The organism is Hyphococcus sp. D3-15, from assembly GCF_055809375.1.
Genome location: NZ_CM147910.1, coordinates 3,945,923 through 4,058,501, shown reverse-complemented (window position 1 = coordinate 4,058,501; position 112,579 = coordinate 3,945,923). Strand labels below are relative to the sequence as shown.

Annotated in this window: 103 protein-coding genes, 2 tRNA genes and 4 pseudogenes (2 of these 109 cut by a window edge); 77 read left to right on the top strand and 32 right to left on the bottom strand. The window is 60.2% G+C overall.

The genetic code is table 11. The annotated features are described in order from the left end of the window. The 3 genes and pseudogenes from AC0L8G_RS19485 to AC0L8G_RS19475 form a co-directional block, all read right to left on the bottom strand. Positions 1-46: pseudogene (locus AC0L8G_RS19485) on the bottom strand (L-threonylcarbamoyladenylate synthase); it reaches 904 nt to the left of the window's first position. Between the two features lie 72 nt (positions 47-118). After that, positions 119-1,181: pseudogene (locus AC0L8G_RS19480) on the bottom strand (class I SAM-dependent methyltransferase). A gap of 28 nt (positions 1,182-1,209) precedes the next feature. Then, positions 1,210-1,428 carry a hypothetical protein gene (locus tag AC0L8G_RS19475; protein WP_473385837.1) on the bottom strand — a complete coding sequence of 73 codons (219 nt, stop codon included), beginning with the start codon at positions 1,426-1,428 and terminating at the stop codon, positions 1,210-1,212. A 164-nt stretch (positions 1,429-1,592) separates the two neighbouring features. Here AC0L8G_RS19475 and AC0L8G_RS19470 point away from each other — a divergent pair, with 164 nt between their 5' ends. Further along, complete coding sequence (locus AC0L8G_RS19470) at positions 1,593-2,285, top strand: winged helix-turn-helix transcriptional regulator (protein ID WP_473385836.1); 693 nt, start codon at positions 1,593-1,595, stop codon at positions 2,283-2,285. A 182-nt stretch (positions 2,286-2,467) separates the two neighbouring features. Here the strand turns inward: AC0L8G_RS19470 and AC0L8G_RS19465 are convergent, their stop codons facing one another. Next, positions 2,468-3,406, bottom strand: a complete 939-nt coding sequence (locus AC0L8G_RS19465; protein WP_473385835.1) for a hypothetical protein — start codon at positions 3,404-3,406, stop codon at positions 2,468-2,470. Positions 3,407-3,879: 473 nt separating this feature from the next. Between AC0L8G_RS19465 and AC0L8G_RS19460 the strand changes: the two genes are divergently transcribed. Continuing rightward, complete coding sequence (locus AC0L8G_RS19460; RefSeq protein WP_473385834.1) at positions 3,880-5,676, top strand: acyl-CoA dehydrogenase; 1,797 nt, start codon at positions 3,880-3,882, stop codon at positions 5,674-5,676. A gap of 10 nt (positions 5,677-5,686) precedes the next feature. Here the strand turns inward: AC0L8G_RS19460 and AC0L8G_RS19455 are convergent, their stop codons facing one another. Further along, positions 5,687-7,045, bottom strand: coding sequence for a glycosyltransferase family 87 protein (locus AC0L8G_RS19455; protein WP_473385833.1), 1,359 nt, complete (start codon positions 7,043-7,045; stop codon positions 5,687-5,689). A 280-nt stretch (positions 7,046-7,325) separates the two neighbouring features. Between AC0L8G_RS19455 and AC0L8G_RS19450 the strand changes: the two genes are divergently transcribed. Then, positions 7,326-7,991: a hypothetical protein gene (locus AC0L8G_RS19450; protein ID WP_473385832.1), complete on the top strand. Its 666-nt coding sequence runs from the start codon at positions 7,326-7,328 to the stop codon at positions 7,989-7,991. A gap of 340 nt (positions 7,992-8,331) precedes the next feature. On the opposite strand, the gene AC0L8G_RS19445 is transcribed toward AC0L8G_RS19450, so the two are convergent. After that, positions 8,332-10,347: a TonB-dependent receptor gene (locus AC0L8G_RS19445; RefSeq protein WP_473385831.1), complete on the bottom strand. Its 2,016-nt coding sequence runs from the start codon at positions 10,345-10,347 to the stop codon at positions 8,332-8,334. A 383-nt stretch (positions 10,348-10,730) separates the two neighbouring features. Between AC0L8G_RS19445 and AC0L8G_RS19440 the strand changes: the two genes are divergently transcribed. From AC0L8G_RS19440 to AC0L8G_RS19400, 9 genes and pseudogenes are all read left to right on the top strand, one after another. Beyond that, positions 10,731-11,270, top strand: a complete 540-nt coding sequence (locus AC0L8G_RS19440) for a TetR/AcrR family transcriptional regulator (protein WP_473385830.1) — start codon at positions 10,731-10,733, stop codon at positions 11,268-11,270. A gap of 34 nt (positions 11,271-11,304) precedes the next feature. Next, on the top strand, positions 11,305-12,162 hold the full coding sequence (locus tag AC0L8G_RS19435; RefSeq protein WP_473385829.1) for an alpha/beta hydrolase: 858 nt from the start codon (positions 11,305-11,307) through the stop codon (positions 12,160-12,162). A 30-nt stretch (positions 12,163-12,192) separates the two neighbouring features. Next, complete coding sequence (locus AC0L8G_RS19430) at positions 12,193-13,878, top strand: DUF885 domain-containing protein (RefSeq protein ID WP_473385828.1); 1,686 nt, start codon at positions 12,193-12,195, stop codon at positions 13,876-13,878. Positions 13,879-13,954: 76 nt separating this feature from the next. Beyond that, positions 13,955-15,177: pseudogene (locus AC0L8G_RS19425) on the top strand (alpha-hydroxy acid oxidase). 311 nt (positions 15,178-15,488) lie between these two features. Beyond that, a pseudogene (locus AC0L8G_RS19420) lies at positions 15,489-16,735 on the top strand (sarcosine oxidase subunit beta family protein). A gap of 9 nt (positions 16,736-16,744) precedes the next feature. Further along, positions 16,745-17,032, top strand: a complete 288-nt coding sequence (locus tag AC0L8G_RS19415) for a sarcosine oxidase subunit delta (RefSeq protein WP_473385827.1) — start codon at positions 16,745-16,747, stop codon at positions 17,030-17,032. Between the two features lie 2 nt (positions 17,033-17,034). Continuing rightward, on the top strand, positions 17,035-20,034 hold the full coding sequence (locus AC0L8G_RS19410) for a sarcosine oxidase subunit alpha family protein (RefSeq protein ID WP_473385826.1): 3,000 nt from the start codon (positions 17,035-17,037) through the stop codon (positions 20,032-20,034). Further along, positions 20,027-20,629: a sarcosine oxidase subunit gamma gene (locus AC0L8G_RS19405; protein WP_473385825.1), complete on the top strand. Its 603-nt coding sequence runs from the start codon at positions 20,027-20,029 to the stop codon at positions 20,627-20,629. The genes AC0L8G_RS19410 and AC0L8G_RS19405 overlap by 8 nt, the downstream gene beginning before the upstream one ends. Positions 20,630-20,634: 5 nt before the next feature. Then, positions 20,635-22,017, top strand: coding sequence for a sodium-dependent transporter (locus AC0L8G_RS19400; protein ID WP_473385824.1), 1,383 nt, complete (start codon positions 20,635-20,637; stop codon positions 22,015-22,017). A gap of 2 nt (positions 22,018-22,019) precedes the next feature. Here the strand turns inward: AC0L8G_RS19400 and AC0L8G_RS19395 are convergent, their stop codons facing one another. From AC0L8G_RS19395 to AC0L8G_RS19385, 3 genes are all read right to left on the bottom strand, one after another. Then, positions 22,020-22,625, bottom strand: coding sequence for a TetR/AcrR family transcriptional regulator (locus AC0L8G_RS19395; protein ID WP_473385823.1), 606 nt, complete (start codon positions 22,623-22,625; stop codon positions 22,020-22,022). Positions 22,626-22,798: 173 nt separating this feature from the next. After that, positions 22,799-24,478, bottom strand: coding sequence for a gamma-glutamyltransferase family protein (locus tag AC0L8G_RS19390; RefSeq protein ID WP_473385822.1), 1,680 nt, complete (start codon positions 24,476-24,478; stop codon positions 22,799-22,801). Beyond that, positions 24,475-24,831, bottom strand: coding sequence for a twin-arginine translocation signal domain-containing protein (locus tag AC0L8G_RS19385; RefSeq protein WP_473385821.1), 357 nt, complete (start codon positions 24,829-24,831; stop codon positions 24,475-24,477). Before AC0L8G_RS19385 ends, AC0L8G_RS19390 begins: the two co-directional genes overlap by 4 nt. Before the next feature lie 195 nt (positions 24,832-25,026). On the opposite strand from AC0L8G_RS19385, the gene AC0L8G_RS19380 reads away from it, so the two are divergent. Next, a complete protein-coding gene (locus AC0L8G_RS19380) occupies positions 25,027-26,643 on the top strand; it encodes a peptide MFS transporter (protein ID WP_473385820.1) in 1,617 nt (538 codons plus the stop codon). Between the two features lie 15 nt (positions 26,644-26,658). Here the strand turns inward: AC0L8G_RS19380 and AC0L8G_RS19375 are convergent, their stop codons facing one another. Further along, on the bottom strand, positions 26,659-28,641 hold the full coding sequence (locus AC0L8G_RS19375; protein ID WP_473385819.1) for a S9 family peptidase: 1,983 nt from the start codon (positions 28,639-28,641) through the stop codon (positions 26,659-26,661). Positions 28,642-28,819: 178 nt separating this feature from the next. On the opposite strand from AC0L8G_RS19375, the gene AC0L8G_RS19370 reads away from it, so the two are divergent. The 10 genes from AC0L8G_RS19370 (at position 28,820) to AC0L8G_RS19325 (ending at position 46,857) form a co-directional block, all read left to right on the top strand. After that, positions 28,820-31,267 carry a S9 family peptidase gene (locus AC0L8G_RS19370; protein WP_473385818.1) on the top strand — a complete coding sequence of 816 codons (2,448 nt, stop codon included), beginning with the start codon at positions 28,820-28,822 and terminating at the stop codon, positions 31,265-31,267. Between the two features lie 146 nt (positions 31,268-31,413). Further along, on the top strand, positions 31,414-32,769 hold the full coding sequence (locus AC0L8G_RS19365; protein WP_473385817.1) for a metal-dependent hydrolase family protein: 1,356 nt from the start codon (positions 31,414-31,416) through the stop codon (positions 32,767-32,769). A gap of 403 nt (positions 32,770-33,172) precedes the next feature. Then, positions 33,173-35,422, top strand: coding sequence for a TonB-dependent receptor (locus AC0L8G_RS19360; protein WP_473385816.1), 2,250 nt, complete (start codon positions 33,173-33,175; stop codon positions 35,420-35,422). A gap of 430 nt (positions 35,423-35,852) precedes the next feature. Next, a complete protein-coding gene (locus tag AC0L8G_RS19355) occupies positions 35,853-38,282 on the top strand; it encodes a TonB-dependent receptor (RefSeq protein WP_473385815.1) in 2,430 nt (809 codons plus the stop codon). 99 nt (positions 38,283-38,381) lie between these two features. Next, the gene (locus tag AC0L8G_RS19350; RefSeq protein WP_473385814.1) at positions 38,382-40,175 is read left to right on the top strand and encodes a gamma-glutamyltransferase; all 1,794 of its coding nucleotides are present in this window, start codon (positions 38,382-38,384) and stop codon (positions 40,173-40,175) included. Between the two features lie 176 nt (positions 40,176-40,351). Further along, entirely contained in the window at positions 40,352-41,203 is an 852-nt protein-coding gene (gene purU / locus AC0L8G_RS19345) for a formyltetrahydrofolate deformylase (protein ID WP_473385813.1), read from the top strand. A 147-nt stretch (positions 41,204-41,350) separates the two neighbouring features. Continuing rightward, entirely contained in the window at positions 41,351-43,096 is a 1,746-nt protein-coding gene (locus tag AC0L8G_RS19340) for a gamma-glutamyltransferase (protein WP_473385812.1), read from the top strand. 63 nt (positions 43,097-43,159) lie between these two features. Next, on the top strand, positions 43,160-43,840 hold the full coding sequence (locus tag AC0L8G_RS19335; protein ID WP_473385811.1) for a hypothetical protein: 681 nt from the start codon (positions 43,160-43,162) through the stop codon (positions 43,838-43,840). Then, the gene (locus AC0L8G_RS19330) at positions 43,783-44,991 is read left to right on the top strand and encodes a DUF885 domain-containing protein (RefSeq protein WP_473385810.1); all 1,209 of its coding nucleotides are present in this window, start codon (positions 43,783-43,785) and stop codon (positions 44,989-44,991) included. Before AC0L8G_RS19335 ends, AC0L8G_RS19330 begins: the two co-directional genes overlap by 58 nt. A 54-nt stretch (positions 44,992-45,045) precedes the next feature. Next, positions 45,046-46,857 carry a DUF885 domain-containing protein gene (locus AC0L8G_RS19325; RefSeq protein ID WP_473385809.1) on the top strand — a complete coding sequence of 604 codons (1,812 nt, stop codon included), beginning with the start codon at positions 45,046-45,048 and terminating at the stop codon, positions 46,855-46,857. 323 nt (positions 46,858-47,180) lie between these two features. Here AC0L8G_RS19325 and AC0L8G_RS19320 read toward each other — a convergent pair. Next, a tRNA-Pro gene (locus tag AC0L8G_RS19320) sits at positions 47,181-47,257 on the bottom strand. Positions 47,258-47,316: 59 nt separating this feature from the next. After that, positions 47,317-48,255 (bottom strand): M23 family metallopeptidase, encoded by a 939-nt coding sequence (locus AC0L8G_RS19315; protein ID WP_473385808.1) that lies wholly within the window; start codon positions 48,253-48,255, stop codon positions 47,317-47,319. 224 nt (positions 48,256-48,479) lie between these two features. Here AC0L8G_RS19315 and AC0L8G_RS19310 point away from each other — a divergent pair. The 9 genes from AC0L8G_RS19310 (at position 48,480) to AC0L8G_RS19270 (ending at position 55,160) form a co-directional block, all read left to right on the top strand. After that, positions 48,480-48,555: transfer RNA gene (locus AC0L8G_RS19310), tRNA-Gln, on the top strand. A 104-nt stretch (positions 48,556-48,659) separates the two neighbouring features. After that, positions 48,660-49,088 (top strand): hypothetical protein, encoded by a 429-nt coding sequence (locus AC0L8G_RS19305; protein WP_473385807.1) that lies wholly within the window; start codon positions 48,660-48,662, stop codon positions 49,086-49,088. 140 nt (positions 49,089-49,228) lie between these two features. After that, positions 49,229-49,993 carry a DUF3450 domain-containing protein gene (locus AC0L8G_RS19300; RefSeq protein WP_473385806.1) on the top strand — a complete coding sequence of 255 codons (765 nt, stop codon included), beginning with the start codon at positions 49,229-49,231 and terminating at the stop codon, positions 49,991-49,993. A gap of 32 nt (positions 49,994-50,025) precedes the next feature. Continuing rightward, entirely contained in the window at positions 50,026-51,420 is a 1,395-nt protein-coding gene (locus AC0L8G_RS19295) for a MotA/TolQ/ExbB proton channel family protein (RefSeq protein ID WP_473385805.1), read from the top strand. 47 nt (positions 51,421-51,467) lie between these two features. Further along, positions 51,468-52,001 carry a MotA/TolQ/ExbB proton channel family protein gene (locus AC0L8G_RS19290; protein WP_473385804.1) on the top strand — a complete coding sequence of 178 codons (534 nt, stop codon included), beginning with the start codon at positions 51,468-51,470 and terminating at the stop codon, positions 51,999-52,001. Between the two features lie 4 nt (positions 52,002-52,005). Continuing rightward, positions 52,006-52,425, top strand: a complete 420-nt coding sequence (locus AC0L8G_RS19285; protein ID WP_473385803.1) for an ExbD/TolR family protein — start codon at positions 52,006-52,008, stop codon at positions 52,423-52,425. Positions 52,426-52,486: 61 nt separating this feature from the next. Continuing rightward, a complete protein-coding gene (locus tag AC0L8G_RS19280) occupies positions 52,487-52,894 on the top strand; it encodes an ExbD/TolR family protein (RefSeq protein ID WP_473385802.1) in 408 nt (135 codons plus the stop codon). Between the two features lie 12 nt (positions 52,895-52,906). Beyond that, on the top strand, positions 52,907-53,509 hold the full coding sequence (locus tag AC0L8G_RS19275) for an energy transducer TonB (protein ID WP_473385801.1): 603 nt from the start codon (positions 52,907-52,909) through the stop codon (positions 53,507-53,509). Between the two features lie 76 nt (positions 53,510-53,585). Beyond that, on the top strand, positions 53,586-55,160 hold the full coding sequence (locus AC0L8G_RS19270) for a hypothetical protein (protein ID WP_473385800.1): 1,575 nt from the start codon (positions 53,586-53,588) through the stop codon (positions 55,158-55,160). Between the two features lie 112 nt (positions 55,161-55,272). Here AC0L8G_RS19270 and AC0L8G_RS19265 read toward each other — a convergent pair whose 3' ends face one another. After that, positions 55,273-55,614, bottom strand: coding sequence for a hypothetical protein (locus AC0L8G_RS19265; protein ID WP_473385799.1), 342 nt, complete (start codon positions 55,612-55,614; stop codon positions 55,273-55,275). Positions 55,615-55,777: 163 nt separating this feature from the next. Here AC0L8G_RS19265 and AC0L8G_RS19260 point away from each other — a divergent pair, with 163 nt between their 5' ends. The 3 genes from AC0L8G_RS19260 to AC0L8G_RS19250 all read left to right on the top strand — a co-directional run bounded on the left by AC0L8G_RS19260 (position 55,778) and on the right by AC0L8G_RS19250 (position 58,551). Then, complete coding sequence (locus AC0L8G_RS19260; protein ID WP_473385798.1) at positions 55,778-56,998, top strand: DUF2336 domain-containing protein; 1,221 nt, start codon at positions 55,778-55,780, stop codon at positions 56,996-56,998. 225 nt (positions 56,999-57,223) lie between these two features. Further along, positions 57,224-57,922 (top strand): AAA family ATPase, encoded by a 699-nt coding sequence (locus AC0L8G_RS19255; protein ID WP_473388915.1) that lies wholly within the window; start codon positions 57,224-57,226, stop codon positions 57,920-57,922. After that, complete coding sequence (locus AC0L8G_RS19250; RefSeq protein WP_473385797.1) at positions 57,919-58,551, top strand: hypothetical protein; 633 nt, start codon at positions 57,919-57,921, stop codon at positions 58,549-58,551. The genes AC0L8G_RS19255 and AC0L8G_RS19250 overlap by 4 nt, the downstream gene beginning before the upstream one ends. On the opposite strand, the gene AC0L8G_RS19245 is transcribed toward AC0L8G_RS19250, so the two are convergent. Then, positions 58,548-59,147: a TetR/AcrR family transcriptional regulator gene (locus tag AC0L8G_RS19245; protein ID WP_473385796.1), complete on the bottom strand. Its 600-nt coding sequence runs from the start codon at positions 59,145-59,147 to the stop codon at positions 58,548-58,550. The genes AC0L8G_RS19250 and AC0L8G_RS19245 overlap by 4 nt on opposite strands. A gap of 62 nt (positions 59,148-59,209) precedes the next feature. Here AC0L8G_RS19245 and AC0L8G_RS19240 point away from each other — a divergent pair, with 62 nt between their 5' ends. Further along, complete coding sequence (locus AC0L8G_RS19240) at positions 59,210-59,794, top strand: NAD(P)H-dependent oxidoreductase (RefSeq protein WP_473385795.1); 585 nt, start codon at positions 59,210-59,212, stop codon at positions 59,792-59,794. A gap of 37 nt (positions 59,795-59,831) precedes the next feature. Next, positions 59,832-60,320, top strand: a complete 489-nt coding sequence (locus AC0L8G_RS19235) for an anthrone oxygenase family protein (RefSeq protein WP_473385794.1) — start codon at positions 59,832-59,834, stop codon at positions 60,318-60,320. Here the strand turns inward: AC0L8G_RS19235 and AC0L8G_RS19230 are convergent. Further along, positions 60,273-61,226 carry a helix-turn-helix transcriptional regulator gene (locus AC0L8G_RS19230; RefSeq protein ID WP_473385793.1) on the bottom strand — a complete coding sequence of 318 codons (954 nt, stop codon included), beginning with the start codon at positions 61,224-61,226 and terminating at the stop codon, positions 60,273-60,275. The genes AC0L8G_RS19235 and AC0L8G_RS19230 overlap by 48 nt on opposite strands. 342 nt (positions 61,227-61,568) lie before the next feature. On the opposite strand from AC0L8G_RS19230, the gene AC0L8G_RS19225 reads away from it, so the two are divergent. The 12 genes from AC0L8G_RS19225 (at position 61,569) to AC0L8G_RS19170 (ending at position 70,606) form a co-directional block, all read left to right on the top strand. Next, a complete protein-coding gene (locus AC0L8G_RS19225) occupies positions 61,569-62,051 on the top strand; it encodes a Na+/H+ antiporter subunit E (protein WP_473385792.1) in 483 nt (160 codons plus the stop codon). Then, positions 62,051-62,317, top strand: a complete 267-nt coding sequence (locus AC0L8G_RS19220; protein ID WP_473385791.1) for an MrpF/PhaF family protein — start codon at positions 62,051-62,053, stop codon at positions 62,315-62,317. The genes AC0L8G_RS19225 and AC0L8G_RS19220 overlap by 1 nt, the downstream gene beginning before the upstream one ends. After that, entirely contained in the window at positions 62,314-62,679 is a 366-nt protein-coding gene (mnhG, locus tag AC0L8G_RS19215) for a monovalent cation/H(+) antiporter subunit G (RefSeq protein ID WP_473385790.1), read from the top strand. The genes AC0L8G_RS19220 and mnhG overlap by 4 nt, the downstream gene beginning before the upstream one ends. Further along, positions 62,676-63,305 carry a DUF4040 domain-containing protein gene (locus AC0L8G_RS19210; RefSeq protein WP_473385789.1) on the top strand — a complete coding sequence of 210 codons (630 nt, stop codon included), beginning with the start codon at positions 62,676-62,678 and terminating at the stop codon, positions 63,303-63,305. Before mnhG ends, AC0L8G_RS19210 begins: the two co-directional genes overlap by 4 nt. Then, the gene (locus AC0L8G_RS19205) at positions 63,305-63,745 is read left to right on the top strand and encodes a Na(+)/H(+) antiporter subunit B (RefSeq protein WP_473385788.1); all 441 of its coding nucleotides are present in this window, start codon (positions 63,305-63,307) and stop codon (positions 63,743-63,745) included. The genes AC0L8G_RS19210 and AC0L8G_RS19205 overlap by 1 nt, the downstream gene beginning before the upstream one ends. Positions 63,746-63,748: 3 nt before the next feature. After that, on the top strand, positions 63,749-64,507 hold the full coding sequence (locus AC0L8G_RS19200) for a sodium:proton antiporter (protein ID WP_473385787.1): 759 nt from the start codon (positions 63,749-63,751) through the stop codon (positions 64,505-64,507). After that, complete coding sequence (locus AC0L8G_RS19195) at positions 64,504-66,009, top strand: monovalent cation/H+ antiporter subunit D family protein (RefSeq protein WP_473385786.1); 1,506 nt, start codon at positions 64,504-64,506, stop codon at positions 66,007-66,009. The genes AC0L8G_RS19200 and AC0L8G_RS19195 overlap by 4 nt, the downstream gene beginning before the upstream one ends. Then, a complete protein-coding gene (locus AC0L8G_RS19190) occupies positions 66,006-67,529 on the top strand; it encodes a proton-conducting transporter transmembrane domain-containing protein (protein WP_473385785.1) in 1,524 nt (507 codons plus the stop codon). Before AC0L8G_RS19195 ends, AC0L8G_RS19190 begins: the two co-directional genes overlap by 4 nt. Then, positions 67,529-67,864, top strand: coding sequence for a hypothetical protein (locus AC0L8G_RS19185; RefSeq protein ID WP_473385784.1), 336 nt, complete (start codon positions 67,529-67,531; stop codon positions 67,862-67,864). Before AC0L8G_RS19190 ends, AC0L8G_RS19185 begins: the two co-directional genes overlap by 1 nt. Positions 67,865-68,025: 161 nt before the next feature. After that, the gene (locus AC0L8G_RS19180) at positions 68,026-68,310 is read left to right on the top strand and encodes a hypothetical protein (RefSeq protein ID WP_473385783.1); all 285 of its coding nucleotides are present in this window, start codon (positions 68,026-68,028) and stop codon (positions 68,308-68,310) included. After that, positions 68,311-70,038 carry a Na(+)/H(+) antiporter subunit D gene (locus AC0L8G_RS19175; protein ID WP_473385782.1) on the top strand — a complete coding sequence of 576 codons (1,728 nt, stop codon included), beginning with the start codon at positions 68,311-68,313 and terminating at the stop codon, positions 70,036-70,038. 145 nt (positions 70,039-70,183) lie between these two features. Next, positions 70,184-70,606, top strand: coding sequence for a helix-turn-helix domain-containing protein (locus AC0L8G_RS19170; RefSeq protein ID WP_473385781.1), 423 nt, complete (start codon positions 70,184-70,186; stop codon positions 70,604-70,606). On the opposite strand, the gene AC0L8G_RS19165 is transcribed toward AC0L8G_RS19170, so the two are convergent. Then, complete coding sequence (locus AC0L8G_RS19165) at positions 70,603-71,004, bottom strand: SufE family protein (RefSeq protein ID WP_473385780.1); 402 nt, start codon at positions 71,002-71,004, stop codon at positions 70,603-70,605. The two genes, AC0L8G_RS19170 and AC0L8G_RS19165, sit on opposite strands and share 4 nt — an antisense overlap. 138 nt (positions 71,005-71,142) lie before the next feature. Here AC0L8G_RS19165 and AC0L8G_RS19160 point away from each other — a divergent pair, with 138 nt between their 5' ends. Next, positions 71,143-73,326 (top strand): tetratricopeptide repeat protein, encoded by a 2,184-nt coding sequence (locus AC0L8G_RS19160; protein WP_473385779.1) that lies wholly within the window; start codon positions 71,143-71,145, stop codon positions 73,324-73,326. Positions 73,327-73,364: 38 nt separating this feature from the next. Here AC0L8G_RS19160 and AC0L8G_RS19155 read toward each other — a convergent pair whose 3' ends face one another. From AC0L8G_RS19155 to AC0L8G_RS19145, 3 genes are read right to left on the bottom strand one after another with little or no spacing between them, the layout of a single operon-like run. Further along, positions 73,365-75,164 (bottom strand): glycoside hydrolase family 15 protein, encoded by a 1,800-nt coding sequence (locus AC0L8G_RS19155; RefSeq protein WP_473385778.1) that lies wholly within the window; start codon positions 75,162-75,164, stop codon positions 73,365-73,367. Next, the gene (otsB, locus tag AC0L8G_RS19150) at positions 75,161-75,886 is read right to left on the bottom strand and encodes a trehalose-phosphatase (protein WP_473385777.1); all 726 of its coding nucleotides are present in this window, start codon (positions 75,884-75,886) and stop codon (positions 75,161-75,163) included. Before otsB ends, AC0L8G_RS19155 begins: the two co-directional genes overlap by 4 nt. A 26-nt stretch (positions 75,887-75,912) precedes the next feature. Then, positions 75,913-77,286 carry an alpha,alpha-trehalose-phosphate synthase (UDP-forming) gene (locus tag AC0L8G_RS19145; RefSeq protein ID WP_473385776.1) on the bottom strand — a complete coding sequence of 458 codons (1,374 nt, stop codon included), beginning with the start codon at positions 77,284-77,286 and terminating at the stop codon, positions 75,913-75,915. Positions 77,287-77,755: 469 nt separating this feature from the next. Here AC0L8G_RS19145 and AC0L8G_RS19140 point away from each other — a divergent pair, with 469 nt between their 5' ends. Then, a complete protein-coding gene (locus AC0L8G_RS19140) occupies positions 77,756-79,405 on the top strand; it encodes a hypothetical protein (RefSeq protein WP_473385775.1) in 1,650 nt (549 codons plus the stop codon). A gap of 88 nt (positions 79,406-79,493) precedes the next feature. Here the strand turns inward: AC0L8G_RS19140 and AC0L8G_RS19135 are convergent, their stop codons facing one another. Next, positions 79,494-80,531, bottom strand: coding sequence for a hypothetical protein (locus AC0L8G_RS19135; RefSeq protein WP_473385774.1), 1,038 nt, complete (start codon positions 80,529-80,531; stop codon positions 79,494-79,496). Positions 80,532-80,789: 258 nt separating this feature from the next. Here AC0L8G_RS19135 and AC0L8G_RS19130 point away from each other — a divergent pair, with 258 nt between their 5' ends. Then, positions 80,790-82,007: a sensor histidine kinase gene (locus AC0L8G_RS19130; protein ID WP_473385773.1), complete on the top strand. Its 1,218-nt coding sequence runs from the start codon at positions 80,790-80,792 to the stop codon at positions 82,005-82,007. 21 nt (positions 82,008-82,028) lie between these two features. Here the strand turns inward: AC0L8G_RS19130 and AC0L8G_RS19125 are convergent, their stop codons facing one another. Further along, positions 82,029-82,580: a PadR family transcriptional regulator gene (locus AC0L8G_RS19125; protein WP_473385772.1), complete on the bottom strand. Its 552-nt coding sequence runs from the start codon at positions 82,578-82,580 to the stop codon at positions 82,029-82,031. Positions 82,581-82,682: 102 nt separating this feature from the next. Here AC0L8G_RS19125 and AC0L8G_RS19120 point away from each other — a divergent pair, with 102 nt between their 5' ends. Next, a complete protein-coding gene (locus AC0L8G_RS19120; protein WP_473385771.1) occupies positions 82,683-83,054 on the top strand; it encodes a DUF1491 family protein in 372 nt (123 codons plus the stop codon). A gap of 164 nt (positions 83,055-83,218) precedes the next feature. Here AC0L8G_RS19120 and AC0L8G_RS19115 read toward each other — a convergent pair whose 3' ends face one another. Continuing rightward, the gene (locus AC0L8G_RS19115) at positions 83,219-84,391 is read right to left on the bottom strand and encodes a DUF2336 domain-containing protein (RefSeq protein WP_473385770.1); all 1,173 of its coding nucleotides are present in this window, start codon (positions 84,389-84,391) and stop codon (positions 83,219-83,221) included. A gap of 84 nt (positions 84,392-84,475) precedes the next feature. Between AC0L8G_RS19115 and AC0L8G_RS19110 the strand changes: the two genes are divergently transcribed. After that, positions 84,476-85,213, top strand: coding sequence for an SH3 domain-containing protein (locus AC0L8G_RS19110; RefSeq protein WP_473385769.1), 738 nt, complete (start codon positions 84,476-84,478; stop codon positions 85,211-85,213). A gap of 33 nt (positions 85,214-85,246) precedes the next feature. Here the strand turns inward: AC0L8G_RS19110 and AC0L8G_RS19105 are convergent, their stop codons facing one another. Both AC0L8G_RS19105 and AC0L8G_RS19100 read right to left on the bottom strand, forming a co-directional pair. Beyond that, positions 85,247-85,456 (bottom strand): hypothetical protein, encoded by a 210-nt coding sequence (locus AC0L8G_RS19105; RefSeq protein ID WP_473385768.1) that lies wholly within the window; start codon positions 85,454-85,456, stop codon positions 85,247-85,249. 303 nt (positions 85,457-85,759) lie between these two features. After that, positions 85,760-86,791: a DUF6607 family protein gene (locus AC0L8G_RS19100; RefSeq protein WP_473385767.1), complete on the bottom strand. Its 1,032-nt coding sequence runs from the start codon at positions 86,789-86,791 to the stop codon at positions 85,760-85,762. 249 nt (positions 86,792-87,040) lie between these two features. Here AC0L8G_RS19100 and AC0L8G_RS19095 point away from each other — a divergent pair, with 249 nt between their 5' ends. The 3 genes from AC0L8G_RS19095 (at position 87,041) to AC0L8G_RS19085 (ending at position 90,038) form a co-directional block, all read left to right on the top strand. Continuing rightward, positions 87,041-89,182 (top strand): TonB-dependent receptor domain-containing protein, encoded by a 2,142-nt coding sequence (locus tag AC0L8G_RS19095; protein WP_473385766.1) that lies wholly within the window; start codon positions 87,041-87,043, stop codon positions 89,180-89,182. A gap of 161 nt (positions 89,183-89,343) precedes the next feature. Beyond that, positions 89,344-89,535, top strand: a complete 192-nt coding sequence (locus AC0L8G_RS19090; RefSeq protein WP_473385765.1) for a hypothetical protein — start codon at positions 89,344-89,346, stop codon at positions 89,533-89,535. Between the two features lie 11 nt (positions 89,536-89,546). Further along, positions 89,547-90,038, top strand: a complete 492-nt coding sequence (locus tag AC0L8G_RS19085; protein WP_473385764.1) for a hypothetical protein — start codon at positions 89,547-89,549, stop codon at positions 90,036-90,038. Here the strand turns inward: AC0L8G_RS19085 and AC0L8G_RS19080 are convergent. Next, complete coding sequence (locus AC0L8G_RS19080) at positions 90,035-91,189, bottom strand: alpha-hydroxy acid oxidase (RefSeq protein WP_473385763.1); 1,155 nt, start codon at positions 91,187-91,189, stop codon at positions 90,035-90,037. The two genes, AC0L8G_RS19085 and AC0L8G_RS19080, sit on opposite strands and share 4 nt — an antisense overlap. Before the next feature lie 177 nt (positions 91,190-91,366). Here AC0L8G_RS19080 and AC0L8G_RS19075 point away from each other — a divergent pair, with 177 nt between their 5' ends. Beyond that, the gene (locus tag AC0L8G_RS19075) at positions 91,367-92,338 is read left to right on the top strand and encodes an alpha/beta hydrolase family protein (RefSeq protein ID WP_473385762.1); all 972 of its coding nucleotides are present in this window, start codon (positions 91,367-91,369) and stop codon (positions 92,336-92,338) included. Here AC0L8G_RS19075 and AC0L8G_RS19070 read toward each other — a convergent pair. The 6 genes from AC0L8G_RS19070 to AC0L8G_RS19045 all read right to left on the bottom strand — a co-directional run bounded on the left by AC0L8G_RS19070 (position 92,335) and on the right by AC0L8G_RS19045 (position 98,774). Continuing rightward, positions 92,335-94,437 carry a transglycosylase domain-containing protein gene (locus AC0L8G_RS19070; protein WP_473385761.1) on the bottom strand — a complete coding sequence of 701 codons (2,103 nt, stop codon included), beginning with the start codon at positions 94,435-94,437 and terminating at the stop codon, positions 92,335-92,337. The genes AC0L8G_RS19075 and AC0L8G_RS19070 overlap by 4 nt on opposite strands. Positions 94,438-94,674: 237 nt before the next feature. After that, complete coding sequence (locus AC0L8G_RS19065) at positions 94,675-95,163, bottom strand: hypothetical protein (RefSeq protein ID WP_473385760.1); 489 nt, start codon at positions 95,161-95,163, stop codon at positions 94,675-94,677. Positions 95,164-95,194: 31 nt separating this feature from the next. Further along, positions 95,195-96,262, bottom strand: a complete 1,068-nt coding sequence (locus AC0L8G_RS19060) for an SMP-30/gluconolactonase/LRE family protein (protein ID WP_473385758.1) — start codon at positions 96,260-96,262, stop codon at positions 95,195-95,197. Between the two features lie 285 nt (positions 96,263-96,547). Beyond that, entirely contained in the window at positions 96,548-97,558 is a 1,011-nt protein-coding gene (locus tag AC0L8G_RS19055) for a hypothetical protein (protein WP_473385756.1), read from the bottom strand. 50 nt (positions 97,559-97,608) lie between these two features. After that, a complete protein-coding gene (locus AC0L8G_RS19050) occupies positions 97,609-98,127 on the bottom strand; it encodes a flavodoxin family protein (protein WP_473385755.1) in 519 nt (172 codons plus the stop codon). 164 nt (positions 98,128-98,291) lie between these two features. Further along, positions 98,292-98,774 (bottom strand): VOC family protein, encoded by a 483-nt coding sequence (locus AC0L8G_RS19045; RefSeq protein WP_473385754.1) that lies wholly within the window; start codon positions 98,772-98,774, stop codon positions 98,292-98,294. A gap of 81 nt (positions 98,775-98,855) precedes the next feature. Here AC0L8G_RS19045 and AC0L8G_RS19040 point away from each other — a divergent pair, with 81 nt between their 5' ends. Further along, positions 98,856-99,536, top strand: coding sequence for a helix-turn-helix transcriptional regulator (locus AC0L8G_RS19040; RefSeq protein ID WP_473385752.1), 681 nt, complete (start codon positions 98,856-98,858; stop codon positions 99,534-99,536). Here the strand turns inward: AC0L8G_RS19040 and AC0L8G_RS19035 are convergent. Next, positions 99,533-100,018, bottom strand: a complete 486-nt coding sequence (locus AC0L8G_RS19035; RefSeq protein WP_473385751.1) for a DUF2165 family protein — start codon at positions 100,016-100,018, stop codon at positions 99,533-99,535. The genes AC0L8G_RS19040 and AC0L8G_RS19035 overlap by 4 nt on opposite strands. Before the next feature lie 104 nt (positions 100,019-100,122). Between AC0L8G_RS19035 and AC0L8G_RS19030 the strand changes: the two genes are divergently transcribed. From AC0L8G_RS19030 to AC0L8G_RS18945, 18 genes are all read left to right on the top strand, one after another. After that, positions 100,123-100,572 carry a YcgN family cysteine cluster protein gene (locus AC0L8G_RS19030; RefSeq protein ID WP_473385749.1) on the top strand — a complete coding sequence of 150 codons (450 nt, stop codon included), beginning with the start codon at positions 100,123-100,125 and terminating at the stop codon, positions 100,570-100,572. Between the two features lie 132 nt (positions 100,573-100,704). Next, positions 100,705-101,130 carry a hypothetical protein gene (locus AC0L8G_RS19025; protein ID WP_473385748.1) on the top strand — a complete coding sequence of 142 codons (426 nt, stop codon included), beginning with the start codon at positions 100,705-100,707 and terminating at the stop codon, positions 101,128-101,130. Beyond that, a complete protein-coding gene (locus AC0L8G_RS19020) occupies positions 101,096-102,364 on the top strand; it encodes a DNA-packaging protein (protein ID WP_473385747.1) in 1,269 nt (422 codons plus the stop codon). Before AC0L8G_RS19025 ends, AC0L8G_RS19020 begins: the two co-directional genes overlap by 35 nt. A gap of 155 nt (positions 102,365-102,519) precedes the next feature. Beyond that, positions 102,520-103,689, top strand: a complete 1,170-nt coding sequence (locus AC0L8G_RS19015) for a phage portal protein (protein WP_473385746.1) — start codon at positions 102,520-102,522, stop codon at positions 103,687-103,689. Then, positions 103,682-103,954, top strand: a complete 273-nt coding sequence (locus AC0L8G_RS19010; RefSeq protein ID WP_473385744.1) for a hypothetical protein — start codon at positions 103,682-103,684, stop codon at positions 103,952-103,954. Before AC0L8G_RS19015 ends, AC0L8G_RS19010 begins: the two co-directional genes overlap by 8 nt. A 186-nt stretch (positions 103,955-104,140) precedes the next feature. Next, positions 104,141-104,740 (top strand): HK97 family phage prohead protease, encoded by a 600-nt coding sequence (locus AC0L8G_RS19005; RefSeq protein WP_473385743.1) that lies wholly within the window; start codon positions 104,141-104,143, stop codon positions 104,738-104,740. Between the two features lie 15 nt (positions 104,741-104,755). Beyond that, positions 104,756-105,994, top strand: a complete 1,239-nt coding sequence (locus tag AC0L8G_RS19000) for a phage major capsid protein (RefSeq protein WP_473385742.1) — start codon at positions 104,756-104,758, stop codon at positions 105,992-105,994. A 172-nt stretch (positions 105,995-106,166) separates the two neighbouring features. Then, positions 106,167-106,727 (top strand): head-tail connector protein, encoded by a 561-nt coding sequence (locus AC0L8G_RS18995; RefSeq protein WP_473385741.1) that lies wholly within the window; start codon positions 106,167-106,169, stop codon positions 106,725-106,727. Continuing rightward, a complete protein-coding gene (locus tag AC0L8G_RS18990; protein ID WP_473385740.1) occupies positions 106,724-107,041 on the top strand; it encodes a head-tail adaptor protein in 318 nt (105 codons plus the stop codon). The genes AC0L8G_RS18995 and AC0L8G_RS18990 overlap by 4 nt, the downstream gene beginning before the upstream one ends. Then, positions 107,038-107,562 carry a DUF3168 domain-containing protein gene (locus AC0L8G_RS18985; protein ID WP_473385739.1) on the top strand — a complete coding sequence of 175 codons (525 nt, stop codon included), beginning with the start codon at positions 107,038-107,040 and terminating at the stop codon, positions 107,560-107,562. The genes AC0L8G_RS18990 and AC0L8G_RS18985 overlap by 4 nt, the downstream gene beginning before the upstream one ends. Before the next feature lie 42 nt (positions 107,563-107,604). Continuing rightward, positions 107,605-108,027, top strand: coding sequence for a phage major tail protein, TP901-1 family (locus AC0L8G_RS18980; RefSeq protein WP_473385738.1), 423 nt, complete (start codon positions 107,605-107,607; stop codon positions 108,025-108,027). Beyond that, on the top strand, positions 108,027-108,362 hold the full coding sequence (locus AC0L8G_RS18975) for a GTA-gp10 family protein (RefSeq protein ID WP_473385737.1): 336 nt from the start codon (positions 108,027-108,029) through the stop codon (positions 108,360-108,362). The genes AC0L8G_RS18980 and AC0L8G_RS18975 overlap by 1 nt, the downstream gene beginning before the upstream one ends. A gap of 14 nt (positions 108,363-108,376) precedes the next feature. Further along, entirely contained in the window at positions 108,377-108,538 is a 162-nt protein-coding gene (locus tag AC0L8G_RS18970; RefSeq protein ID WP_473385736.1) for a phage tail assembly chaperone, read from the top strand. Next, a complete protein-coding gene (locus AC0L8G_RS18965) occupies positions 108,531-108,935 on the top strand; it encodes a phage tail tape measure C-terminal domain-containing protein (RefSeq protein ID WP_473385735.1) in 405 nt (134 codons plus the stop codon). The genes AC0L8G_RS18970 and AC0L8G_RS18965 overlap by 8 nt, the downstream gene beginning before the upstream one ends. 309 nt (positions 108,936-109,244) lie before the next feature. Continuing rightward, on the top strand, positions 109,245-109,877 hold the full coding sequence (locus AC0L8G_RS18960) for a phage distal tail protein, Rcc01695 family (RefSeq protein WP_473385734.1): 633 nt from the start codon (positions 109,245-109,247) through the stop codon (positions 109,875-109,877). Continuing rightward, positions 109,877-110,755: a DUF2163 domain-containing protein gene (locus tag AC0L8G_RS18955; protein WP_473385733.1), complete on the top strand. Its 879-nt coding sequence runs from the start codon at positions 109,877-109,879 to the stop codon at positions 110,753-110,755. The genes AC0L8G_RS18960 and AC0L8G_RS18955 overlap by 1 nt, the downstream gene beginning before the upstream one ends. Before the next feature lie 118 nt (positions 110,756-110,873). Next, positions 110,874-111,335 (top strand): NlpC/P60 family protein, encoded by a 462-nt coding sequence (locus tag AC0L8G_RS18950; RefSeq protein WP_473385732.1) that lies wholly within the window; start codon positions 110,874-110,876, stop codon positions 111,333-111,335. After that, positions 111,335-112,579 carry the start of a baseplate multidomain protein megatron gene (locus AC0L8G_RS18945; protein WP_473385731.1) on the top strand. 2,604 nt of this gene lie beyond the right edge of the window, so the window shows 1,245 of its 3,849 coding nt (coding positions 1-1,245); its start codon is at positions 111,335-111,337; its stop codon lies off the right edge, out of view. Before AC0L8G_RS18950 ends, AC0L8G_RS18945 begins: the two co-directional genes overlap by 1 nt.

The following is a 112,579-nucleotide window of genomic DNA, read 5'->3' as shown; positions in this document are numbered from 1 at the left end:
TGATGCGGGCGGCGTCTTCAATGTTTTTGTGGTCGGGCGCGGTCATGGCGGCCCCTATAGCAGGCGGCGCGCCCTCAATCATAGAGGACGCGCCGTTTTGTCCCCCCTTAAAGCGCGCTCAGGCCTTGCGGGCTTCGAGGATGATGTTGAAGGGGGTTTGCGCCGCGACGCGCACGCTTGCAAAGCCCGCTTCTTTCAGGAGCGACGACAGGCGGCCGGGACCGGCCTGCGCGCCAAGCGCGGCTCCCACTTCCTGCGATTTCGAACAGGGCGTGCACACACATGTGGACGCCGCGTAGTAAAGCCGGCTCACCGGATTGATGTTGTCCTCGACCGCGTCGGCTGCGGCGGGCTCCACCAGCAGAACCGCACCGCCGGGCTTCAGCGCAGCATGGGCGTGGCGCGCGGCGCCGAGCGGGTCGCCCATATCATGCAGGCAATCCATATAGCAGACGAGATCATAGTCCTTGCCCGGAAAGTTTTTCGCGGTGGCGACATCGAAAGCGATATTGTCTCCGGCCTGCGCCTCGCCTCGCACGCTTGCGCGAGGTTTCTACAGAGCGAAGGTGATTGTCGAAGCCATGCACGCTTGCCTTCGGAAAGGCTTTTGCGATCAGCACCGCCGACGCGCCATAACCGCAGCCAATATCCGCGACCTTGCCGCCGGCGCGCAGTTTTTCCGCAACGCCGTCCAGCGCGCCGATCCAGTCGGCGACGAGGCTCGCTTTATAGCCGGGCTTGAACAACGCCTCAGTGCCGCAAAACAGACGCTCGTGATGGTCGGCCCAGGCGATGCCGTCGCCGGTGCGGAATGCGTTGGCGATCTTGTCTTCGTCAAACCAGAGCGAAGCCGCGACTTCCAGCGCCGGGATCAAAAACACCGGGCTGTCGGGATCGGCGAGCACGGGAATATGCGCATCGGGCAGTGCATAGGTTTGCGACGCCGGGTCATAGGTCACATAGCCGCCGGCGGTCTGGTTGTTCAGCCATTCGCGCACATAGCGTTCGGCGAGACCGGTCTTTCCGGCCAGCGACCTCGATGAAACAGGCCCGGCGCCGGCCATTGCGCGATAAAGGCCGAGCTTGTGGCCGAGGCTGGTCAGCACGCCTGACATGGCGGCGGCCACATCGCCGACGACCTGGCCGGCGAAAACTTCCGTGGGGTTCACATTGATGGTCATGGGTTTCTCCGTTTTCTGTTGTTGGTTTTTATGAATGGCAGGCAAGGACCAGCCCGCCCGCCGCGGCGGCCTGAAAGAAAGGAAGCACATGCCAGGCGACATGCAGCGCCGCGCCGAGAGCCACGAGGCCGGATGCGATTCCGGTCTTCTTCGCGATTCCGGCGAAGCGCTGCAGCCAGGGGGTGGTCCAGGAAAGGCTCGCGGACGCGCCCCGGAAAGCGGCGGGTTGTGGGATATGTGCGGCCATGTGCGGGTTCCTCCGGTTGCCTCGTTTCGATGAACCGGTCATAGGGGGCCGGAACGGAGCGGGCTGCTTCACGGATTGAAGCTTGGCGCTACAGATTTTGAAGCAACCCGCTTCCTGATCTGAAGCAGGCCCCGCATCCAGGCAGGCAAGGGAGGGAGAGACCCATGCAATACGGCCAGTTCTGCCCCATCGCGAAGGCGACGGAGTTGCTCGGCGATCGCTGGACGCTGTTGATCATCCGCGAGCTTTTGGTGGGCGGCAGGCGCTTCAATGTGCTGCAACGCGGTCTCGGCACGATTTCACCGGCGCTGCTGACCAGCCGCTTAAAATCGCTGACCGAACATGGCCTCATCGTGAAGCGGAAAATTCCCGGCCAGAAAACCTACGAATATTTTCCGACGCCCGCCTGCGAGGAATTGGGGCCGGTGCTCAAGAGCCTTGGCGACTGGGGCATGCGCTGGGCGAAAGAACATCTCGTTGACGAGGATTACGACGTCGAATTGTTGATGCTCTATCTCGAACGCACCATCGCCACAGACAAGCTGCCCGGCGATGACACGACCTTGCGTTTTGAATTTGAAGATATGCGCAAGGACCGGATCTGGTGGCTGGTGGTGCAGAAAGACAAGGTGGATGTCTGCATCAAAGATCCCGGCCGCGATGTGGATTTGTATTTTACAACAACCGTGCGCGCGATGACGGATTGCTGGCTCGGTCATCGCAGCTACAAAGACGCGATCCGCGAAGGCGATCTGAAAATCGTCGGCCCGGCGGATCTGACGCGTACGGTGAATTCATGGCTGCGCTGCGTCGATTATGCCGATGTCTGCGACGCGCCGCCGCCCGGCGATGACTAGCATTCGCGTATCGGCAAAAAAGTCGCAATTCTTCCTGGTAGAGATAATACCGACCGCGACGATGGATTTGTCGCGGTCGCCGATTAGTCGCGTAGTTTAAAACGGCGCGTCAGGGTGAGATTGAAGCTGTCTGCGCCTTGGATTGAGGTTAGAAGCAGATACGCAAAGTGAGTAGTGCTCCGTCAGGCTCCCATAGCAGTGGCGCCGGTCGCTTTGATTTCCGCTAAGGACTTAGCAAATTCGATTGTCCTGCGGATATGCTGTCTGCGCTTCCATGCTGCACGGATTTGAGATGTGAGGTATAGAATGACAAGCACTACAATTGCGAATGGTGATGCGACGAGTAGTATTCTTCCGACCGACAAAAGGCGTCCTGATTGCTGGTCGATAACCGGCCAGGCATTCTGAGCCGCAGAATACTCGGCGCTGCAGAGGTTATTGAGATCCCTGTCCATCTCTTTCAGCAGTTCGATACGGCGGTTCGTGTACGCTAAGCTGTCGGCAAAAGCCGAATCTGACCGTTGGCGGGGGTTTTCCAGTCTGTAGGAAAGCTCATTTTCGGCGAACGCTAAATCATACGAGCGCGGAATGGAAAAACCACAATAGGCCGCGCCAAGCACCAGCGCCTTTGTGTCATTTTCTTTTGGGGTGCTATTCCGGCTAAGGCCAAAATAGCTGTCGATAAGATTTTCGGAAAAGACTTTTGCATCAGAAGGATCATAAGGCTGTTCGAAGCTATATGAACACGATGAGTCCAGCTGTCGAGTTTTTGCATCGGCCTGGAGAGCCGCGAGCTTTCCATGATACACGCCGATAAGCGGGGCAGCACAAGTCTCAAACTCGCTGGCTAAAATTTCCTTTTGAATAAAAATAGTCTCAGAAATTTCCCGCCCAGCGTATTTTGAAAAAGCCGCCTTTCCGATAAACACGGCCGCAATCATCGCGGCGAACAACAGCAGCCTTAAAAGCCATCCCATGGATCTGTAGTCACGAGGCTTAGTGTTTCTTTTTACGAGGCGTGGCCACCAAGTGACTTTGTCTGTTGTTTGATTATGCACCACCACCGCCCGGCCGCGCAATTCGGCGACACCCACCGCATGACCAGCGGTGACGCCAAGCACGCCGGGTACACGAACCTCGCGTTCGCGGCCGTTGCCGCCTAACAGTTTGAGAAAGAACTGCGTCTCTTCTGAAGTGCTGGAGTAAATGGCGCCGCTCGTATGCCTTCCAGCCGGCGCATGACCACTTACATGCGTGCGCGAAATAATTTTGACCTCGCCAACGACGCGCCCGCCAAAGGATTCAACATCGTTTGTGGTTTTTTTGAATTCGCCATACCCGCCCCGTTTCAGCTCAAGAGTATTCCTCAGGGATAGGCAGTTTGCAACGGCAAGACAGATTGCACAAAGCTGCTTCTATATTGAAGGATTGGGGGGCAACAAGATACTTTCAGCGCTGATAGCCACCGCCACCCGGCGATAATGCAGCCCCCGCTTGTTTGGGCTATCGCTTTGCCGCGGCCTGTTTACCTGCATTTGCCTCTACGAAATCCGGTCGCAATGGGCCATAAGAGCGCCAACAAACGGAGCGAGCCATGACCTTCAAAACCCCCACGCGCGATATGCGCTTTATCCTCGATCATGCGGCGGGCTTTGGCGCGCTCGAACAGTCCGGCGCCTTCCCGGAATTGTCTGACGATCTGGTCGCGGCGATCATCGAGGAAATGGGAAAATTCTGCGACGGCGTGATCGCGCCCCTCAATGAGGAAAGCGACCGCAATGGCGCAACGCTTGAAAACGGGATTGTCAGAACAACCCCCGGCTTCAAGGAAGCCTATGCGCAATATGTCGAAGGCGGCTGGTCGTCGCTGGCTTTCCCCGAAGAGGCGGGCGGACAGGGCTTGCCCGCGACGCTGGCGACGATGCTGGTCGATGCGCTGAACGGCGCCTGTATGAGTTTCGCCATCGGCACGACGCTGACCACCGGCGCCGTGAAGGCGGTGCTGCATGCGGCGACGGATGAGCAAAAGAAAACCTATCTTGAAAAAATGATCACCGGCGAATGGACGGCGACCATGAATCTGACCGAGCCATCCGCCGGGTCGGATTTGTCCGCGATCCGCGCCAAGGCCGAGCCGGTCGGGGATGGTCGTTACAAGATCAGTGGGCAGAAGATTTTCATCACCTATGGCGATCACGACATGACGGACAATATTGTCCATCTGGTGCTGGCGCGCCTGCCTGACGCCCCGGCGGGGACAGGCGGCATTTCGATGTTTCTTGTGCCGAAATTTCATGTCAACGCCGATGGCTCGCTGGGTGAACGCAACGACGCCCATTGCATCAAGCTTGAAGAAAAAATGGGCCTGCATGGCTCGCCCACTTGCGTGATGGCGTTCGGCGATCGCGGCGAGTGCTACGGCACGCTGCTCGGCGCGGAGAATAAAGGCCTTAAAAACATGTTCGTGATGATGAACTCCGCGCGCCTCGATGTGGGCATGCAAGGGGTCGGCGTCGCGGAGCGCGCCTATCAGCGCGCGCTTGCCTATGCGCAGGACAGAAAACAGGGCCGCGCGCCCGGCGTAAAATCCGGCGACATGATCGCAATCTATGAACATCCCGATGTGCGCCGCATGCTCTATTCCATGAAGGCGCTGACCGACGCCTCGCGCGCGATCTGTTACGCCAACGCCGTCGCCTATGATCTGTCGCACGCCGCGCCCGACGACAAGACGCGCGCGGAAGCCAAGGCGCTGGAGGAATTGCTGACGCCGATCTCGAAAGGCTGGGCGACCGACCGCGCCAATGAAGTCGCCTCGCTTGGCGTGCAGGTGCATGGGGGCATGGGCTATATCGAGGAAACCGGCGCGGCGCAGCATTTGCGCGATGCGCGCATCGCTGCGATCTATGAAGGCACCAACGGCATTCAGGCGATGGATCTTGTGGGCCGCAAATTACAGGGCGATGGCGGCGCGGCGGCGAAAAGTTTCATCGCCGATGTTCAAAATCAGGCGACGCTGCTGAAGGCCGCCAAGCGCGAAGAGCTGCATCATATTGGCGAGCGCTTGCTTGCGGCGGCGCAGGCGCTGGCGGCGTCGACGGACTGGCTGCTGGACAAGGCGAAGACGGATCAGACGGATGTGCTGGCCGGGGCGACGCCTTATCTGAAACAATTCGGCAATGTCGCGGGCGGTCATTATCTCGGCAAAGCCGCGCTCGCCGCGGCGCTGGAGATTCACGAAGGCGGCGACAAGGATTACTGCGAAACCAAGATCGCAATGGCGCGCTTCTTCGCTGACAATTATCTCACCGAAGCGGTGGCGCTGACCGATGCGATCACCGCCGGCGCGGACGCGCTTGCGCGCCTCGATCCGGCGCAATTGAGCGCGTAAGGCGCCGGGCTTATCCGGTCTTGCCCGCAAGGGCGGTGAAAGACCGGTCCCCATGCTGCAAGACGCGGAAAAAATCGTTTTGCGGCAGACGGGCGAATATCGGCGCCAGCAGGCTGTCCGGTTGCGGGCGGCCTTTCAAGGCGAGCTTCCATCCGGCGAATGCGGTCGCGGCGAAGGCGGCGCTCAGCACGGTCATCATCAGCGACGCGTCAAACAAGCCTTCCTCGATAATATTCGGCACCCCAAGGGCCGCGTTGAAATTCTTGCCGCGCCACATCATCACCAGAAGCAAGGCGAGCCCGGCGTCGATCAGCGTCACCCCGCGCCGCGCTGCAAGCGCGATGATCAGCGGCGTCGCCAACAGGCCGAACATGAGATCGTAATGATGCAGCGGCGCGAACAGCATGGTCACGGCGATGGCGAGTATCCATAAATAGGTTTTCGCTTCCGGCCCGGCTGCGCGTTGACGTGATGCAAAGGCGAGTGCGCCGGCGGCGGCGATAAGGGCGCCATATAAAAGCCAGCCGGGAATCATCTCGCCGGTGGCGCGATAATAAAATTGCGCGGGCCCGGTCTGGTTGATCGGCAAAAGCGGTTCAAGCGCGGAGTCCGCATAGGCGCCGAGATTATGAACGAAGCCTGTAATGGTTTCGCCCACGCCGGCGATCAGCAAGGGCGGCGCCAGCAGCAATGCGCCGATCGCGCCGGCGATGGCGACGCTTGTCCAATATTTCGGATGCGCGAAGACCATGGCGGCGAACACCACGCCGAATTGCGGTTTCAATGACAGGATCAACAGGCCGATGATGATCGCGGCGCGCCGCTCGCGCGCCATGCCATGGATAATCAGCGCAACCCCGACCGAGATTAGCGGCATGGTCTGGCCAAAGGTCAGCGCAAGAGCGGTCATCTGCGAGATGGTGAGGGCGATATAGGCGGCGGCGGCGGCCATCAGCGCCAGGCGCCGGTCGTCAATCACTGCGCTCGCGACCAGCCATGACGACAGCGCGAGACAGCCAATGCTCAGGCCGGTCCACAGCGCATGCGCCTGATGATAGCCGATCAAGGACAGCGGCGCGGTCAGCGCGAACCAATGGGGCGGATAGACCCAGAAATGCCCCTGCGGCACGTCTTGCAGAAATGAGAAGTGTTTTTTGTAATAGTCTGCGAACACGCCGTCATAAGGACTGATCCCGTCGAGCCAGATCGTGCCGGACAGCCACAACAGGCGGAAATCCGATCCGTGAAAATAAGGGCGCGTCGCTTCCATGCCGTTGCGAATGGCGTAGAGCGTTCCGACCGCTGCAAACACAGCCAGCACCGCATAAGCAATCGTCAACGGTAAGCGCAACGGCGTCGCTTTTGGCATGCTGTTCTCCCCCGGAGCAAAGGCTCCGGCCCAGTTGACTATGCAGGTCAAACATCTGGCGAACAACCGCCGGCATGGCGCGGGGCGCCAGCACGCAACAATAAAGCGTGCGCATAGGCGAGCATCGCGGCGCGTTGAAAAATTCAACCACGCGCCGGCGTCATCAATTTTGATGACGCCGATTTCGCGCAAGCATGTCCCTAACAGAGAGGCGGGTGGTCTGCTGGCGCGCATAAAGCCGCCGGCCGTCATCCTTAACCTATGAAGGAGCGATCGGAGTATGAGTAAGTTAGTAACCGCTATTGGCGCAGCGGTCATGATGGCGGCGGGGGCGTTGCTTTCCCCGGCGCAGGCGGCGACGCTGAGCATCGAAGCCATTCACAAAATTTCAGGTCAGTATGACGACTTCACCACGGCGGCGGGCGCGCCCCTGCTGCTCGATCTTGAATATGATGACGATGGAATCATTTCCGCGTCCTACTCGATAGACGGTTATGTGGGCGCGTTCGATTCAGTCACCATGTCGACATTCTATTCGAGCAGCCGCACCGCCTATGGCAAATCCCCCGCCTTTGGCGTCGGCGTGTATTTCACCATCAGCGACGACGGCATTCCGTTCAACAATATCAACATCCGAAACGTGTCGTTTTTGTTTGCAGCCGAGCCCGGCGCGATTTCCCTGAGCGGGCCGCTTACCGAAGCTGCGTTGATGGCGTTTTTCGCGAGCGGCACAACTGCGCTGGCGACCGACTACACCTATTACGCCAACTATTCGGGAACCAACCGGCGATATGTCGGCGCCTTTGACGGGTTTTCTTTTCTCGACAATGACGCCGGCGATATGGATCCGGTGCTGGAAACGCCGCTGCCGGCCGCCGGTCTGCTCATGCTGGGCGGGATCGGCATGATGGGCGGCGTGTTCCGCCGCGGCGCGCGCAAAAACTGAACGCTCCGGAACCGCACATGCAAAGGGCCCTTCGGGGCCCTTTTTTTCGCGCGCGGATCCGCGGCGAAACACAGTGCCAAAACACAGCGCCAAAACGCATTGACTGTAAGTGCGAGATGAAATGGTCGGAGTGAGAGGATTCGAACCTCCGGCCCCTGCCTCCCGAAGAGTGCAACGCCTTGTATCGATCTCATTGAAATAAATATCTCGGCCAGCTTCGCTTGGTGCTCGCGAGAGGCGCGCAGGTGAAGTCCTGACGCAACGAGTTAATCGCCGTTTTGAAGGGGAAGGCGCGCGCCATCATGCGCAAGCCTTCCCGTTTCCGTTCAGCCGCTTTTGTTTAAAATCCGATGTTCAGCACAAGGCCAATCGTCCGGGGACGCGCGATATTGGCCATAGCGCCGGCGCCGGTCAGCGGGTTGGCGGCATCGGTTTGCACGGCGACAATATCGCGTTCGTCGGTGATGTTCTGGACATAGAAGTTCAGCGTGTAAGCGCCGTGGTTCAGTCCGGCTCTCAGATCGAGCGTCGCCATCTCCAAGAGCGCGAGGCCGCCGGGATTGGCGGCTGTGGGAAGAGAATAATAGGCTTGACGCTCTCCCGTATAGCGCACGCCGCCGCCGAAGCTTGCATTCCAATCGGGGGTTAGAGGCATGGTGTAATCGATGACTAGCGCCCCGGACCAATGCGGCGTATAGGGCAGGTCGTCGCCCGCTTGCGCGCCGACCGAGGCGATGGGATCGCGCGTGATGGCGTCCGTATAGCTTAGATTGGCGCCGACGCTCAGCCCGTCGGCGTTCCAGTGCGCTTCGGCTTCGACGCCTTTGCTGCGCGCGCGGCCGCCATTTATCAGGTAGTTGAACCCGGCGAGTTGCGCAGTGGTTTGGATGTCGTCCCAATCAATGAGAAAGGCCGCAACCGCCAGATCGAGACGGCGATCCAGCAGATTGGCTTTGAGGCCCGCTTCATAATTCATGAGCGAGTCTGAGCCATAGGCGGGGTTCACGATACCGGTGCCGCCCGGCGGTACGAGATTGGTTCCGCCCGGCCTGAAGCCGCTGGCGACGCGCGCGTAGATGTTAAGCTCCGGTGTGATCCGGTATTGGGGCGAGACAGCGAATGTCGCCGCGTTCTCTTTCGAAGTTCCCGAAAAGGTCGAGCCTGCCAGCGCGCCGAACAGAGCCCCGTCAATGATCTGCCGGAATTCCTGTTCATTGTGGCTGAAGCGCCCGCCGACTTGCAGGCTAAAGCGACCGGAAAGATCGAAGGTGGCGTTGGCGAATGCGGCGATCTCTTCATATTTGCTGTCGATTGATGCGGCGAGGAGAGGGTTGATGGGGGCCGGCGCCGGTTCGCCGGGCGCCAGGAATGCGATGGCGCCGTTGAAGTTGGTCACGTCCTCATTGGTGTAAAATGCGCCGACGACATAATCGACAAGCCCATCGCCAGATGACACCAGACGCACTTCCTGCGTGAATTTCTTGAGATCGTTCTCGAATGGCAGCGATACGGCCGGGACCATGAGGAGGGGGCCGAAGAGATCGGTGACGTCAGACGATATGCTGGTTTTCTGGCGGCCGAAGCTCGTCGCCGACACAAGATCTGCAAAGCCGAGTTTTAAGTTCAGCGTAAGGGCGTGCAGTTGGTAATCGGTGTTTATGAATTCATCGGTCGCGCGGGTCTGGTTGTATTCGCCAGTGGTCGGCTCCAGACCGGGTGAGAAAACGGTTTCAGATGCAAAGCCGTCTGTCTCGCGCCGCTGGAAAAGGCTTGACCATGATGCTGAGAAGTCCGGCGCAGGCTCCCACAAAAGGGCCGCGCGCCCGCCCCAGTTCGTGGACTTGTTTATGTTGTCGCGTCCGGCGGCGACATTGTCGATGTAACCCGGATCCTCAGTATAAAAACCGCTCAGGCGGAAGCCCAGAGTTTCGTCCAGCAATGGCGTGCTGTATGCGCCGCGCGCCAGATAGCCGACATCGCCATGCTCGACAGTGGAGACGCCAAGCTGGACTGCGCCGCCGCTCTCGGTAAGGCTCGGTTGTTCAAGAACGTAGCGGACGACGCCGCCAAGGGCGTTTGCGCCGTACAGCGTGCCTTGCGGCCCGCGAAGCACTTCGATCCGGGCGATGTCGAGAAGATCCGGGTCAGGCGTCAGGCGATTGCCTAAAGCCGTCGCCGTGCTTGAATTGGTGGGCGCATCATCGAAATAGGAGCCCACGGTCGCCGAGAGCTGGTTCACGCCGGTGGTGACGCCGCGAATCTGCAATTGGGTGTAGCCCGGCGCAATAGCAATTGTGGAAAGCCCCGGCACATAGGCCTGATAGTCCTCAAGGCGAAGGGCCCCCCGGTCCTGCAAGTCATCGCTTCGCAAAGCCGTGACCGACAGCGGTATGTCGGTCAGGCGCTCCCCCGCTTTTGCGCCGTTACGATGATCTCGTCATCCGGAAACGGCGATTCTTGAGCGATGGCGGGCATAGTGAAGACGGTGACGCCAATAAGCGCCCAGCGCGAAGCCGCGTTCTTTCTGTGATTTTTTTGAAGCATCCCCTCATTCTCCTCTTGCGACACTACTGAAATCGATTTAAAAAAAGCATGCGCTCGTTTTTTATATGCGTCAAGCCGAATTTGCTATGCCGGTTGGCGGTGGCGATCGAGTGAGTGGAGAGAGGAATGCCGAAGCGCGATCAGGAATATATGGAATCGCAACGCGATCTAATCGCGCAATCTGCGCTGGAGTGCATGCTGGAAAAGGGAGTCAGCGCAACTTCCACGCGCGATGTTTGCGAGCGGGCCGGAGTCAGCATGGGTGCGCTTTACGTGCATTTCAAAACTCGTGACGAACTGGTCGTCGCGGCTTGCACTTTCGATCCGCTCCGCTCGCCTGAGCCGGCTGAAAGTTGGTCGCAATATACCGGATTGTCGCGCGCTTATCTGACATCGCTGCTTGGTGATGACCGTCGCCGCAGGCGCATGCGCGTGTCGTTGGAGTTTACCGCCTCTCAACTCATGAACGCGGAAAATCCGCCGGGCTCCAAGGAAGCCTACGATTTGACGTATGATTATTTCGAGAAAAGCCTGCAAGCAATCTGCGCTAAGGGAGAGATCACGCTCCCGCTCGGGCTTGAGCAGACCGCCCGGATCCACTGTCAAATGGAGGCCGGCGCCGCATATATAATTTTGGTGGATAAAGAAGCCGACCCGGTCCTGCATGCAGAGACGCTGGCCGCCGGATTAGCGATCAGCGCCGGCTATGTGGGCGATGCCAGCGGAGCCGACTAAATTCAGTAGGCGAAGTATATCTCATGGAGAGAAGATGAGCCTTTTAACGTCAGCCGCAGTCGAGCAATTCGAATTGCCCCACCCGAATGGACAGGGCAACCTGGCGGTCAGCATTGCGCGCCCCGACAATTTCAGCGCAGATGAAGAGACGCCGGTAATCTACGTTACCGACGGCGATATGTTGTTCAGCCTTGTCGCCGAAACGGCGCGTTATCGCGGCTATGGCGGGTTGTCACAGCCGGTGGTCGTAGCTGTCGGCTACGGTCTTCCGTTTCTGGAATTCGCCCAAAGGCGAACGCCGGACCTGACGCCGCCGCAAAGTCTGGAGGCGGTCAAGGTGGCGGCGTCGATGGCTGGCTTGATCGGAGACCAAAGCGGCGGCGCGGACGCTTTTCTGGCTTTTCTGGCTGGTCCGTTGACCGATGAGGTGACGCGCCGCTGTCCGCAGGCGGCGAGGGGCGCGCGGATGCTCTTCGGCCACTCTTTGGGCGGACTGTTCGTAATGCATGCTTTGCTGACGCGTCCCGACGCTTTTGACGTCTTTCTGGCCAGCAGTCCCGCTTTGTGGTGGGACGATTTCGCAGTCATGCGCCAGTTGCCGGCGTTCAAGGAAATGCTCGGCGGGCTGGCCAAACAGCCGCGCGTGTTCGTCAGCGTCGGCGGAACGGAGCAGGAGCCGCCGACAGAGGCGGCGGCCGGAATGAACCTGGCCGATATGCAAGCGCTCGTTGCGCGGTCGCGAATGGTCGATGCGGCTCGTGAAATTTCTGAGGAGCTTCGCAATACCGGTCTGTATGAACTCGAACATGTTGTGTTCGAGGGGGAGGGACACGGCTCGGTGATTCCTTCGGCGATCGCACGCGGTCTCGGGTTTGCGCTCGGCGGCTGGTAACTGTCTGTTGCATAAGAAAAGGTGATCGTCATGTCGGAGTCAGAAGATGCGCTGCGTGAGATTTGCGGGCGGTATTGGGAGTTTCAGTGCCGTGAATTTCCGCTGGTCGCTTTCTTCGCTGGCGCGCAAATGCCCGATGACGCGTTTTTGCGTGAGAGCCCGAAAGATCACGAGCGGCGGGCCGAATGGGCGCGTGAATCTTTGCGTGAACTTGACCGGTTAGACGTTGCAGAGCTCGACGATCAGAGCCGCGCCACCAATGCCTTGCTACGGCGCGAGCTTGGTAATTTCATACGCATGGTTGAGGTCAAGGCGCATCTGCGCCCGACCCTGTTTCCAGCCGGGCCTGAATTCATGTTTGAGTATTGGGCTGGCGCCATATCGCTCAACGCAGCCAAGGATGCAGAGCGATATGTCGAGAGACTGAAGTTAATAGCGCCCGGACTGGCTGGCGTTCGGGAGTCGCTGGAGGCGGGGCTGGAGCAGGGGCTGTCTTATCCGCGGCTCACAACCAAACGGGCGTCCGACAACATCAATGCGCTCGCCGTCCGCCCCGTTGAGGAGAGCGCCTATTACGGACCCTTTGCGCGAGCGGCCGGGCGCTATAAGGAGCTGGCGGAACAAGCCCGCCGCCTCATTGCGGATAGCGTGCTGCCGGCCTTGAGAGAATATGCGGACTTCATAGGCGGCCGTCTTCATGAGGGCGGTCGCGACAGCATTGCGTGTACGGATGATGTCTCAGGTGAGGCGTATTATGGTTTTCTCATTGAGTCGCATACCACGCTAACGCATACGGCGTCTGAAATTCATGAAATTGGGTTTGCGGAAGTTGAACGCATTACGTCGGAGATGCGGGCGGTCGCTGCTGCGGCCGGATATGAGGATGATCTTGAAGGCTATCGCCGCCGCATCACGTCAGATAAAACAATGGTGGCCGACAGCGCCGAGGCGTTGCGCGAACAGATTGAAATTCTGTCCAAGCGCATTGACGCGAAGATACCGGATTTTTTTGGCCGCGTGCCACGCGCCACCTATGGTGTGCGCAGCATTCCGGCCGCTGTTTCGGAAAGCATGCCGCCAGCCTATGCGCAGCCCAATCCGGCCGACAAGTCAGCCGCCGGGGTGCATTGGGTGACATCCACGCCGTCAAAGCTGCCGTCATATCTTTACACCGCGATAGCGCTGCATGAGGCGTGGCCGGGCCATCTGATGCATGTCGCGCTTATGCAGGAGATGGAAAGCCTGCCTGCATTCAGGCGGCATGGCGCGCTCAAATACACGGCCTGTCTGGAAGGTTGGGCGTTATATTGTGAACGGCTTGGCGAAGAGATGGGGCTCTATGACAGCAACGAGAAGCGTTATGGCCGGTTAGACACGGAGATGTGGCGGGCGTGTCGCCTGGTGGTGGACACCGGAATTCACGCGAAAGGGTGGAGCCGGCGACAGGCCATAGACTTTATGTCCGACAAGTTGGCGATCCCGCTTCCAACGATCGAAGCCGAGGTTGACCGGTATATTTCTTTTCCGGCTCAGGCTCTGAGTTATCAGCTTGGCAATTTGAAGTTTTGTGAGTTGAGATCGCGCGCCGAACAATCTCTTGGCGATCGCTTTGATCTGCGCAGCTTCCACGACTCCTTGATGGCTGCGGGGCCTGTCACTTTGCCAGTTCTGGACGACCTGACGAAAATTTGGGAGCGGGAATATGCCGCCGGCTGATATGAGACGCGCAGGAAAAGGAACCAGCCGTGAATGAGGCGGGCGATAGCCAGCCTGCTCATGCGTTTGCGCGGTTATGGTTGCGGCCATGATTGGCGGCGCAAACCTGGCGCAGGTCTTTAATATTGCAGAGATGGGGCGGTTGGCGGACCGTGCATTGCCGCTGGCGCTGCGCGATTATCTGCAAGGCGGCGCCGACGATGAATGGACGCTCCGCCGCAATTCCGAGGCGTTTAACGACTGGGTGCTGGCGCAGCATACGCTGGTCGATGTTAGCGCAGTCGATACCAGCGCTGAACTTTGGGATTCCCTTCATCCCTGCCGCTGATGTTGTCGCCGACCGGTATGTCTCAATTGTTTCATGCGTCGGGCGAGCGCGCTGTCGCCCGCGCGGCGAAAGCGGCGCAGACGCCATACGGATTATCGACGATGGCGACCGCCTCGATCGAGACGGTCGCAGAGACGGGAGCGATGCGCTACTTCCAGCTTTATCTTTTTCGGGACCGGGGATTGACCAAGGCGTTGCTGGAGCGCGCGGCGGAAAGCGGATATGGCGCGCTGTGCCTCACGACCGATACGGCGGTTGCTGGAAATCGCGAGCGCGATCTGCGCAGCGGCATGGTGATGCCCCCGCGTTTCGCACTGGGCAGCATGCTCAGTTTTGCGGCTCACCCGCGCTGGCTCATGGGGGCGCTGCGCAACCCTTCGTTCAAGCTCGCCAATATTGTCGACTATGTCGGCGACCTCAATCGGGGCGGCGTCAGTGTCATCGACTATGTCAATAATCAGTTCGACTGGACTGCAAACTGGAAGGATCTGGAGTGGCTGCGCAGCCAGTGGACCGGAAAGCTGGCGGTAAAGGGCGTTTCGGCGCCTGACGATTGTTTAAAGGCGGTTGAGTGCGGGGCGGACGCTGTCATGGTGTCGAACCATGGCGGGCGGCAATTGGACGGCGTCGGCGCCCCTATCGACTATCTGCCCTCGATACGCGATTGCATCCAGGAGCGGGCGCAACTCATCGTCGATGGGGGCGTGCGGCGCGGGACCCATGTGTTAAAGGCGATCGCGCTCGGCGCTGACGGGTGCTCGATTGGCCGGCCATATCTGTACGGCCTGGCGGCGGGAGGAGAGGCGGGCGTGGCGCGCGTTCTGTCGATTTTTCGTTCTGAAATCGAACGCGGCATGGCGCTTATGGGCCGCGCGCGGATTGGCGATATCACCGCCTCTGACATCGACTATCTTGCCCGTGTCAAACAAGCGGGAAATTGGGAAAAAGGAAATGCCGGTAAGGGGCGTTGAACCGGCAGGGAATTAAAAGCCGGGCAAAATAATGTGCGCGCAGATGCTGGGCTGGCCGGTGTTGGGTGGCCGGCCAAAATGACCGCGTGGGGCGTTGATGATTTTGTCATGAAGCGCCGCCTATTGCTTTGGGCGCCCGGACTGCGCGCCGCCCTCATGGCGAGGGTGCTTGAAACAAGTATCCCGATGGGATTCTGCCCCCCATTTTTCCGGCTTAAAGTGCGGAATTGTTTCAGAAATCGCCGTCGTTTTGTGTTGCTCTCATAAATACAGTAGTGTATTAAAAGCCCCCTTCATAGGAGTCTGGAAACTTGACGCGACATTATTCGGCCCTCTCGCTGCTGCGGGAAGGGTTCAATAAACAGAAAGGATGGGAGCCGGCTTGGCGCGACCCCGAGCCCAAAGCTGAATACGACGCCGTTATCATCGGTGGCGGCGGGCACGGCCTTGCGGCGGCTTATTACCTCGCAAAGGAACACGGGCTGACAAACATCGCCGTGCTTGAAAAGGGCTGGATCGGAGGCGGCAACACAGGGCGCAACACGACTGTTATTCGGTCCAATTACTTTTTCCTCAGTCAGCGTCATTTTACGATTTTTCACTCAAGCTTTATGAAGGCCTCACCAAGGATCTGAACTACAACATCATGTTCTCGCAGCGCGGCATGTGGACTCTCGCGCATGACCGTCACAGCGTTGAGTTGTTGCAACGGGCGGTGAACGCGATGCTGCTGAACGGCGTCGATGCGCAATTGTGCGACGCCGGGGAAGTCAGGAAGCGCATTCCCATTCTCAGCGATGCGCCGCGCTTTCCGGTAATGGCCGGGCTTTTGCAAAAACGCGGCGGCGTTGCGCGCCATGATGCGGTGGCGTGGGGTTATGCGCGGGCGGCAAGTGCGCGCGGAGTCGATATTATCCAGAACTGCGAAGTGACGGGCTTCGACATTGAAGACGGTCGCGTCACCGGCGTCAGAACCAGCCGCGGCGACATCAAGACGAACAAGGTTGCGCTCGCCGTCGCCGGACACACCTCCGTTCTGGCGGAAAAAGCGGGCTTTCGCCTGCCGATTATTTCATATGCGCTTCAGGCATGCGTGTCCGAACCGGTTAAGCCGGTGCTCGACACGGTTCTCCTGTCCATGGGGCTTGGAGTTTATCTCAGCCAGTCGGATAAGGGCGAGCTTGTCATGGGCTCGGAGCTGGATCTTTACCCGTCTTATGCGCAGCGCGGAGATCTGCCGGTAATGAAAAGCACGGCGACGAGTGTTCTAGAGTTGTTTCCCCGGTTTTCGCGCATGCGCATTTTGCGGCAATGGGCCGGCGTCGTTGATGTAATGCATGATTCAACCCCGGTGGTCGGGCTGTCGCCGGTTCGAGGGCTTTATCTCAATTGCGGCTGGGGCACGGGCGGTTTCAAGGCCATTCCGGGAGCGGGTTTTTGTTATGCGCATACGATTGCAAGGGATGAGCCGCATCCTTTGACGGCGGCATTCAGTTTGAAACGGTTTGAAACGGGCGCGCTCATAGACGAAGCGGCCGGCGCCGGCATCGCGCATTAGAGGGCGGATATGCTTCAAATAACATGTCCACATTGCGGCCCGCGAGCCGAGGTCGAGTTTCGCTGCGGCGGAGAAGGGCATATCGTGCGGCCCGAGCCTTATAACGAGGTTTCCGAAAGGCAGTGGGCGGAATATCTCTATTACCGCCAGAACCCGAAAGGCGTTCACTATGAACGCTGGATGCACAAACATGGCTGCCGCCAGTGGTTCAATGTCGCGCGCAGCACGGTCACCCATGAAATTCTGGCTGTCTACGGCATGGATGAAACGCCGCCGCAACTAGAAGGGGCGGAATAACAATGAGCGGATTTAGGCTAAAAACCGGGGGGCGGATAGATCGCCGCAAGGCCCTGCGTTTCTCTTTTGAGGGCGCGCCTTATGAGGGGTATGAAGGCGACACGCTTGCCTCTGCTTTGCTGGCGAATGGGGTCGGCGTTGTCGGGCGCAGCTTTAAATATCATCGCCCGCGCGGGCTTCTCGCCGCTGGGCTGGATGAGCCAAATGCGCTGGTTCAACTTGACAGGGGCGGATTTGCACGTCCGAACGCGAAAGCGCCGGTTGTGGAGCTGTATGACGGCATGGAGGCGCAGCCGGTGAATGCCTGGCCGAGCCTCGCCTTCGATCTTTTGTCGGTCAACTCTCTTTTGTCCCGTTTTATACCCGCCGCCTTTTACTACAAGACATTCATGTGGCCTGACTGGCGCTTGTTTGAGCCGGCCATTCGCAGCTCCGCCGGCCTTGGCGTTTGCCCGGACGCGCCCGACGCGGATGAATATGATGCGCGTTATGAGTCCTGTGATGTGCTGATTATCGGCGGCGGTGTTGTGGGATTGCAGGCGGCTCAGGCGGCGTCGCGTTCCGGCGCGCGGGTGATGCTGGTGGAAAGCGATCCCTTATGGGGCGGCTCGCTGCTTTGGCGCGATGAGCGGATCGACGGCGAGCCGGGCGCGGCATGGATTGACGGCGTTGTCGGCGAACTCAAGGCGGCGCCGGAAACGACCTTGCTAAACCGGACGATGGCTTTTGGCTTCTACGACCACGGACTTGTGGGATTGTGCGAACGTCTGACCGATCATTTGCCGCGGGAACAGCGGCGCGGCCCGCGTATGCGCATGTGGAATGTGCGCGCGCGGCGCGTCATTCTGGCGACCGGCGCCCTTGAACGCCCGCTTGTCTTTCCCAATAACGACCGGCCGGGCGTTATGCTTGCGGGCGCTGGCGCGGCCTATGCCGGACGATACGCTGCTGCGCCGGGCCAGAATGTGCTTTTCGCCGTCAATAATGACAGCGGATATGAAAACGCAGCTTTGTTGCATCGCCTTGGCGTGAATGTTGTCGCCATTGCCGATGCCCGTCAAAGCGCTTCCGAGCATGCGCGCATGGCGGCGCATGTTCAAAATATTCCCGTCTTTGCGCAGACGGCGGTCACCAATGCGGCGGGGGCGAAAGGCGTCCGGCAGGCGGAATTGCATGCAATCGATGAACGCGCGCGCGCGGTAAAGGGAAGCCGCCGCCTGGTCGAGTGCGATGCAGTTCTCTCCTCCGGCGGTTGGTCGCCCGCGGTTCACCTTTATTCACAGGCGGGCGGCAAGCTGAAATTCGATGACGCGCTTCAGGCTTTCGTCCCGCGCGAATGCGGGCAGAATGTCGTTTGCATCGGCGCTGCGGCGGGGGAGTTTTCACTCGCGAAAAGCCTTGCCGATGCGGCGCGCGAAGGCGCGAACGCTGCCCGCGATTGCGGCTTTAATGCGCCGGATTTGCTTGTGCCGGAAGTCAATAAGAGCGAGGCAGGCGCGGTCCGGCCGCTTTGGCGGGTCGACATGTCGGGGATTGAGCCCCGGCGCCGTGGAAAATCCTGGGTGGATTTTCAGAATGACGTAACGGCGGAAGACGTTGGCCTCGCCATTCGCGAAAATTTCAAGTCTGTAGAGCATGTCAAACGATATACGACGCTCGGCATGGCCTCCGATCAGGGCAAGACATCCAATGTCAACGGCATCGGCGTCATGGAGAGCGAGCTCGGCAAGCCGATGGCGCAAGTCGGGACGACAACTTTCCGGCCGCCCTACGATCCTGTCGAAATGGGCGCCTTTGCAGGGCGTCGCGTCGGTGAAAATTTATTGCCGTTGCGTTTGCTCGCCGCTGAGCAGCACCATCAGAAACTTGGCGCGCATTTTGAAGATTACGGCCGGTGGCGCAGACCGGCCTACTATGCGCGCAATGGCGAGACGGAAAGCGCGGCCATTCGGCGGGAAGCCCTGAGCGTGCGCAATGGCGTCGGGCTTTTTGAGGCTTCGCCGCTTGGCAAGATTGAAGTCTTCGGCCGCGATGCGGCGATCTTCCTGAACCGGTTTTATGTGAACAACATGAAAACACTAAAACCGAACCGTTGCCGCTACGGCCTTATGCTGAACGAATATGGCGTCGTGATTGATGACGGCGTTCTGGCTTGCCTCGCGCCAAATCATTATCTCGTGGGGACTACGAGCGGCGGCGTCGAGCATATAACCGAGCAGATGAACGAATGGCTGCAATGCGAGTGGCGCAATCTCGATGTCGTTGTGGAGAATGTGACAACCGCTTGGGCCGTGATGAATGTGAACGGGCCGCATGCGCGGGACTTGCTTCAGAAATTCGACAGCACGATTGATTTCTCATCTGAGGCGTTTGCGCATATGCATATGCGCGAAGGCAAATTTGAGGGCGTTGAGTGCCGCGTTCAGCGTGTGAGTTTTTCCGGCGAGCTTTCTTACGAGCTTGCCGTGCCATGGGGGTATGGCGCTTCGCTCTGGAATGCGCTTCTCGACGCCGGGAAAGAATTCGACATTCAACCTTTCGGCATTGAAACGCTGATGGCGCTCCGTATCGAAAAAGGCTTCCTGCATGTCGGGTCCGATACGGACGGCACGACCTTGCCCCAGGATATCGGCTTCAAAGAAGTGATCGCCCGCAAGGCTGACGACTTTATCGGCCGGCGCTCCACCATGACGCAGGAAGGGCTGCGTGAAGATCGCCGGCATTTTGTCGGCATAGAATGCGTAGACAGCGACAAGCGTCCGCTCGCCATTGGCGCGCATATTCTTCCGCTTGAAGCCGATCCGCCGGCATTGACGCAAGGCTGGGTTACGTCGAGTGTTTTTTCCGCAACGCTTGACATGCCATTGGCGTTGGCGGTGATTGAAAACGGGCGCCGCCGGCTCGGAGAGCAGGTGAAAGTCTGGGATCGCGGCGTTTCACGCCGGGCGCGCATTACCGACCCGTGCGTTTATGACAAGGAAGGAGCGCGCGTGAATGGCTAGACTAGAACGAAAACCGCCGCCGCTGGGGCGCGTCTTGTCGACGCCGCCAGTTTTCATCGACAATGTGAACTTGCGTCAGGAAACCTTTCTTGGCGTCGCCAAGATTTTCGTCAAAGGCGACGCGCCTTCTCTCATGAGCGAATTGAAAACGATTTTTGGTTCGCCATTTCCAAAGACGCCCAATTCGTTTGCCTCCGCCGACGGTGTCGATCTGGCTTGGTTGGCGCCGGGCGAATGGCTGTTGCTTGGCGAGGAAGCCAATCTTGATCAGAAATGCGCGGCGGTGCGTGAGAATGCGAAGGCGCAAGGCGGATTGTTGTTATCGCTGACCCATGCGAACACAGCGTTCCAGCTTTCCCAGCCCATCGCGCGCGATGTTTTGGCTGCGCTTTGCCCGCTTGACCTGCATCCCCGCAATTTCTCGGCCGGGCAATGCGCGCAATCCTTGCTGGGAGAAATTCGCGTTTTCATTCAGCAATGCAATGAAGCCCCGACATATCGCGTGATCGTCGATCAGCCTTATGCCGCCTATGCGTGGCGCATGTTGAGCAGTGCGTGCGAAGCGCTTCAGGTAAACAAAAAAACAGGAGCTTAAGTGTAATGGCGCCAAGTTTGTCCGGTGATGTTCACCAAAGCTGGTCCTCGCGGCTGGTTTTTGTTTTGGCGACGATCGGTTTTTCTGTCGGGCTTGGCAATATATGGCGCTTTCCCTATCTCGCCGGAGAAAACGGCGGCGGCGCGTTCGTGCTCATCTATTTGGTTTGCGTGATTTTAATCGGCGTGCCGATTGTCATGGGGGAGCTCGCCATCGGGCGGCGCGGCGGCAAAACGCCTGCCGCGACGATGAAGGCGGTCGCGCTGAGCCAGAAGGCTTCGCCATTATGGGCGATTGCAGGGGGCGTCGCCATGTTGTGCTCGTTCCTTATTCTTTCTTATTACAGCGTTATCGGCGGCTGGACGATGCATTACATAATGCTTGGGGCAACCGGCGCGTTGAGCAATATAGACGGGAGCGCGTCGAGCGATGCTTTTGCGCGCCTGCTGGATAATCCGCTTCTGTTGATATTCTGGCAGACGATTTTTCTGGGGCTCAATGCGGCGATTGTTTCGCAAGGTCTGAAAAAGGGCATTGAAACGGCGGTGACGATCCTGATGCCGCTCTTGTTCGTTCTTTTATTGCTGCTTGCCGCCTATGGCATCATTGCGGGCGATGCGGCGCGCGGTCTGTCGTTCCTTTTCAAACCGGATTTTTCCAAAGTCACAGCGCTCACCTTTGTGAACGCTATCGGGCAAGCGTTCTTTTCCGTCGGCGTCGGCATGGCGGCGATGATGACCTATGGCGCATATTTGCAAAAGAGCGTCAAAATTCCGTCCACTTCGGTGATTATCGCCTTTGCTGATACGGGCGTTGCATTAATTGCGGGCGTTGCTGTTTTCCCGTTTGTTTTTGCTTACGGTCTTTCTCCGACGGAGGGGCCCGGGCTTGTCTTTGTCACTTTGCCCGCCGCTTTTTCCGGGCTTGGCGTCGGCGGCTTTGCGGCGAGTGCATTTTTCACCCTGCTTGCGGTGGCGGCGTTGACGTCGTCTATCGCGCTGTTTGAAGTATTGGTGTCGTGGGGAGAGGAGCGGGGATGGCCGCGTCCGCGCACCGCATCCATCGCCGCGGGGCTATGCTGGCTTGCGGGGCTGCCCACGGTTTTCTCTTCCAACATTGCAGCGGACTTTCATCCGCTGTCTTTCCTGCCTCATTACCAGGAGGCGACCATGTTTGATCTGGTGGACAGCTTTACGTCCAATGTCGGCCTGCCATTGGGCGGGATGCTCGTCTCGATTTTCGCCGGGCACATCATATCGCGGGACAGCATGGCCGAAGAATTGAGCCTTCGTCCGAACGGGATGGCGTTTAAAGCCTGGCGGCTTATCATTAGATGGTTCGCGCCGGCCATGATCGCGATATTATTATTCATCGGCGTGAAGGGGTAGGGTTACGCCCACTTCTTGCTTTCTTTATCGACGGCTTCGACATAGCGGTTGCCGCACAGGATGCGCATGTAGATCGGCGCCGTGCTGAGGCGTTTGCCGCGCGTTTGCTTGGTGTGATAGCCCATCGTGTAAAAACCGATCTGATGAAAATAATACACGCGGGCGCGGATTGCGGCTTCTTCCTGATCGCAGCCGAGAGTGGAGAATATCTTCACAAGGCTGCGGATGCGGCTTGCATCGACCTTGTTCACCACTTTTTTTATTTTTTCATCGACGCGCGCCCATTCCCGAATGGCGAGATCGAAAGATGGTGAAAAATCCTCTTCGAAAATAACCCGCTCGGTAAGTTCGTTTAATTTTTGTATGGCGTCGCTTGAGCTTTCAAGGCCGCTGACGTCGGGCACCATGTCATTCGTCTCGACCCAGTGTTGAACAAGCCGGTCGATAATGTCCTGTTGGTTTTTAAAATGGTGATAGAAGCCGCCGCGGGTAACGCCCAGCGTTTTGGCCAGGCGGTCGACCTTGACCCCGGCAACGCCGTCATTGATGAGCGCGAGCTTGGCTGTTTCCAGCCATTCTTCCGGAGTTGTCTTGGTGATGTTCGCCATGAGGGCTCCAACATACAGTAATTTCAAGTTTTGCATGTTTTGGCGGGTTTTGTTGAAATTGCAACACTAAATGCCTGTGGCCCCGTTTGTTGCGGCGGCGTTGAGGAAAATGAAAAACGCCTGACGGTTTGTCCGTCAGGCGTCTTTATGCGTCTGCAGATCGCTGTTGCGATTTACGAAAGTCCGCCCGCCTTTCCGGCGCGCCGCGGGTCTGTTCCTGCGCCGAGAAGGCCTGTTGTTTCATCGCGCCATGCTTGTTGATAAGAGCCCATATGGAAGTCATAGGGGGGCAAAGGTTTCAACTTGGAGCCGATTTTTGCGAGGCCCTTCAATGTTGGCGTGGGGATGCGCGATTCGATTTCGATCGTATAATCCTCATGCATGGGAAGCATGCGCGGCAGTATGGCGGCTTCATAAGGCGTGTACTGATAGTCAAGATTGTTGGAGAGCATTTGCGGCACGGTGCAATGCACATTGCCGGGCGAGCCCAGGGACAGGATCGGCCGCCCGTTCTTGAACACGATGGTGTTGCTCATCACAGAACGCATGCGGCTGCCGGGAAGGCCAAGCCATCCGGCGATGGACGCATCCATGCTGAACGCCGCGTGGCTGCCGACCATGGGCACGCCGCCGACGACCATGCCCGGAATGCCGCCGGACTGAAGCGTATTCATCATCTGCACCCAGTTTCCGTCCTTGTCGACGCAAGTGAGTTCGCAACTGCCTGAAGGCTGTTTCAAGGTCTTTTGCGGCCCGCCGACTGCCCAGCCGAAGGCTTCGAGATTGCCTCTGTGCGTCGTGAGCTGCACATGCTTTGTAAGGTCTACGGATTTTTTCGGGAGCGACGCTTTCAAGATCCTGGCGATGCCGGCGAGATAGTCGTCCGACATCCAAACGTCTCGGGCGTCGCCGAAAAATTTCGGATCGTTGAGATGGCCAAGTTCGAAATGCGCGCGCCTTAAGGCTTGCGCCATATAATAGAGGCTTTCCGCTGACTCGGTGTAGTGGCCCAGCTTGGAAATTTCGAGGTGGCGCAATATGCCGAGCACAATGCAGCAATAAAGGCCTTGGCGCTCGGGCGGCGCCGTCTGCACAATGTCGTAGCCATTGTGGCGATAGCTGAGCGGCTCCTCCCAGCGGGGCGGGTTGCTGGTCAGGTCATCTTTGGATATGCGCCAGCCGAGGTCGTTTGCGAGTTTCACGAAATCTTTCGCCCAGCCGCCCTTGGTGAAATGTTCGGGGCCTTCGTCGGCCAGCTTTCTCAAGGTTTTGGCGAGGGCGGGGTTTTTTAGTTTTTCGCCGATGGAAGGGCTAAAGCCGTCCGGTGCGAAAAGCGCGCGCATTTCTGGAAACCAGGTGCTGCCTTCCAGTTCGAATTCAAAAACCGCCCGCTGGAACTCGTCGACGGGAAAGCCATCTTCCGCCCACGGAATGGCCGGCTCCACGAGCGACTTCCAGGTTTTTTTGCCGAAGCGTTCGTGCATCGCGCTGATGCCCGGCATAAAGCCGGGAATGCAGGCCATGGGAGAGCCCACGGCGACGCCGCCAACCCCTTCCGGATACAGGCGGAAGGGCGGAAGGTCTGGGTGAAGCGTTCCCATGCTGTTCAGTTGGTAGGTTTTCTGTTTCTTGGCGTCCCAATACAGCCAGCTCACCGTGCCCGTATGATTGGTCATTTCCGGTTGCACGGTAGCTTGAACGATAGCCCCCGCCACGGCGGCGTCGACGGCGTTGCCGCCGCTCTCCAGCGTGTCCAGCATGACTTGCGTGACAATCGGGCTTTGGCTGCTCGCGACGGCTTTCTTGCCTTCGATAACTTCTTTTGGCCCCTGGCGATTGGCTGGCGGCGTCAACGCGGCGCCGACGGGGGCGCGGCCGACGCCTGGTTCATCGCCGCCGATGCAACGCTTGAAGCTGCAATGCCGATGCCTGCGGTTTTAATGAAATTTCTGCGATCAGTCGTCATAAGCCCGCCCTTTCTTTTTAAGCCGGATGTAAAAAAGACTTCTGCGCCAAGGAGGAAGCGGTCGGCGAAATCGCATGCATGACGCCTCTCAATTAGAAACGGCGCGGGGCGGCCAGAGGCATGGGCGCCGAGAAAGCGCCTTGGCTGCTTAAAAATACAGTAATGAATATAAAAGGCAACAAGCAGGGCGGCGGTGTTTTCGCGTTTAGATGTATTGCTGTGTAACTGGCCTATTTCCAAAGGGTGCGCGCCATAAAGCAGCAGTCCCTTGAGGCGGCTCCTTGTCTAAAAAACATATATGTATAATAATCGGCGGAGAGGGCGTCTCGGGCGCGGGGCGGTTTTTCCGCCGCGCAATGAGCCGGGATGCATTTTTTGAAAGCGCAGGCTCATGCGAAGCTGTGAGCGCGGAAGGCGGACTCTTTGCGCGCTTGCATGGAGCGGAACGGAGAAAGCGACATATCTCTATTATTCTGGCGCGGTCATCCCAAAGGGGTGGCGATCTGTTTTCTGACCGAGCTGTGGGAGCGTTTTTCCTATTACGGCATGCGCGCGCTCCTGATCTATTATCTGACGCAACATCTGCTTTACGCTGATAAACAGGCCTATGTGATTTACGGCGCCTACACTGCGCTGGTTTACATGACGCCGGTGATCGGCGGCGCGCTTGCGGACCGCTATCTCGGAGCGCGCAAGGCGGTGACGCTCGGCGCCGTCTTGCTGGTGCTAGGGCATTTCGGCATGGCCTTCGAAGGCGATGGCGCCGTCGTCGCGCTGACCGCGCAAGGAGAAAGTGTAGAACGCGACCCGGTCTACCAGAACATATTTTTTCTCTCGCTCGCACTCATCGTCGTTGGTGTCGGCTTTTTGAAAACCAATGCCTCGACGATTGTGGGCCGGCTTTATGACAAGGATGATCCGCGGCGCGACGCCGGATTCACCTATTTCTATATGGGCATCAATATCGGCGGCGCGCTGGCGCCGCTGCTGTGCGGGTGGCTGGGCCAGACCTATGGCTGGCGATATGGCTTCGGGCTGGCTGGCGTCGGCATGTTGATCGGGCTGGCGATATTCCTGCATGGGCAAAAATATCTTGAAGGCCGGGCGGAACCCGCCGCGCCGGAGCTGTTGCGCGAGCGGCTGGCGCCGGGCGTGACAAGAGAAACTGCGATTTACATCTTCGCCCTGTTGCTGGTGGCGCTCGCATGGTTCGCGATTGCCCGGCCGGCGCTTGTGGCTGGCGCCCTGTCGGTTTTCGGCGCCGGCACAAGTTTTTTCATTCTTTATTTCGCTTTTCGAAAATGCGACCGGCGGGAGCGGGACAAGCTGCTTGTCTGCGCCGCCTTGCTCGCTTTCACTGTCGGGTTCTGGGCTTTGTACGAACAAATGGGAAGTTCGCTGAACCTGTTTGCCGACCGGATTGTCGACAGAACGGTGCTGGGTCATGAAATTCCCGCTTCCATGTTCCAGGCCTTGCCCGCTGTGTTTGTCATCTTGCTGGCGCCGGTCTTCAGCATGCTGTGGATGTTCCTGGGAAAACGGCAACTGGAGCCGGCGACGCCTGTTAAATTCGCTCTCGGGCTGGCGTCTCTTGCCTGCGCTTTTTTGATGCTGGTTCTCGGCGTGTCTGTAACGGGTGCGGGCGAAAAAGTGGCGCTCGGCTGGTTCGTACTGAACTTTTTCTTTCTCGTAGTGGGGGAGTTGTGCTTGGCCCCGGTGGGGCTCTCCATGGTGACGAAGCTCGCCCCGGCGCGCATCGTCGGCGTGATGATGGGAACTTTCTTTCTCGCTTATTCCGCTTCAAGCTTCATAGCCGGAAAAATCGCCCAACTCACCAGCGCTTCGGCGCCGCTTGCGGGCGGCTCCCTTAATGTGAGCGAGGCAGGCGCCCATTATGTTGCTGTTTATGGCCGGTTGGGCCTGTTCGCCCTTGGATGTGCTGTGTTGCTTTATTTCCTGTCGCCTTTCTTCGCTCGCCGGATGCATGATGCGGGCGGCGGGCGCGTGTTCTTTCCAGGGGTTTCACGAGCCAAAGAACCGGGAGCCCGCTGATGCGGCAGACAGGTCTTACGGTTTTGGCGGCATCTTTGTGTCGAACCACTCGAAATACCGCGCCGTATGATCGATCACGTCCGGAAAATTTCGTATGCCGTGGCCTGCCTTTGGATAAGTGACAAGCGTCGACTCAACGCCCGCCTCGATCAGCGCGTGATGAAACTCAAGCGCTTGCGTCGGCGGCGTGTTCTGGTCGAGCGCCCCGGTGAGTTGCAGAGTCGGGGTTTTCACATTGCGCGCATGCATGAGCGGGCTGCGGGAGAAATGCCGCCCGTTCGGCGACATCGGATCGTCATTCAAAAAATAGGGATCGAAAAACGGGATCTGGCAGGTGTGGTGCTGGCTGTACCAGTTCGTCACCGAAGAGATCGGCATCGCCGCCGCAAAACGGGAATCCTGGGTGATGAGCCAGCAGGACATGAAGCCGCCGTAAGAAATGCCGGTGACGCCAAGCCGTTCCGGATCGGCAATGCCGCGTTCCGCCAGCGCATCGAGACCGGTCAGGAAATCATAGGTGTCGTCGCCGCCCATATCGCCTTTTACCAGCCGGGCGAAATCCTGCCCTCTGCCGCTGGAGCCTCGGGGGTTGGGAAAGAATGTCGCGAAACCGTTCTCGGCGAGAATTGCGGTAGCGCGCAGGCGTCCTTGCCAGCGATTGCGGCAATGCCAGACCGGCCCGCCGTGAATATCCATGATAAGCGGAAAGGGGCCTTCGCCTTTTGGGCGAACAAGCCATCCCTGAATTTCAAGGCCGTCTTTCGCGGTCCAGCGCACCGGCTCGATTTTTGCCGTGGTGAAGTCCGCCGCGCGACTCTTTTCCGTGCCGAGAGAGGCTATGACGTGATGGGCGCCGTCCTTGAACAGGACGACTTCCGGCGGCGTGTCGTAACTCTCGGCGATCCCGGCGACGCCGCCATCAGGCGCGAGGCAGATTGACGGATACCAACCGCCGATAGTGCGCGTTTCGCTCGCCCAGATTTCGCGGACAGCGCCGGTTTTGAGGTCAAGCTCGCCGATGACGGTTTCAAATGATCTGTGTCCGGCGTAAACAAGCGTGTCGTCATCGCGCCAGACATGGTGCGTCACCTCTACGCCGCCCGTGTCGATCTGCTGCGCCTTTTGTGTTTCCGCATTGATGAGGATGAGCGTTCCGCAAAGAATAAGCCGGTCGCTGCAAACCGCTTCGATAAGCGCTACATGCGCGCCTGACGGCGCTGCGGCGGGAACGCCGATCTGGTCTTGCGGCGTATAGAGGTCACGCATATCGCCCGTGGCGATGTCGATGGATACGAGCCTGGAGGCGTACCATGTGCCTTCGGAATGGGAATTTGAAACGACGGCGGCGATGGCGCTGTCGCCGAGCCATGCGGCCTCCCAGATATTGACGCCGGGCGTTTCCAGTTGGCGGCTTGTTTCATTCGCGGCGTTGTAAAGGTAAATACTGCGCCAGAGATTTTCCGCGTCGCCTGTGTCGACTTGCGGAAGCCAATCGGGCAGGTCGTCCGGTTTATGAAGTGTTTTTGCACCGCCCTGACAACCGGCGAGATCGGCGCCGAATCCGGCTACGCCTGCCAGTATTTGCTCGCCGCCGGGCGACCAGTGAAAATATTCCGCCATGCCGTCCGCCGCAGGCAGTGCGCGAACATTGTTCCCGGCGCCGTCGGCAAGAAATAGCTGGAAATTGCCGTCGCCGGCTTTGTCGCCCAGAAACGCCAGTTGGTTTCCCTCCGGCGACCACTTGCCGAGACGCGCATGGGCGAGATCGCTTTCAAGGAATGTCTGCGCGCCTGTGTGCGTGTAGAGAAAGACAAGCTCATTGCGGGGCGCGGAACGCAGATCGTCGAATATGACGCCGGAAAAAATCGCCCTGTCGCCGTCTGGCGAAAGCGCCAGATCGGCCCCGTCCGTAGGAATCTTTTCGCCCGGCCCATGAATGTCGCGAAAATATTTTTCTGCGCGTTTATAGGCGTCTGTGTGTCGAATATCTCGTTCCATTTAGATTTTCCTATTCGGACGGCAAGGGAGTCGGGAAGCTGCTGGACTAAAGATACAATAGTGTATACTATGTGGCGCGCGGCGCCAATCGTCTCATATGTGGCTCGGTAAACGCTGATTTTAAGGATCTTTTCGCCATGCTGAAGATTTTGCTGGCCGGGGCGCCGTCGCCCTCGCGATGATGTCGGGGGGCGTGGACGCCGCCGGGCGAAAAATCAGCAAGGAAACTTACGCGCGCGCCGAGGCGCTGCTCGGGCCTAATCTTGTGGACAAGGTTCGCAATGGATTCGTCCTTCCCCATTGGGTAGGCGGCCGCGACGTCTTCTGGTACAGGCGCGAGCTGAAAAACGGACATGATTTCGTTTTGGTCGATGCGGCGAGCGGCGAGAAACAGCCCGCCTTCGATCATCGCGCTCTTGCCGCGGCGCTGAACGGCGAGGGCGCGGCGGCGTATTCCGCGACCGCCTTGCCGTTCGAGCATTTTTCTTATGCGCCGGATATGTCGGCGATTTCGTTTTATGCGGATGGCAAGACCTATTCATGCACGCTGAAGCCGGTTGTGTGCGAGGCTAGCGCCGTCGAACTGCAAACATCGCTCGCCCTGCACGGTCCCATGTCGTTTCATGAAGCGCCGGAAGCGGGGCCGGAAGGAGTGCTAGTCTCCCCGGACGGAAAGCGGGGCGTTTTCACCCGCGCCAGCAATCTCTGGGTGCTCGATCTTGAGAACGGAAAAGAACATGCGCTGACAGAAAATGGCGAACCGAATTTCGGTTGGGGGCTTTATCCTGATAATCGCGCGGACTTCATTCCGCGAAAGCGTTTAGAACGAAAGAATAAGCCGGTTGACTCCCGCTGGTCGCCGGATAACCGCACTGTGCTCGTCCCGCTTGTGGATCAGCGACATGTGAAGCCCTATCCTTTTGTGAATTCGGTTCCCGATGACGGTTCATTCCGGCCCGATCTTTACAATATCCGCATCGCCCTTGTGGGGGAAAAGCCGGTGACGTTCACCTGGTATCTCGTTGATGTGAAAACGGGCGGGCAGCGGCGCATTGATCTTCCTTATGAAGATCTTCTCTTTGCCAATCAGGACATGACAGCCATACGCGATATAAGCTGGTCTGACAGCGGCGACCGTCTTTTCATGGTCGCCCATGGCGCCAACATGGAAAGCGCCTATCTTTTCGAAGTCGACGCGGCGACAGGCAAGGCGCGCATGGTGATAAAAGAAGCAATGTCCCCGCGCATGGACGTGAATTCTTCTTCATACCAGCCGGCGAATATCAGCGTCATTCGCAATGGAACCGAAGCCCTGTGGTGGTCGCAACGCTCCGGCTGGGGGCATCTCTATCATTATGACGTCGCGACGGGAAAACTCCTGAACGCGGTCACCGCCGGCGATTGGCTGGTGCGCGACATTATCGATGTCGATGAAGAGAAGGGGCTTGTCTATTTCACCGCCAGCGGCGCGCGGCCCGGCAATCCCTATTACCGTTATTTCTACAGCGTTCGGCTGGACGGGTCGGGGTTGAGCTTGTTGACGCCGGAAGAAGCCGACCACCTGCTGTTGCCTAACAAGAAATGGGTGATCTCCGGCGACGGCGCGGCGCCTTACGATCCTGTTTCACCATCCGGGCGTTATGCCGTTTACAATTATTCGCGGGTCGATGCGCCGACGAAATTTGTCATTCGCGATATTGAAAACCAGTCTCTCGTTTCCGTAGTGGAAGAGGCGGATGCGGATGCGCTTTACGCGGCCGGCTGGCGCGCCCCGGAAGAATTTTCCGTGCTCGCGCCGGACGGAAAGACGCGATTGTGGGGCGTTATTTATAAGCCCAGCGATTTCGATCCGAAGAAATCATATCCGGTGATCGACGCGCAATATGCGAGCCCGTTGATCGCCATCACGGCGCGCCATTTTTATCAGGCGTGGCGCGGGCGACAGCCCGTGGCGCCGTCTTCCTATGCTGAGCTTGGTTTCATTGTCGTGTCGCTGGATGCGCGGGGCACGCCGAACCGTTCCAGAGCATTTTCGCAATATGGTTACGGCCGCCTGAATCTGATCGGTCTCGGCGATCACGTGCACGCCTTGAAGACGCTTGCGAAAAAGCGGCGCTATATGGATATGAACCGGGTTGGCATTATCGGGCACTCTTATGGCGGGTTTGCCGCCATTCGCGGGCTTCTTGAGTTTCCGGACTTTTTCAAGGCCGGCATTTCGAGCGCGGGCATGGCTGACTCGCACGCCATGTATAATGATTACCACTGGACGGCCTTTCATGGATTGCCGGTCTATAGCAATGGGGAACATTGGCGAAACGGCCTGACAGAGATCCCGGAAAACTGGCGCAATGTCGCTGCTTCGCTTGAGGCGGAACGCTTGCAGGGAAAGCTGTTGCTACAATTCGGGGAGATTGATGAAAATGTGCCGCCGGGCCAGCTCATGCAGTTCGTGAACGGCCTGATCGCCGCCAACAAGGACTTTGAGATGCTTTACATGCCGGGGCGCGATCACCAGTTTATCGGCGAAGGCTATGTGATGCGCCGCGATTGGGATTTCATGGTGCGCAATCTGGCGGGCGATATTCCGCCGCCGGAATACAAGATCAACCTCAATGGCCGCTGAGGCGCCGTGACGGCAAGGCCTGAAATGGTGAAATGCCGTTGGATGGCGGGGAAGGGGCGGGCGCTCAATCGGCGCCTTGCGAAAAAGACAATAATGTATAATATAAATTCCAACCCGTTTTGCGGGATCAGAATTGGAATTGATATATGGGGAAGCGGGCAATGCTGGTGCAATTTTCAAAGCTTTTAAGCCGTGGCGGCTGCGCCCTTGCGGCCGCGGCGGGCTTTTGCGTCTCAATCTTTTGCATGCAGGCGGCGGCGGAAAGCGCTGCGTCTGAAAGCGGGCAGACGGTCTTGCGCTGCGGGCATGTCATCGACGTAGACAAGCGCCGCATTCTTGCCGGGCAGGACATTGTCGTCACCGGCGGCCGGATCGAAAGCATAGGGCCCGCAGGGAATGCGCCGTCAGGGGCGGCGCTCGTCGATCTCGGTGATCGCTATTGCGCTCCGGGGCTGATTGATTCCCATGTGCATCTCACCATAGACAGCACAAAGTCGCTCATCGATGTCGCCGGAACGATGCAGTCGGAATCCTACAATGCATTGACCGGCCTGAAAAAGGTGCAGACGCTGCTTTCCATCGGCTTTACGACGATCCGCATTCCCGGTGAAGTGGCTTATGAATTTCCCACTATTGAAATCAGGAACGCGATTGAGCGTGGCGACTTTTCGGGCCCGAGAATGCTGGTCGCGCCCCATGCAATTTCTCCCACTGGCGGCCATGCGGATTTCAATCAGTTCGCCCCGGCGCTTCATGTGGAGGCGCCGTTGATCGCCGATGGCGTCGATGAGCTGCGCACAGCCATCCGCAATGAGATCAAATATGGCGCGGACTGGATCAAGGTCATGGCCTCCGGCGGCGTCATGTCCCAACATGACGACCCTGAAGTTGCGGCTTATTCTGATGAAGAGTTTCGCGTCATGGCGGATGAAGCCCATCGGCATAGGGTCAAGATCACGGCCCATGCGCATGGGGATGCGGGCATTCGCGCCGCGGTGGAGGCGGGCTTCGATTCCATTGAACACGGCACAATGATGTCAGAGGAAACGGCGCGGCTGATGGCGAAAAAGGGCGTTTATTACGTGCCGACTCTTTATGTGCTCGATTGGATTTTAGAGCAGGGCGCCAAAGGCGGAATTTCGCAAAATAACTACGAAAAAGCGCTGCTTGTTTCGAGAACGCACAGTGATTCCGTTAAGTTGGCGTATGAGAAAGGGGTCACGCTGATTGTCGGTTCCGACCCGATTTTTCCCATAGAGCAAGCCATTCGTGAATTTTCTGCGCTGTCGAAGCGCGTGCCGGACAATTGGGTTGTGCTGCGCGCAGGGACGATCACTGCGGCTGAAATGCTGGGGCTGAAATCGGAAATCGGTTCTCTGGAAGCGGGCAAGGCCGCAGACATTATCGCCATTGAAGGAAATCCCATTGACGATATTGGGGCGGTTGAAAGCGTTGGTTTCGTGATGAAGGGCGGCGAAGTCGTCCGCAACGATTACGAGTAGACGTAGAACATAACAGCTTCTTGCCTGGCTTCCGGTTTGCAAGAGGCTGCCGCGGCGGCGCGTCTTTGGCGTGCGCATTTGCGCGCTCCTTTTTCTTTCGCCGCGATTAATTAGTATAAAGAATACTATGCGCCTGTGCGCCAGCTTGCGCCCGGACGCATGCCGCTTTTTTCATTTATCCAGTGTTGCCCATCAGATACGCCCCGGCAAGTTTAAGGCGGAAGGGTGCGGTTATGGCCTGTGCGGCTTGCTGCGGCGGTAGACGGGCGGTCATAAAAATGCAATAGTGTATGATATGGGTGCGCCAGAAGAGGCGTGTAAGGCGCGTAAGCGCACAGACGACAGGAATTTTTCGGAGAGTGGCGTTTACCGACTAAGAATTCCTATGGAGAGGGTTGAATTCATGAAGTCGACTATAGCTAAAACGGCTACTTTGCTAACCACCAGCGCGCTTGCTGCCTGTGTGTTCGGTGTTGCGCCTTCCTATGCGCAGCGTGCTGGCGCGTCTTCGCCGGACAATATCGTCGTGACGGCCCGGAAACGGGAAGAGGGTATTCAGGAAGTGCCGCTTTCGATCACGGCGCTTGATGCGGAAAATCTCGCGCTTGGCGGTATTGACGATATCAGCGATCTTTATGGCCGCGTGCCGGGCATGTTCTTTACCTTTGGCGGCGGCGCTGCGCCCACGCAGGACTTTGCTTATATTTCTATTCGCGGCGTCGGCTTTAACGGCGGTCTTGAGCCGGCGACGGGCGTTTTCGTCGACGGCATGTACACGCCGCAGATTGATTTCGATGCTGCGTTTCTCGATGTCGAACGCGTGGAGATCCTGCGCGGACCGCAAGGCACGCTCTTTGGCCGGAATACGCAGGCGGGCGCCATCAATATCGTCACGAACAAGCCGGATGAAGAATTCAGCGGCAGCGTTCAGGTGGGGTATGGCGAGTTCGACTCCAAGGAAGTCATGCTCAATATGAGCGGACCGATTGGCGGGAATTTCTATGCGGGCGTTTCGGCCTCTTATGTGGAAACGGATGGCTGGATTGAAAACGCCAATACGGGCGAACCTCACGCTCCATCGGAGAAAGTGGCGGCGCGCGGCGTATTGCGCTGGCAGCCGACAGATGATTTCGAGGCGACGCTGGTGGGCGACGTGTCGTTCAAGGATTACAATGAATTTGGCATAGGCGTGCCCCTGGCGGAGCGGGGCTACACCAGCTACGCCGACCCTCTTGCCGACGATATGAAAAATTCGAGCGGTGTTCAGCTTAATCTGAGTTATGATTTGAACGAGAATGTGACGCTGACCTCCATCACGGGTGCGCGCAATTCGAATTCCGATGTGACATTTGACCAGGATGGCCAGGTCACGCCGACGGACAACACTTCCATTTTCCCGATCCCGGCCGGCACACCGCGCGTGTTGACGGACTTCATTCCGGTTTCCGGCCTGCGTCATGAGGTTTGGCTGGAGCAGCGCTTTTTCAGTCAGGAATTGCGCCTTGAAGGCAGTCACGATGTAGGCGCCATGGCCTTTGACTGGCTGGTCGGCGGGTATTATTTCGATCAACAGCAAGATCAGAACCGCGATTTCGATATCGGGCCTGACGTTCCGTTTCTTCCGCTCCTCATTCGCGAAGATTTTCGCGATGGCCGCGACGGATACGCTATGTTCGGTCAGGCGAGCATCAGGCCGTGGTCGCCATTCGAGCTGACTTTCGGCGTGCGGTATTCCGATGAGTCCGTCGATTCTTACCGCGACCGGCTGCTCACCATCGATTTGGGGGGCGGCTCTTTCTCGCCGTCGGAAGTCAACGAGGAAACGAATTCCGCAAGCTTTGACAATGTTTCTTTCATGGGCTCCGCCTCCTACCAGTTGACGGACAGCGCCAATGTCTATTTCACCTTTTCGCAAGGCTGGAAAGCCGGCGGCATCAACCGCTTTCCCTCCCGCCCGGGCTTCGATTTGCAATTCGAGGAGGAAACCTCGAACAATTACGAAGTCGGCCTGAAATCGGTGATCGGCGGCGTGTTGACGGCGAACCTCACCGGCTTCTGGGTCACCATCGCCGACCAGCAATTATTGACGGTTATTCCCGATCCTGACGGCGGCACGAATATTACGGCGATCGCCAATGTCGGCTCCAGCCGCGTGCGCGGCGTCGAGGCTGAATTCTTCGCTTCTCTCTCCGAGCGGCTCGACATCTCCGCGAATGTGGCCTGGTCCGATACGGAGTTTCTTGACGCCGAGCGTTTCGGATTCGTGCTTGACGGTCTTGATTTTGAAAACGTGCCGGAAGTGACGTCGCAGCAGATCGTGACCTATCGTCATCCCGTCAACCAGAACTGGACGGCGATGCTGAGAGGTTCTGGCCTTTATGTGGGCGGTTACATGGTCCAGGACGGCGCCTTGAACGCAAGTACAGGCTCCCAGCTTGAGGTTGAGAGCTATTATCGCGTCGATCTCAGCGCCTCGCTTGAAAGCGATGACGGGTGGCGGTTCACCGTTTACGTGAACAATGTCGCAGATTCATATGACTACAGCTATATTAGCCGCGACGCGTTCGCAGCGACGCCGTTTACGGGTGATTCAGTTTATGTTCATCCGATGTCGCCGCGGCAGTTCGGCGCCCGCATCCGGAAGAGCTTCTGACGAAATCAAGGGCGGCGAGAGCCGCCCTTTTTTGTAAGGGTGGTTTGAATGGCATGCTCGCCTTTCGCTTTCGCCTTTTGAATGTGGCTAAAGGGGCTCTGACTATCTTTCACTCCGGCTATCTGTCAGCGCGAGTGAAGCCCCGGCCATTTTCATTTTCGCGGCATGGGGCCCGCGCTTTTTCCTGAACGCTTGATGGGCGGCGTATGAGCGCAAATGCGCAAGATGCGGGCGGCTTGAACCTGCTGGCCGGAGTGAATCTCAAAAGTACATTCAGCAATGTATTATTGAAGACACACTTGAACAAAGATAATAAATACCGGCCCTTTTCAATAATACAATATTGTATAATATGATTGCGGCAAGTAAGCTGTGCGATGCGTCTGAGCATCATTCAGCATTTCAGCGGGCGTGAAGGAGGGGTTTTGATATGAAGCAAAGATTTCAAAAGATCGGGCTTTTAGCGACTTCCATGTTGACGGCAGGCGGCGTTTTTTCGTCGGCTGCGGCTGAAAGCGGCGAAGGGGTTCGCGACGTTGTGACGGTGACCGCGCAGCGCCGGGAACAAAACATCCGCGATGTTCCCATAGCGATCGATGCGATCGGCGGCGACAAGGTGCAGTTTAAAGGCATAGAAGATGTGCAGCGGCTCGCCGAAGAGCTGCCGAGCCTTGTGGTCGGCGGCCAGAGCAATACGTTCGGCAGCTTGAATATTTCCATTCGCGGCATCGGCACGCAGGTAGGCGACCCGGCGGTGGGCTTTTACATTGACGAAGTGTTCCAGGCTAATTCTTCAGGCTTCGTCAGCCAGTTTCTCGATGTCGAGCGCGTGGAAGTGTTGAAGGGCCCGCAAGGAACATTGTGGGGGCGCAACACCACTGGTGGCGCAGTGCACTATGTCACGAAAGACCCGGTGCTGGGGGAATTCAACGGCGAGGGTTATGCCGAAGTCGGTTGGTATGACAGCCTTGCCTTTGACGACTTTCCTATTCGCAAATTCGGCGCTGCGCTGAATGTGCCGATGGGCGATAAGCTCGCGCTGCGCGTCTCCGCGGCCAAGGTCGACCAGTTGAACTACACGCGCAATCTCGAACTGCCCAAGCCCGAGAAAAATCAGGACGCGGTTTCGCTGCGGGCCGATTTGTTGTTTGAGCCGACGGATAATTTTTCCGTTCAATTCGGATTCAGCCTGATAGACGACCCATATCACAACGCCTTCACGATCAAGAATCGGCCGTTTCCAGGCTCCGCAGTGCAATATGTCGTCGATCTTCTGGATGACGTATCCGTAGAGCCTGACACCTACCGCGTGCGCAGCAATGCTTCGCCGGTGGCCGACTTCCGCGAAACCGGTTACCGCCTTGAGGCCGGCTGGGACATTAATGAGAATGTGACGGTGCGGTCGATCTCCGCCTATAAATCCCTGTCCAACGACCGCTCATCCGATCTCGACGGAACGCAAGTCACCATCGTCCATAATGATTCGCAGCAAGATCACGAATGGTGGTCGCAGGAAGCGCAGCTTATCTATAGTTCCGACCGGTTTAATTTTATCGGCGGCGCCTATTATTTCGGCGAGGATTTTTCGCAAAACGCGCAGACGACCGCTCAGAACTCGCTGTATTTTCTCGTCAGTTGCAATAATGGCAATACGGCGGATTCGCCCTTCGCGGCCTTGTGCCCGATTGTGAACGGAACTGACCCGTTGGCCCCGGACGGCATTGTCGATTTCATGTATCTGTTGAATGGCGCCCAGCCCTTAATGGCCGCCGACTTCCAGCCGGGCGGGCTGTGGGACAATGCCGTGAGCACGCTGCTGGGCGCGAGCCCCTTTACGGCGCCGTATGTTCCTATATTTGCAGCGTCGCCGGAGGCGGTTCCCGTGACGGTGACGACGCGCGATTTCAAAACCCGTTCCATCGCGCTTTACGGTCAAGGCAGCTATCAACTGACGGAAGCGCTCACCGCGACGGCGGGCTTGCGCTGGACGCAGGACGATAAAAAGATCGACTCGGCCACTTATGCATCGGGCGCCCTGACCGGCGCGCCGCAACTCGATGACAAGTTCTCGGCGTTCACGCCGAAATTCAGGCTGGAATGGCGCCCGGGCGACAACATTCTGGCTTATGCGTCGGTGACCCGCGGCTTCAAGAGCGGCACGATGAACCTGTTTGCCGGCGGCGTTGTCGAGGGGGAGGACATCGCGGTTAACGAAGAGAAAATGTGGGCGTATGAACTCGGCTTCAAGGGCGGTTTTGCTGACGGCCGCTTGCTGTTGGACGGCGCCGCATTCTATTACGACTACACCGATTACCAGCTTCAGGTTCAGTTCCCTGAGGGGCCGCGCGTCTTCAACATTCCTGCGGTCAAAGTAAAAGGCTTTGAAGTGGCGGCGGAGTATATTCCCATAGACCCGCTGAGCCTTGGCGTTTCTCTTTCCTATATCGATGGGAAAGTGGCGGCTGACGTCTTGGCGATCAATCCGTTGAATATCGGGGCGGGCGCTGTGAACATCAACGGCAACGCCCTGCCGCGCGTGCCGGACTTCAAGCTGAACGCGCATGCCGGTTACAGGTTTGAGCTCGGCGCCGCCGGTTCGCTGACCGTGGGCGGCTCCGTCAATTATTCGGATGTATTCTATAATGACGTTTTTGAATCATTCCCGGCAGGCGAGTATACGACCTTCAACGCCAATATACTTTTCCTGAATGCATCGGGGCGCATCTGGATGAATGTCTACGCGCGTAATCTGTCGAATGAAGAGTATCAGACCGGCAATATCTTCACCGACTCAATCGGCGAAGTACAGTTCTTTGCGCCGCCCCGGACGGTCGGCGTTCAAGTCGGGGCCAGGTTCTGAAATGATTGCCCGCTTGCCGGCCTGCTCGCCTGACGCCTGTCCAATGGGTCGGGCGGGCATGCCGCCGCAAGCATTTGGTTTGCGTTATTGGGAGGGTGTATGAAAGTTCAATCTTTATTTGCCGCGGCCTGTTTCGCCGCATTGTCGGCCGCTTGCGAAGGGGGCGTTTCCGCGCCGAAAGGGGCGAGCCTTTCCCCCGATAATTGGACGGCCGATTACCAGCGCTTTATGGCGCATCAGGACGCCAGCATTGAAAAAGCCGGAACGGCCGAAGGCTATAATGGCGCCGTAACGGTGGCGTATAACGGTCTCGCCGCGCGCGCCGGTCTTGAAGCGATGAAACAAGGCGGCAACGCCATCGATGCGGCGCTCACCACGGCTATGACGCAGGTGACGCTCACCGCCGGCGCGCCGATCAGCTATTTCGGCATTCTCTCGCTGGTTTATTACGACGCGAAGACGGGTGAAGTTTATACGATGAATGCGGAGTGGAACACGGTCAAAGGCGAGACCGATCCGATGAGCATTCCCGGCGGCATCAACTTCTCCAGTCCCGATGCGCTTTTCGGGCGCAATAACGAACCGTCGGGGCGCACGGCGATGGTGGGCGGTTTCATGAAGGGCGTCGAGGCGGCGCATGAGCGTTTCGGCAAACTGCCTTTCGCCGCCCTGTTCGAGCCTTCCATCTATATCGCCGAGCACGGCATGCCCGTCACGAAAGACCTCGCCGGCCAAATAAAGGATCGCGAGGGCGATCTCGCCCGCTTGCCGGAAACGAAAGCGGTGTTCGTCAAGGCGAATGGCGAGTTTGTCGGCGAAGGCGACATCCTGAAGCAAACGGCGCTTGCCGAAACCCTGCGTCAGGTGGCGGCGAATGGCGCTGATTACATGTATGACGGTCCATGGGGCGAGGCGTTGATCTCGGCTGTGCAAGCGGACGGCGGCAAAATGACCATGGAGGACTTGCGTGATTACGACGTCATCTGGGCGGATCCGCTAAGCGCCGATATTGGCGGCGGCTACACGGTTTACACCAATCCATATCCCAATCTTGGCGGCATTGGCTTAATCGAGGCGCAGCATCTCGCCGATGCGTCGGGCCTCAGCAAGGAAGAGCATTGGTCGAAATCGGGGGCGTCCTTGCGTAAGGCGCATGATATCTCCGCTATGAATTCGATTTCCTATGTTCCTGAGAACATAACGTCGCTGATCTATCCGGGCCTTGATTTTTCGCCGGAGTCGCGGGTGACGAAAGATCATGCGGAAGAGCTGTGGCGACGCATGCAGGCGGGCGCCAAGCTCGGCCAGTATAAAGACAACCGCCCTAAACATTCCGACGATGTCGTCGCCATCGACAAAGACGGCAACATCGCCGCGATCACTCATTCCATCAACGCCGTGCTTTGGGGGCGGACGGCGATTATGGTGGGTGGGATTTCCATCTCCGATGCGGCGGCCATTCAACGCGAAATGGTGGCGAAGGCCGGCCCCGGCAAGCGTTTGCCGGCGCCGACTGAGACGGGCATCCTTTTCAAAGACGATGTTCCCGTGCTCGGCTTTGCGTCTATGGGATCGGGTCTCCACCAGCGCACCATGCAAGGCCTGCTCAATGTCACCGACTTTCATATGTCGGTCGAAGATGCGATCAACGCGCCTGATTTCTTCATGCCGGATACTGATGTGACTACGGGGGCGCTGACGGTCAATGTGCCGGAGCGGCGTTTTCCGGAAAAGGTGCTGGAAGATATGGGCTACGCATATGAAGAAATTCCCTATGAGGAAATGCGGTTCCACGGGGAAGGCAAGTGGGTGGCGATCAGCCGCGACCCCGAGACGGGCCTTCTTCAGGCCGGGTCGCATAATCGTTACAATAGCGACGCCGTCGCTTATTAAACTGAGCGCGCGTATTTTCTAAAGGCCGGGAACAAAGCGTCAGCCATTGTTCCCGGCCTGTTTGTTTGCGTGCTTGCCGCCCGGAAAAACGTGTGGCCGCATCAAAAAGACAGTATTGTATATTACGATTAAATTTGATAGCGAAGCCCCGTAATCATGATGGGGGCGATGTGTCTTTGGCCGACAAACAACAATTAGTTCTGCGGGTGTCATGTCCTGACAAAAAGGGCGTGCTGGCGACAGTCACCTCGGTGCTCGCCGGAAATGGTTGCGACATACGCGAAGCCGCAGTTTATGGCGATGAAGAGGAAAAGAAATTTTTCATCCGCATGCATGTGGAAAGCGAACGCTTTGGCGCGGAGGAGATTGAATCCCTGCTTCAGCCTGCGTCAACCCAGCTAGGCCTTGAACTGGAAATCTTTGATATGCATCGCAAGATGCGGGTTGTCGTGGCGGTCTCGAAATTCGACCATTGCCTTGCTGACCTGCTGCACAAAGAGCGGATCGGCGCTTTGCCCATCGACATCATTGCGGTCATCTCCAACCATCCGGATCTGGAAAAAATGGCGCAATGGCACGGCAAGGCCTATTACCACTTTCCCATATCGAAAAATACAAAGCAGGAGCAGGAAGCCCGGATCGCCGGCTTATTTGACGAGTTGAACGGGGAGTTGCTGGTGCTGGCGCGCTATATGCAAATTCTCAGCAACACGATGGCGAGCAGGCTGGCTTATCGCTGCATCAACATCCACCATTCCTTCCTGCCGAGTTTCAAGGGCGCCAAGCCTTATCATCAGGCCCATGAAAGAGGCGTCAAACTCATCGGCGCCACGGCGCATTACGTCACGCAGGATTTGGACGAAGGTCCGATCATCGAGCAGGATGTGCGCCGCGTAACCCATGCGACCAGCGCCGACGCCATGGTCGAAATCGGACGGGAGGTGGAGGCGTCTGTTCTTTCCCGCGCCGTTAAATGGCATGCAGAACACCGTGTCTTCTTTACCGGTCCGCGCACCATCGTACTTTGATGAAGCTGTTGAAATAGCGTTTTGTTTTGATCCTGTGAGGATGCGCCCGGTATTCATATAGACAAAAATACATAAATGTATAATAATGATGGCGGCGCGTGACTTCATTTTCCGTAAAGACGGGGCGGAAGAGGTAAAGGGATGAACATGAAAAAGCATGGTATGAAAGTCGCCTTGATCGCCGTCATGGCCTGCACGGGGGCGGTTGCGGCTAGTGAAGCAAGCGAAAACAAGAAAGAAGACGGCGCGAAGGTGGAAGCCGGGTTTCGGGAAATTCGCAAGGAAAGCATCGAGCTTGTTTCAGAGCACGGCATGGTGGTCGGCACGACCGGCGCCGCAGCGCAGGAAATCGGTCTCGATATTCTGAAAAAAGGCGGTTCCGCGGCTGATGCGGCGGCGGCTGTCGCGCTGGCCCAGGTCACGCTGGCGGCGGGTTCATGGGTGAGCTTCGCCGGCATTTACGGCATGGTTTATTACGATGCGGAAAGCGGGCGCGCCTATGATCTGAATGCGGAATATAACACCGTTATCGAAGAAGCGGACCCTGCGACCATTCCGCGAATGAACCTGTCGCTAAGCGGCGACAGAGCGCCCGCAGAGGCGCATTTCAGCGGACGCACTGTCCTGGTGCCCGGCTTTATGGCCGGGGTTGACGCGACGCTTGAGCGGTTCGGCAAGCTGCCGCGAAAAGAGGTGTTCGCGCCTTCCATAAAACTTGCGAAGGAAGGCGTCGCGTTGAATGACGGCAGCCAGGGTCAGATTGACTATCGCCGGAATGTCCTGGGGCATTGGCCTGAAACGCGCGCGCTTTTCCAGAAGGGGGATGGCTCGTGGCTGCGCGCCGGGGATGTCCTGAAGCAGCCTGAACTGGCGAAGACGCTCGGTCAGGTGGCCGATAAAGGCGCCGACTATATGTATAAGGGGGCGTGGGCCGAGAAATTCGTCAAAACGGTGCGCGAGGCCGGCGGCGCGGTCACCATGAAGGATATGGCCCAATATAAAGCGATCTGGTCGGAGCCGTTGAGCGGGTCGTATAAGGGCTATGAGATACACACGCATGGCCTGCCTTCCGGCGGCGGCGTGAATCTCCTGGAAGCGATGAATATTCTCGAAGCTTCCGACATCGAGAAATACGGACTCTACGGCGCCTCGCCTGATGCGCTTTATTACATGGCGCAAATCCTGCGCGCCAATATGGGCGGCGTGGAAACGAACGGCACGGAAAAAAGCCTTTCGCGCCTTTCCAAGGATCATGCGGCGAAGCTGTGGGAAACGATAAAGACGCTTGACCGCCCGCTTTATGCGCAAGAAACGCCTGAGGCAAAGCCCGCGCATTCAGACAGCGTGGTGGTGATCGACAAATGGGGCAACATCGCCGCCGTCACCCATTCCATCAACACGGTCTCGTGGGGGGAGTTTGGGCGGTTTGTAGACGGCGTGTCGATCCCCGATTCCGCTGCTTTCCAGCAGGCGGCCATCGCCGCCGTCAAGCCCGGCTCGCGTTTGCCGTCGCCGCTTGAAATCGGCGTTGTCACCAAGGACGGCGAAACATTCATGGGCTTTGGATCTATCGGCGCGGGGCTGCATCAGCGCACGGTGGGGGCGCTTTATAACGTGCTTGAATTCGGCATGACGCCGGCGCAGGCCATCAGCCAGCCTAGCCTGGGGCTGGTGCAGTTCGATCCGAAAACCTATCAGCCGGGCGCGGTTCAATCAGTGACCAGCGGCGAGTTCGCGCCGGATATATTGCAGGGCGCCAGCCGCAACGGTCTCAGCTTCGCGGAAGACGACACTTTGATGGGCTACTGGGTCGCCATACAAAAAAATCCCGATGACGGAAAATTGCATGGCGGGGCGCTGCGGCGGTTTAACGGCCGTGCTGTGGGGTATTAGCAAGGGCAAGGGGGCGGGCGCGTCTGGTGTGAGCCGCCCTCATTTATAAAAGGTTGGGACGGGATGATGAAAGTGCATGGTTTAAGCACGCGAGGCGGCCTTCTTCTTGCGGGAGCGGCGTTAGCGCTGTTGATTGGCTGCGACGATCAAGCTGCGTCCTCAGCGCCGCAGGCTGAAAAGCCAAGCGCTGCGGCGTCAGCGACGATGAGCGAAGATGCGAAAGCGGAGATTGATGCGCTGGCCCAGGATGTATGGGACTGGCGGGTTAAAACCGATATCGAAACGCGCATGCGCCTGGGGCTGGCGATTTCAGAATTCGCAGACATCACCATGGAGCAGGCGGAAGAAGATGCAGAGACGGCGCGCGGTTTCCTCGCCCGCCTGAACGCGGTCGACCCCGTCTTGCTCGACCATGACCGGGATCTGACGCGGCTTTATCTTGCCGATTACTTTGAGCAAATTATTCAGGGGCCGGAGGATTTTCTCTATTCTTTCGTCATAACGCCGTATATTGGCGGCTGGGCCCTTTTATATCCGCAAACGGTTTTGCGCCAGGCGCCGCTTGGCAGTGAGGCGGAGCGGTCCGTCTATTTGAAACTGGTTGATGAATATGCGGATCTGGTGGTTCAGATACGCGCAAAGACCGAGTTGCAGGCGGAAAACGGCATTTTTTTCCCAAGCCTGCCTTGCCGACGGCGCGCAAGCTCATTGCCGCGAATGCAGATGGGGTTGAGGCTTCGCTGATCCCTTCTGCTGAAAGGCTGGAAAGCGTGGCGCAAAGCGAGCGCGATGACTTCCTTGCCGCCATTGACGCAAAGATTAAGGCGCGCGTGGCGCCGGCTTTTGAGGCCTTGGCGGATACGCTGGGACCGGACTATGAAGCGAAAGCGCCGCAGGCAGTGGGCATCTCGCAATATCCCGGCGGGCCGGAGGCATATCGGCGCGCAATCAAGCGCAGCACGGCTTATGCTTATACGCCTGAAGAATTGCACGAGATCGGCAAGAAGCGCATGGCGAAGCTTCTCGCCGAGATGGCCGCCATTCGCAAACAGGTGGGCTTTGAAGGAAGCCAGGGCGAATTTCACGAGATGATCCGCCGCGACCCGCGTTTTCTGGCGAAAACGCCGGACGATGTTGAGATGCGTTACAACAAATATATTGCAATGATTGAGCCTTTGCTCGGCGACTATTTCTCGGAAATGCCCGAGGCGCCTTATGGCGTAAAACGTCTCGATCCGGCGCAAGAGCCCGGACAGACTTTCGGCTTTTATCAGCGGCCCAACCCGCCGGCGGAGCCGAGAGGCCTGTATCGCTATAATGGCTCGGAATTGGAAAGCCGCTCGCTCATCAGCGCGGCGACGCTGGCCTATCACGAACTTGTTCCCGGTCATCATTTCCATCTGGCGTCGCAAATGGAAAACGAGACGCTGCCTGATATCCGGCGATACTCCTATACTACAGGATTTACGGAAGGCTGGGCGGAATACGCCGCCGGTCTAGGCTACGAGATGGGCCTTTTCGACGATCCTTACGACCGTTACGGCCGGTTGGCGATGGAAGCTTTCCTGACCAGCCGGTTGGTCGTGGACACGGGCATGAACGCGCTCGGCTGGTCGCTGGAAGATGCGCGCGCCTATATGCTTGAGAGCACGATGATGTCTGAATTGGAAATCAACTCCGAGACGTTGCGCTACTCCACCGACATGCCGGGCCAGGCGCTCGCCTATAAAACAGGGCACCCGAAAATCGCCGAACTGCGCGCGCGCGCGGAAGCGGCGCTGGGTGATCAGTTCGACATCAAGGCGTTCCACGCCGCAGTGCTCGGGCCGGGCGCGCTGCCGCTCAATATTCTGGAGCAGCATATCGACTGGTTTATCGATCAGCATAAAAATTGATGCGCATCCGCCACCCAGAAACTATTCGCATCCTCAAAAAAGACCAGGAACGGCATGAACCACACTGTTAAACTTTTTGCATCGACGCTTGTCTTTTTCCTTGCAGCGTGCAGCCCGGCAAAATCTCCCCAAGAAACAGCGCAAACTCAGAACGCTGAAACAACATCATCGGAAGCCGATGCTGCGTTGGAAGCGTTGATGGAAAATTTCTGGGAAGAGAAAGTCGCCGCCGCGCCGCTGGGGGCGAACGGGTTTGGCGATTTCGCGCATATGGATGCGCTCGATGATATGAGCGAGGAAGGTTTTCAGGCGAGCCGTGAGCGGTTTGACGATGCGATCGCCGCGCTCGCCATGGTGGACCGGGGTGCGCTAACGCCCCTGAACCAGACAAATCGCGATGTGTTTGAATGGGTTTTGCAAAATGAGCGCGCGCTGCTCGACCTGAAGACCCGCTACATGCCGCTGTCCAGTCTGTTTAGCTGGCAAACGAGCTTCATGCAGATCGTTTCCATCACGCCGTTCGCAGCGCAAAAGGATTATGAAGACTATATTGCGCGCCTGTCTGAATTCGGCCGTTTCGCCGATGAGGGGATCGCATTGATGCGTATGGGGATTGAGACCGGCTATGTCCATCCTTGCGACAGCATGCGCGATTATGACCGGGTTATTGCGTCGAGCATTTCAGACCAGGCGGAAGAGAGCTTCGCCTATCGGCCGGTTGCAAAAATCTCGGCGCGTTTCGGCGAAGATTTCGCGGCGGATGTTCAAGCGCGCGTCAGAGCCGAGATAGACAAGACCGTTACGCCTGCATTGCAGCGTTATCTTGACTTTTACCGCCAAGAATACGCCCCGGCTTGCCGTAGCACATATGGATTGGGCGCGCTTGAAGGCGGTGCGGAGACCTATGCCGCGATCGTGCGTTATTATGCGACAACATCGGATGCAACGCCGGAGGCCGTGCACCAGCTTGGTTTGTCGGAAGTGGAGCGCATTCACGGTGAAATGAAAAAGATCATGAAAGAAGTCGACTTTAGGGGCGACCTTTCGGCTTTCTTTGAATTCATGCGCGCGAATCCGGATTTCTACGCCGACAGCGAGGAAGACTATCTGGCGCATGTCGCCGTGATCGCCAAAAAGATAGACCGTCAGTTGCCGAAATATTTCGCCTATATGCCGCGCAACCGCTTCACGGTGGAGCCCATTCCGGCGGCGCTGGCGCCGACTTCCGCAACGGCGTATTATTTGCCGGGTTCCGCGTCGCGCGGGGTCGCCGGGCAATATTTTATCAATCTCTACGATCTCGGCACAAGAAACCTCAATGAACTTGCGGCGATCGGGCTTCATGAAGCCGAGCCCGGCCACCATTTTCAGCTTTCGATTCAACAGGAATTGGGCGATCTCCCGCGGCTTCGGCGAAGCTATTACATCAGCGCATATGGCGAGGGGTGGGGGCTGTATACGGAATATCTCGGCGAGGAGATGGGAATCTATGAAACGCCCTATGAACGGTTCGGCCGGTTGACGCTCGAAATCTGGCGCGCATGCCGGCTGGTGGTCGATACCGGCATTCACGCCAAAGGCTGGTCGCGCCAGCAGGCGATTGACTATATGTCGGAAAATTCGGCCTTAAGCATTCCCAATATTACCAACGAGGTTGATCGTTATATCACCATGCCGGGGCAGGCGATTTCCTACAAATTGGGCGAGTTGAAAATAAAGGAGTTGCGCGCGAAGGCCGAAGCGGAACTGGGCGAGGCGTTTTCGCTGCGCGATTTCCATGCCCATCTTCTGACCGGCGGCGCCGTTCCTCTTGAGGTTCTGGAAACGAGAATGAACGAATGGATAGAGACGCAAAAGAGCCAATAGCGGCGATGCAAGCGGCGGGCGCCTGGAAAGCGCGCCAGGCCAAAGCTCGGCGCGCAAGGTGAATTGTCATTGCTCGTGTCGTTCGCCGCGTGTCTGCCCATGGGCCGCGTTTTATCCGCTACTGATTTTTCTCGTGAGCGGGGAGTGCTGTCGGAAATGAACTAACCATCGAATTTGGGTCTCCGCGTCGCCGGTAGTTTGGCGGTGACCGGAACCGCACAGGCAAAGGGCCCTTCGGGGCCCTTTTTCGCGCGCGGATCCGCGGCGAAACGCAGTATCAAAACACAGCGCCAAAACGCATTGACTGTAAGTGCGAGATGAAATGGTCGGAGTGAGAGGATTCGAACCTCCGGCCCCTGCCTCCCGAAGACAGTGCTCTACCAGGCTGAGCTACACTCCGACGAGCGGCGGCTATAGCTTGGCGTTTCGCCCTTGGCAAACATTTCTTTGTGGCGAAAATTACTTCGCCCGCACCATGTCGTTCCTGACCAGAAACCGGCCGTCAAAGGTGATCGGCGCGCCGGGATTGGCGGATTTTTCGCCCTGAAATTCGCCGCGCTCGGCATGGATATGCAGATGCGGTTCGGTGGTGTTGCCGGAATTGCCGACCCGGCCAAGGGGATCGCCGGTCTTAACCTTGTCCCCGGCGGCGACTGCGACCGAGCCCTGGCGCATATGCGCGAGCAGCACGGTGACGCCCTTGCAGGAGATCGCGACCATATTGCCCGCCGGCGCCGCGCGCTCGCTTTGCGCGCCGCGCGCATCCGCCGCGCCGTCGCGCGCAAACACAATCTCGCCGTCGCAAGGGCTGACGATCTGCGCATTCCAGATCACATAATCTTCATTCGCGGCGGGGAGGAGATTTGTGGTCCGGCGGCCGAGGGAATTCATCGCCAGAATGTCGAGCGCGTAAGCCTGCGGGCGATAGGCGTTATGGTAATTGATCGCGACCGATGCGCCGCCCTGGCCGATGACGAAAGCATGTCCTTGCAGCGGGAAGGCGAGATCCACCGGCGCGGCGCCGGCGCTGAGGCGATAGCCGCCAAGGCCGAGCGCCGCCGCAGCGCCAAAGACCGCGCCCAGCAACACAATAAAGCCTTGTGACAGACGCGCCGCCATATTGGCGGGCGCAGACGGCGTGCGCCAGAAGCTGAAAGCGAATCGGATCGCCGCGATGGCGAGCAGGCCGGCGACGCCATAGCGCAGCCACAGGGAGCTGAAGGGCCATGGCGCGACAATCAGCACAGCGCAGAGGATCGCGGCGAGGCTGAGGAAAACCAGTGCGTCGCTCACCGGGCCGCGAACCGAAAACAGCACCCGGTAGGCGCCGCTCGCCAGCCAGATCGAAAACAGGAGGCCAATGACCGCCGGCATGAAAGACGCTATAATAATCGCCATCTTCGCCGCCCCCTTGCGGTTTCCGCCGCCGCGCCGCGCGCCGACGCGCCGCCTGATCAGCCCATTGCTTATAAACCCCGGGCCCGGCGGCGACAAATCGCCCATACGGGGCGATGTTCAAGAGATGCTGTTTTCGCGGGAAATTTCGCTGCGGCGCCCATTGCAAGCGGGCGGCGAAAGCGCTATCTCGCCCGCTCGCCGGTCGCGGAAGCGTCCGGCGGCGTTGGGGCGTCGCCAAGCGGTAAGGCATCGGTTTTTGGTATCGACATTCCCAGGTTCAGAATCCTGGCGCCCCAGCCACTCTCGCGCATGCGGAGATGTTTCGTTCAATCATGCAGACTTTCAGGCGCGCAATGTAGCGATATGCATCGCGGTTGCGCCGGTCTGGCGCGCGGCGATGGTTAATGATCGGCGAACCGTTTGTTTATCCTTCATTCATCGTTGTTTTGCGCAGGCGTCAGCGCGGCGCGCAGCAGATCGCGTGGCCGCCACACATATTACAGCAAGTCAATCCCCGCAGGCGGCGTTTTTGGCATATTGCCTTTGTGGAGGTGAGATTTTACGCAAATGCGGTGATTGCCAGCGCCGCCAAGTCTTGTTACAAACTAACGGGGTGTGTAGGTGGCGCTGACAGCAACGGGGGCTGGAAGCGATTGCGCCGCGCGCGCGAAACAGGGTTACACGAACACGGTGACACGAATCTTGCAGTAATCGTCTGTGACGGCGCAAAAGGGCTGGCGTTTGAGTCTTCATCAAAACGTCGTTGCAATTCTGCGCCAAATATACGATTGCTATTTTTGTTTTGTGGGGGAAATAGGGGACGTTCTGGGTGAAGAGCATCTTTCCAAAGGTTTTCGAAGCGCGCACAAGCGTTACACATCGGCGCAATAGCGCGCCACAGGTTCGCGGCCCTAATCCATTTAGGCATGGCGCCGTTTCTATCAGCCGCAACAATCCGGTAGGTGAGGCATTTATGAAAAGTTTAGCGATTTTGGGTTCAGCGGCCGCGGTGCTAGCTGTGTTGGGCGCTCCGGCGCAGGCGCAGTTTCGCTCGGCGCTGCAGGAAAGCGAGGCGACGGCGCGTGAAACCGCAACGGCGCAGCAGCAGATCGATCAGCTCGATGATCAGACAGCGTCACTGCTCAATGATTACCGCGCGAACCTGAAACAGCTCGAAGCGGCGCGTCGTTATAATGCGTCGCTTACCCGCAACATCGACGCGCAAGAGCGTCAGATCCAGCGGCTTCGCGACGACATCGACAATGTCGAAGGTCTGCAGCGCGCGATGCAGCCTTTGATGGAAGACATGGTGGCGCGCTTCGGCGAACTGGTTGACGCCGACATTCCTTTCAAATCGACAGAGCGCAATGCGCGCGTCGCTCGCCTCAACGGCGTCCTCGCCGATCCGGACATGTCAGCGGCGCAGCGTTACCGTCTGATCGTCGAAGGCTATCAGATCGAAGGCGAATATGGCCGCACCATCGCCGGTTATGAAGGCACGGTGAATTTCGAAGGTCAGGAACTGACCGGTGAATTCCTCCAGGTCGGCCGCATCGCGCTGATGTTCAAAACGCCGGATGATTCAACACTGCTGATCTACGACACGACAGCGGGTGACTGGACCAATCTCAACCGCTCTTACCTGCAAGACGTGAAATACGCGCTCCGCATGGCCAAAGAGCAGACCGCTCCGGACATCTTCTTTGCACCGGTGAAACCGCCGGTTGCGGCACAGTAACGGCGCTAACGGGTCATAAGGAATTACAGGTAATGAAACTCTTCAAACTTGCTTCTCTTTCCCTGATCGCTGGCGTTGCTGCGGCGAGCATGGATTTCACATCGGGCGGCTTTGCTTCTGCGAACGCCCAGGTCACGCTGGATCAGGTGCTGGGCGCCGTGCGCGCTGAGCGCCGCGATGTCAGCCAGGAAAACAAACAGCGCCTCGATCGCTTTCGCGCCGAGCGCAACCAGCAGAGCGCCTTGCTCGCGCAGGTTAAAGCGCAGGTGGCTGCGGCTGCTGCGGAATCCACCCGTCTTGAAGGCGTGATGGAAGCCAACAAAGCGGCGATCGCCGAGCTCGACTCCGAACTTGCTTCGAAACAGGGCGAATTCCAGGAACTCTTCGGCGCCGCGCGCACCGCCGCCGCCGACCTCAACGCACAAGTTGAACGCTCCATTATCTCGGCTCAGTTCTCTGGCCGCGGCGCGACGCTGAAAGAGCTTGCGCAAACTGAAAAACTGCCGACCGAAGACCAGCTTCGCGATCTCTGGGAAATCATGATCCAGCAGATGGCCGAGCAAGGCAAAACGGTCACCTTCCCGTCGAACATCGTTCTCGCAGACGGCACGTCGAGTGAAGCTGAAATCACCCGCATCGGTCCGTTCGTCGCGTTCTCCGGCGGCAAGTATCTGACATACAAGTCGCTTGATGAAGCGCCGCAACTCGGCAACGTGCTGCAGTTCCTGCCGCGCCAGCCTTCCGGCGACATCACCGGGGCAGCCAGCCGCGTTGAAAACGCTTCCGGCGACGGCTTCGTCCGCGGCGCCATCGACCCGTCGCTCGGCACGCTGCTCGGCCTCGTCGTCGAAACGCCGACCCTCAGTGAACGGATCGATCAAGGCCGCTTCATCGGTAAGGTCATTCTCGTCGCCGCCGCTTTGGGCGTCATCCTCGGCGTCTACAAATGGGTCACGCTGACCATGACCGCCGGCGCCGTGCGCAGCCAGGTCCGCCGCAAGAAAGCCTCCAAGGCGAACCCGCTGGGCCGCGTCATGCTGGCTTACGAAAACACGACCTCGAACGATGTCGAGACTGTGGCGCTGAAACTTGACGACGCCATCCTGAAGGAACTGCCGAAGCTCGAAGGCGGCCTGAACCTGATCAAGGTGCTTGCTGCTGTCGCGCCGCTGCTCGGCCTTCTGGGTACGGTTATCGGCATGATCAACACCTTCCAGGCGATCACGCTGTTCGGCACGGGCGATCCGCAGATCATGGCCTCGGGTATCTCCGAAGCGCTGGTCACCACGGTTCTCGGTCTTGTCGCGGCGATCCCGCTGCTTCTCCTCCACGCATTTGCTTCGGGCGCTTCCAAGCGCGTGTCGCAGATCCTGGAAGAGCAGGCTGCTGGCATTATCGCTGAACATGCAGAAGGCGGCCGGGCGTAAGCGCCCGGTCCTCGTAAACCCGGTTTAGGGAAAGGGGCCTTCGAGAAATGCTCGAGTTTTGGAACCCTCAGATCGCTTTCAATGCGCTCATGGATTTTCTGGGCGCCGGCGGCAACGTTCTTGTCGCGATCATGGTGGTCACCTTCTTTATGTGGGCGCTGATCATTGAACGTCTGATGTACTGGTCTGGCGCCCATTCGGGCGTCGCCAAGCGGGCCCATCGGGCCTGGGGCGCGCGCAGCGACCACAAGTCCTGGTATGCGCACGCCATTCGTGAGCGTCTGGTTTCGGAGACGGTGCAGGAAGCGTCGCGCTTCAACAACGTCATCCGGGCGCTGGTTGCGGTGACGCCGCTGCTGGGTCTGCTCGGCACGGTGACCGGCATGGTCGAAGTGTTTGACGTTATGGCCGTGACCGGCTCCTCCAACGCCCGCCTGATGGCCGCCGGCATCTCCAAGGCGACCATTCCGACCATGGCGGGTCTGGTGGCGTCCCTGTCGGGGCTCATCTTCATCAATGCTTTCGACGCCAATGTGAAAAAAGCATCCGGTCAGATTTCTGACGAACTGTTGATCGAGTAGGCCGATGAGAAAAAAGGCAACCCATGCAGGCGAAGAAGCAGACGTAAACATTACGCCGCTGCTCGACATCGTCTTCATTCTCCTGATCTTCTTCATCGTCACGGCGACCTTCCTGCGCGAACAGGGCATCGATGTCCGCACGCCGGAAGACACCCCGCCGGATGAGGTGACAGTGCCGCCGCCCGCCTTGCTTCTGGCGGTGCAGAAAGACGGCTTTGTACGCGTCAACAATGTGCGCGTCATTGACCCGGCTTCGGTGAAACCGGTGGTGCAGGAATTCGTCGCGCGCGAGCCCCAGGGCGTTGTCCTGGTCAGTGCGGCCCCGGATTCTGAATCGGGCGTTGCAGTCGCGGTGATGGATCAGGCGCAAGATGGCGGCGCGAGAGGCAAAGTGTCTCTGGCGCTTCAGAAAGAAACCAACTAGCCGGCGCGGGCCTTTAGCCCCCGCGCAATCGTCCAGATAAAGTTTGTAGGCGGATAGAAATATGGCGAGACGGAGTTTATCTCAATCGGCGGGCGAAGAAGAAGACGTCAACGTGACGCCGCTTCTCGACATCGTCTTTATCATGCTGATCTTTTTCATCGTGACGTCGACATTCGTGAAAGAGCCGGGCGTCGAGATCAATCGTCCGGGCGCGGTCTCTGCGGAAGAGCGCAAGCTCGCCTCGATCATTGTTGCGATCTCCGATGAAGACGAAATCTGGATCAACAAGGAAAAAGTCGAGCTTCAGGAAGTGAAAGCCATCGTCGAACAGTTGCGTCGTGAAAATCCTAAAGGGACCGCTGTCGTTCAGGCTGATGCGAAATCGAAGACCCGGCTTCTCGTGGAAGTCGTCACCCAGATTCGCGCGACCGGCCTGACTGATGTCGCCGTGTCCACTGAAGACGTTTAAGGAGAGCTGAGCATGGGCTCACTAGTTCGTTTGATTTTGGGCGTGCCGGGCGCGATTATCGTGACGGGCGGTCTGTTTCTCTTCATGGCGGCGATGATCCATTCTGATCTGCGCCTCGAAGAAGAAAAAGACTCCGTCAACATCAAGATCACCCAGCAGCTTGACGACACCGATCTCAACGCCTCGAATCGTGAATTCAAGCGGCCGACGCTCGATGCGCCGCCGCCGCCGCCGCCAGCGGTGAACGACCCGTCAAACCGCCCGGCGCTTGACGGCGTGCGCGCGCAGATCCCGGATATCAATCCAAACCTTTCCATCGGCTCGGGCTTCAACCCGGACCGTGACGCGCAGCCTCTGGTGCGGATTCCGCCGCAATATCCCGAACGCTGCATGTCGCGCGCGAGTTCTTCTGAATCCGTGCTGGTCCAGTTCGACGTGACGCCGGACGGTCAGACCACAAACATCCAGACGGTTGAGAGCTCCAATAGCTGTCTTAACCGCGCTGCGGAGCGCTCGGTTGAGCGCTGGAAATACCAGCCGAAGATCGTCGACAATACGCCGGAATGGCGTCGCGGCGTGCAGACGGTGATTACGTTTAATTTGGCAGATGACTAAGCCGCCTGTCCGGCTCATGTAGAGCCGGGCGTTGAGACTGCTTCAAATCAGGGTTCGAGACGGCAGGATGAAAAAAATGCGTGGGAACTATCGTAAGTTTTGTTTGACGGCCGCCGCATCGGCAGTCGCCGCGCTGATGACAGCGGCTGCGCCGACTGCTGCGCTGGCGCAGCCCGCTCAGTGTGACGCAGAAGAAGGCGGCGCCTCCAAGACGCTTGACCCCCGTGTCGGCCAGGAGATCCAGAAGCTTTATGAACTGATGCAGACGGATCAGTTCTCGGCGGCGTTGACCGGCTTCAACAATCTCCTCGCCAGCCGCGGCGACGGCATGAAGGCGTATGACAAATCGACGATCTACGAACTTCGCGCCAACGTTAAAATCAATCTCGACGATTATCGCGGCGCGCTTTCCGATCTTCAGACAGCGCTGAACACCAATGGTCTGCCGCCGGCGCGGAACAATCAGCTGCGTTACTTCATCGCCCAGCTGAACTTCCAGCTTGAGCAATATCAGACCGCGATCACCGGCCTTAACCAGTGGATCCAGTTGGCCCGCACTTGCGGCGTCGCGGTCGACCCCAACGCCTATTATCTGTTGGCCGCAGCATACACCCAGATTTCTCCGCCGAATTACCGCGCTGCGGTCGGTCCGGCCGAGCAGGCGATCGCCGGTCAGGGCGCCGAGCCGCGCAAAGGCTATTACGATCTGTTGAACCTCATCTATTCAGAGCTCAACGAAAACGCAAAGCGCGCGCCGCTGCTGGAGCAAATGGTCAATAACTGGCCAGGCGACAAAAGCTACTGGACGCAGCTTTCCGGCGCCTATTCCGTCATGGGCAAGGACCGCGACGCGTTCTCCGTGCTGGAAGTCGCTTATCGCGCCGGTCTGATCCAATCCGAAAATGAATTGCTGACGCTGATTCAGTATTATTCCTTCTTCGACAATCCTTATCGCGGCGCGGTGCTGCTTGAGCGTGAAATGAACGCCGGCAACATCAAGCGCGTGCAGAAGAACCTCATCCTTCTGTCGCAGCTCTGGAGCCAGTCGCGCGAACACAAAAAATCGATCCCGATCCTGCGCGAAGCGGCGCAAGCGGCCGATAATGGCGAACTCTTCTATCGCCTCGGCATGGTGCTGCTCGCAGACGAACAATATGCAGCCTCGCAAAGAGCGCTGGAAAGCGCGCTGAACCGCGGCGGCATGGAAGCCAAGGACACCGGCGACGCCTGGTTGTTGCTCGGCACGGCCCGCTTCAGTCAGGCCGGCCCGTCGGACACGGCTCGCTGGGCCAGCGCCCGTGCGGCTTTTGTCCGTGCACAGAACTACCGCACATCTGCCGGGCGCGCCCGCGACTGGATCACTTATATTGATGCGGTCGTCGACACTTACTGGACCGGTCTCGGCCTCGACTATGATCAGAACATCGCGCTTTGCGAGGATGATATTGGCCGCTTCGAGCGTGACCAGCGCATCCGCGATCTGCAGAACCGGTCGCCTGATCCGGCTGATATCGCCCGCGAAGAAGCGCGCCGCGCCGAATGCGCCGCACTGGTGGCGCAGGGCCGTCCGAGCCGCAACAAGCCGGCCGCCGCCGCCGAAGAAGCGCCGGCTGAAGAGGCCGAAGAAGCGGAAGAAGCAACCGAAGAATAAGCGGGCGTTTACGCTCCTTAACAAAAAGGCGGCTCATGCGAGCCGCCTTTTTTATTGTCTGATTTTATCGTGCGGTCCGGGCGATGCCGGCGCTGCGCGCGCGGCCCGGCGGCTAATATTCGTTGCGCTCGCCGAGAATGCGCCCGCCATCGCTGGCTTCCGGCGTTTGGTTGGAGCATTCCAGATAGCCTTGGCGCCAGCCGGCCCGGTAGGCCTCGTCATTCGCAAAAGCATGGGAATCGCGGGTCTGGCGGGTTGAGAAGCTCTTGTCCTCCTCCGTCGCCGTGGCGCAGCCATCGCCATAACCGGCTGAAAAGCCTGGCGATTCTCTAAGCTCGGCCAGATTGCCGGAAGAAGCGCATCCAGCCGCCAGCAATGCGGCGGCCAGCCCGGCGCAGCCGGATGCGGAAGTCGCCGGAAAACGGCGCGAAATCGAGAAATGAGGTGAGGTCACGGGAGCTTTGCGTCCTTGAAACTACGCGGGGCAGCCTAGCATCGCGAAAGGCTCAGGTCTTGGAAAACCGCTCCTAAAAGTGAAATCCCCCGTTAACGGTGTTCCGGCTACAACGGTTCCGCGGAGATCGCAGGCATTCAACGAAAAGGCGAAGTCGCGCGCTATGAATGAATACGACGCCGACGAAGAGATCCGGCCCGCGCCCACCGGGCCGCAGCCGGATGCGGAGACCATGCTGACGCCCCTGACGGCGTCTGGCCCGTCCGTGCGCACGCTTATGGTGCGCAAATTGACCGACATTGTGGTGCTGCCATCGGGCAAGGTGTCGTCGAATGAGCGCGCGCTGGTCGCCGATATCTTGCTGCATGTTCTCGACAAAATTGAAAAACCGATCCGCATGGAAGTCGCCCAGCGCATTGCGCGGGTTGCTGAATGCCCGCCGGCGCTGGTGCGCATGTTGTTGATGGACGATGCCTCGGTCGCTGAAAAAGTCGCGTCCACTGCGGAATCCCTGCCTGAGGCGTTGCTGATCGAAGCGGCGCGTGACGGCACAATGGCGCACCGGATGATGATTGCGCGCCGTCTCGATCTGACCTCGGCGATTGCGGACGCCTGTCTCGCCTATGACGAGATCGATGTGATCAAGCTGATCTTGAAGCGCGAGGAATGCACCTTGTCGCCTAATGCGGTGAACAAGGTGGTCGCGCTTTCCTCCACCAATAAAGACGTTCAATCCTTGCTGCTGCGCCGCCGCGAACTCGAACCGGCGCATGGCTTCATGATGTTCTGGTGGGTCGATGCAGAGCGCCGCCGCCGCATTCTCACCCGTTTCGCACTCGACCGCAGCGTCGTGCAGGACGCGCTCGCCGATCTTTATCCGCGGGTGTTCCGTGGCGGCGACAATGACACGGTCGTCAAAGATATTCTGGTGCTGTCGGAACGCCGCCATCGCCCGCGCGGCGTGAATGGCGAGCCGGTGTCGATGGATGTGGTGGGGCGCACTTTGGCGGCGGCATGCAAATATCCGGCGCAGGAAATTATCGATGCGGTGGCGATGATCGGCGGCGTGTCGCGCGATCTTTCGAGCCGCATTCTGCGCGATCCCGGCGGCGAGCCTTTCGCGGTGCTGTGCAAGAGTCTCGGCGTGGCGCGCGGTGATTTTTATGACTTCCTGATCGCCGCATCCGAAAGCGATGAGGGCGTCGCGCGCGCCGATCACCTGCTCGGGATTTTCGATTCCATGGCGCGAGACTTTTCCCGCGCGGTCCTGCGTTACTGGGACTGGGATTCAAATCCGCGCATCGCCCATATTTCGCGGCTCATGGCGCTGTTGCAGTCAGAGATCAATATCAACGATCTGGGCGAGCTTTCCGAGTTCTCTTAAGCCTCGTTTAAGTGCTTTGCTGTATCAGGGATAAGCCGGTGGCGGCCATGCGTATCTTGGTTGCCGCTGGCGTTTTTATGGTCGCCGATTTTCGCGCATTATAAAAGTCCGTAAAATTTAGCGAAAATTGTCACTGTCTTTCACGCGACGCGTTAACGCGCGCGGTGCATGATCAGCCGGCGGCATATGTCTGTGACCGTTTCTGGAGGGAGCATGCTGTCATCGATGCGCGTTATTGTTTTCGCATCGCAGAAGGGCGGCTCGGGCAAGACCACCTTGTCCGGCCATATTGCGGTGGAGGCGGAGCGTCAGGGCGCAGGTCCTGTTGCGCTGATCGACACTGATCCGCAAGGCTCGCTGGCGAAGTGGTGGAACGTGCGCAAGGAGCCTACGCCTGCGTTCATTCAATCTGTTTTTTCAAATCTTTTCTACGACCTCGACAGCGCCCGCGAAGAGGGCTTCCGGCTGGTTGTCATCGACACGCCGCCGGCGGTGACCCGCGCGATTTCCGAAGTCGTGAGTTTCGCTGACATTGTCGTCGCGCCGACCCGGCCGAGCCCGCATGATTTGCGCGCTGTCGGCCCGACGGTCGATATCGCTGAAGCGCGCGGCAAGCCGCTGATCTTTGTCGTCAATGGCGCGACCCAGCGCGCGCGCATCACCTCGGAAGCGGCTGTCGCGCTTTCGCAGCACGGCACCGTGGCGCCCGTCACCGTTCATCACCGCGTTGATTTCGCCGCCTCCATGATTGACGGCCGCACGGTGATGGAAATCGATCCCTTCTGCCAGTCCGCACAGGAAGTCTCCGCGCTGTGGACCTATCTCCATGAGCGCCTGCAACGCGCTGATGGCGGCTACCGCCAGGAAGAAGGCGGAATGAATGCGCCGAGCAACCGCGTCTTTGGGCGCAGGGCGGCGCAATGAACGCATACGCCCCAAACAACGCTTCCTCTTCTGGCGGCGGCGGCGGATACGCGTCTTTGACGTCGAGCCTGCTCGCCCGCAAGGGTGAGGCGCTGCCGGCGGTGGATGCGGTGGCGCATGAGGGCGTCGATATCGACATGCGTCCGATGAAGCCGGCCAATAGCCCCGGCGGGCCGAGCACGATCGGCGAAGAGACCATCGAAAAACTGTATCCCGCCAATCCGGGGATGCGCGAGGAAACCCAACAGGCCTCCAGGCGTCCGCCGAATATGCGCCTGGTGCACCCGTCATCGGCGCCGCAGGCCCGCGCTGCAACCGCAGAGCCCAGCAACTGGACATTGTCCGGGGGACGCCCGGCTTCGCGCATGCGTCCGCGCGAAGCGTCCGCCGATGCGCCGAGCGGTCTTCTCGCCCGCAAGGCGATTGTCACCCTGCGCATGCCGGCGCGCGATCTGGTGCGTTTGCGCCTCGCCAGCCGCGATCTCGAAATGTCCTGTCAGGCGATCATCCTCGATGCGCTTGAATGCTATCTTGACGCCAATGACGTGCCGTCGGCATCGGATGACGATGCGATCCAGCGCGAAGTCGAGCGGCTGATGAGCAAGGCGAAAGCCAAGCGCGGCGGCTAGCCCTCTACTGCGTCAGCGCAGAGCGCCTGAACGGCGAGACGTTTCATCATCTTGATATAGTGCTTTTGCGACCATCCGCAGTCGATGGTGAGCTGTTCCCAATTGCGGACGGACAGCAATGTCCACAATAGATCCGTCGCCTGTTTTTGCGTCAGGGTGGGCGACAGCGCGTCATCTGCTTTCAGCGCTTTCACCGCCGCTTCGCAGCCATGGCGCACGGCGATCATCCGGTCGCGCCATGCGGCGGCGGCCGCTTCATCTGTATCCTGCATCGCCATGAAGGCTTTGCCGACGCCGTAAATTTCCGGGATGTAGTCGCCCCAGGCGACGATGAACGCATCAAGGCGTTCACGGCCATTGCTTGCGGCGCGGCTGGCGGCGAGGCGCGCATCGATTTCCTTGACCTCATCGAGATAGCGCGCCGTGGCGACCAGCAATTCCGCCCGGGTCGGAAAATGCAGATACACCGCCTGGCGGCTGACGCCGGCTTTTTTCGCGATGTCGCTCATCCGCACATTTTCCGCCGGTCCCGCCTCAAGCAGGTCCCAGGCGGCGGTCATGATTTTTTCTTTTGTGTTCATTTCGGTGCTTGACATGGTGTCAACATAGCCTTACTTGACGCCGTGTCAACTTTACATGGTGTCAAGGAGAGAGAAAAATGACCAAACGCGTATTCATCTGGGTGGCGCACCCGAAATCAGGAACATTGAATGAGGGCCTCGCCGACGCTTATCAGGCGGGCGTTGAGGCGAGCGGGGGAGAGGTCCGCCGCATGGATCTCGCCGACATGAATTTTGCGGCGGAATTTGAAGGTTATGGCGAGGGCGCTGCGCCGCTGGAGCCGGATCTTGTCGCCTGGCAGGAGGCGGTGGCCTGGGCCGATCATATTTTCGTCGTGCATCCCTATTGGTGGGGCGCGATGCCGACCAAGGCGAAGGCGGTGCTCGACCGCGCGCTGACCCCGGGCTTTGCGTTCAAATATCACCGCAAGGGCGTGAAATGGGACAAGCTGCTCGCCGGCAAGTCTGCGGATGCGATCATCACATCCGACACGCCGCCGCTGCTCGACACGCTGCTCTATGGCGGCCCCGCGCGCCGCGTGATCAAGAACCAGGTCTTCGCCTTTGTCGGCATCAAGCCGGGCGTGATCGCGCAATTCGGTTCCGTGAAAATGGCCAGCCCGGAGAAGATTCAAAACTGGTTTGCACGCGCGCAACATTTGGGCGCGAACGCGGCCGCGTAATGTTGCGGGCGCGCCACCAACAATAAGGAGAAATGAGATGACAAATCTTTGGATCGCTTATGCCTGCCTGTTTGTGGGTGTCGGTGCTGTGCTTGTCGCCGGCGTGTTTCAGGCGTTTTCCGATTTTGTGATGAAGTCGCTGGCGGCGGCGCATCCCGCCAGCGGCGCCGAAGCCATGCAACAGATCAATCGCAAAGTCTTTCGCACCGTTTTTCTGCCGATGCTGCTGGGGCTTGCGCCCATCACGCTCGCCTTTGCGGTCTATGCCTATGTCTTCCTGAACGGCGCGGCGGCGGCGCTGATCATCGCCGGCGGTGTGATCTATGCGGGATTTGTGTTCCTGGTGACGATGCTCGGCAATGTTCCGATGAATAACCGCCTCGACAAGATGGATGCGCGGTCAAGTGAAACCGCGTCTTATTGGGCGTTATATGCCGTGCAGTGGACCCGGTGGAATCATGTGCGCACGCTTGGGTCTTTAGCGGCGGGCCTGTGTTTTCTGGTCGCCGGTTTTCACCTGGCCTGATCCCTGGCCTGCCGGGCGTTCGACCGATGACGGCGCAAGCCCGAAATGTTTGCGGAAGGCTTTGAAAAATGCGGTGCGGTCGGAATAGCCCACAGCCTTTGCAATGGCGCGCATGTCGAGCGTTGTCGCCTGCAGCAGCCGCATGCCCGCCTCCATGCGGATCATGGCGAGATTTTGCATCGGCGTTGCGCCCGTCACTGATTTGAACACGCGAATAAGGTGAAACGGCGACAGGCATGCTTCGCGGGCGATGTCGCCAAGCGCCAGGCCCGGCTCGTCAAAACGTTGCAGCATCATCTCCCGGGCGACGCCGGCGCGGCGGGCGAGCTCGGCGCGGGTTGCGGGCTTCACCGCATCGATGCGCTCTACTGCTGCGGCGCGCGCATCCTGCGCATCGAGCAGGCGCGCATAAAGCAGGGCTGATTGCTCCGCATACCAATCATGATCGCCCTCGGCGCGGCGGCATCTAAGCGCGATCGCATCCATCAGCGCTTGCGTCGCCGCCTCCGGCCGGAACAGCCGCGTATCGAGCCGTCTGCCAAGGGGCTTTCCGTCATCCAGCGCGGGTTTTCCCGCCGCGTCAGTGATCCAGTGTGGGAAAGAGATCATGTTGGAGCGGAAGCGCCTTTCGCCGCGCGCCGCATAGGCGTAGCGGGCGCCGCGGGCGAGGGTGAGCGCCCCGGCGGAACGCACCATTAGCGGTTTCGCGCCTTGCAGCCGGTATTCCTCTTCGCCGCCGGCGGCCCAACTGATGCTTGCGCAGGACCAGTCCTCCTTGAAGTCGCTGGCGATGTCGAAGCGTTCGCGATGCATCAGTCCCGAATGCACCATGCCGTCGAGCGGCGTCGCGGCGTAGAGGCTGGCGAGGCCGGCTTTCGTTGCGGGCGCGGCGTTGAGCAATTGCATGACGGCGTTGCTTTCAGGGCGGCGTGAAGGGAGAGCCTAGGTTTTCATCGCGATGGGCGCCAGTCCGGAGCGCTGACCGGCGGGCGGGGGCGCGTAAATCGCACCGGCTCCGGTCGTTTTCGAACGCCAATCCGTTGATTTCTGCGCGGAATCTGCGAGATTGCGCCAGTGCGGCGGACCCTGCTGCGCTGTGTCGCGCAAGGCGGTTCCCGCTGGCGCTTCGGTTTCTGTTGTCTCCTGCGCGTTGCGTCTTTATTCCTGCGCTGGCGACATTTCATTCGGCGGCGCCGCCAAATTCTGATTGGCGGCCGGGGCAAAAGAGAGGTTCCTCCAAGAGGGCTGATGGGGCGGTTTATCATCCTCGTTCTGGCGCTGGCCGCATTGTGGCTGCTGCTGTCGGGTTATTTCGACAAGGCGCTGCTGCTCGGTCTGGGCGCGATTTCGGTGCTGGTCACGGCGTGGCTCGCCGTGCGCGCCAAGGTGATGGACGATGACAGCGTGCCGACCAGCCTGATGCCGAAGATCTTTCTGTATTGGGGCTGGCTCGCCGGGGAAATCGGCAAGGCCAATCTCATCGTCATGCGTCAGGCGCTTTCCGTCGAACCAAAGCTTTCGCCGAAAATGTTTGTCGTCCCATGCCCGCCGAAAAGCCCGGTCGGCATGGCGACCTTCGCCAATTCCATCACCTTGACGCCGGGCACGGTGTCGGTCGATCTGCGCGAAGGCGGCATTCTGGTGCATGGCCTGACGGAAGAGTTGAGCGACGTCGCGGCGATCACCGATATGGGCGCGCGCATCGCCGCTTGCGAAGGGGGCGCGAAATAATGTTCGCCGCCGCCACCGCCGCTGTTCTCGCCGCCATGGTGCTGACGCTTGTGCGCGCCTTTGCGGGCCCGTCGCTTTATGACCGCATTCTCGCCGGCAACTCCTTCGGCACCAAAACCGTGCTGCTGATCGGGCTCATGGGCTTCCTCACCGGAAGGCCGGATTTCCTCGATATCGCGCTGCTTTATGCGCTGATCAATTTCGCATCGACCCTGGCGATCCTGCGGTTCTTCTCTTATCGCAGCTCCCGCGAGGAGGCGTCATGAGCGAACAGATCGCGCAATTCTGGGCGGATATCGAATTCTATCGCAATGTCATCTCCTGGGCCTGTTTCCTGTTTGGCGGGCTCGCCGTCATTTCCGGCGCCTTGGGGATTGTGCGTTTCCCGGATTTTTACACGCGCCTTCACGCCGCCGGCGTCACCGATACGGGCGGCGCGGAAATGATTCTGATCGGCATGCTGTTTCAGGCGCCGACCTGGATCATAGCGATGAAATTGTTCTTCATCGGCGCGTTCATGTTCTTCACTTCGCCGGTCGCCACCCATGCGATTGCGCACGCCGCCTGGATGGTGGGCTTCAAGCCGCTTGTCGGGCCTGAGCTGCGCTATAAGGAGGACGGCGAATGACGAGTTTTGAAACCGCCATGTCGCCGATCGTGTTTCTCGATCTGGCGCTGCTGACCATGCTGTTTCTGGTGGCGGTGGCGATGTTGCGCTCGCGCCATCTCTTCGCCGTCGTCATGCTGTCGGGGATTTACTCGCTTCTGTCCGCGTCCTTTTTCGTGTCGCTCGATGCGGTGGATGTGGCCTTCACCGAGGCGGCGGTGGGCGCGGGGATTTCAACCGTCTTGATGCTCGCCGGCATGTTGCTGACGGCGCGGCGCGAAAAGCCGAAGACGCCGGGCCGCGCGCCGGTCGCGCTGGCGGCGGTGGTCGCGACGGGCGCGGCGCTGTTTTATGCGACGCTGGACATGCCCGCTTTCGGCGATCCGAGCGCGCCCGCCAATGACGGCGTCGGCCAGCAATATGTGGAACTCGCCGCGTCGGAAATTCCGATGCCCAATATCGTCACGGCGATTTTGGCCAGCTATCGCGGCTTCGACACGATGGGCGAGACCATGGTGATTTTCGCCGCCGGCGTTGCGGTGATGCTCTTGCTCGGCATTGGCTCCGTGCGCGGCGGCCGCGAAGTCACCGACCCGGCGCCCGAACAGAATGCAACGACCAGCGCCAGTTCCGGGAAGGGTGAATAATGGATCATCTCATTCTCAGAGTGACGATGAAGCTGATGTTCGCGCCGATCATCCTTTATGCGTTTTATGTGCAGTTTCACGGTGATTACGGCCCCGGCGGCGGCTTCCAGGCGGGCGTGATTTTCGCGGTGGCCTTTATCCTGCACGCTTTCTGCGTCGGCCTTGAAGAGACCAAGAAAGTGCTGCCGCAAAAGGCGCTGACGATTTTGATGGTGCTCGGCTTTCTGTTTTATGCGGGCACGGGGCTCGTCACCATGCTGCTTGGCGCGAACCTGCTCGGCTATGACGCGCTGGCGCCGAATTCGACGCATCATGCAGGTCAGCATTACGGCATCTTGCTGGTGGAATGGGGCGTCGGGGTCGCGGTGGCGTCGACCATGCTGACGATCTTCTATCATTTCACCGGCCGCGAGCCCGACATCGATCAGGAAGACTGGTAGACGATGGACGACTGGCTCACTTTCGCGCTTGAACGGTATAATTACTGGATCTTCATCGTGCTGATGATGACCGGGCTCTACACCGTTTTTGCGCGCGGCAATCTGGTGAAGAAGATTGTCGGTCTCAATATTTTTCAGACCTCGGTGTTCATCTACTACATCTCCATCGGCAAGATCGCCGGCGGCACGGCGCCGATCTATATGGGCGGCGAGCTTGAGGCGGCGGCCCATCATGGATCGGAAGAAGGCGGCGATCACGGCGCTGCGGCCGGGCATGGCGGCGAACAGGGCGTTGAGGCGCTGCACGCCAAGATCGACAATAGCGCGCTGGACCATGGCAATGAGTTGAGTGACGCGCTGAAACATGCGCCCGAACCCCATGACGGCGCGTCGCTGCATGAATTGCCCGAAGCGGGCGGCAAGATCGCCAACACCATTAGCTCCCATGCGGACAAGGCGCCGCCGCTTCCCGATGCGGGCGGTTTTGATGTCGCCGGCGACGCCGCGCATGGCGCCGTATCGGGCGCCGCAGACGCCTTGCATAGCGCCGCCGAAGCGGTCGTCTACACCAACCCGCTTCCCCATGTGCTGATCCTCACCGCGATTGTGGTCGGCGTCGCGACGACGGCGGTGGGCCTCGCCCTCGCCGTGCGCATTCGCGAAGCCTACGGCACGATTGAAGAAGACGAATTGGAAGCTGCGGACGAAATCGCCGAGTTCGGCCATCAGGCCGGCGCTCAGCAATCGGGAGCGGCCGCATGAGTCTGATCGCCCAACTTCCCGTTTTGCCGGTCATCATGCCGATCATGGCGGCGCCGATCACGCTGCTCCTGCCCAAGGGGCGGGCGCCGCATCTATGGGCGTGCCTGTTCGCGTGGCTGACTTTCGCCGCTTGCATCGCCTTGATGCAGGAGGTCTCCGCCAATGGACCGATCTCCTATCATCTTGGCGATTGGGCCCCGCCCATCGGCATTGAATATCGCGTTGACCTCGCCAATGCGCTGGTTCTGTTGCTGGTGTCGGGCCTGGCGGCGGTGGTGTTTCCTTACGCCTATCGCTCGGTGCAACTGGAAATAGACGAGCGTCAGACGCCGCTTTTCTACAGCGCCATGCTGATCTGCATGACCGGTCTTCTGGGCGTGACGATTACCGGCGACGCCTTCAACGTCTTTGTGTTTCTCGAAATCTCGTCCCTGTCGACTTACGCGCTGATCGCCATGGGCGCGCGGCGCGACCGCCGGGCGCTGACCTCCGCGTTCAACTATCTGGTCATGGGCACGATCGGCGCGACCTTCTTCGTCATCGGCATCGGGCTTTTGTATCAGGCGACCGGCACGCTCAATATGGGCGACCTCGCGGACAAGCTGGTGGGCCAGGACAACCGCATGGTCTCGGCCGGCTTCGCCTTCATCCTGGTCGGCATCGGGCTGAAGCTCGCCATGTTCCCGCTGCATCTGTGGCTGCCCGGCGCTTACACTTATGCGCCGTCGGCGGTGACGGCTTTTGTTGCGGCGACGGCGACCAAGGTCGCGGTCTATGTGCTGATCCGCTTTTTCTTTTCGATCTTCAATTTCGATTTCGCCTTTATCGGTGCGGCCTTCACCTATGTGCTGCTGCCGCTCGGCCTCGCCGGCATGTTCATCGCGTCTCTGGTGGCGCTGTTCCAGGATGACGTGAAGCGCATGCTCGCTTACTCCTCGGTGGCGCAGATCGGCTATATGCTGCTCGGTCTTTCCTTCGCGACGGTTGAGGGGCTGACCGCGACGCTGGTGCATGTGTTCAACCACGCGCTGATGAAGGGCGCCTTGTTCATGGCGGTCGGTTGCGTCGTCCTGCGCGCGGGCTCCCATTCGATCCACGCTTTCGCCGGCCTGTCCAAACGCATGCCGGTCACCACCTGGGCGTTCCTGCTCAGCGGGTTGTCGCTGATCGGCGTGCCGCTCACTGTCGGGTTCATTTCCAAATGGTATTTGCTTGAAGCCGCCTTTGAAGCCGGCCACTGGTATGCAGGCTTTTTGATCGTCGCCTCTTCGCTGATCGCGCTCGCTTATGTGGGCCGCGTCGCGGAAGTCATGTTGCTGCGCGACCCGCCGGAAGAGGGCAAATACGCCATGGCGAAAGAAGAGGCGCCGCTCTCCATGCTGATCCCCATGTGGATACTCGTTTTCGCCAATATTTATTTCGGCATCCGCACCGATTTGACCGGCGGCATCGCGACCCGCGCCGCTGAAGCGCTGATGGCGATGGCGGGAGGCGCGCCATGATCGACGCCAATCTCGCTATTCCGTTAAGCCTTGGCGTGCCGCTGGCCGGCTTCATCGCCATCTGGCTGCTCGACAAGCAACCGAACCTGCGCGAAGCGGCGACGCTGATCTCCGGCGTTATCCTGTTCTCGCTGGCGCTGACCGTGTTTGCGGCGGTGGCTGGCGGCGCGCGCCCGTCCTTCGAGATGATGACGGTGATCGACGGCTTGCCCATCGCCTTTGAGGCGGAACCGCTGGGCGCGCTTTTCGCGGTGATTGCGTCAGGGCTCTGGATCGTCAATTCGGTCTATTCCATCGGCTATATGCGCGGCCATCACGAGACCAACCAGACGCGCTTTTACATGTCCTTTGCGGTGGCGATCTCCGCGGCCATGGGCGTCGCCTTCGCGTCGAACCTGTTCACGCTGTTCATCTTCTATGAAGTGCTGACGCTGTCGACCTTCCCACTGGTCACCCATTATGGCGACGAAAAAGCGCGCAAGGGCGGTCGCATCTATCTCGGCGTCTTGATGGCCACATCCATCGGCCTGCTGCTACCGGCGATTGTCTGGACTTACGCGATCACCGGCACCACCGACTTCACCGTTGGCGGCATCATGGCCGCCCATTCCGATGCGGTGGCGCCCATCGCTGGCGTGCTGATGGGGCTTTATGTGTTCGGCATCGGCAAGGCGGCCTTGATGCCGGCGCATCCCTGGCTCCCCAACGCCATGGTCGCGCCGACCCCGGTTTCGGCCTTCCTGCATGCGGTTGCGGTGGTCAAGGCGGGCGTGTTCTCCGTCCTGAAAGTCGCGGTCTATATTTTTGGCGTCGACTTTTTGTCGGCGACCGGCGCGGCGACGCCGTTTATGTGGATCGCCGGCGGCTCGATCCTGCTCGCTTCGGCGATCGCGATGCACAAAGACAATCTGAAAGCCCGGCTCGCCTATTCCACCGTGTCACAGCTTTCCTATGTGACACTGGGCGCCATGCTCGCCACCAATATGGGCGTGATGGGCGGGGCGATGCAGATCGCCGCCCACGCGCTCGGCAAGATGACCCTCTTCATGTGCGCCGGCGCGATTTACGTGGCGCATCACAAGACGCTGGTCTCTGAGATGCGCGGCATGGGCCGGATCATGCCGTTCACCTTCGGCGCGTTTTTTCTGGGCGCGATGTCGATTATCGGCCTGCCGCCCATGGCGGGGTCATGGCCGAAATTCTTTTTGATGCTCGGCGCGGCGGATGCGGGACAACTGGCGATCATCGCGGTGCTGATGGTCTCCTCGATCCTCAATGTGATCTATCTGCTCTCCATTCCGGTGCAGGCGTTCTATATGAGCCCCGCGGAAGGCGATGCGAAACCGCAAGGGGTCAATGAAACCGGCGGCGAAGGCGCGGGCATCAAATGGGGCGCGCTGAAAGAAGCGCCGATCCTGTGCCTCGCGCCGCCCATGGTGACGGCCGCCGGCGCCTTCCTGCTCTTCTTCTTCGCCGACCCGCTTTATAATTTCCTCACGCCGCTGATCGGGGGGCAGTGATGGAGATTGCGCCGGTCACGCTGATTGAAATCTTCTTGGTGGTGTTCGTTCTCATGGCGATCATGAGTCTGATATCCATCACGCGATATGTTTTGTTTGGGCATAGATTTCCCAGGGTTTTTATTTGGCAACCCAGCGATGCCTGGCCAAAATGGACCATTGCCGTATGGGCGCTGATTATTTTGTCGGTATCGGCCTATATATTGACTTCATTTTTTGAAGACATGTCCTCACACGGAATCTTCCCTTTCGGGATTGGAGAGAAGGAGCTAACGGGCATCTTCTCCTCCAGCTTGCTAAGCAATTCCCACACGCCGCTGATCGGGGGGCTGTGATGTCTCTGTCTGTGAGTTCGGTTGCGATTATTCCCCCCTTGAAAAGGGGGGGCTAGGGGGGATCGCTTGTCCTTTGATCCCCACCCGAAAATTTCCGCAAAATTTTCGACCTCCCCTTTGCAAGGGGAGGTGAACAGCGCACCGGTCACGGAGTCTGTGCTATGAGCGATAATCACCAAAACAATCCCGACGAAAAGTCCGGCTGGGCCGACACCAAGGGCTTCCGCAATGCGTTTCTCGGCGTGCTTGTCGTCGCGGGCATTCTCGCCGCTGTCGCCGGTTTCGTGCCCGCCTTTCAAAACCCGCATCCGCATTTCAAGGCTGAAGGCTGGGGCGTGTTTTTCGCGGTCTGGGGCTTTGCCGCCTTCATGTTTATCGTCCTCGTTGGCCAGCATTTGCGCAAGCTCGTGGGCCGCAAGGAAAATTACTATGAGGAGCGTGAATAGATGACCGCGCTTTTCGACGCCTTTCTCGCCAGCCCCGCCGTCATCCTGACGGTCGGCGCCTTTGTCCTGTTCTTCCTGCCGCGCCATCTGGCGCCGGTGTGGATGCTGCTGGTGACGGCGTTCTCCGCGATCAAACTCTACACGCTCGGCATTGGCGAATATGGCGCGCTCGCCTTGTTCGGCGAACAACTGACCACGGTGCGCGTCGATCCGCTGTCGCGGATTTTCGCGGTGGTGTTCCACATCGCGATTGCGCTCAACATTATCTACGCCTGGGGCCAGCGCGACCGGGCGCAGAATTTTGCGACGCTCGCTTACCCGGCTGCGGCGCTGGGCGGCGTTCTCGCCGGCGATCTCGTCACCCTGTTCTTCTGGTGGGAGATGGCGGCGATCACTTCGGTCTTCCTCGTCTGGGCGCCGGGCACGCGGGTCACCTATCTCGCGGGCATGCGCTATCTGGCGATCCAGATCCTGTCGGGCGTGTTGCTGCTTGGCGGCATTGTCCTGACCTATCGCGAGACCGGATCGCTGGCCTTTGATTTCGTCGGCCTGCGCGACGCCAGCGGCGCATTGAAGTTTTCCGCGCTGGTCATGTTCCTCGCCTTCGGCATCAAGGCGGCATTTCCGCTGCTTCATAACTGGGTGCAGGACGCCTATCCGAAATCGACGATCACCGGCGCGATCATCCTGTCGATATTCACCACCAAGCTTGCGGTCTATTCGCTGGCGCGCGCCTTCCCCGGCCAGATTGAGCTGGTATATATCGGCGCGGTGATGACGATCTTCCCGATCTTCTTCGCGCTCATCGAAAATGATCTCAGAAAAGTTCTCACCTATTCCATCAACAACCAGGTGGGATTCATGGTGGTGGCCATCGGCTTTGGCGCGATCAACGGCGCGGCGGGCTACGCTTTCGGCAATATCATTTTCGAAGGCTTGCTGTTCATGGCGCTGGGCGCGGCGATGTACCGGACCGGCACGTCGAAAGCGACCGAGCTGGGCGGGCTCTACAAGACCATGCCGATCACCATGGGGCTTTGCATTGTCGGCGCGCTGTCGATCTCGGCTTTCCCCGGCACGCTCGGCTTCGTCACCAAGGGCCTCATCATCAATGCGGCGGGCGAGGCGCATATGATCTGGATCTGGCTGGTGCTGCTGTTTGCATCGGCTGGCGTTCTTGAACATGCGGGCATCAAGATTCCGTTCTTCACCTTCTTCGCTCATGACAGCGGCAAGCGCCCGAAAGAAGCGCCGCTCGGCATGACCATCGCGATGGGCATTGCGGCGGTGCTGTGCATCGGGCTCGGCGTCTATCCGGACCCGCTTTATGCGCTAATGCCCGATCAGGCGGCGATCGCCGATTACCACCCCTATACGGCCTATCACATTGTCGAGCAGCTTCAGCTCCTGCTCTGGGCGGTGCTGGCCTTTGCGGTGCTGGTGCTCCTGAAATGGTATCCGGCGGAAGTGCCGTCCACCAATCTCGACTTCGATTGGCTCTGGCGCGTGCCTGGCCGCGCGCTTTTGGGATGGGCGGCTGGTGCGTCGCGCGCAACATGGATCGCGCTATGGGGGATTTTCTCCGGCAATGTGCAAGCGCTGATGGCGCGGATTTACAACGTGCACGGACCGGAAGGACAGCTCGCGCGGGCCTGGCCGATTGGCTTCATGGCGCTGTGGACCGCGGTTTTGCTGGGGCTCGTGCTGGTTATCTCTTTCCTCGCCTAAGGTTTTTTGCGCCGCAGCGCGCAATCAACCTTAACGCGCGCGCAATTAGGACGACGGCGCGTCATCCCCGCTTTTTTTGCGGCATTTATCATACCTCCCAATAGAGGCCCGTTTTTTGCGCTGAGCCTCTCAGACGGGAGGTGACATGCCGAAGAAATCGGACCGCTTTTCACAGACCGCTTGCCGGTTGATCGCGCGCATGGCGAAAGAAATCGTGTGCGAGGCCTACAGCATTCCTCATGCGGAGCTTATGGCGTCGGATCGGCGAGGGGCGGCGTTGTCGCGCGCCCGCCAGATCGCGATGTATCTCGCCCATGTGGTCGGGCAATTAACGCTGAATGAAGTCTCTGAATTTTTCCATCGCGACCGCTCAACCGTGTCGCATGCCTGCATCAATATCGAAGACAGCCGCGACAGTCCGGTGATCGAGTTGCAGCTTGATTATATGGAGCGGCTATTGCGCGATCGCATCCGCGATGCGGAAGCGGCGGGATTGTTTACGCGGCGGCCTGCGCTTGAGAAAAAAGCCATGGTCGTGCGCCGTCTTAATCAGCATCAGGCGGGTTAAGCGGCGGCGGCGATGTCGCGAATGCGTTTGACCATCGAGGCGAGCCCGTTGGAACGCTGCGGCGTGAGGTGATCTTTCAGGTCGAAAGGCGCGAGGGCCGCCTCCGGATCAATGGCCAGAATCTCCGCCGGCGTCTTGCCGGAATACAGCGCCAGCATCAGCGCCACGAGGCCCTTGACGATATGCGCGTCGCTGTCGCCCTTCAGCGTAATCGCATCGCCCCGATGATCGGCATAGAGCCAGACCTGGCTGGCGCAACCGCGCACCTTATGAGCGTCATCGCGGAAGCCTTCCGGATAGGGCTCCAGATTGCGCCCGAGATCGATCAGATATTTGTAACGCTCGTCCCATTCATCGAGGAAGGTGAAATCGCCGGCGATGTCGTCAAAACTTGGCATGGGCGGGAGATAGGGCCTTGCCCGGCCCGGTGCAAGCGCGGGAAGCGCCTGAATTTCTTAGGGTTTAGGTCGCACGCGGCGGAGACTTCCCAGCCGGCTTATGATAAAACGCCGTTTGGAAACCGTCCCGGGGGGCGTATGGGCTCTTTGTTTCAGGAACTGCGGCGGCGCAATGTCTTCCGTGTCGCTGGCGTTTACGCTGTGACCGGCTGGCTGATCATTCAGGTGATCGTCGCGGTCAAGGTCCCGCTCGGCCTGCCAGTCTGGACCGACACCTTCTTTATCGTGCTGGTGCTTGCCGGATTTCCGGTGGCGCTGCTGTTCGCCTGGGCCTTCGAGATGACCCCGGAGGGGATGAAACGCACCCAGGCGGTCGCTCCCAGCGAAAGCATCGCCGCAAAGACCGGACGCAAGCTCGACTATGCGATCCTGATCGGGCTGGTGCTGGTCGCGGTCATCGTGATTGCCGACCGCGTCATGCCCCACCGCGCTGACGGGGCGGCGCAAGCCGCCGTCGCCGCCGCCGAAATTCCCGATGCCGCGCCGGCGTCAGCCGCGCCCGCCTCGGCGCCCGGCGACAAATCCATCGCGGTGCTGCCCTTTGTCGATCTCTCGCCAAGCGGCGATCAGGAATATTTCGCAGACGGATTATCGGAAGAGCTGCTCAACGTGCTCGCCAAGACGCGCGCCCTGAAAGTCGCGGGCCGCACATCGTCTTTCGCCTTCAAGGGCGACAATCGCGATTTGCGCGAGATCGGCGAATTGCTCGATGTCGCCTATATTCTCGAAGGCTCCGTCCGCAAGGCTGGCGAGAAAATCCGCGTCACCGCCCAGCTCATCAAGGCGAGCGACGGCTATCATGTTTTCTCAGACACCTATGATGGCGATTTGAACGACATTTTCGCGGTGCAGGACGCCATCGCCGCAAAGATCGGCGGCGCCTTGAGGGCCGAACTGATGGGCGGGGCGAATGCCGCAGAAACGGCGGCGCCGTCTGATCTCGCCGCTTATGATCTCTATCTGCTCGCGCGCCAGCGCATCTATACGCGCGAAGCCGAAAAGATGAACGAGGCGGCGCAGATGCTCGACCGCGCCATTGAGCTTGATCCCGAATTCGCGCCCGCCTATGCGCAACGCGCTATCGTGGCGTCCCTGCTGTCGGGCAGCTCAAGCTCCTATGGCGATATGCCGGTGGACGAGGCCGACCGGATAGCGAAAAAGTTTGCCGAAAAAGCAATTGCGCTTGACCCCAGTCTCGCCGAGGCGCATGCCGCGCTCGGCCTTCAACGATACGGCGGCGGCGGGACGTTCGAGGAAAGAGCGGCGCCGCTGCAGCGCGCGCTGGAGCTCAATCCGACGCTGTCCGATGCGCGGAACTGGCTCGGCATTTTGTATCTCGACGCAGGGCGCATCGACGAGGCGCTCGCCGCCTATGAGGCGATTTTCGAGCGCGATCCGCTTTATGGACCCGCCTTCGCCAATCTTGTCGGCGGGTACGCCACAAGGGGGCAGATGGACAAGGTCGCCGCCCTCACCGAGCGCGTCGCGCGCATCGGCGGAGAAACGCCGGTTGTTCTTCTGGCGCGCGGCATGATTGCTAAAGCGTCCGGCGATCTGTCTCTCGCCATTGAATATTTTCGTCAGTCATCGGAGAATTCCAACAGCAACGTGCTGCGCTATCAATATTCGACAACGCTGCTCCAGGTCGGCGAACTGGAGGAAGCGCTCAATATCTCTATTCCCAGCGATAAACCGGAAATTCTCTATGTCATGGGGCGCAAGGAGGAAGCGCTGGCGGCGGTCGCGGCCTTGCCGAAACTCGATTATGGCGATCCGGCGATTCTCTATTCGACCTTCGCCGTGAACGCCCGCGCCGGGCGATACAAAGAGTCGGCGGACTATCTCAGCGACAATTTCGGCGATCTCGCGAGCGTTGCGGCGGATTCGCCGACATCGGCCTCGGACTGGCTCGGGTCGCTTGCCTATTCCTATAAAAAACTCGGCCGCAAGACCGAGTTCGCCGAAGCGCTCGCCATGTTGGAGGAAGCCTATGCCGTCCAGGTCAAAAACGGCAGCGACTCGTGGTGGCACTGGTTGTTGGCGGCGGAGCTGGCGCTTTTGAAGGACGACGATGCCGGCGCCCTCGCGCATCTGAGAACGGTGCAGGAAAAAGGCGGCCTGTGGGCGCCGACTTTCTGGCCTGTGACGTTCGCCGATTTGCGCGGAAACGAGGAGTTTCAGGCGATTCAGGCGGAGATGATGACCCGGATCAACGCCGAACGCGCCGATCTCGGCCTTGCGCCCCTGTCGCCGTCGCAATAGGGGCGATGACCCATTTCGCCGGCGGCGAAGGCTAGGCGCTAGACCACTTCATCCCAGCGCGGAGAGAGCCGCGCGGCGGCGTTGATGATCCCCGCCATGGAATAGGTCTGCGGGAAGTTCCCCCACAATTCGCCCTTAGCAACGTCAATGTCTTCCGACAACAGGCCGAGCTTGGTGCGATGCGCGAGCACGTCTTCAAACATGGCGCGCGCTTCATCCTTGCGGCCAATGCGCGCCAGCGCGTCAATATGCCAGAAGGTGCAAGCGGTGAAGGCTGTTTGCGGCTTGCCGAAATCGTCTTCCGCGCGATAGCGATAGACGTGATAGCCCTCGCGCAGTTCTTCATCGACGCGCTCGACCGTCGCCACATAGCGCGGGTCCATGGGGTCGATGAATCCGATCTCCGCCATCAGCAACACGGACGCGTCAAGCTCTTCCCCGCCAAAGGCGCCGGTGAAGGCATTGCGTTTTTCATGCCAGGCTTCTTTTAAGATAACGGCGCGCATGGCGTCGGCGCGGCCGCGCCAATAGCTCATGCGATCATCGCGGCCGAGATGATCGGCGATGCGCGAAAGCCGGTCGCAGGCGGCCCAGCACATGATCGCCGAGGATGTGTGCACATTTTCACGCCCGCGATATTCCCAGATGCCCGCATCGGGCGTGGTGTAGACCGCCCAGGCGCGCTCTCCCACTTGCTCGAATTGTTCAAACTCCAGCGGCCCGGCCTGGGTCAGCAGACGCTCGTCGAAAAACGCCTGGGACGCGCCGAGAATCACATGGCCGTAAACATCATGCTGAATATGTTCCGCCGCCTGATTGCCGAAGCGCACCGGACCCATATCGCGATAGCCTTTAAGATCGGGCGCCGTCGCTTCGATCAGGTCTTCTTCCAGGGAGATTCCGTAGACCGGCTGGATGTGTCCGCCCTTGGTGTGGGCGACGGTGTTGCGCAGATAAGAAAGGTAATGCTCCAGCGTGCCGACCGCCGACAGGCGATTAAGCGCTGTCACCGTGAAATAGGCGTCGCGCAGCCAGCAGAACCGGTAATCCCAATTGCGCTCTGAGCCGCCATGTTCGGGGATCGATGTGGTGAGCGCCGCGACGATGCCGCCGGTTTCTTCATAGACGCAGAGTTTCAAGGTGATGGCGGCGCGGATCACCGCCTCCTGCCAGACTGGCGGCACGGCGAGGCGCCGCGCCCAGCCGCGCCAATCCGCGAGAGTGCGTTTTTCCCATTCGGTCGCCATCACCGCCGGATTGTCGGAAAGCGATTCATCCGGACCCAGAATAAAACTCGCCTCGCGGTCGAGGACGAATTCCTGGCTGCCCATAATGTAGGAGACCGGCGCATTGGTGGTGAGGCGAAAGCCCGCCTGGTCGTTCTTGAAACGGATATGGGAGACGCCGCGCGTCGGCGCCATTTCGCTCGCGCCGCGATCGGTCTGCGCTTTCAGCGTCACCGAGATTTTCGGCATGCCGCGCAAGGGCGTCACCCGCCGCACGATGGAGGCAGGGCGGAAAGTGCGGCCCTTGTCGAAAAAGCGCGGCGCGAAATCGGTGATGGAAATGGCGGAGCCGTCTTCGGCCTCCAGCACGGTTTCCAATACGGCGGTGTTTTTCAGATAACGCTGACGCGTCGCGCACAGGCCGGACAGCGCGATGGAGAAAACCCCTTCGCCGCCGACCAGTTGGTTGAACACCGGTTCGCCGTCAAAACGCGGCAGGCACATCCAGACCACATCGGCTTGTTCGTCGATCAGGGCGGCGATGGTGCCATTGCCGACAATGCCGAGTTCGAGATTGGGCCGTTCGGTTGGGGTTGGGTTTTTTTCGCTCATGCCGCCGCCGCCTCCAGCCATCGCCAAACATCGTCGGGATCGGAAAGCCGGAACATCGCCCGGCTGTCTCCGGCGCCGACCTTCACGCCCTTGCCGCCCGCCTCGATGGCGTAAGCGATGGCGTCTTCATCGGTTGCATCATCGCCTATCATGATCGGCGCGCGCCCGGCAAATGGCGCCCGCTCCATCAGTTGCGCCAGCGCGCGGCCTTTATTGGCGTGCATCGGTTTTGCTTCATGCACCATCTTGCCGGACTGCATGACATAGCCCTCAACGCCGTCGAGCACTTTCGCCATCGCCGCCGCGAGCGTGTCGCCGGCTTCAGGCGCGGCGCGGTAATGCAGCGCCAGCACCGGACCTTTTTGTTCAAGCCTTGCGCCCTCAACGCCGGCGGCGATGAGATCGAGCGCGGAGACAAGCGCGGGCGGCGCGGCGAGGGGCGCGTCTTCGGCGTTCTCGCCGGGCGCGCAGATTTCAAGACCATGAGCGCCGGCGCGCCAGAGCCCGTCCGGCGTGCGCGCGATCAGATCGCGCATATCGCGGCCGCTGATGATCGCCAGCGCGCCGCCGAGCTTTTCCGCCAGCGCCGATAAAATCGCCGCGCCATGGGCCGGCATGGAGACGGCGTCGGGATCGAGTTGGATGGGCGCCAGCGTGCCGTCGAAATCGAGAAACAGCGCGGCGTCAGGGCCGGGAAGGGGCGGCGCGGAAAGGGAGCTCATGCTGCTTTACACCACAAACGCAAGGCTCAGGACAATCCGCCAGGCGCGAGGTCGGACAGAAACTGCTCGCGCCACCAGCCAATATCCTGCTCCGCCGTCACGGCGCGCAGTTTCCGCCAGCGGCGCTGGCGTTCCTCCAGGGGCATGTTGAGCGCGGTGTGAATCGCTTCGGCGACATTCTCCGTATCATGAGGATTAACGATCAGCGCATCTTGAAGTTGCTCGGCGGCGCCGGCGAATTCCGACAGGATGAGAACGCCGGGATCATCTTCTTCCTGCGCCATCACGAATTCCTTGCAGACAAGGTTCATGCCGTCGCGCAGGGGCGTGACGAGACAGACGCGCGCAATGCGGAACAGTCCGGCGAGTTCCTCGCGTTCATAGGAGCGGGCGAGGTAGCGCAAAGGAATCCAGTCGAGATCGCCATAATCGCCGTTAATGCGCCCCGCCAGCCCGTCCAGCTTGGTGCGCAGTTCCTGATATTCCTCGACCTTCGAGCGCGAGGGCGGGGTGATCTGCGTCACCGAGACCTTGCCGCGCGTGTCGGGGAAATTGTCGAACAGGCGGCCCACCGCCTCGAAGCGTTCCGGCAGGCCCTTGGAGTAATCCATGCGGTCGACGCCGATGACGAATTCGCGCCCGCCGAGAAACCGGCCGATGCGTTCAGCGGCTTCATTCGCCTTTGCGCTATGGGCGGCTTCGACAAACCCGTCCGCATCAATGCCGATGGGATAGGCTTTCACCGTCATCACCCGATCGAAGACGCGCACCCGCCCTTCGCCGAGATCTTCGCCGCCGCAATCATCGATCAGATATTGCACGAAATTATAGCGGTCGCGTTCGGCCTGAAAGCCGACCACGTCATAGGCGCAGAGGGCGCGCGCGATCCAGTGATGTTCGGGCAGGGCGCGAAACACTTCCGGCGCCGGGAAAGGGATGTGCAGGAAAAATCCGATCGGGCCTTCCCAGCCCGTATGGCGCAGGGAGTCCGCCATCAGCAGGAAGTGATAATCATGCACCCACACCACATCGCCTTCGATCAGGCGCGGCGCGACCTGTCGCGCAAGGCGCTGATTGACGGCGGCGTAAATGGTGAAGGCGTCGCGGTCGAAAGAGGCGAGATCGATGCGGTAATGAAACACCGGCCACAAGACGCGGTTGGCGTAGCTCAGATAATAGCCTTCATATTCTTCGCGGGTCAGATCGGTGAGCAGGAATTCAACGCCGTCATCGTGAAAGGCGTGTAAGCGGCGCGCCTCATCCTCCACGACCTCGCCGCTCCAGCCGAACCAGACGCCGCCGGTAGCTTGCAGCGATTCCCATACGGCGACCGCGAGCCCGCCCGCCCGCGCCTTGGGGTCGACGGCGGTTCGGTTCGAAATGGCGACAAGGCGGGTCATGTTCCATCCAATGCAGACCCGCATGCGCTTGGGCGCATGTCTTGCCGCCTGAACGGCCGGTCTGTTTTTGTGTGCGCTGCACAATAACCCATTCCGGCGCAGATTTCAAAGAAAACCGGATGTTTTTTCGCAAGCGACGTCGGGAAAGGGCGCGGCCAAGCGAAAGCGCGCCAATATTCGGGCCAGATCCTGGCTTGCCCGCCTCACGCGCCTTGATGCGCCTTGATGCGCCTTGACGTGGTTGCGCTGGCGGGCGAAGTTTTTCCGCCCGGTAATTTTAATCAGCCGGGCGAAAAGACGCGCAGAGACTGTTCGTTTACGGATTATCGCCGCAAACGCGCCTGCGTGAAGATGCATTTTTTATTGTTGTATTGCCTTTCATATCTGCGCCGCAGGCGGCGGGTCATCATCATTTCACCAACCGGGCCGCCTTTTTGTTCAAGCCTTCAGCAATCTCGGGGGAGATTCCATGTTCCATTTTTTCGCACGCATCGCCATGTTCGCTGTTGCGGCGTTCATTTTCATCAATGCAAACGCGCATGCTCAACAGGGCGCGCAACAAAGACCGCAAGCAAGCGCGCTCACCCAGTCGCGCGGGCTTGGCCCGTCCTGCGAGCGCTCCTGCCGCGCGGACGCCGACCAGCGCGCCTGCATCAGCGCCTGCTATGCGCAAAATTATAAACGCCAGCGGGTCAATGCAGCGAGCAAGGCCGAAGCGATTCGAGAGATCAATGACTGGGCGATGGAAGAAGACATCCGCACCAATCCCTATCTGACCGGCGAAGCGAAAGCCGTGCTGCTGGATCAGCGGGCGAATGAGTTTGCAAAATTCGACATGCCTAACAAGGGGCCTAACAAAGCGCCAAATCAAACACCGGGCGCTGGCTCGTCGGCGACGCTTCCCGATATCGATATACAGCAGCCGCCGCTGGCCCTGACGCCCTTAAAGCTTGCGCAACTGCAATATTACAGCACCGCGATCGGTTCGCAGAGCGTCATGTGTGAAAACGGCGCGTGCAAAATACCGAAGCTTTACGACATCTCGGTCGTGAAATGGCTGACCGTGCATTTTCGTCTCACGGGCATGCCGGCCGGGGAGATGAGCGAATATCTGGCCGGTGAAGATCTGCGGAATTTCAGGCTGGATGTGAATGGCCAGCCTTATCAGCTCGGTTCGTCGGTGATCAATGGCGACGACTATCTTGCGGTTGTTCTGGACCAACCTTGCGACATCAACGGCGTCGACACCTCGCAAGACAAGGGCTGCCTGACCCTCGCCATCAATCCGGACAAGATGTTTCCGTCAGCGCCGCCCTATCCGGTGTGGACGCTGGCCTTGCATTTCACCCAGTTGAAACCCGAACTCGGACCGGCCAATCCCGATGTGCCGAAAGCGCCGCTGACCAGTCCGGAACGCATCATTCGTCAGCGCGGCGCCTTGAACATAAATACGGAGGAGCCGAAAGCTGCGCCGGGCGCCAGCGCCGTGCGCCCCGGCGCATCCGGCTCGGCCAATCTTCCAACCGCGCAGCTTGGCTATCCGCCGCGTCCGAATTTCACCTTGAACACCTATATTCAGCCCCCTGATAAAATTTCGAGCTACTGGCTGAAAACCATCGGCGAGTCTGTATCAAGCGCGCGCTGCATGTCCTGTCACGCCATGGATTCGCTGGCGAAGATTCAAGACCATCATCAGGGCATCCAGGGGGAAGTGGTGATGGTCCCAAGCGCGCTCAATCCGAACCAGCAAATTCACAGTTGTCAGAACTGCCATGCTTGCGGGCCGGAAAACTGCCAGCTCGCGGCGGGAGATTTTGCGGAAGGGCGCTGGGGCACGCCGACCCAGGTGCAGAACATCAACTGGGCGGCGTTGATCAACGACAATCCGCAAAGCTGGCCCGCCGTGGTGTGTCAGCGCATGAAGTCAAACCTGACCACGGCGGCGAAACGCGAGGAGCATTTCCACGAAGATTACCGCCTGTTCTGGGCGGTCGCCGATGGCTATGTGATCGGGCCCGGCGGCGGTCAGCTCGACACCGCGCCGCCGCATAGCTATTCCAGTTTTCTCAACCGTTTCGATATCTGGAACAAACATGGCGCGCCATGCCCGACCGGGTGACCGGCGCGGCGGGAAAGAAAAAAGGCCGCTCCGTAAGAGCGGCCTTTTTCCCAGGCGCAGCTTTATGCGTATGCGGAGTGTGTTCCGCCTAGCTTGCTCCGGCGCCGGCCACCCAGCCGGTGCAGGTTGCAACGTCTTTCAAGCCATGCTCGCCAAGGCAGAACGCCTCTTCATAGGGCGTGCGCGTGGCGGCGATGCACTGGTCGAGCGTCAGCTTCGCCATGGACAGGCAACGCTCGGACTTGGTGTTCTGGGCATAAACCTCGACGATTTTCGGGTTCAGCGTATCGGTGGAATAACGCGCGGCGAGCATGAGGATGCGATCGACGATCACTTCCGCATTTTTCTCCGTCATCTTGCCTTCTTCCGCGCCGGCGCCCCAATCGGCGGACCATTCTTCCTGCGCGCTGGCCAGCGCCGGCGTCAGCACGCCTTTGCTTGAGCTATGGGCGAAATGCGGCGCGGCGGGCGCCCCGCGGCTGCGGCCGAACGTGGCGGCCTCGTCGATGCGCTTCTGGCTCGGCGAAATCTTCTGCTTGCCCCAGCTGGTTTTCTGCATGGCGTAGGCTTGCGTCTTGAAGGCTTCGCCAAGCTCTGAGATGCGCGCGCCATCCTGAACGGTCATGGCGAGCACCGCCCGCACCGCATCATTGGCGCCGGGCAGCTTGCGCAAATAGCCCGGATCCTGCGCGGTGTTGGACATCAGCCCGTCAATGCCGCCAAGCTCGCCTTTGCGCTTGTTCGGCTTTTTCTTCAGTTCGCCCTGAAGCGCCTCGGCGAAAGCCGGCTGGTCTGAGACCACCAGCGCCGCATAAGCGACCCATCCGGCCGAAAGGTCTTCCGAATCATGGGCCGCGAGCCGGCGATGCGCCTCACGGGTGATTTCCGCACTGTTGAACGGCATCGCCTCAAGCGCGGCGACGTCTTCGCGAAAGCGGATATAGCTGGCGGCCTGACGCTCCAGCGTGGTGTCCTTTGGCTGGGCCAGCGTGTCCGCCGAAACGGCGGTGGCGGCGAGTCCGGCGATGATGGCCACGGCCGCAACATGCGGCTGAAACCGTGCTTTGCGGGATTGCCTGGGGGCGGCGGCTTTGACATTGCGCATCCCCATTAATTTACGCGACATAAAGTCATTCTCCCAAATAGCGGTCCTATACGCGGCCGCCACCTTATCGCCCCAGTTTTTAAGACTGCGCTGCGCATCCTAGCGAAATTATTATCAAATTCGACCGGTCAGGCGCTGCAATCCCATGATTTCCGCCATAATTGCGATTTATCTTTTGTTAACGAGGATTGGCGCATGGTGAATGGGCGTTAACGAGATCGGATGGCTGGTCCGGGCTTGAGCCCCGTGCTGGCGCGCCGAGCCGGATCCGGGAGTGTCATGGCGTTTCGCCTGCTATCTTTCCTAGGCTTGAAGCCCCGCCAGCCGCAATGGCGGTCGGGCGCGGGCGATCCTGTGCTGGAGCTGGACCGGGACGGGGTGATCCTCGCCGCCAGCGCCGGGGCCGAGATGCTGATTGGCGCTGAAGGCGGCCTGACGGGCCGCGCCCTCACTGATTTTATCGCCCGCGAAGACCGGGCCGGCGTCAAACAAGCGCTGGAGCGCGCGGTGCTGGCCGAAACCGGCGCCCCCGCCGACCGGGCCTGCCTGCGGCTGTTGCGGCCGGGCCAGCCGGCGCTGTTCGCTGAACTCATCCTCGCTCGCCGGGCCGGCAGGCTGACCGCTTTGTTGCGCGAGCGCGGGGCGGAACTGGCGGCGGAGCGCGATGACCGCGCCGCGCCGCAGCCGGGCGTCTCGCCGGAGCTTCTCGCGGATCTCGGCCATGAGCTGAAAACCCCCTTGAATGCGATCCTCGGTTTCGCCGATGCGATGGAGAGCGAAACCTTCGGGCCGCTTGGCAATGACAAATATCGCGAATATGCCGGTCACATCCGGTCATCCGGCGGCCATCTCGCCGATCTGATCTCGGCGATTCTCGACCGCGCGAAACTCGACGCCGGCCGTTACCAGCTTTCGCCCGCCCTTGCAGAGCCGGGCCCGCTCGCCCGCGCCTGTGCGGAGATGGTGCGCGGCGAGGCGGAAAAGGCGGGGCTCGCTCTGCGCCTCGATATCGCCGAAGACCTGCCGGAAACCATGCTCGATGCGCGCGCGGTGAAGCAGATCCTGATCAACCTCCTCTCCAATGCGGTGAAGTTCACCGCCGCCGGGGAGATCGGCCTTAAAGTCACTGAACAAAACGGCGCTGTCGCCTTTGAAGTCTCAGATACCGGCGTCGGCATGAGCCAGATGGCGCTGGCGCGCCTTGGCGAACGCTTCACCGGGTTGCATAAAAGCGGCGTGCGCGGCGCGCCGGGCTCCGGCCTTGGCCTGTCGCTCGCCTTCTCGCTGGCGAAACTCCATGGCGGCGCGCTTGAGCTGTCCTCCGCGCCGGGCGAAGGCACGGTCGCAAGGCTGATGCTGCCGGTGCGCAAAACCCTTGCCGATATGGCGGGGGAGGGAATTTCCATCGGCGGCGATATTCAAAGCCAGCTCGACCGGGTGGCGCAATTCCGCCGCGAGCGCACCTCAGCGGACAAAAACGGCCGCAGCGCCGCCTAGACATTTCTTCCGTATAAAGATTTAAGACGCGGCGTCGCGATCCGGCAGCGCGTCTTTTGCAAATGACCGCAGGGCGTTGACCCGCATGCGCGACCATAATTTGTGCAGCGTGGTGAGATGCGCCGCCTCGGCGGATGTTTTTGGGGGCGTCTTTTCGGAGGCGGGCGGCGGGGTGATTTCCGCAAGGGTCGCGGCGATGAAGTCTTTAAACTCGCTTTCGCTCATCATGTCGGCAAAGCACAATCGTGCGCGCAGCGGGTCAAAACCGCTGCCGGCGGCGCGATGGGAGTCGAGCAGCCAGTCTTTCATCGCCGCTTCGCCGGCGGCGGTGAGGGTGAAGTCGCGGCGCGCGCGGGCCCGGTCTTTGTCTTCGCGGGAAACCACCAGCCCTTGCGCCTCAAGCCGTTTCATCAGCGGATAGAGCGCCCCGGCGCTGCCGGACCAGAATTCCGAGGCGGATGTGCGAAACGCTTCTTTCACCACATAAGCGGTGCACGGACCGGAACGCTTCAAAAAGGCGAGGGCGGCGCCTTCAAGTTCGGTCAGCGGTCTTGTTTCGTCCGGTTTGGTCATCAGTCCTGCTTTCGCGGCGTGAATGATCAAGGCGCGTGGAAAAACCTAACGGCGCCGGCATGGTCGGCCAAGGCGAAGGCGGGCATTCTGCGATGAAGCGAGTTGACCTATGCGATGAGCCGCGCCAGCTTCGCGGTTATGACCGAAGCACGACTGAAAACCGAGATCCGCGTGTCCGCGCAATTGCGCCGCGCGCAGAATGAAGGCGCCTTTGGCGTCATCGTGCGGCGCGGCGACCCCGATGCGGGCGCGGTGGCGGTGAAGCTCTATCAGGGGCCCGGCGCGGTGAAGCTGTTCACCCAAAGCCGCGACCTTGACGGCAATCCGATCTGGCGCGAACCGTTTGAAGACGATGCCGGCGCCGCCGATATCGAAGCGAAGATCGATCGCTGGCTTGAAAAGGAATCCTCGATCGATCCGGATCTGTGGATTGTGGAAATCGAGGATCGCGACGGCCGGACCTTTCTGGATTAGGGAATGCTAAAGGCTGGGCAAAGCGCTTGAGCCTTCATCGTGAGGAGCAAAAATTTCTTTGTCCTTCGAGACGGCCTTATGGCCTCCTCAGGATGAAGAAATTTTTGAGTCTCGAAGGATCGAAGGCGTGGAGATGGACCGTTTTACTTGGCCCCGCCGGGCGCTTAACTGTCCGCGCGCTTGCGCAGCTCCATTGGCGGTTCGTCATCTTCCGGCGGATAGTTCATGAAGGCCGCATCGCGTCCGGCCTGGGTGCGCATGCGCCAGAACCGCATAATGCGCTCGCTCGCTTCGGCCGGCACTTTGGCGTAGAGATCGAGAATGCGGAGCGCCTTGGCTTTTGACGCTTCATCGCGGCGCAGGCTGAAAACGATCCGTGCGAAACTTGCGCGCTCAAGCCCGGCGGCGCGGCAGGTCACGGCGAGCGATTCAAAGGTGCGGTCTTTCAAGATCGCCTGTGCGGCGTTCATGTCGACGCCGGCCAGATGCGCGAACGCGAAAACAAACTCCGTATGGCGGCGTTCGGCGACCAGCGTGTTCAGCAGCGTTTCAGTGACCCCGCCGCCGCGCATTTTTTCGGCGATGAATTGTTTCGCCTCGGAATGCTGGTCGCTTGCCTCGCGAAGGGCCTGTTCAAGAATGCGGTGGCGGTTGGCGACAATGGCGACATCGATCAGCGACGGGTCGAGCATGTCGGAGCGCGCGAGGATGTCTTTCTTTAAATTGGTGGAGACCAGAAAATAGAGTTGCGTGAGCAGTTGTGGCGGCAGGTCGAAGCGCCCGGTCAGCGGCTCCTGCAATGACGGCATGCGCCGCGCCTGGGCGATCATCATTTGCATTGCGCGCAAGCTGAACCGCGCGCCCTGATTTTTGGCGAGCGCGATCAGCGCCTCTTCATCGCCATGTTCCACGATTGCGTCGGTGATCGCCTCCGGCGCTTCGCGGCGGCGGGCAATGGCGTTTTGATGCGCGGGACTGCAATCGCGAATGATCGCAACGAAATCTGCGTCACACAGCGCATGGGAGCGGCGCAGGATCGGCGCGGCCACATGTATATCGTCGCGGGCGAGCGCATTGATAACGCCTTTCGGCGCGCCATTGGGCCCCATCGGCGCATCGGCGAGGCGTTCGGCGATCTCGCGCTTCAGCGCCGGCGCCGCGTCACGGGTCAGTAACGATAAAATCGCATCGAAATGCTGCATTTCCCCGGGATTGAGGCGGTCCGGCTGGGTGATGAAAATGTCAGTGATTTCGCGCAGAAGCGTGCGCCGCGCATCGGCATTGTCGATGCGCGCCGTCTCCATCAACTGCTTCAGCCGTGATGCTCCCGCCGTCATCGCCGCTCTCTCCACAAGTGGTGCAGAGTGTGCAACAAAGGTAAAGAATCCGTCGCTTGAATTGGTTGATCAGGAGAGTGCGTAATGGCTGGCGAGCAGCAAGGAAGTCCGGTGCGATTGGCGTTAACGCTGTTGGCGGCGCTAGCGCTCGGGGCGTGTTCGAGCCTGTCCGATTTTGCGCCATTTGACGACGGCGCCGTTAACTATGCCGCCGGTTCGCCGGCGGAGGCGCGGCTTTCCGGCGCTGATCGCGATGCGCTTGCGGGCGCGTTCACGCGCGCCATGGATACCGGCGCCGCGCAAAGCTGGAGCGGCCGCAAGGCGGTGGGCGCAGTGACGCCGGGCGCCTACGCCATCGCCAGCCTGAAAGCCGATCCGCGCCAGCGCCTTCAATCGGCGCGCGGCGATCTTGACCTGACCCATATGGTCGAAACCGATCTCGGGCTTTACGTGCTGACGCGCAATTCAAACATCCGCACTGGCCCCGGTCCGAAAAACAAGATCGCGGAAGTCTTGCCCTCCGGCTCCGGCGTAGAGGTGGTGGGCCGCGTCTCCGACCAGAACTGGATGCTGATCGCCGTGCGCGATGTTGTTCGCGGTTATGTGTATGGGGATTTGCTGATCAAGGCGCCGGGCTCTGAGCTTGAGCTTGCGGGCGGGCCGATGCGCAAGCCGGTTCTGTGCCGCAATTTCACGCAGCGCGTGAATATTTATTCTGACCGGTTTGAATGGGCGGGGGCTGCTTGCAATGACGGCACGGGTTGGCGCATTGCGATTGATCCGGTTGATGAAAACGCGCCGGCGCATTTGCTGGATTACTAGGCGAGCGCGGGCCGCTTTTGTTTCGGAAAAATCTTAAGCGACGACGGCGATGCGGCCTTCGCTCAGATGCTGGATGAATGCGTCGAGGGACAAGGTGAAGGCGTTGTCGCCATTACAGGTGCAAAGCCGGACGCAATCACAGCGGCGGTCGATTGTGTATTCCCCGCATGGGGCTTGCTGGCTTGCGCCGTCGTCGCTGTAGAATATCTCGTCTTTGACGATCGCTCTTGCATGTCTGGCCATCGGCTTTTTCCCTTGAACCAACGATTATGCCTAACCAACGCTTGTGACCGATGATGGTTCAAATTGCGTTCATTTTCAGGCTTCAGTTTTCATGAGTTGAGTAAACCCCGCCCCGCCGGCGCGCGCTGTGACGGGGAACACAGCGGCGGGCATGTATGAAGGGGGCGCAGGTAGACCGCTCAGGGGCCATCGGGGCAAACCAGCGCCCGCCAGACGGCCGGGGGAGATTGGCGGCTGACGAGCGCTGGCCGCGCGAACGGATTCTCAGGGAGAATACCGCCGCACGTCAGGAATAATGAAGGGTTAGTCAGCCGGGTTCAGGCGCGAGGACAGCGAGCCAATATCGCTTGTCGTGTATTCGGCGATCACGGCGCGCGCCGCTTGCGCAGCGGCGGCGGCGGTTTTCTCGCCATCCACGACATCCTGCGCAAGCAAAAAGATCTCGTTGTAAAGCGCCTCCGGCTCGCCCTGGATGGTCAGGCCGAAGCGCGGATGCGCCGCTTCGATACGGTCCCATTCGGCGCGGATTTCGGCCCAGAAATCCGCCGTGGCGGCCCAGTAATCGTCGCCGGTCTCGATGTTGAAATCGTCGAACTTCACATAGGTGTTAACGCCGATCTCGCGCACCAATGCGCGCGGGCTTTCGCCAGTGAGGACAAGCTTGGTGTTGTTTTGCTCATGCACCCAGCCTTGCGGCGTGATGGTGTGACGGTTCACGGCGTCGACCGCCTGATAGTCGTCGCGCGTCGTCGCATCGCGGCGCGGCAGCGGGCGCCATTCGCGCGGCGGCGTCCAGGATGAAACGCCGTCTTCATGTGACCATGCGCCAAGCGCGCCATAACGCGGCGCGTCATCCACCTGATAAACGGTCTGGCTCCATTTGCCTTTGGCTTCTGCGCTGGTCAGCTTGCGCGTCTCCCAGGCATTGCCGCCAATGAAAACAAGAACGCTCGCCGGTTCATAGCGCCAGTCCTGGCGCCAGTGCTTGACCGGAAATTTCTCTTCGCCGCCAACCACCAGAATATGCTGCAGGCTGATATAGTCGCCGTCATCGGCGATCACCCGGACAATCTCATTGCCGCCGGAACGCTTGCGATCCTTGAGCTCGTAACCGGCGTCAAAGGATACGGTCTCGATGAAATCAAAACTCACGCGGTAATTGCCCGCCATGGCGAGGATGGCTTCGCGGTCCTGTTGCATCTGCGCGGCGGCGGATTTGCCGGACGGCGCGGCGGCGCTGGTTGCGGCGGCGGGCGCTGTCGCCGTGGTGGTGCAGCCGGCCAGTGCGAAGGCGGCGAGAGCGAGGGCGGAAGAAAGCGTTTTTACTACGGTCATTAGGATCCCCGGTGGTCCGATTAACTTGTCCTGCGCGTGACGCCGCTTCCGGTTGACCGGAAAGGGGCCGTTCCTGCGACCGGGGCGTCGCCGCGCATTTGCGCCCCCGGCTCGTTGAAAAAATTAGTACTGCGAATGATTCTAAGTTGCAATCGCATTTTTCCTGCGCTATCAAACAGTAATTGAGAATCATTTGCAACTAACGAAATGTAGGTAAGCGGCATGCGGGCGACGAAACAGCGGGGAAATGTGAAATCGGGACTTCTGATGGGAGCGGCGGCCTCGGCCGCGCTGATCACCGGCGCAGCGGCGGATGATGCGGGCGATATCGCCATCGCCCAGCTCGACACGATCAGCGTCTATGCGACCCGTAGCCCGATTCCGGCGTTTGATTATGCGGGCGAAGTGACGGTCATCCCCAAGGATGTGATCGAGGATTTCAACCCGTCGACCCTTGCGGACATTTTCGACGCCGTGCCGGGGGCGGCGATCGGCGGGGGCCCGCGCCGTGCGGGGATGACCCCCGATGTGCGCGGGCTTTCCGGCGAGGGCGTGCTGGTGTTGTTTGACGGCGCCCGCCAGAGCTATCTCTCCGGCCATGACGGCCGTTTTTTCGCTGATCCCGATCTGGTGCGCGCGGTCGAAGTGGTGCGCGGACCCACATCGGCTCTTTACGGCTCCGGCGCGCTGGGCGGAGTGATCGCTGTACGGACGATTACCGCCGATGACTTTCTCGAAGACGGCGAACGCGCAGCGGCCAAGCTTTCCCTCGGCTATCAGGACGTCAATGATGAAGGGCGCATGGGCGCCACTGGCGTCTGGCGCAGTGAAGACGAGCGCGTCGACATTGTCGGCAATTTCACCATCCGCACCTCGAACGACATTGACCTCGGCAGCGGGCTGAGTTTGCCTGCTGATGACGATGTGTTGTCGTCGCTGCTGAAAACCACCTTCCGCCCCAGCGACGAATGGACTCTGTCGGCCTCCTGGATGCGCTATGGCGGCAATAGCGTCGATCCCAACAACCCGCAGGGCAATAATGTCGGCGGCGCGGGCAATGAAAATGTTTTCCGCGATATCGATTCCAACACGCTGCAGGGGACGGTGAACTACAATCCGTCATCGGATCTGGTTGACGCCAATCTCGTCGCCTATTTCACCCGCAACAAGGTGACCGAAGACGAGGTCGATACTGACCGCATTGTCAGCCGCGATGTGGAGACATTCGGCGTTTCCTTCGACAACCGCTCGCGTTTTGAATCCGGCCCCGCATCGCTCACGCTCACCTATGGCGGCGAATTCTATCGCGACGAACAGACCGGGCGCGACAATATGACGACCGACGGCACGCGCGGCGGCGTGCCGGACGCAACGGCGAATTTCTACGGCGCCTTTGCACAGGGCGAGCTGGCGATCAAATCCCCGGTCGGCGTCATCACGCTAATTCCCGGCGTGCGCTGGGACCGGTTTGAAACGTCCGCGCCGGGCGATGCGGACACCAATGATGAAGCGGTGTCACCGAAAATCGGCGCGACCTGGAAGCCGGTTCCGCAATTGCTTTTCTTCGGCAACTGGTCGGAGGCGTTCCGCGCGCCCTCCTTCAACGAAATCTACGCCGATAATGTGCACTTCCAGATTCCGAACCTCTCCGTGCCGGGGCCGTTCGGTCCGTTCGGTCCGCCGGCTTTTGTCACCAACTTCTTCATTCCGAACCCCGACCTCGTGCCGGAAGAATCGCAGACATGGGAAGTCGGCGCCGGCGTTGATTTCGACAATGTGCTGTTTGACGGCGATAGCTTCACCGCCAAGGGATCCTATTACAAATCCGATGTAGACAATCTCATCGACCTGGAAGTGAACATTCCTTTCACCTGCTTCCTGACGCCGGATCAATTGTTCCCCGGCGCGCCGCCCTGCGGTTCGGGCGAGCCCTTCGGCAATTTCTCGCGCAATGTGAATGTCACCAATGCCGAACTCGATGGGGTCGAGGTCGAAGCCTATTATGACAGCCGCTATTTCTGGCTGCGCGGCAATTTCGCGACGATTGACGGCGTTGACGCCGATAGCGGCGATTATGTGGGCGTGCTCGCGCCGGACACCGCGTTTCTTGATGGCGGGTTGAAATTCCTCAATGGGGATCTGCGCCTTGGCGCGCGGGTGTCGATCGCGTCGGACTTCACCAAGGTCAATGATCCGACGGAAATCCGCGACAGCTATACGGTGGGTGATGTCTACGCCGTCTGGCAGCCCATGGCCGGACCGCTCAAAGGCATTCGCGTCGATCTCGGCGCCGATAATGTCACCGATGCGGATTACCAGATCATCGCAGCGGGCGTCAGCCAGCCGGGCCGCAATTACAAAGTCGCGGTCAGTTGGCGGCAGGGGTTTTAAGCGTGACTGGAGCTGGACGTCTTCATCCTTCGAGACGCACAATTTCCTTCATCCTGAGGGGCTCTGCAAAGCAGAGACGTCTCGAAGGACGAAGGAAATCGCACGCCTCAGGATGAAGGCTCGATTGGCTGAATGATGAAGCGTTAGACAGGGAGAGTCACATGATCCGCACCCATTCCGAAGAACGAAGCCTGTTGTCATGGCTGGTGATGCAGGAGCGCGTGTTGCGATTGTGGATCGAAGAGGCGCTTGACGCGGCGCCCGGCGACGGGCGCTTCATCGCCGAACTTGAGCGCCATCATGACTGGCTCGCCGCGCAGATCGCGCGCCTGCAACATCGCAACGCCGCATGAAATCCGCGAGCATGACTGCAAAATCCGGACTGGTCTCGCTGGCGCTGTTCTTTGCGGGGCTCGCCATGCTGGTCTGGCTCTATATGAACGGCGCGGCGATTGATCCGGCGGCGGGACGCGAAGCGATGATCGCGGCGATCTGGGATCATGTGGGCAAGGGTTCAGTCGCCGCGCCTTTATTACTGGGATGGATCGGCTGGCGATTATTCGCCGGGCGAGCGTCGCGCGACGCGATCATCGACAAGCTGGCGCTGGTTTCGCTTTGCCTGCTCGCGCTCGCCGTCCTGTTCCTTGTTGTCTCCGGTCCGATCACGGTCTGGACTTACGGCTCGGCGCTGAAAGTGTTTGACTGGTTCGCAATCGCTTCGCCCACCGGCAAGGCGCCGGCGCTGCATTCTTTTGTTGAAAACGCGCATGTCTTTGTGGCGCGCGCTACGCCCTGGCTTGTGGCCGCGGAAGCGACGCTTTTCGCTGTCGCCTATTTTCAGTCGCGCAAAAATTAGCGCCAGCGCAGCATGTCGCGTTTGAGGTCGGTGATTTTTGAAACCCCGGCGAGTTTCATGTCGCGCTCGATGGCGGTTTTGAGATTGCCCAGCGCGCGTTCGACGCCCGGCTGACCGGCGGCGGCCAGCGCATAAAGATACATGCGCCCGCCCGAACATGCTTTTGCGCCGGCGGCGATGGCTTTCAGGACATGGGTGCCGCGGCGAATGCCGCCATCGCAGATAATGTCGATGCGGTCGCCCACGGCGTCGGCGATTTCGGAGATCTGATCGAAGGGCGAGCGCGATCCGTCGAGCTGGCGGCCGCCATGGTTCGACACCATGATCGCATCGGCGCCCATATCCGCCGCGCGGCGCGCATCATCGACGCTCATAATGCCTTTGAGGCAAAACCGGCCGCCCCATTGTTCGCGCAGCGCCGCCGCATCGTCCCAGTCCATGGACTGATCGAGCATGGTGGAGAAATATTCGCCGATGGAGATCGCCACATTCGAGCCTTCGCTCACATAGTCTTTCAACTCGGCGAGCTCAAAGCCGCCGCTCATGAAATAGTTGAGCGCCCATGACGGATGCGTCGCGAAACTCAACAGGCTTTGCGGCGTCAGGCGCGGCGGCGAGGTGAAGCCGGTGCGCAGATCGCGTTCGCGATTGCCGCCGGTGATGGTGTCGACGGTCAGCGCCAGCACATCGAAATTGGCGGCTTTCGCGCGCTCGACCATGGCGTCATTAAGGCCGCGATCCTTGTGAAAATAAAACTGGAACATTTTCGGCGTACTGATTAATTCGTCAATTTCTTTCAGCGTCACCGTGCCGAGCGCCGAGACGCCGAACATCGTGCCGAATTTTTCCGCCGCCAGCGCGACCGCGCGTTCCCCGTCAGGGTGAAACAGGCGCTGCAGGGCGGTTGGCGAACAGAAAATCGGCAGGGCGAGCTTCTGGCCCATCACCGTCACCGACATGTCGACATTTTCAACGCCGGCCAGCACATTCGGCACCAGGTCGCATGCCTCATAGGCCTCGGTGTTGCGGCGATAGGTGGTTTCGTCTTCCGCCGCGCCGTCAATATAATGAAAGATCGGACCGGGCAGGCGCTGTTTGGCGAGCAGCCGCATGTCTTCTGTGTTGTGACAGCTATTCAGTGTTCGAAACATGGATGTTTTCGCCCCGGCTTGTTTTTTTATGTTTCTAGCAGGCTTTGCGCGTCGTGACGAATGCGGCGTTTCGCGCGCGGTTATTTTGATCTAGGATGAACTTGATCACGGCGCGCGCGGGACGCGCGTCGCGCAAGAGGTTAAAGCACGGGGGGAGCAAGGGGAATGGGAGCATCTATGTCACGGTATGGTTTGCAGATGGCGGGTTCGCGCGCGTCGGTATTGCGCGGGGCGCTGATTGTCGCCGCGGTTTTCGCCATGGGCTTCAAGGCGCCCAAATATGACCCGGCCGCGCTCGGCGAGGCCGAATCCGCGTCGCAGGCCCGCCAGCATTACAGCGCTTATCTTCAGGAGAATTTCAAGCTGAAGCCGTCGCCGCAATCCTTTGACAATAAGGCGCTCGACGCGCGGGCGACGCGCTTTACCTATCGAAGCGGCGCCTATGAGCTTGCGGCGTGGCTCGCTTTCCCCGAAGGCGTGACGATGGAGACGCTGACGGCGCCCGGCGGCGCGCAGAAGGCGGTCGTCTATCAGCATGGCGGCTTCGCCGTCGGCGCGGGCGATTTCGATGATGCACAGGCCTTTGTCGATGCTGGCTATGTGGTGATGATGCCGGCATCGCGCGGCGAGAACGGCAATCCCGGCGGCTTTGAATATCTGCTCGGCGAGGTCGATGATTTCATCAATGCGGGCGCGGCGATGGCGGCGCTGCCGGGCGTCGACAAGACTCAGGTTTTCGGCTTCGGCCATTCCATCGGCTGCGGCATCGCGTTGAATGCGGCGGCCGATGACGGCGCGCTGCGGCCCTATCGCGCCCTTGGCGGGTCCGGCGGCGTCTATCCGAAGGGCGTTTTTGCATCCTTCCAGCCGGAGCGAGGCCGCAATGGCGATACCGGCGCGGACATCCGGTATGGCGGCGAAAAACCGTTGTATACGGAGGTGTTTGCCTATGCGGGCGATCAGGAGGCGGGCATCATCGTGGAAGCGGCGGCGCGCGCCGACTGGCACGCCGCAAATGATAATGACGGCGGGCGGGACTCCAAGGCGTTTCACTTCGAAACCCGGCCGGGCGATCATTTCACCGCGCTGGGCGCGGCGGTCGGCGCCTTTATCGAACGCATCAGCGTGCTGGACAGCGCCGCGGATTAACGCCGCCGCCGCATGCGCCGTTCATCGCCGTCGCGGCGGACGCGGGTGAAGCCGCGCGAAACATCCGCATAGAAATTCAGCAGCACCGGCTCCGATGCGTAAGACACCGCCGGATAGGCGCCGTCGAGCGAGCGGGCGACAAGGCCCTGATGGGCGGAGAGCATGAATTCCCGCCAGATCGCGGCGGGAATGGCGCCGCCGGTGACTTTCTCCATCGGCGTATAGGCGTCATTGCCGACCCACACCCCGGCGATCAGTTGCGGCGTGTAGCCGACAAACCAGGCGTCGCGCCAGTCATTGGTGGTGCCGGTCTTGCCCGCCGCCTGACGCCGGCCGAGCGAGGCGCGCGACCCGGTGCCCGACAGCATCACCTGATAGAGCAGATGGTTCATTTTCCGGGCGACGTCGTCGCTCATCACCCGGGGCGGGGCGTCGGGATTGTGCTGATAGAGAACCTCGCCGCCGCGCGCATTGATTTCCTCAATCGCGTAAGGCGCCGGCGCAAGGCCGTGACGGGCGAAAGGAATATAGGCGCTGACCAGTTCCTCCAGCGTCACATCGACGGCGCCCAGCGCGATGGAGCGATGCGGCGGCACGTCGGATTTGATGCCGAGACGTTTGGCGGCTTCTGCGACCTTGCCGCGCCCGATCTGTTCGGTGACTTGCACCGCCACCGTGTTGATCGATTTCGCGACCGCTTCGGTGAGGCGCACGGGACCGGCGAAACCGGGCGTGTAATTGGTCGGCTGCCAGCCTTCAATGTCGATCGGCTGATCGATGAAGCGCGATTCCGGCGTCAGGCCGGATTCCATCGCCGCCACATAAACGAAAGGCTTAAAGGCGGAGCCGGGCTGGCGCTTGGCCTGCACCGCGCGGTTGAACTGGCTTTCCTTATAGTCGCGGCCGCCGACCATGGCGCGCAGCGCGCCGTCGGAATCATAGGCGATCAACGCCGCCTGGTCGGCGCCTTTGAGGCGCGCATCCACATCCAGCGCCGCGTTCACCGCCGCTTCCGCATCGCGCTGAAGTTTCTGGTCGATGGTGGTGCGCACGATAATGTCGCCGGTCGCGTTGGGCGCCAGCTTCTTTGCTTGCGCCGCCGCATAGTCGAAGAAATAACCGAGGCCTGAATCCACATTCTGTTTGACGATGGCGGGCGGATTCTGGCGCGCCTCGCGCGCGGCGAAAGGTTCGATCGCGCCGGTCTCCAGCAGATTGTCGAGCACGTCGCTGGCGCGCCGTTGCGCGCCCGCCGGGTTCTGTGTCGGCGCATAAGTCGACGGTGCTTTCGGCAGGCCGGCCAGCATCGCCGCCTCAGCCAGCGTCACGTCGCGCGCCGATTTGCCGAAATAGGTCTGCGCCGCGCTTTCAACGCCATAAGCCCCGGCGCCGAGATAGATGCGGTTCAGATAGAGCGAGAGGATTTCGTCCTTGGTGTAGTGGCCCTCGATCCACATTGCGAGCAGCGCCTCGCGCGCCTTGCGCTCATAGGTCTGGCGCGGGGAAAGAAACAAATTCTTCGCTAATTGCTGGGTGATGGTCGAGCCGCCTTCGACCACGCCGCCGGCTTTCAGGTTCGACATCACCGCGCGCATGGTGCCGCGCAAATCAATGCCGCCATGCTCGTAAAAGCGGCGATCCTCCGTAGACAGAATAGCTTTGATCAGGTGGTCGGGGAGCTCGGCGGGTTCTACATGCTCGCCATAGCGCGCGCCGCGCGCGGCGATTTCCTCGCCATTGCGGTCGAGCACGATGATCGCCGCCTGCCGGTTGACGTTCCACAGATCGGCGCCGGCGGGCACCCGCGGCGCCATTTCGATGAAGGCGACGCCGAGCACGATGACGGCGCCGAACATGGCGAGCGAAACAACCGAGAGCGCCAGCGAGCCCCAGAGATTGCGCCAGGCTTTGCCGTCGCCGGGGGCTTTGGGATATTTGCTCGCTTCGGGGAAGGGCTCCTTGCCGGCGGGCGGTTTGGCCGAAAGCCCGAACAGTTTGAGGAAATCGCCGTGAAAGGCGGTCGCGCCGCGTTTCAGATCCGCCCAAAGTCCGGCGATCACAGCGGAAATCCCGCTTCTGTCATACTGTTTCTTCGACATGCCCGTGCCGCCGCCAATACCCGTTGCGCCTGAGCGCGTTTCGCCCCGATGCCTGCTTCTTGCAAGACTTATACTGGCCTCCTGCGGCCCCTTGCAAACAAAGCTTCCATGTCAGCCAAAGCGGGCGGAAAAAGGGCGTAAATTTGGGCGCAAGGCGGGAGTTTCGGCAGCGACAATGACAAAGGCGTAAGGAGGGCGCGCCGTGGCTTCGGGCCGGGTGACGGCGGCCTTTCATGCCTAGTCCAGCTTTTCCAGCCTGTCCCAGATGTCTATGACCGGCGCATCCTTCACCATATCAGCCACCATCGCAACGAAGCCTGCATTGAAATAGTCTTTGCATAACTCCCAGGCCGCTCTGCTTCGCGGCGTGCCGAGAACAAAGAAGATGACGTCGCGATAGGTTTCCCAGGACTCCTTGGTCATCGCGCCGCTTTTATATTGCAACCATTCATATTCGCGTGCGCGCATCTGTCCGATAATCCAGAAATACATCTGCGTCTTCTCTTCGAAGCTCGGCGTTTCCTGTTGGGAGAAACTGCGCGCGATGGCCGGAAATTCGACGAATTTGTATACCCCTGTCTGGTCGTTTTCGAGCTGGGTCTGCCGCGCCTCCGAGCGCAATTGCTCGGCGCCCTGACGAACCTGAATAGTCAGGTAGACCAGCGTGGCGGCGACGACGATCACGCCGACAATCTGAGCGACGAGGGCGATTTCCTCTAGGGTCATTGGCGGTCCTTTTGACGGCGGCGGAGGAGCATCAGTGATCGCCGCCGAGTTTCACCAGCGCGTCGCCAAGGCCGGAGACATAGACCGGCGCGCCGTCCGCCGACAGGATGATCCCGGTGATGACGCCCGGCAGCGGCGCCGACATGTCCGGTCCCATCAGGTCAAGCCGCGCTTCGCCGGTCTCGGCGCGGCGGCGCCATTCGGCGACAATGCGGTCGCTGGCCTCGCTCTCCGGGTGGAACGCCGTATGCGTCTCGCCGGTCTCCGGATCGACCACAAGAATCGAATTGCTGATCGGCGAAGCGACCCAGAGCTTGCCCGCCGGATCGATCTCCACATTGTCCGGCCCGATGACATTGGCGAGGATGCGGGGTTCGCCCAGCGCGCCATCGGCGACCGACAGCGGGAAGACGCTGATGCGGTCGGCGAGAGTCTCGGCCACATAAAGCGCGCCGCGCGCCTCGTCGGCGACCAGCCCATTGGCGAAGATCATGCCCGAGGCTTTCAACTCAGCGACCGGGGCCGCATCGCCCGATGCCGGCGCGATCCTGAACAGGGCGCCATCGGTCATGGGCGTATCGACGGCGGCGAACAGGCGTTTTTCGGAATCCGGCCCGATATTCTCCGTCGACTGCGTGAACCAGATGGCGCCGCTGCTGTCGCGAATGGCGGTGTTGACGCCATAGGCATGCTGATAGATGCGTTCGGTGGTTTCGCTCGCCAGATCGGTGCGCCAGATCGCGCCGGAAAACACATCGGCGACGAGCACATGGGCGCCATCGGGTTCAAAGGCGACCCCATTGGGGCCCGCGGTCGCCGCCGGGGGCGCATCCACATAGCCGGCATCGGCAAAGGCGCCGAAGGGGCGTTTCGATCCATCCGCCGCCAGTGCGGCAAGGCCATGCTCCTGATCCGCCACCAGCACGGTTCCATCCGCAAGGATGACGCCGTCTTCGGGCCGGTTCAGCGTGCGGTCCGCCGGAAAAATGGTGGCGTCCTCATAGGTCCAGACCTGCGGCGCGTCCGTTTCAGCCTCGGGTGTCGGCGCGCAGGCCGGAACCGCGAGGGCGGCGATGAGACAGGTAATGGCTGAGCGCATGGATTTACTCCCTATAGAGATCATTTGGCTTTTTGTTTTCAGTGTTCAGACTCGAAGTCGCCCTGGCCCACGCGGTGGCGCCGGGTGGGGAAACCACGAGAGCGCAACGGACCGGCGCGGGGGCGCCTTCGCCTGTCATCCGTCGTGGCGTCATCGTAGACGCCCGCCACGCGAAACAGGTTGCGCCGTCTTAATTCATTGAAAAGCTTGTTCATTCCCGCCCCGCCGTCGTTTGGGCGGTATAGCACGGTTTTTTCAGAGTGGCGACCGGGGCGGCGCCGGAAATCAATCCGCTTGCGTCATGTCTTGTGCAATGATGCGGGCGGCGGCGTCGAGACGGGCCTGCAGGCTGTCGGCGTTGTCCCATGTCGCATCGAGCGCATCATAATAGGGCTTCATGGCGGCGCGCGCGCTTAAGCCCGTCGCGTCCACATATTTCGCATAAGCGGGATCGCCCAGCACTTCGCTGGCGGCGCGGCCCGTCGCATAGAACAAAACATAGTGCCAGAAGCGGCGGTCCTTGATTCCGGCTTTCGCCAATGCGGCGTCGGCGGCGGGCTGGAATCGATCGCCCAGCGGCGCGGTGTGACTGGCTTCGTGAAACAGCAATTCAAATCCATGGCCGCCCGCCACTTCCTTGTCATCGCCGGAGAGGGTGATGGTGTTGGGATTGATGTCCGTATAGGCGCCGGGCCGGTTGGCGTAGGCGGTGAGGTCCACACGGATCGGCGCGCGCGGCCATTCGCTTTCGAGATAGCCGGCGACCTTGTTCGCCATGGCGGTTTCATGCGCTTCCAGCAGCGGCGTGAGCGTAGCGAGCAGCGCCTCGCCAGCGCGCTGATGACGCGGCCAGAATGTTTCCGCATAAACCGGCATGAAGGCGACCAGCGCTTCGCGCACCGCGTCATCGGAAACGCTTTCCGGCCCGCCCGCGGCAAGCTCTTTTGCTATGGCGCGCAAGTTCGGCGTGAATAGCAGGTCGGGATCGAGATAGGATTCATAAGCAGCGAGCACCGGCGCCATGGTTTCGCGCATCGCTGGCGTCATGCGCGCGCGGTCATCTTCATGCAGCGATACGCGCTCGCGCAGTTTCAGGTCCCGCCGCTGGTCGCGTGCGGCGTGATACAGAAAATGATGCATAGCGATCCACGGATCGGCATGAAATTCAAAATGCCCGCCGGGGCTTAAACGCGCGGTTTGCTGTGTTTGCGGATATGGCGTTGGGGCGCTCGCGCAGCCGGCGAGGCCCAACAATAAAACCGACAGCAATATAAAACGGCGCTCGACATTGCGCATTATCCGCCCCTCAATCCTGCGCAAATTTCTATCACGCCCGCAGCGCGGTCTCAAATCATCGCGTGCTCGGCGATCCTTGCTGCAAAATCCTTCGCCGCCGCTTTGGTTTCCTCACTCAATGCATCGGCGCCGCGCGCATAAAGCAGCCCGCCCCAATGCATGTTGAAATAACCGGCGGTGTCGGAGAAGGGGCGGGTGAAAGAGTCCGGCGCCGCCGCCGTGCCGCCGGTGGCGATGGTGAACATCGCCTTGCCCGCAAGCGCCTTGCCCAGCGGTTTGTAGGGCGGGTCGGTGAGATCGGTGAGACGGTCGAAGAAAATCTTCATCTGTCCGCTCATGGAATACCAATAGAGCGGGCTCGCGAGGATGATCGACCGGGCGCGGACCATCTTTTGCGCAAGCGGCAGGAAATCATCGCCGCGATTTGCATAGTCATAGTCATAAGGCCCGACGGCAAGCGCGCCGAGATCGGCGAACTCCGCATTGTCGAGGCGCGCGAACACCTCGCGCGCGAGGCGGCCGGTATGGCCATCTGCGCGCGAGGAGCCGAGAATGAACAGGCTCGTCATATCTTGCTCTTTTCTTTTTGTCTTTGTTGTCATCCCGGACACGCCGCAGCATGAAATGCTGCTGCGCAGATCCGGGATCTATGTGCTGGTTTTGATCTTGCGGCTTGGGTCCCGTGTCAGCAGCGCGTCATTGCATGCCGCGCCGCGCACGGGATGACAGATGCTTACTGATACAGATTTTTTTCTTCGGGAATGTCGCTGGAATATTCGACAAATTCGAATTCAAGCCCTTCTTCATTGACGTAATAGAGGTTGCGCCGATGCGGGTGATCCTCGCCCAGATGGTGCGGTTCATGCCCGGCGGCTTTCAACCGTGCGACAATCTCGTCGAGATTGGCGACGTCAAAGGCGATATGCGCAAGGCCCGGTTGAATTCCGGCGAGGTCGCGATGACGCCCGCGCACCTCCTGCGGAAGCTTGAACTCGTTCAGCGTGATGTAATTGTCGTCATCGCCAATATGCGCCCAGCGCCGGGGCACGCCGGACCATTCGCCGCCGCCTTCGCCGCGAAGGCGCCAATGGGGAAAGGCGCTCATCAGGAAACGCGCGGTGGGGTCGATTTCCGTCACCACCAGATTGACATGTTCAATGCGGGGCGCGGGTTGGGGCGCGGGGGTGTTTGCTTGTCTTTCTGCTTTTTTCGCCATGATGGCCTCCCTTATTCAAGAAAGAATATCCTTTCAATAAGCGCCCTTGTTTTTGAAAGCAACACCTTTTATAAATACCGGATGAGCAAAATATCGAAGACCCCTATCAAAAAATCCGATGCTGGCGCGGCGGGCGCGGCAACGGGCGCGACCCGCGGCGCGATCCTTGATCTGTTGAAGCGCGAGGGCGAACAAAGCGCCTCACAGCTTGCGCGGGCGCTGTCCCTGACGCCGATGGCCGCCAGGCTGCAGCTCTATGCTCTGGAGGAGGAGGGGCTGGTCGATGCGCGCAGCGAAGCCAAAGGCCGCGGGCGCCCGACGCTCTATTGGGCGCTGACCGAGGCGTCGGCGAAAATCTTTCCCGACGCGCATCAGGCGCTGGCGGTTGAGATGATCCAGTCGGTCGAAGATTTGTTCGGCGCCGAAGGGCTGGCGAAATTCATCAAGAAACATGGCGACATGCAGCGCGCGCAATATGGCGAAAAACTTTCCAGGGCAAAGACGCTGGGCGAGCGGGTGAAACGCCTCGCTGATGCGCGCTCGGCCGAAGGCTATATGGCTGACGCGCAAAAAGACGGGCGCGACTGGCTGCTCATTGAAAACCATTGTCCGATCTGTTCGGCGGCGCGCGCCTGCACCGGGCTTTGCGCGGGCGAGCTGAAAGTTTTTTCCGACGTCCTCGGCAAGGATGTTTCCGTCAGCCGCGAAGAACACATCCTCGCCGGCGCGCGGCGCTGCGCCTATCGGGTGAAACCGCGCTAGTCGTCTTTCATGTTGACGAACACCATCACCAGCCCGCTCGACATGAAATAGACAAAGGCGCCATCCATGGAGCCGTCGCCGAGCGCCGTTTGCCACATGCCGAACAGGCCGACGCCAACCACGGTGAACAGGCCGAACCAGACGAGGACGCCAATGCCGCAGCCGAGAATGGCGACGCTCTTGGACGCATTGAACTGGTCGGCGGGTTTGCCCGCGGCGGCGAGCATTTTCAGCGCCCCCAGCATCGACACCGCCCCGACCAGGAATTCGCCGGTGACAATGACGATCAGCGTTGCGGTGACCAGCGCGGGGCTGGTGATCGCGGGAACCAGGTCATGAGGGTAGACGTCATGGGCCTCAAGCGACAGCACATAGGCGACAAAGCCTTTCGCTTCTTCCCAGTTGATGATGTTGCCGGCGAAATAGGAAAATCCCTGCAGCCCGACGAAAAACACAAGCAAGATTTTCAGATAACGGATCATGTAAGCCCCCTTGAAAGAGGGCGAGCCTAGCCCGGCTTGGGCTTTCGGCAAAGCGTGAATCCGGCGATGGCCTTCGCAGGCGCAATAGGCTAAGAGCTGCGCCCATGGCGCGCGAAAAACCTTTCTGGAAAACCAAGAAACTCTCCGAGATGAACCCCGAGGAGTGGGAATCCCTGTGCGATGGCTGCGGGCGCTGCTGCATCTATGTGATGCATAATGAAGAGACCGGCGATGTTTTCGAAACCGACATCGCCTGCACCTTGTTCGACATTAAAAAGCGCCAATGCACCGACTATCAAAACCGGCTGAAGAAAGTCTCCGACTGCGTGCAGTTGACGCCGGATAATGTGGGCGCGCTGAAATGGATGCCGCCCACATGCGCCTATCGCCGCCTCGCGGAAGGCAAGGGCCTGCCGAAATGGCATCCGCTGCGCACCGGCGATAAAAAATCCGTCGTGCGCGCCAAGATCGCCGTCACGACGGACCTTGTTTCCGAAGACGAGCTGGAGATCACCGACGCGTTGCTCGAAAGCCGGATTACAAAAGTTCGGTAAGGGCGAAATTTCGCACCCCAATAACGCGAAACGCCTCTTCGAAAATACATCATATCTGATGAATTCTTTCATGAATCCCGCATTTGGTGCGTAGTTATCCCCGTGTTCCGGGATGGCCCCATAATGCCTTCCATGAACACCGAAACACAAAATTCAAACTCAAACGCCGCCGGTGAAAATGGCGAGAGCTGGAACGCGCTGCATGCGCGCATCGTCAAGCTCGCTCATCGCCGGTCGCAATCGCTGCTCGCCGGCGATGATGAGGACGAGACCTTCGATCGCGGCGCGCGCGCCCTGCGCACGCTGATGAGCGCGGCGGAAGTCGCAAACCGCATGAAACGCGAAGAGGACAAGGAACGGCATGAGCAAACCGCCAGCGGATCAGGCTTCAGCGAAGACGACATCGAAGCCGCTTACCGGAAAATCTACCGAACCGTCGAACGCATTGAGCGCGACGGCGACGCAGACCGATCCGGCGCGCGCGCGAAGGACGATGCGGCTGCTGCGGGCGCTGCATGCGGAGATGGCGGAGAAGCTGTGGCGGGAGAACGCCCATGACCATCAAAAGGAACCGGCAGGCGACTGGACTACCTGGCTGCTGCTGGGCGGTCGCGGCGCCGGCAAGACCCGCGCCGGGGCGGAATGGATCCGCGGCGTTGTCGCAGCCAAAGTCGCCGCCAATGTCGCGGCCAATGACAATCGCCAAGGCCGGGCCGCTTCGCCGCTCACCATCGCCCTTGTTGCGGAAAGCTACGCCGATGCGAGGGAAGTCATGATCGAAGGACCTTCCGGCATCCGCGCCGTGTCGCCGCCGGGCGGCATGCCCCAGTTTGAAGCCTCGCGCCGGCGCCTGGTCTGGCCCGACGGCGCTGTGGGCTACACTTTTTCCGCCGAAGACCCGGACGGCATCAGGGGCTATCAGTTCGATGCGGCGTGGTCTGACGAATTATGCAAATGGCGCTATGGCGAGGAAACATGGTCGAACCTGCAGCTTGCGCTGCGGCTGGGTGAACGCCCGCGCCAGATCGCGACCACGACGCCGCGCCCTTCCGGCCTGTTGAAGCGGCTGATCAAGGCGAAGACAACGAAAGTCCGGCGCGCTTCGACCTATGACAATCGCGCGCATCTTTCCGACGCGTTCTTTTCGGAAATCGCGGCGCTCTATGAGGGCACGGCGCTTGGCCGTCAGGAATTGCTCGGCGAGCTTGTGGAAGATGTGGCCGGCGCCTTGTGGAACTGGAGCATGATCGAGGCGGCGCGGATTTCCGCTGCGCCCCAGCTCGATCGCATCGTCGTCGCCGTCGATCCCCCCGCGACGGGCGGCGAAAACGCGGATGAATGCGGCATTGTGATCGCCGGCGTTGCTTATTGCGGCGAACACAAAACCGCCTTCGTGCTCGCGGACTGGTCGGCGGCGGGGCTCTCTCCCCGTCAGTGGGCGGAGAAAACCGCCGCCGCCTTTCATGAATTTTCCGCCGACCGCATCGTTGTTGAAGTCAATCAGGGCGGCGACATGGCGAAGGCGGTGATCGCGCAGGTCGAGCCTCATGCGCCGGTGCGCGGGGTTTACGCAACGCGCGGCAAGCGCCTGCGCGCCGAGCCCGTCGCGGCGCTTTATGAACGCGGGCGCGTCCGTCATGTGGGCGCCTTCGCAAAGCTTGAAGACCAGATGACATCCTACACCGGCGAAGGGGGCAAGAGCCCAGACCGGCTGGATGCGCTGGTCTGGGCGATCACCGATTTGATGTTGAGCCCCGCCGCGCCGAAGCCCGGCGTGCGAAAGCTGAGTTAACGAGGAGTGTTCATTGTGTTGAAGAAAACCCCCTCCGTCCGCTTCGCGGACACCTCCCCCGTAAACGGGGGAGGAAGAGTGTCGCACTTCTCGATGGAGCGCTTTCTTCCCCCGCTGGCGGGGGAAGTGGCCCGCAGGGCCGATGGGGGTTTGTCATGAAACTGCCTTTCAGCCGCAAACCAACCGAAGCCAAAGCCTCCGCCGCGAAAGCGCTGATCGCGCTGCACCGGCTTGGCGCGCCCGCATGGACGCCGCGCGATTATGTCTCGCTCGCGCGCGCTGGTTATGAACGCAATGTCATCGCCTATCGCTGCATCCGGCTGGTGGCGGAAGCCGCGGCGTCCGCGCCGCTGCGCGTTGCGGAAGCGGGCGCGGTGATGGCGGAGCATCCCTTGCTTGCGCTGCTCGCCAAGCCCAACCCGGAACAGTCCGGCGCGGAGCTGCTGGAAAATTTCTACGGATTTCTACAGACCGCCGGCAACGCCTATCTGGAAAGCGTCGCGCTTGATGGCGTCCCGCGCGAGCTTTACGCGCTGCGCCCCGACCGCATGAAAGCGCGGCCGGGCAAATCCGGCTGGGCGGAGGCATATGATTATTCCGTTGCGGGACGTACCGTCACCTTTCGCAAGCCGGAGGATGGATCGCTTTCGCCGATCCTGCATTTGAAGCTGTTTCATCCGACCAATGATCATTACGGGCTGTCGCCCCTGGAGGCCGCCAGCGCTTCCGTCGACCTCCATAATGCAGCCTCGGCATGGAACAAATCGCTTTTGGACAATGCGGCGCGGCCCTCCGGCGCGCTGGTCTATAAAGGCCCGGAAGGCGCGGAGAATTTGACCGGCGATCAATTCGACCGGTTAAAGTCCGAGCTTGAAGACGCCTATCAGGGTTCGGCCAATGCGGGGCGCCCGCTGGTGCTCGATGGCGGGCTCGAATGGCGCTCCATGTCTCTGTCGCCCGCCGATATGGATTTCATCGAAGCCAAACACGCCGCCGCGCGCGAAATTGCGCTGGCCTTTGGCGTGCCGCCCATGCTGCTCGGCATTCCCGGCGACAACACCTATTCAAATTACAAGGAAGCCAATCTCGCCTTCTGGAAACAGACCGTCTTGCCGCTGGTGAAGAAAACCGCCTCGGCGCTTACCGGCTGGTTTGCGCCCGCCTGGCCCGACGCGCGGATCATTTGCCAGACAACCGAGATCGACGCGCTGTCGGCGGAACGCGACGCCTTATGGCTGCGCGTGTCGCGTGCGGATTTCTTGAGCGACGATGAAAAACGCGCAGCGCTGGGTCTTGGCGCAAGAGAGGGCGCGCAAGATGCATAGCGTTTCCTTTCCGAAATCGCCGCTCGACCGGCCGATGGAGTTGCGCTTCACCGTGGCGATTGGCGCCGCCGTGATTGTGCAGACCGGGCTCGGCCTGATCTGGGCCGGCGCCGCATCGGAACGCCTGGCGCAACTGGAACGGCGCGCCGACGACAATACGCAAATCATCGAACGCACGGCGCGGCTGGAAGAACAAGTGCGCTTTGTTTCCGCGACGCTGGTGCGGATTGAAGGCAAGCTTGATGCGAAGAAGGAGGGCGAGTGATGAACCGGTTTCCGCTTTACTCGTCTTGCTTCTCTTCCCCCGCTTGCGGGGGAAGTACCGGCGAAGCCGGGGATGGGGGTGATGTGCGGCCTGCAACACCCCTCCGTCATCCCGAACTCGCGTTCGGTCTGACACCTCCCCCGCAGGCGGGGGAGGAGAGGCTCCTTTGCAAAAAGGAATCTCAGCATGACCCAGCCCCTGATCGCATCCATCGAAGGTTACGCCTCCATCTTCAACCGGCCTGATTTGAATGGCGACATTGTCGCGCCCGGCGCCTTTGCGAAATCGCTGAAGGCGCAGCCGAAAATCGCCATGCTCTATAGTCACGCCGCCGAGGCGCCGATTGGCCGCTGGTTGTCGGTGCGCGAGGATGCGCGCGGGCTGTTTGTCAAGGGCGAGTTGATCCTGTCCAGTCCCCGCGCGCGCGAAGTTCATGCGCTGCTCGAAGGCGGCGCCATAGACGGGCTGTCCATCGGCTATCAGACCGCGCGCGCCGCGCGCGGCAAAACCGGCCGGCGCATTCTCGAAGCGGAGCTTTGGGAAGTTTCCATCGTCACCTTTCCGATGGCGCGCGAGGCGCGGGTGACGCGCATCGGCCCGGCGCGCCCGGAATTCGATCCGGAAAACATCGCCGAATTATTCACCCATTCGGTCCGCGATTCCCTCGCCCATGTCCCCCCGGGAACGCGGTCCAAAAAGCGGGCGCCCGGCCTGCCTCCCCCCATGCCGGGCGCCCGTGACTTCGCCGACGCCGTGAAAAGCGCGGCCCAAAAGCTGTCAGTGTAAGGAGTAGAGAGTAAAATGAGTATCGAAACCAAAGCAGGCGACGGCGCAGGCGAAATCCGCGGCGCCATGCGCGAATTCCTCACCGCCTTTGAAGCGTTCAAACACGCCAATGACGAACGCCTTGATGCGCTCGAAGAAAAAAGCCGCGAGGATGTGGTCCTCAGCGAAAAAATCGAACGCATCAATGCGGCGGTCACCGAACAGAAAGCCGCGGTCGACCGCCTGGCGCTGAAATCGCAAAAGCCGCAGCTCGGCTCCGCCGCCGCGCCGGCCGAACCCGATGAACGCAAGGCCGCCTTCCAGCGCTATATGCGCGTGGGCGATGCGACTGCGGTTGCGGGGCTTGAAGCGAAATCGGTGAATACGGGAACCGGCGAGGAGGGCGGTTATCTCGCCCCCAATGAAGTCGAGCGCCTCATCACCGCAGCGGTGAAAGACATTTCGCCGATCCGCCAGATCGCGTCGGTGCGTGAAATCGGCGGCAATGTTTTCCGCAAGCCGGTTTCCAATGGCGACACGGTCGCCGGCTGGGTCGCGGAGACGACCGCGCGCAATACGGCGACGACGGCGCCGACGCTCACCGCGCTCGATTTCCCGACCATGGAGCTTTACGCCATGCCGGCCGCGTCGCAGACCCTGCTCGACGATGCGATTGTCGACATCGACCAATGGCTCGCCGATGAAGTGCAGTCTGAATTCGCGGTGCAGGAATCCGCCGCCTTCATCAATGGCAATGGAACGACCGCGCCCAAGGGCTTGCTCACCTATGACATCGCGGCGGACGCTTCGAAAGATCCGGACGAGCTTGGCTATATCGCCACCGGCGTAGACGGCGCCTTTCCGGCCTCGAACCCGTCGGACAAGTTGCTCGACCTGATCTATGCGCCGAAGCAGGCTTACCGCGCCAATGGGCGTTTCCTGATGAACCGCTCGGTCGTTGGCGCGCTTCGCAAGTTCAAGGATTCAGAGGGCAATTATCTCTGGCAGCCCAACACAGAGCCCGGCGAGCCGGCGCGGCTGATGGGTTATCCGGTGAGCGAAGCGGAAGACATGGATGACATCGCCTCTGACAGTCACTCGATTGCGTTTGGCGATTTCCGCCGCGGCTATCTGATTGTCGATCGTGTCGGCGTGCGCGTCTTGCGCGATCCCTATTCATCGAAGCCTTACGTCTTGTTCTACACGACCAAGCGTGTCGGCGGCGGCGTGCAGGATTACGACGCGATCAAGTTTTTGAAATTCGCGGCGAGCTAAGCGCGGCTTTAAACCTCCCCTTGAAAAGGGGAGGTCGGAAAATCCTTCGGGATTTTCCGGGTGGGGATCAATGCGGCGTTTGCAATGATCCTCTTGATCCCCCTCCTAACCTCCCCCTTTTCAAGGGGGAGGGACAGGTTGGCTTAGAAACAACAAAAGGACGCGTTGTGTAATGTCCCTCACTCTTCTTTCTCCGCCTGCGGGCGAACCGGTCTCGCTGGCCGAGATGAAAGCGCATTTGCGCCTCACCAGCGATGATGAAGACGCGCTCGTCACCGGCCTGGCTGTCGCGGCGGCGCGCGCGATCGAGGCGCGGGCCGGGCTGGCGCTGATGCCGCAACAATGGCGGCTGACTCTGGATGCGCCGCCGGAAGACACGCTGTTCCTGCCTTTATCGCCGGTCAGCGCGATCGATGCGGTGGCGGTGCTGGACGCGGAAGATGCGCCGCAGGCGGTCCCTTCTTCGCTTTACGATGCGGCGCTGGGGCAGCGTGCGCGCCTTCGTCCCGCCGGGCCCTGGCCAATTCCCGGGCGGGCGATTGACGGCGTCTTGATCGACTTCACGGCGGGCTACGCCGATGCGGACGCCGTTCCCCCGCCGCTCAAACAGGCGGTGAAAATTCTCGCCGCTTATTTCTTTGAAACCCGCGAGGCGGCGGGCGAGGCGCGCATCTACGCCGTGCCGTCAAGCGTTGACGCCTTGCTGGCGCCCTATCGGGAGGTGCGGCTGTGATCGGCGCCCTTCGACACAAGATCGAATTGCTGACGCTTGCGCGCATCGATGATGAGGCGGGCGGGGCAAGCCTCGCCTGGAGCGCAGGCGCGGAATTATGGGCGGATGTGGAGCGTCTTTCCTCGACCCGCGATTTCACCGGCGACCGCGACAACCGGTTAAAGCGCATCGCCGCGACGATCCGTTTTCGCGCCGACATTGCGCTGGGCCAGCGGCTCATTTTCGCCGGCGAGACTTATGAAACCGTCAGCATAGAGAGCGAAGACGGGCGCGAAAAGCGCCTGACGCTGATTTGCGAGGAGGTGGTGCAATGACCAGCGCACAATGGGAATTGCAAAAGGCGGTGTATCAGGCCTTGCGCGGCGACGCCGCGCTGCAGGCGGAAATCGGCGATCCGGCGCGGATTTTCGACGACCCGCCGCCGGGCGCTCTCTTTCCCTATCTCACTTTGGGGGAGGCGCGCGCCAGCGACTGGAAGGGCGTCGATGGCGGACTGGAGCACGAGCTGAAGCTTTATGTGTTCTCCCGCTATGCCGGGCGGCGCGAAGTGAAGCGCATTCTCGCCGCCGTCTATGACACGCTGCATGAAGCGGCGCTGACTCTCTCCGGTCATGACCTCATCAATATTCGTTTTGTGTTCGCCGATGCGTTCCGGCGCCTCGATGGCGAACTCTATCAGGGCGTCGCGCGCTTCCGCGCCGTGACCCAGAAACAGGGGCATAGTGAGCATGAGGATGAAGAATTTTCCTTTCACCCCGCTCATCCCGGCGAAAGCCGGGACCCAGACTGTAATGCGGCGCTGTTTTTCGCTGGGTCCCGGCTTTCGCCGGGATGAGCGGAGAATGGTTGGCCGCGCGATAAAAAAAGGAATCGCATTATGACAGCACAACGCGGCAAAGACCTGCTCCTCAAACTCGGCGACGGCGAAGTCTCAGAAACATTCGCCATCATTGGCGGCTTGCGCACCAAGACCCTGTCGCTCAATGCGCAATCCGTCGACGTCACCCATTCGCAATCATCTGGCGGCTGGCGCGAATTGCTGGCGGGCGCCGGCGTCAAGCAGGCGTCGGTCTCCGGCGCGGGGGTGTTCCTCAATGATGCGGCGGCGGAAGCGGCGCGCGCGGTCTTCTTCGCCAGCGAGGCGCGCAACTGGCAAGTCATCGTCCCCGGTTTCGGAACCATCGAAGGCGCCTTCCTGATCGCCAATCTCGATTATGCGGGCGAGCATGACCGCGAAGCCTCCATGTCGCTGGCGCTTGAATCCGCCGGCGCGCTGACCTTTACGGCGGAGGGCGCGTGATGACCCATCCGCGCGGCGACGCCCGCATCAAGGTCAATGGCGAGGAAAAAACCCTGCGCCTGACGCTGGGCGCGCTTGCCGAGATTGAAGAAAAACTCGGCGGCGATCTCGCCGGCTTGCAGGCGCGGCTGAAAGCGCCGCGCATCGCCGACATCCTGCTCATTCTCCACGCGCTGCTCGCCGGCGGCGGCGCGGCGCTGACGCTGGAGGCGTTAAAAGCGAGCGACATTGACCTCAGCGACGCCGCGAGCGCCATCGCCAAAGCATTTGAAAGTCTCGGCGGGGACGATGCTGGCGAGGGGGCGCCGGGAAAGTCTGCATCGGGGGAGGCTTAGAACAATGGCGCGCCATGTTCGCCTTTGCTGTTTTGCGGCTTGGCCTGTCGCCCGGCGCTTTCTGGACGCTGTCGCTCGCCGAATGGCGCGCGCTCGTCGCCGCCATCGCGCCGCAGAAGATGACCCGCGACGGGCTCGCCGCACTGATCAACTCACATGGAGGCGCCAATGCCTGAACACATAAATGTCACCGTCTCGACCCTGGGCGTTGAAGAAGCGAGCGCGGAGATCGAACGCATCGCGCGGGAGCGGATCATTCCCGCCGCGGCGCTGATTGACGAAGCCTTCGCCACGGCGGCGGGCTCGATCCAGTCAAATCTCGCCCGCGCCGCCGAGCGTGGCGAACTGTCCTTGAAGAAGCTCACTTCGGCGCTGTTGAAGGATCTTCGCCGCTTCGCCATTGACGCGCTTGTGCGCCAGCCCGTGCACAATCTTGTCTCCAATGCGCTGAGCGGCGCCTTTGGCGGGGGCCGGGCAGGCGGCGGACCCGTGGCGCCCGGGCAGTCCTATCTGGTGGGCGAGCGCGGGCCGGAATTGTTTTCCCCGGGGGCGCCGGAACCATCCGTCCCCTGAGCAATGGCGCCATGACCGTGAACATTTCGCTGCCCGGCGTCACCGATGTGCAGAGTTTCAAGCGTTCCGAAACGCAGATCGCCGCCGCGCTCGCCCGCGCAGTGGGGAGAGGACAACGGAATTTGTGATGTTGTCCCGGTCTGGCGCAGCAACCCCCTCCGTCAGCTTCGCTGACACCTCCCCCGTGAACGGGGGAGGAAAAGTGTTGTGCTTTTTTATGGGCGCTCTCTTCCCCCGCTGGCGGGGGAAGTGGCCCGAAGGGCCGATGGGGGTGAGAGAAATAGAAACCCGTGTAGTTGAGTAAAACCCATGTCATTTCATGAAATATTATTCCCCGTCGACATTGCGCTGAACAGCGAGGGCGGGCCGGCGCGCAAGACGGATATTGTCGCGCTGGTTTCCGGCCATGAAGAACGCAACAGCCCCTGGGCGGGCTCGCGCCGTTCCTTCAATGCGGGCTATGGGGTCAAATCCATCGCCGATATTGAAGCGGTCATCGCCTTTTTCGAAGCGCGCCATGGCCGGCTTTACGGTTTCCGCTTTCGCGATCCTTTCGATTTCAAAAGCTGCCCGCTTGCGCAGAGCCCGGCGCCGGAGGACCAATTGCTCGGCGCCGGCGACGACGCCGAAACGCAGTTCCAATTGGTGAAGCGCTACGCTTCCGGTGCGGCGAGTTATGCGCGCAAGATCGCCAAGCCGGCGGCGGGCACGGTGCGCGTCGCGGTGGACGGCGTTGAGCAGACACAAGGCGCTGACTTCACCATCGATGAAACAACCGGCCTCGTCAGTTTCGCCGCGCCGCCCGGCGCCGGGCTGGCGGTCACCGCGGGCTTTCAGTTCGACACGCCGGTGCGCTTCGACAGCGATGAATTGCGGATCAATCTTGCGGCGTTTGAGGCCGGCGACATTCCGTCGATCCCGCTGGTTGAGGTGCTTGTCTGATGCGCGCGCTCGATCCCGCATTACAAGCGCATCTTGATAGCGGCGCGACGACGCTCGCCACCTGCTGGCGGGTGACGCGGCGCGATGGCGGCGTGCTCGGCTTTACCGATCATGACCGCGCGCTGAATTTTGACGGAACCGACTTCCTGCCGGATAGCGGCGCCAGCGGTTCTTCGCTGTCAGCCTCGGCCGATCTCGCGGTCGACAATGCGGACATTGAAGGCGCGCTGTCGGCCTCGGCCTTGTCGGGCGAAGACCTCGCCGCCGGGCGTTATGACGGCGCCAGCGTGGAGGTGTTCCGCGTCAACTGGGCGGCGGTCGCGCAGCGCGTCTTGCTGAAGCAAGCGGTCATTGGCGACGTCAAGCGCGCAGGCGCCGCCTTTCGCGCCGAGCTGCGCGGGCTTTCTCATGCGCTCGATCAACCGGTGGGGCGGGTCTATCAGCATTTATGCGATGTGAATGTCGGCGGCGAGAAATGCGGCGTCGATCTGGACGATCCCGCCTACAAAACCGCTGGCGAGGTGACGGCGCTGCGCGATGCGCAAAGCTTCATCGCCGACGGCTTTGCGGGTTTCGGTGATGGCTGGTTCGCCCATGGCCTCCTCAGTTGGGTGACGGGCGCCAATGCGGGGCTCGCCGCCCATGTCAAAACCCAGACGGCGAACGGCGCCATTGCGCTGTGGCTGCCTTCAGGCGCTGCCATCGAAGTCGGCGACCAATTCACCGCGACGGCGGGCTGCGACAAGCGCTTTTCCACCTGCCGCGAGAAATTTTCAAACGCGGTGAATTTCCGCGGCCAGCCCTTCATGCCCGGCAATGACTTCGCGATTTCCTATCCGTTGAAGGGCGAGAAGAACGATGGAGGCAAATTGAAGTGATTTCTCCCCGCTCATTCCGGCGAAAGCCGGGACCCAGATCCACAAAGATGACGGGCTTTGCCCGGCTTTATTCTTTCGCTGGACCCCGGCCTGCGCCGGGGCGAGCGGGTGAGGTTTTATGACGCCAGTATCTGTATCCAACAAGATTGTTGTCACTCGCGCCGATATCATCGCCGCCGCGCGCGGCTGGCTCGGCACGCCCTATCAGCATCAGGCGAGCGCGAAGGGTGCGGGCTGCGATTGCCTCGGTCTTATTCGCGGCGTCTGGCGCGAGCTTTACGGGGCGGAGCCGGAGATCCCGCCGCCTTACACGCCTGACTGGAATGAGCGGCATGCGGATGAACCCTTGCTCTCCGCCGCGCGGCGCAATCTGATCGAAAAGGCCGGCCGCGAGATCGAAGGGGGCGACGTCATCATTTTTCGCGTCGCCGCCAATGGTCCGGCGAAACATTGCGGCGTCGCATCGTCAGCCGATCAATTCATCCACGCCTATGCGGGCCGCGCTGTGGTCGAAAGCTGGATGAACCGCTGGTGGCGCGAGCGCATCGCCGGCGTATTTCAATTTCCGGGAGTGCGATAATGGCGCAACTTTTACTCACCGCCGGCGGCGCGGCCGCCAAGGGCGGCATCGGCGCGTTTCTGGCGCGCACCGTCGCGACGACCGCTGCGTCTTATGCGGCGGGCTATGCGGACCGCCTCATTTTCGGGCCGCGCAAGCGCAAGGTCGAAGGCCCGCGCCTTGACGCATTGCAGGTGCAGGCGAGCCAGGAAGGGGCAAGCATTTTGCGCGTCTATGGCCGCGCGCGCGTCGCGGGGCAATTGATCTGGGCGGCGAATTTCAAGGAAACGCCGTCGCAATCGACGGAAAGCGTCGGCGGCAAGGGCGGGCGGCCCGCCGCGCAAACAACCTATACGGAATATCTCTATTCGGTCTCCTTCGCGGTGGGATTGTGCGAAGGGGTGATTGACCGGGTCGGGCGGGTCTGGGCCGACGGCAAGCCGTTCGATCTGTCGAACCATAATGTGCGCGTCTATCGAGGCGAGGAAACGCAAACGCCCGACGCGCTGATCGCCGCGACGCAAGGGGCGGATGCGGCGCCAGGCTTTCGCGGGCTCGCCTATATCGTGTTTGAGGATTTGCCGCTGAAAGAATTCGGCAATCGCATCCCGCAGCTTTCCTTCGAGATCGAAAAGAGCCTCAAAACCGCTGATGCCAAGGCGCTGGAAAACAATCTCACCGCCATTTCGCTGATCCCCGGCTCCGGCGAGTTCGTCTATGGGACGACGCCGGTGGCGCGCTCCCTGGGCGAGGGCGTGACGATTTCGGAGAATGTCCACAACACCAAAGGCGCGACGGATTTTTCCGCCTCGCTCGACAGTCTGTTGGATGCGGCGCCGGGGCTCGAACATGTCTCGCTGATCACCGCATGGTTTGGCGACACGCTCGATGCGGGAAGCTGCACTTTGCGCCCCGGCGTTGAACTGACCGAGAAAGAGACAAGTCCTTACGCATGGAAAGCGGGCGGCGTGACCCGGGGCGGCGCGCATCTTATCTCGACCCTTGAGGGCAGCGCCGCTTATGGGGGCACGCCCGCCGACCGCGCCGTGGTGGAAACCATCGCCGCGCTCAACGCCAAAGGCCTCGCGGTGATGTTTCACCCGTTCATCCTGATGGATGCGGCGGGCTTTCCCTGGCGCGGGCGCATTGATGCGGGAAGCGCGGACCAGACAGCGGGCGCAAGCGCCGCCATTGCCGGTTTTTTCGGAACCGCCGCCGCATCGGATTTCACCATTGCGGGCGGGGAGGTGGTTTATTCCGGCCCC

Coding starts and splice junctions, on each gene's coding strand:
- AC0L8G_RS19070 (WP_473385761.1), bottom strand. CDS start 94,437: ATGTCGAAGAAACAGTATGACAGAAGCGGGATTTCCGCTGTGATCGCC.
- AC0L8G_RS19315 (WP_473385808.1), bottom strand. CDS start 48,255: ATGGCGATTATTATAGCGTCTTTCATGCCGGCGGTCATTGGCCTCCTG.
- AC0L8G_RS18980 (WP_473385738.1), top strand. CDS start 107,605: ATGACAGCACAACGCGGCAAAGACCTGCTCCTCAAACTCGGCGACGGC.
- AC0L8G_RS19255 (WP_473388915.1), top strand. CDS start 57,224: ATGCGCGTTATTGTTTTCGCATCGCAGAAGGGCGGCTCGGGCAAGACC.
- AC0L8G_RS19005 (WP_473385743.1), top strand. CDS start 104,141: ATGACCCAGCCCCTGATCGCATCCATCGAAGGTTACGCCTCCATCTTC.
- AC0L8G_RS19245 (WP_473385796.1), bottom strand. CDS start 59,147: ATGTCAAGCACCGAAATGAACACAAAAGAAAAAATCATGACCGCCGCC.
- AC0L8G_RS19155 (WP_473385778.1), bottom strand. CDS start 75,164: ATGAGCGAAAAAAACCCAACCCCAACCGAACGGCCCAATCTCGAACTC.
- AC0L8G_RS19440 (WP_473385830.1), top strand. CDS start 10,731: ATGCTGGAAAAGGGAGTCAGCGCAACTTCCACGCGCGATGTTTGCGAG.
- AC0L8G_RS19195 (WP_473385786.1), top strand. CDS start 64,504: ATGAGTCTGATCGCCCAACTTCCCGTTTTGCCGGTCATCATGCCGATC.
- AC0L8G_RS19035 (WP_473385751.1), bottom strand. CDS start 100,018: ATGATCCGTTATCTGAAAATCTTGCTTGTGTTTTTCGTCGGGCTGCAG.
- AC0L8G_RS19395 (WP_473385823.1), bottom strand. CDS start 22,625: ATGGCGAACATCACCAAGACAACTCCGGAAGAATGGCTGGAAACAGCC.
- AC0L8G_RS19110 (WP_473385769.1), top strand. CDS start 84,476: ATGGCTGGCGAGCAGCAAGGAAGTCCGGTGCGATTGGCGTTAACGCTG.
- AC0L8G_RS19275 (WP_473385801.1), top strand. CDS start 52,907: ATGGGCTCACTAGTTCGTTTGATTTTGGGCGTGCCGGGCGCGATTATC.
- AC0L8G_RS19470 (WP_473385836.1), top strand. CDS start 1,593: ATGCAATACGGCCAGTTCTGCCCCATCGCGAAGGCGACGGAGTTGCTC.
- AC0L8G_RS18985 (WP_473385739.1), top strand. CDS start 107,038: ATGACCAGCGCACAATGGGAATTGCAAAAGGCGGTGTATCAGGCCTTG.
- AC0L8G_RS19375 (WP_473385819.1), bottom strand. CDS start 28,641: ATGGAACGAGATATTCGACACACAGACGCCTATAAACGCGCAGAAAAA.
- AC0L8G_RS19090 (WP_473385765.1), top strand. CDS start 89,344: ATGATCCGCACCCATTCCGAAGAACGAAGCCTGTTGTCATGGCTGGTG.
- AC0L8G_RS19260 (WP_473385798.1), top strand. CDS start 55,778: ATGAATGAATACGACGCCGACGAAGAGATCCGGCCCGCGCCCACCGGG.
- AC0L8G_RS19410 (WP_473385826.1), top strand. CDS start 17,035: ATGAGCGGATTTAGGCTAAAAACCGGGGGGCGGATAGATCGCCGCAAG.
- AC0L8G_RS19365 (WP_473385817.1), top strand. CDS start 31,414: ATGGGGAAGCGGGCAATGCTGGTGCAATTTTCAAAGCTTTTAAGCCGT.
- AC0L8G_RS19430 (WP_473385828.1), top strand. CDS start 12,193: ATGTCGGAGTCAGAAGATGCGCTGCGTGAGATTTGCGGGCGGTATTGG.
- AC0L8G_RS19305 (WP_473385807.1), top strand. CDS start 48,660: ATGATCGGCGAACCGTTTGTTTATCCTTCATTCATCGTTGTTTTGCGC.
- AC0L8G_RS18955 (WP_473385733.1), top strand. CDS start 109,877: ATGCGCGCGCTCGATCCCGCATTACAAGCGCATCTTGATAGCGGCGCG.
- AC0L8G_RS19115 (WP_473385770.1), bottom strand. CDS start 84,391: ATGACGGCGGGAGCATCACGGCTGAAGCAGTTGATGGAGACGGCGCGC.
- AC0L8G_RS19135 (WP_473385774.1), bottom strand. CDS start 80,531: ATGTCGCGTAAATTAATGGGGATGCGCAATGTCAAAGCCGCCGCCCCC.
- AC0L8G_RS19225 (WP_473385792.1), top strand. CDS start 61,569: ATGGGGCGGTTTATCATCCTCGTTCTGGCGCTGGCCGCATTGTGGCTG.
- AC0L8G_RS19025 (WP_473385748.1), top strand. CDS start 100,705: ATGAACACCGAAACACAAAATTCAAACTCAAACGCCGCCGGTGAAAAT.
- AC0L8G_RS19380 (WP_473385820.1), top strand. CDS start 25,027: ATGGAGCGGAACGGAGAAAGCGACATATCTCTATTATTCTGGCGCGGT.
- AC0L8G_RS19325 (WP_473385809.1), top strand. CDS start 45,046: ATGAACCACACTGTTAAACTTTTTGCATCGACGCTTGTCTTTTTCCTT.
- AC0L8G_RS19300 (WP_473385806.1), top strand. CDS start 49,229: ATGAAAAGTTTAGCGATTTTGGGTTCAGCGGCCGCGGTGCTAGCTGTG.
- AC0L8G_RS19125 (WP_473385772.1), bottom strand. CDS start 82,580: ATGACCAAACCGGACGAAACAAGACCGCTGACCGAACTTGAAGGCGCC.
- AC0L8G_RS19100 (WP_473385767.1), bottom strand. CDS start 86,791: ATGACCGTAGTAAAAACGCTTTCTTCCGCCCTCGCTCTCGCCGCCTTC.
- AC0L8G_RS19405 (WP_473385825.1), top strand. CDS start 20,027: ATGGCTAGACTAGAACGAAAACCGCCGCCGCTGGGGCGCGTCTTGTCG.
- AC0L8G_RS19180 (WP_473385783.1), top strand. CDS start 68,026: ATGAGCGATAATCACCAAAACAATCCCGACGAAAAGTCCGGCTGGGCC.
- otsB (WP_473385777.1), bottom strand. CDS start 75,886: ATGAGCTCCCTTTCCGCGCCGCCCCTTCCCGGCCCTGACGCCGCGCTG.
- AC0L8G_RS19460 (WP_473385834.1), top strand. CDS start 3,880: ATGACCTTCAAAACCCCCACGCGCGATATGCGCTTTATCCTCGATCAT.
- AC0L8G_RS19200 (WP_473385787.1), top strand. CDS start 63,749: ATGGACGACTGGCTCACTTTCGCGCTTGAACGGTATAATTACTGGATC.
- AC0L8G_RS19075 (WP_473385762.1), top strand. CDS start 91,367: ATGTCACGGTATGGTTTGCAGATGGCGGGTTCGCGCGCGTCGGTATTG.
- AC0L8G_RS19335 (WP_473385811.1), top strand. CDS start 43,160: ATGATGAAAGTGCATGGTTTAAGCACGCGAGGCGGCCTTCTTCTTGCG.
- AC0L8G_RS19030 (WP_473385749.1), top strand. CDS start 100,123: ATGGCGCGCGAAAAACCTTTCTGGAAAACCAAGAAACTCTCCGAGATG.
- AC0L8G_RS19165 (WP_473385780.1), bottom strand. CDS start 71,004: ATGCCAAGTTTTGACGACATCGCCGGCGATTTCACCTTCCTCGATGAA.
- AC0L8G_RS19435 (WP_473385829.1), top strand. CDS start 11,305: ATGAGCCTTTTAACGTCAGCCGCAGTCGAGCAATTCGAATTGCCCCAC.
- AC0L8G_RS19190 (WP_473385785.1), top strand. CDS start 66,006: ATGATCGACGCCAATCTCGCTATTCCGTTAAGCCTTGGCGTGCCGCTG.
- AC0L8G_RS19220 (WP_473385791.1), top strand. CDS start 62,051: ATGTTCGCCGCCGCCACCGCCGCTGTTCTCGCCGCCATGGTGCTGACG.
- AC0L8G_RS19175 (WP_473385782.1), top strand. CDS start 68,311: ATGACCGCGCTTTTCGACGCCTTTCTCGCCAGCCCCGCCGTCATCCTG.
- AC0L8G_RS19290 (WP_473385804.1), top strand. CDS start 51,468: ATGCTCGAGTTTTGGAACCCTCAGATCGCTTTCAATGCGCTCATGGAT.
- AC0L8G_RS18970 (WP_473385736.1), top strand. CDS start 108,377: ATGTTCGCCTTTGCTGTTTTGCGGCTTGGCCTGTCGCCCGGCGCTTTC.
- AC0L8G_RS19055 (WP_473385756.1), bottom strand. CDS start 97,558: ATGCGCAATGTCGAGCGCCGTTTTATATTGCTGTCGGTTTTATTGTTG.
- AC0L8G_RS19145 (WP_473385776.1), bottom strand. CDS start 77,286: ATGACCCGCCTTGTCGCCATTTCGAACCGAACCGCCGTCGACCCCAAG.
- AC0L8G_RS19355 (WP_473385815.1), top strand. CDS start 35,853: ATGAAGCAAAGATTTCAAAAGATCGGGCTTTTAGCGACTTCCATGTTG.
- AC0L8G_RS18975 (WP_473385737.1), top strand. CDS start 108,027: ATGACCCATCCGCGCGGCGACGCCCGCATCAAGGTCAATGGCGAGGAA.
- AC0L8G_RS19205 (WP_473385788.1), top strand. CDS start 63,305: ATGGATCATCTCATTCTCAGAGTGACGATGAAGCTGATGTTCGCGCCG.
- AC0L8G_RS19350 (WP_473385814.1), top strand. CDS start 38,382: ATGAAAGTTCAATCTTTATTTGCCGCGGCCTGTTTCGCCGCATTGTCG.
- AC0L8G_RS19210 (WP_473385789.1), top strand. CDS start 62,676: ATGACGAGTTTTGAAACCGCCATGTCGCCGATCGTGTTTCTCGATCTG.
- AC0L8G_RS19060 (WP_473385758.1), bottom strand. CDS start 96,262: ATGCGCTCAGCCATTACCTGTCTCATCGCCGCCCTCGCGGTTCCGGCC.
- AC0L8G_RS19080 (WP_473385763.1), bottom strand. CDS start 91,189: ATGTTTCGAACACTGAATAGCTGTCACAACACAGAAGACATGCGGCTG.
- AC0L8G_RS19185 (WP_473385784.1), top strand. CDS start 67,529: ATGGAGATTGCGCCGGTCACGCTGATTGAAATCTTCTTGGTGGTGTTC.
- AC0L8G_RS19450 (WP_473385832.1), top strand. CDS start 7,326: ATGAGTAAGTTAGTAACCGCTATTGGCGCAGCGGTCATGATGGCGGCG.
- AC0L8G_RS18995 (WP_473385741.1), top strand. CDS start 106,167: ATGTCCCTCACTCTTCTTTCTCCGCCTGCGGGCGAACCGGTCTCGCTG.
- AC0L8G_RS19085 (WP_473385764.1), top strand. CDS start 89,547: ATGACTGCAAAATCCGGACTGGTCTCGCTGGCGCTGTTCTTTGCGGGG.
- AC0L8G_RS19000 (WP_473385742.1), top strand. CDS start 104,756: ATGAGTATCGAAACCAAAGCAGGCGACGGCGCAGGCGAAATCCGCGGC.
- AC0L8G_RS19235 (WP_473385794.1), top strand. CDS start 59,832: ATGACAAATCTTTGGATCGCTTATGCCTGCCTGTTTGTGGGTGTCGGT.
- AC0L8G_RS19475 (WP_473385837.1), bottom strand. CDS start 1,428: ATGGCCGCACATATCCCACAACCCGCCGCTTTCCGGGGCGCGTCCGCG.
- AC0L8G_RS19415 (WP_473385827.1), top strand. CDS start 16,745: ATGCTTCAAATAACATGTCCACATTGCGGCCCGCGAGCCGAGGTCGAG.
- AC0L8G_RS19140 (WP_473385775.1), top strand. CDS start 77,756: ATGTTCCATTTTTTCGCACGCATCGCCATGTTCGCTGTTGCGGCGTTC.
- AC0L8G_RS19130 (WP_473385773.1), top strand. CDS start 80,790: ATGGCGTTTCGCCTGCTATCTTTCCTAGGCTTGAAGCCCCGCCAGCCG.
- AC0L8G_RS19230 (WP_473385793.1), bottom strand. CDS start 61,226: ATGCAATTGCTCAACGCCGCGCCCGCAACGAAAGCCGGCCTCGCCAGC.
- AC0L8G_RS18965 (WP_473385735.1), top strand. CDS start 108,531: ATGCCTGAACACATAAATGTCACCGTCTCGACCCTGGGCGTTGAAGAA.
- AC0L8G_RS19050 (WP_473385755.1), bottom strand. CDS start 98,127: ATGACGAGCCTGTTCATTCTCGGCTCCTCGCGCGCAGATGGCCATACC.
- AC0L8G_RS18950 (WP_473385732.1), top strand. CDS start 110,874: ATGACGCCAGTATCTGTATCCAACAAGATTGTTGTCACTCGCGCCGAT.
- AC0L8G_RS19160 (WP_473385779.1), top strand. CDS start 71,143: ATGGGCTCTTTGTTTCAGGAACTGCGGCGGCGCAATGTCTTCCGTGTC.
- AC0L8G_RS19295 (WP_473385805.1), top strand. CDS start 50,026: ATGAAACTCTTCAAACTTGCTTCTCTTTCCCTGATCGCTGGCGTTGCT.
- AC0L8G_RS19040 (WP_473385752.1), top strand. CDS start 98,856: ATGAGCAAAATATCGAAGACCCCTATCAAAAAATCCGATGCTGGCGCG.
- AC0L8G_RS18960 (WP_473385734.1), top strand. CDS start 109,245: ATGTCATTTCATGAAATATTATTCCCCGTCGACATTGCGCTGAACAGC.
- AC0L8G_RS19010 (WP_473385744.1), top strand. CDS start 103,682: ATGCATAGCGTTTCCTTTCCGAAATCGCCGCTCGACCGGCCGATGGAG.
- mnhG (WP_473385790.1), top strand. CDS start 62,314: ATGAGCGAACAGATCGCGCAATTCTGGGCGGATATCGAATTCTATCGC.
- AC0L8G_RS19280 (WP_473385802.1), top strand. CDS start 52,487: ATGGCGAGACGGAGTTTATCTCAATCGGCGGGCGAAGAAGAAGACGTC.
- AC0L8G_RS19455 (WP_473385833.1), bottom strand. CDS start 7,045: ATGCCAAAAGCGACGCCGTTGCGCTTACCGTTGACGATTGCTTATGCG.
- AC0L8G_RS19020 (WP_473385747.1), top strand. CDS start 101,096: ATGGCGGAGAAGCTGTGGCGGGAGAACGCCCATGACCATCAAAAGGAA.
- AC0L8G_RS19105 (WP_473385768.1), bottom strand. CDS start 85,456: ATGGCCAGACATGCAAGAGCGATCGTCAAAGACGAGATATTCTACAGC.
- AC0L8G_RS19045 (WP_473385754.1), bottom strand. CDS start 98,774: ATGGCGAAAAAAGCAGAAAGACAAGCAAACACCCCCGCGCCCCAACCC.
- AC0L8G_RS19170 (WP_473385781.1), top strand. CDS start 70,184: ATGCCGAAGAAATCGGACCGCTTTTCACAGACCGCTTGCCGGTTGATC.
- AC0L8G_RS19360 (WP_473385816.1), top strand. CDS start 33,173: ATGAAGTCGACTATAGCTAAAACGGCTACTTTGCTAACCACCAGCGCG.
- AC0L8G_RS19015 (WP_473385746.1), top strand. CDS start 102,520: ATGAAACTGCCTTTCAGCCGCAAACCAACCGAAGCCAAAGCCTCCGCC.
- AC0L8G_RS19370 (WP_473385818.1), top strand. CDS start 28,820: ATGATGTCGGGGGGCGTGGACGCCGCCGGGCGAAAAATCAGCAAGGAA.
- AC0L8G_RS19285 (WP_473385803.1), top strand. CDS start 52,006: ATGAGAAAAAAGGCAACCCATGCAGGCGAAGAAGCAGACGTAAACATT.
- AC0L8G_RS19240 (WP_473385795.1), top strand. CDS start 59,210: ATGACCAAACGCGTATTCATCTGGGTGGCGCACCCGAAATCAGGAACA.
- AC0L8G_RS19065 (WP_473385760.1), bottom strand. CDS start 95,163: ATGACCCTAGAGGAAATCGCCCTCGTCGCTCAGATTGTCGGCGTGATC.
- AC0L8G_RS19340 (WP_473385812.1), top strand. CDS start 41,351: ATGAAAAAGCATGGTATGAAAGTCGCCTTGATCGCCGTCATGGCCTGC.
- AC0L8G_RS19270 (WP_473385800.1), top strand. CDS start 53,586: ATGCGTGGGAACTATCGTAAGTTTTGTTTGACGGCCGCCGCATCGGCA.
- AC0L8G_RS19400 (WP_473385824.1), top strand. CDS start 20,635: ATGGCGCCAAGTTTGTCCGGTGATGTTCACCAAAGCTGGTCCTCGCGG.
- AC0L8G_RS19250 (WP_473385797.1), top strand. CDS start 57,919: ATGAACGCATACGCCCCAAACAACGCTTCCTCTTCTGGCGGCGGCGGC.